This is a genomic window from Kribbella sp. NPDC048928 (assembly GCF_043197975.1).
Lineage (GTDB): Bacteria > Actinomycetota > Actinomycetes > Propionibacteriales > Kribbellaceae > Kribbella.
Genome location: NZ_JBICUC010000004.1, coordinates 564462 through 678310 on the forward strand (window position 1 = coordinate 564462; position 113849 = coordinate 678310).

Sequence of the window (113849 nt, forward strand, 5' to 3'; positions counted from 1 at the left end):
CTCGCGCACCGTGATGCCGCGGAACTTGTTCTTCAGGCCGATCGAGTACGTGATCACCGCACGCCCTCCAGCAACCGCTGCCGATCCACCTTGCCCGAGGCAAGCATCGGCAACGCGTCCAGCCGCACAACGTCTCGTGGCGCCCAGGTCCGTGGCAGTGTCTCGCTGACCCAGTCGCGCAGCTCGTCCCGGGCCGGCTCACCGACGACGAACGCGACCACCCGCGCCCCCCACTCCGCATCCGGAACGCCCAGCACCACAGCGTCCTTGACCTGTGGGTGCTCCAGCAGCCGCGCCTGCACGGTCGTCACCGTCACGTTCACGCCACCCGAGATGACCACGTCGTCCACGCGCCCGACGACCCGCAGCCGCCCGTCGACGATCTCACCGCGGTCCTGCGTCCGGAACCAGCCGTCCCGCAGTACATCGGCCGTCAGCTCAGGACGCAGGCGGTACCCGGAGAACAGCGTGCTGCCCTTGATCAGGATGCGCCCGTCGTCCAGGTCGATGGACGTACCGTCCAGGGGCACACCGGCGTACACACAACCGCTCCCCGTCTCGGTCATGCCGTACGCCGGGATCGCGGTGACACCGGCCTCGGCCGCACGTCGCTTGAGCAGCTCCGACGTCGACGCACCGCCGATGATGATCGCGTCGAACGACCGCAGCGCATCGAGGTCCGTGTCGAGGTACCGCGCCAGCTGCGTCGGGACCATGGCCGTGTAACGCCGTGCACCGGTGAGCTTGCGGGCCGCGGCAGTGAAGTTGTCCTCGACCAGCACTGGCGTCGTACCGGCGACCAGGGAGCGGGTCAGGATCTGCAGGCCGCCCACGAAGTACGGCTTCATGGGCAGCAGCCACTGCCCCGGGCCACCGAGCCGGTCGTGGGTGGCGGCTGCCGATGCGAGCAGCGCGTCCCGCGACAGGAGCACGCCTTTGGGCTCACCGGAGGACCCGGATGTGGTCAGCACCACAGCGCATCCGTCCTCGACCGGCTGGTCCGGTGCGGCCGCCTGGCGCACCCGCGCGGCCCCGGCGGCATCCTCCGGCAGCGGCGCGAACGGCGTACCGCTTCCGTCGAGTACGTCGGTCAGCGCGGACAGCACCGCATCCGGCGTACCGGGAATCAGCCGCAAGGTAGACATGACAGTGAAGAGCGTACGGCCCGCCCTCGGCTCGGGCCCGATTCCGGGCACGTTGGAGAGCTACACCACACCCGCGGCCCGCTGCTGCCGGTCGGCCGTACGACTGACAGAATCGACGGTCATGGCTACCCCTGCCCAGTGGATCGAAGGCGCCCGCCCTCGCACCCTGCCCGCCGCGATCTCGCCCGTGCTCGTCGGAACCGGCGCGGCCGCCTACCTGGACGGCTTCGTCTGGTGGAAGGCACTGCTCGCTCTCGGCGTCGCCCTGGCGCTGCAGATCGGCGTCAACTACGCCAACGACTACAGCGACGGCATCCGCGGCACCGACGAGAACCGTGTCGGCCCGTTGCGCCTCGTCGGCTCCAAGGTCGCCACACCGACGGCGGTGAAGTCGGCCGCCTTCACCTGCTTCGGCATCGGCGCAGTGCTGGGCCTCGTACTGAGTGCGACGACCACGTGGTGGTTGCTGGTCGTGGGGGCGGCCTCGCTGCTCGGTGCGTGGTTCTACACCGGCGGTAAGAAGCCGTACGGCTACAGGGCGCTGGGTGAGGTCAGCGTGTTCCTGTTCTTCGGTCTGGTTGCTGTGCTCGGCACGACGTACGTCCAGGCGGAGACGCTGAGCTGGACCGCGGTCGCCGGCGCTGTGTCGATCGGCTCGATCGCCTGTGCGCTCCTGGTCGCCAACAACCTCCGTGACATCCCCACCGACTCCGTCACCGGCAAGAGGACGCTGGCCGTAGTCCTGGGCGCTGCGGGGTCCCGCCGTCTGTACGCCGCGTTGACTGCGCTGGCGTTCGTCCTCGCCGCGGTCTCCGCAATCGCCACGCCCTGGACCCTCCTGGCTTTCGTCGCCCTTCCTCTGGCCGTGAAGTCGACCCGGGTCATCCTCAGCGACGCAGTGGGTCCCGCACTGATCCCCGTACTCAAGTTCACCGGACTCACCGAGCTCCTGTACGCCATCGGCCTCGGCATCGGCCTGGCCCTGGGCGGCTGACGGCTAGCGGTAGTCCGGGAGTGTCAGGGCGCTGTGGGCTTCCTGTCGGTCGGTTCTGTCGGCGGTTGTTGAGCGGAGTGCACTGTTGCGCGCGTCGATGAGCTCCTGGGTGTCAGGAGCCAGGCTGCTGCGGCCGATGTCGACCAAGGCCTGGTTCTGCTCCACGAAACCGCGGATGCGCTGCTCGTAGGCGGTGAAGGCTTCCGCGTGGTCGGCGTGCGTCGCCAACTCGCCGGCCAGTACGTACGCGCCGACCAACGCGACGCTCGAGCCCTGCCCGGACAGGAACGACGTCGCGTACGCCGCATCGCCAACCAGAGCGACCCGTCCGCGCGACCAGGTCGGCATGTGGATCTGGCTGACCACGTCGAAGAACAGGTCGTCCGCCTCACTCATCGCCTGCACCAGCCGCGGTACGTACCAAGCGTCCTCCGGGAACCTGGACGCGACCAGCTCACGCTGCGCCTCCGGGTTGCGGAACGCCTGGTACGGCGGCTCCTCCTGGCGGAACGTGAGGAAGCCGTGGACGGCGTCGTTCGGTTCGGATGCGTACAGGACGGCAGCGCGGCCGGGGACGTTCCAGACGACGCCCTCGTGGGACAGGCCGAAGTCGTTCGGCAGGGTGAAGCCTGCGAACGCGTAGCCGATGTAGCGGTGGTACTGCTCCTCCGGGCCGAAGACGAGACCGCGGGTGTTGGAGTGCAGACCGTCCGCCCCGATGACGAGGTCGAAGCTCTGCTTGTCGCCACTTTCGAAGACGACGTCGACCCGGTCGCCGTGATCGTCCAGCGTCGCGATCGAGTCGTCGAAGCGGAACCTGACGCGGTCCTTGATCGGCTCGTACAGCGCGTCGGCCAGGTCACCCCGCCGTACCTCGAGATCCAGTCCCTCCACTCCGCCGGCCAGCGTCTCCGGCTTGAGCGCCGCGATCGGCGTGCCGTCCGGTTCGACGAAGCCGATCCTCCGGGTGCCGACGTGCGCCTTCTGCAGTCGTGCCGTCAGATCCATCCGGTCGACGACGTCGCGCGCCGTGCCGCGGATGTCGATCGGGTACCCGCCGCCGCGGATCGCGCCCGACTTCTCGACGACGGTCACCTGGAACCCGTACCGGTCGAGCCAGTACGCCAGGGCGGGCCCGGCGATGCTCGCGCCGGAGATCAGAACTGTGGTCATGATGGAGACCTCTCCCAGAAATATGTACCTTAGGTATCTAGTTGCTCCAGGATAAACATACCTAAGGTAGGTAATCAAGTGACGGACGAGCTGGACTTCCTGCCACGACTCGCGCAGGTGAGTACGGCGATCAACCGGGGCCGGCTGGCACAGCAGGCGACCGAGGCAACCGGACTCGCCCTCGATCGGCCGGCGATGTCGATCCTGCTGACGCTCTCGATGGCCGGCGCCCCGCTGCGCGTCGGCGAGATCGCGGAACGGATGCAGGTGGTCGGCCCGCACGTCACCCGGCAGGTGCAGGCGCTCGAGCAGCGCGCCCTGGTCCGCCGGGTCGCCGACCCGAGCGACCGCCGCGCCAGCCTGATCGAGGCGACCGAGACCGGCGCCGAGGCGGCGAACCGCTACACCTCGACGATCGTCGGCTGGTTCCGCGGCGTGATCGCCGACTGGCCCGAGCACGACCGCTCGGAACTCGGCCGCCTCCTGTCCAAACTCGCCGACGACGTCGCTGAGAGGCTCTCCTGATGACCTCGCCGCCAACTCTGCCGCCCCTGCCGCCTGCCGTCCGGGAGCTCACCGGCCGCTTCCTGACCGAGGTGGACAGCCGCCTCCCCGGCCGCCTGACCGGCCTCTTCCTGCACGGCTCCCTCTACTGGGGCGAGTTCTTCCCCGGCAGTGACGTCGACTTCGTAGCGGTGTGGGACGAACTGCCCGATCTCGACCTCCTGGAGGAAGCGCATGCGGCCGCCAAGTCGGACCTGACCTTCGACGGGTTCCACTGCACGGCGGCGGATCTCGCGACCGACCCGGCGCAGCTCCCACCCCGCCCGGTGTTCTTCGAGGGCGCGTTCAACCCCGAAGGCAGCATCGACATCAACCTCGTCACCTGGCACGAACTCGCCGAACGTCCGGTCGTCGTCCGCGGCGAGGTCCCGCCGATCTACACGAGTAGCGACGAGCTGATCGCCTTCACCCGCAACAACCTCGACACGTACTGGCGCGGCCTCGCCGGGAAGATCGAGGCCGCCGGCCTAGATGCCTTCGGCAACAATGACGCCGCTGTCACCTGGGTGACGCTAGGTGCTGCCCGCCTCCACCACGTCCTCACCACCCGCACCCTCACCTCAAAGAGCGGCGCCGGCCGCTACATCGCCAACTCCCTCGACCCCCGCTGGCGCAAAATAGCCCACGAGGCCCTGAACCTCCGCGAGTCCCCCAACACCCCCACGCTCTACAAATCCCCCACCCAACGAGCCAAAGACACCCAAGCCCTACTCACCTGGATCCTCCAGGACGGCACCGGCCACTAAATCCTTGCCGGTTGGATGATGAGGATGTGGGTCATGTGGTCAGGGTGTTCCAGGCGGCCATCGCGTAGGTGATGGTGGTTTCTAGTTGGGGGCGGGTGGCGCCGTCGCGGGCTTGGATGGAGAGGCCTTGGACGACGGTGGTGTAGTAGCGGGCCAGCGGCTCCAGGACGGCCTTCGGTACGTCGGGGTCCTGGGCGAGGCGGTCCTTGATCTCGAGGTACATGCCGTGACGTCCTTCGGCGAGGAACTCGCGGACCGCGTGGTTCTCCACGGCGCCGGTGGGCGAGGCGAGGATGAGCATGCAGTAGTGCGGGTGTTCGGGGTGGGTGATCTGGTCGGCGGTGGCGCGCAGCATCGCGTGGATCGCCTCGCGGGCGGACCGATGTTCGCGGAGGGCGCGGCGCGGCGGCTCGCCGGCGGTTGCACCGTACAGGGTCATGACCTGGCGGAACAGGTCTTCCTTGCTGCCGAAGTACGCGTAGATGCTGGCCGACCTGATCCCCATCGCCGCGGCCAGATCGCTCAGCGAGGTGCCCTCGTAGCCGCGTTCCCAGAAGACGTCGAGCGCCTGGCGCAGCGCGACGTCCGGGTCGAACGTCCGCGGTCTGCCGCGAGTCGCCATCAGCCGTCCTTCCAGATTTATTGGTCGATCGACCAAGTTTAGCTTGACCACCGCAGCTCGCGGTGCCACGCTTTGTTGGTCGATCGACCAAGAATACTGGAAGGATGCCCATGCGCGCCCTGCAGCAGCTCTCCCTCGACGGACCGTCGGCCCTGAAACTCGCCGACGTTCCGGTCCCCGCACCCAGCCCGGGAGAGGTCCTGCTCCGGGTCGTTGCCGCCGGCATCAACTACGTCGACATCTCCCAGTCGTACGGCACCTTCGCCAACGGGCCGCGCCCGCCGTACACCGCCGGAGTCGAGGCCGCCGGCGAGGTGATCGCCGTCGGCGAGGGCGTTCAACTCGCGCCCGGCACCCACGTCATCGGAATCTGCATCGGAGGCGGGGCATTCGCGGAGTACGTCGTCCTGCCGGCAGTCGCCGCACTACCCGTACCGGAAGGCTGGACCGACGAACAAGCGCTGGGCCTCGTCGTCAACTGGCCGACCGCACTCGCCGCCCTCAGGCCTTTGGGCCGACTCAGCGCCGGTGAAACCGTCCTGATCCACGCCGCAGCAGGCGGAACCGGACAGGCTGCCGTCCGACTGGCAAAGCACTACGGCGCAACGGTGATCGCAACGGCGTCACCCGAGAAGCACGAGGTAGTACGCGCACTCGGCGCCGACCACGTCCTCGGCTCCCGCAGCACGACCCTCGCCACCGACGTACTGCACCTCACCGACGGCGCCGGAGTCGACCTGACGCTGGAATCGATCGGCGGCCCAACCCTCGAAACCAGCCTCACCGCCACCAAGCGAGTCACCGGCCGCGTCGTGGTCTCCGGCCTACCAGCCGGCGAATCCGCCGTCACCAACTGGGACCTGGTCTACAAACACCAACTCCACCTCATCGGCCTCAACCTCGGCGTACTGATCCAACAAGCACCGCAGATCTTCGGCGAAGTAATGCGCGAACTCTTCACCCTCCTGGCCACCGGCATCATCCCCGCCGGCACCCCCACCACCCACGACCTCGCCGACGGCTCCAAAGCCCTGACCGCCCTCGAATCCCGAACCACCACCGGCAAACTGGCCATCCACCCCTAAGGACAGGAGGTGGTGGGTGGGGAGGTAGTGCACCTGAGCGTGAAAGGGCAGGTGCGTACGGTGTCTCGGGGGTGTACTACCTGTCGTTCGGTTCTTTCCAGAGGCCGGTGGTGGCGAAGGCGTCGAGGGTGTTGGCGTACGGGGTGATGTCGATGCCGGCTGTGCGGAGCCAGGTGTCGTCGTAGTAGGTGTTGCCGTAGCGTTCGCCGCTGTCGCACAGGAGCGTCACGATGCTGCCGCGGGCGCCGGTGCGGCGCATCTCGGCGGCCAGGCGGAGTGCGCCCCAGAGGTTGGTACCGGTGGAGCCGCCGACCAGGCGGCCGGTGACGCGCGAGCAGAAGCGCATCGCGGCGATCGAGGCGGCGTCCGGAACCGAGATCATCCGGTCGACCACGCCGAGTACGAACGACGGCTCGACCCGCGGCCGCCCGATGCCTTCGATCCGGGACGGGCGCCCGGTGGAGAACTCGTGGTCGCCCGCCTCGAACGCCGGGAAGAACGCGGAGTTCTCCGGGTCCACGACCGCGACCGACGTGTCGAACCGCTGGTAGCGGACGTAGCGCCCGATGGTGGCCGACGTGCCGCCGGTGCCGGCGCCGACCACGATCCAGGTCGGGATCGGGTGCTGCTCGAGTGCGAGCTGCCCGAAGATCGACTCGGCGATGTTGTTGTTCCCCCGCCAGTCCGTCGCACGCTCGGCGTACGTGAACTGGTCCATGTAGTGCCCGCCGGTCTCCTCGGCCAGCCGCTTGGCCTCGCCGTAGATCTGGCCGGAGCGTTCGACGAAGTGGCAGCGGCCGCCGTAGAACTCGATCAGCTCGACCTTCTCAGGGCTGGTCGAGCGCGGCATCACGGCGACGAAAGGCAGCCCGAGCAGGCGGGCGAAGTACGCCTCGCTGACCGCGGTGGAGCCGCTGGACGCCTCGATCACCGTGGTGCCCTCGTGGATCCAGCCGTTGCACAGGGCGTACAGGAACAGCGACCGGGCCAGCCGGTGCTTGAGCGAGCCGGTCGGGTGCACGGACTCGTCCTTGAGGTACAGCTCCACGCCGGTGCCTTCCGGCATCGGGAACACGTGCAGGTGCGTGTCCGCACTCCGGTTCGCGTCCGCGTCCACGATCCGGATGGCCTCGGACACCCAGGCTCGTGCCTTGTCGTCGCGCCGGTCGACCTCACGGCACACCCCGTCGTCAACCTCACTCATGCGGGCCAGGCTAGGACCTGAGCGCCGATTTGAGTATTCCTACGCTCTGCAACCATCGGTCCGGGCGCCAGGATCGGTGGCATGATCCCGCTCGGAGCCATCCATTTCACGCCCGCCGAGGTCGCCATGATGCTGGCGATCCTCGCCTTCGGTTCCGTCGCGCTCGCGCTGCCCGCGACGCTCACCCTCGCCTGGGTCGGTCACCGCCGCGCCACGGACCATCCGGGCTGGAACGCGACCTGGTACTGGTTCGCCGGTACGGCGCTGTCGGTGGCCACCACCGCACTCGCGGCGAGCAAGGGCGCCGGATGGTGGGCCGTACCGATCGGCTGGGTCCCGAGCCTCGTACTGGCCGCAGCGCTCAATCCCCGCTGGACCCCGAAGGCGAGCTAATGTCGGAACCCATGACGACCGGGCAGAGGGGGACAAGGTGACCGAGAACAGTGATCGGCCGACGCGGCAGCGGGTGACGCTGACCGACATCAGCTCGCGGGCGTGGGAGCACCCCGCGGACCGCGGTGCGCTGGTGGCGTTGCGGCAGCTGAAGGGCTTCGACTACGTACTGCGGAAGATGTCGGGCCTGATCAACGAGCGCGCCTTCCGGCTGCAGTACCTCGGCTCCGCGATCCGGGTCGACGAGCGGCAGTTCCCGACCGTGAACCGGCTCTACACGGAGGCCGCCAGCACCCTCGACGTTCGGCAGCTCCCGGAGCTGTACGTGACCAACAGCCCGATCTGGAACGCGGTCACGATCGGCATGGACAAGCCGTTCATCGTGGTGAACAGCGCGCTCCTGCAGGGCCTCGACGAGGAGGAGTTGCGGTTCGTCCTCGGGCACGAGCTCGGTCACGCGCAGAGCGGTCACGCCCTGTACCAGTCGCTGCTGCTCTGGCTGATGCGGCTCACCGGCGCGATCAACTGGATGCCGATCGGCGCGCTCGGGCTGCGGGCGATCATCGCCGCCCTGCACGAGTGGTCCCGCAAGGCCGAGCTGTCCGGCGACCGGGCGGGTCTGCTCGCGGTCCAGGACCCGGCGGTTGCGCTCCGGGTGCAGATGAAGCTCGCCAGCGGTGGCCAGCTGAACGAGCTCGACACCACCGCGTTCCTTGCCCAGGGCACGGAGTACGAGAGCGCCGGAGACCTGCGCGACAGCGTACTGAAGCTGCTGCTCCTCGAGGCGCAGTCGCACCCGCTGGCCGTGATCCGTGCGCACGAGCTGCGCCGCTGGGTCGACGAGGGTGAGTACACCACGATCGTCTCCGGCGAGTACCCGAAGCGCCAGGACGACGGCGACGCGTCGATCTCGCAGGAGGCGAAGAACGCCGCCAAGTCGTACACCGACGCGTTCAACCGTTCGCAGGACCCGCTGGCCAAGTTCCTCCGCGACCTCGGCGACGGCCTCGGCGGCGTCCGCGACTGGGTCTCCTCGAAGTTCCCGCCCCGAAACTGATTGGTCCCAGGTCCGGGCCGGCTGCGATCCTGTCGACGTGATCGACGTACAAGCAATCGGCCCGGACGACTGGAAGGCCTGGCGGGAGCTTCGGCTCGCCGCCCTCACGGAGGCTCCGTACGCCTTCGGCTCGCAACTCGCGGACTGGGTCGACGCCCCCGAGGAACGCTGGCGTGAGCGCCTCAGCGTGCCCAGCGCGTACCAGGTGATCGCGACGGTCGACGGGACACCGGCCGGGATGGCCGGCGGATTCACCGACGACGAAGCGCAGACCGCCGAGCTGGTGTCGATGTGGGTCGCGCCGCTCGGCCGCGGCAAGGGCGTCGGCAACACGCTGATGACCGCGATCGAGAACTGGGCCCGCGGCACCGGCGCCACCACGCTCGAGCTTTCGGTTGTCCCGGGCAACGACCCGGCCCACAACCTCTATCTGCGGCACGGGTACGTCGACACCGACGAGCCCGGCGACCTGATGGCGGACGGCATCCACCGCGAACTGGTGATGCGCAAACCGCTCTGACCGCCGAAAGCCGGGCCCAGGACGCTAACGCTCCAGGTGTCCGCGACCGCCGCGTCCCTCGGGACGCCTCGCCGACTGTCCTTGGTCCTCGCGGCCAGGCGTCCGTGGCTCGGCGGCAGGCGCGGACGCCGGTGCCGTCCGCAACAGCTCGGATGCACGGTCGCCGAGACGATTACGCATGCCGTCGGCCAGGTGCTTGCTCTTCGCGGTCTGCCAGGTGCCCCGCGAACGCTCGATGTCGTTGACCCGCTCGTTCAGCACCGGCTCCTGCTGACGCTGGGCGATCTGGTCGCAGAACCAGTACCGGGTGGCCTCGCGCGCGGTGTAGTCGTACCCCTTGGCCGCGACATCGACGACCTCGATCTCGCCCGCAGGCGTCTCGTCGAAAGTGATGTACGCCGGACCGTGCTCGTCGGACCGCGCCACGACCGTCGTCCGGTTCCCGTTCACGGGCGGTACCGGAAGCTCGGACCGGCCGGCCTTGTTGTCGGTCTGCACGTCCCGCACGATCTCGTCGGCCACCAGCCGGTCCGCAGCCACCGCGTGATCCAGACGGAGTACCGATCCGTTGTCGTCCTGGAAACGGGTGAGTGAGTCGGCCATCAGGTCGAGCGAGCGCGCGGGCGTCCAGCCGGTCTGCGCATCCGCAGTGATGACCGCCTGCCGCCGGTCGTCCGGCATGCGGACCTCGACGCGGCTCGCGTCGTCGAGCGGCCGTACCCCGGTCACCTGCAGCCCGACCGCGGAGATCTGCTCCGACTCCGCCTCGCTGTCCGGCAGGAACGCCGTGAACGGCTTCGTGTTGTACGCCCGGCAGTAAGCCCCCTCGACAACGGCGGCGACCAACGCATCGTCGGCGCCCGGGACCGCCCCCAGCGCCCCGAGCTCGTACCGGGAGCCGGTGTCCTTGATCGCGGCCGCAGCGACCGGCGCGCCGTCGAGTACGGCGACCGCAACCATCTGGCCGTCCTCGGTCGAGGGCGGATTCATGGCCCGCCACATCCCGTCAACGCCCGGAGGCACCGTACCCTCGGCACCTTCCGCGGCCGCCCACACCGTCTCGGACGCCTGCTCCTGGAGCGCTACGAACCTGGGTTCGGACGTACGGAGGAAGAACACGTCCCCACCGGACTCGCGGAACCGCTGCACCGAGGCGGCGAGCTCCGTCGGGTCGACGGCGGCCTGGTCTCCCCGGGCATCCAGCACTCCGAGGAGCTCCCTCATCTGCAGCTCCGATTCCCGGTCAAGCTTCCCCACGTTGTACTGCACCTGGAACGACCGGTTCGCGGCATCGGCCGCGCTGATCGAGAACTCCGCCGTCCGCGCGTACTCGAGCGCACCGGCCGTGGAGAACGTCACCCCGCCACCTGCCCGGCGCGCCTCCTCCATCATCGCGCACTCGGTCGCCCGGAACGCGCCGCCGTCGGCCGTTGCGATGAACCGCAGTACGTGCAGATTGCCGTCGGCGTTCCGTCCGGCGGTGACGAGGCCGCGCGGCTGCCCGTCCGCCATGGCGACCAGCGTCCGTACGCCGGGCTTGTCAGGAATCGGGTTCTGGGCGAGGTAGTCGGAGTTCCCCGCGAGTTCCAGCATGGCGAGACCGGCCGCGTCCCGGTCGTCCGGATTGCCGTGGTCGTAGACCTCGATGGTGCCGCCGCGATCGATCCAGCCCTTCAGCTCGGTGGCCATCCGGCGGAGATTCTGCCCGGCAGGAATCGCCGATCGGACCTGGGGGAAGGGATCCCGGCCGTCGACCTGGCCGAGCGCGACCTGCTCGGCGATGTGCCGTACGTCGTCGGCCGACCAGGCCTGCGCCGCTGTCTTCGTGCTGCCCGCCTGGCCGTTCGTCCAGATCATTCGGCGGGCCTCGAGTGCGCGTGGCCCGTGCCAGGTGTCGGGCGAGACCTCGTGGGCCAGCGTCAGGGTCTCCTGCGCCGCGATCGACGCCAGCGCGTACTGCGCGGCGTACCCGGCCTGCCGGCCGCTCGGCAACGAGGCGTCGGCGAGTACGCCGGCCGGCGCCGACGGGAACGTCGTACCGCCGCCGAGCACCACCAGGTCGTCCTTGTTCCGTTGGAACGTGACGACCGTCATCGGTCCGTCGTCGCCGGCTTCGGCCACGACGGCGTACTCCGCGTCCGGATGCGCCAGGGCGTCCACGGCCGCTCGCTGGGACCGCCAGCCCGGGCCGCGGTCGATGCCCGGAAGCCCCCGGCGCAACGTCTCGGTCAGGTGGTTCGTATCGGCGAACGTGTTTCCAAGGCGCTGCACGTAGCGCCGCCAATCGGCCTCGGATTGTTTGGCGATCACCCGCACCGTCGTACCGGGCCGGCCGGCGAAGGCGGCGACACCCTCGGCGATCGAGGCCACCGTCCCTTGCAGACGCCGGTGCTGTTCGTCGAAAACCTGCTCGGCCACGCGCTACCTCACACCCGAATCGTTGCCTTGGTCCCGCAACACCCTAGGAGGTGCCGGGGAGCAAGACGAAGGGCCTGCTTCCCCCCTCCCGGGAAGCAGGCCCTTCGAGTACCGGTGCGATCAGCCCATGTGGACAGGGCTCTGGCCGTCGTTGGCCAGGTCCTTGTGCTTGATGGACAGGCCGATCATCGTGATCAGGCCGGCGCCGACTGCAAGCGCCGACGACCACAGGAACGCGCGGGTGAAGCCGTGCGTCGTAGCGAGCGCGGTGAACTGGCCTTGCAGCTGCTTGATCTGATCCGGCGACTGCCCGGACGCGGCCGCCTGCTGCAGGCCCGGGGCCAGCTCGGCGAACTTGTCCTTGATCGCGCTGGTGGAGATCGTGCCCAGCAGCGCCAGTCCGACCGCACCACCGATCTGCTGCACCGTGTTCAGTACGGCGGATCCGACACCGGAGTCCTCCGCGGCGACTCCACTGACCGCGGTCAGCGTGAGCGGTACGAAGATCAGGCCCATGCCGAACGACAGCACCAGGATGTACGGCAGCAGGTGGGTCAGGTACGTCGAGTCGACCTCGAGGCGGCTGAACCCAAACATCCCGGCGCCGACCAGGACGCCACCGACGCCGGCGATCCAGCGCGGATCCATCCGGGCCACGAGCGTCGACGCGACCTGCGCCGCGACCACGATGCCGACACTGAACGGCAGGAACGACACACCGGTCTTCAGCGCGCTGTAGCCCATGATCGACTGCACGAAGATGCCCAGGAAGTAGAACATCGAGAACATCGCGGCGCCGACGATCAACATCACGAAGAAGCTGATCCCCCGGGTCCGGTTGGCGAGGATCCGGAACGGCATCAGCGCGTGCCGGGAGCGGGCCTCGATCCCGAGGAAGATCGCGATCAGGGCGAGACCGCCGAGGATGTAGGTCAGCGTGAGCGCGTCGCCCCAGCCGTTGGTCGCGGCGTGCGTGAGGCCGTACACGAGCGAGGTCAGACCCACGGTGCCGGTGATGGCGCCGGGCAGGTCGAACTTGCCGGTCTGCCGCTCCGACTCACCGAGGTAGCGGAACGCGAGGATCGCGACCAGCAGGCCGATCGGCGTGTTGATGAAGAAGGTCCAGCGCCAGGACGCCTCGGTCAGCGCGCCACCCAGGATCAGGCCGACGGCCGCACCGGCTCCGGACATCGCGGCGTACACGCCCATCGCCCGGTTGCGCTCCTTGCCGGCCGGGAAGGTCGTGGTGATCAGTGCCAGAGCGTTCGGTGAGGCGGCCGCGGCGGCCAGCCCCTGCAGGATCCGGCTGATCAGCAGCACGGTCTCGCTCTGCGCGATGCCGCCGATGAACGACGCCAGGCCGAACAGCACGACGCCGATCACGAACACCTTGCGGCGGCCGAGGATGTCGCCGATCCGGCCGCCGAGCAGCAGCAGACCGCCGAACGCCAGCGCGTAGGCGTTGACCACCCACGGCAGCGACGCGTCGCTGAAGCCCAGGTCACCCTTGATGTGCGGCAGGGCGATGTTCACGATCGTGCCGTCCAGCACCACCATCAGCTGCGCCATGCAGATCAGTGCGAGCGCAATGCCGAGATTGCGGTGGCCGTGGGCCGCCGGCTCGGCCCCTGTTCCGGTCTGCCGGCCATCCGGCCGGTCGGCATTGATGACTTCTTCGGACATAAGAAAAGTTCCCCTCTTGGGCAGACTTGCCAAATTTCGGTCGCGGACCGGCCCCTCGCCGGTCAGCTCGCCTGCGACCCCCGCGCCGCAGGCAGGATCACGTTGTCGATCACTCGGAGGATCAGCTCGTCGGTCGGTTCGACGCCGAGGATGTAGGCGTGGTGGATGATCACCGCCGGCAACGTCACCGACAGCAGGGCGACGTCGACGTCCGGCGCGATCTCGCCGCGCTGGACGGCACGCTCGTACACCTTGTTGGTGACCGCGACGCGCGGCCCGAGGAAGCGTTCGCGGAACGCCTTCTGCAGGTCGTCGTCGCGGTGCAGGGCGGTAAGCAGGCCGGCGATCACCGACATCGGCAGCTCGTCGGTGAAACCACCGTCGCCGCAGGACATCGAGATCAGGTCGCCGCGCAGGCTGCCGGTGTCGACGTCCTCCGGCAGCGGGCAGCCCTTCGCCCGGCTGATCGCGTCCACGACCAGCTCGGCCTTGGTGGACCAGCGCCGGTACAGCGTCGCCTTGCTCGCCTTCGCCGCCGTCGCCACCGCGTCCATCGTCAGCCGGTCGTAGCCGAGCTCGGCCACCACCGCGACGGTCGCGTCGAGGATCTCCTCCTCACGTCCACCTTCGACCCGCGGCCGCTGCCGCACGCCTGCTGCATCCATCGTTCATCACCCTGAGTAGCTACCAGAACACGGATAGAACGAAACGGTTTCGTTTCATCCACCACGGTACGACTCATGTGAAGGAATGCACAAACGATTTTGCCCGATATTCACCAGTGGCATAGGTCACTCTCCGTACCAGTCGCCCACTGGTACACCCCACCCCCACTTCCTCGGTCTGCCAGGGAAATGGGGGGTTCCGGACTCACCTGACCGGTGTGGAACCCCTCATTTCCCTGGCAGACCCACCAATTTGCCTGGCAGACCCACCAATTTGCCTGGCCCACCCAGCAAACTGCCGGCCACCATCAGTTCGCGGCGGGCTCCCACGATGGGATATCCGCTCGCGTGGTGGGTTCTCTGCTCGTACATGAGCGGAGAACCCACCGCAGGAGCGGATATCCCATCGTGTTGGGCCAAGCAGAGCCGCCGAGGCGCCGCAGGTGCGGCCCAGAGGGCCGCGGCGCGGGGATGGCGCGGCGCGGGTGGCGCGGGTGGCGCGGGTGGCGGCGCGGCGCGGGTGGCGGCGCGGCGCGGGTGGCGGCGCGGCGCGGGTGGCGGCGCGGCGCGGCGGGCGCGGGTGGGGCGGGGGTGGGTTAGTCGTCGTCTTCGGCGGTTCGGGCTTGTTCTAGGCGGGTGGAGATTTTTTCGGCGCGGGTTTCGATTTTGCCGGCCAGGCGGTCGCGGGCGGCGCGGAGGACGAAGATCGAGAGGATCGAGGACGCGATCAGGGCGAGCAGGGCGATCGGCCAGATCGACAGCCAGGTGCGGAGCGCGAACCACAGCACCGCGAGGCAGACCGCGAACAGGGCCGCCCGCAGGCCCGTGTAGATGCCGAACTCCTTCATGTCACACCCCGGCGTAGGAGTGCAGGCCGGAGACGAGCAGGTTCACTCCGACGAAGTTGAAGATGAAGACGAACCAGCCGACGATCGCGATCGTCGCGGCCCGGCGGCCCCGCCAGCCGGCGGTGGCGCGGGCGTGCAGGTAGGCGGCGTACACCACCCAGGTCACCAGCGACCAGACCTCCTTCGGGTCCCAGCCCCAGGCGCGGCCCCAGGCGTAGTACGCCCAGATCGGCCCGGCCACCAGTACGCCGAAGGTCCACAGCGGGAACGCGAACGCGAGCACCTTGTACGCCGTGCCGTCCATCGCCTCGGCGCTCGGGAGCCGGCGCAGCGAGGCCGACATGATGCCGCCGGCCAGCACGCGGCGCTCGGCGCGGGCCTTGATCAGGTACAGCACCGAGGTCAGGCCGCCGACGGTGAACGCGCCACCGGAGATCGCGGCCGCGGACACGTGGATCACGAGCCAGTACGAGTGCAGGGCCGGGACCAGCGGACCGGCCGGCGTGTACAGCAGGAGTGTCGCGATGCCCAGGACGGCCGCGATGACCAGCGTGACGCCGAGGCCGAGCCACTGCAGCTTGTAGCGCTGGACGAAGATCAGGTAGACGATCGCGACCGCGAGCGACGCGGTGATCGAGAACTCGTACATGTTGCCCCACGGCACCCGGCCGGCCGCGAGGCCACGGGTCAGTACGCCGACGAAGTGCAGCACGAACGCGAGCGAGGTGAGCAGCAGCCCGATCCGGCTGGCCGCGTCGAGCCGATCGGTCGACGCAGGCTTCGCCGGTACGTCAGCAGCATCCGCGACCGAAGCACCGGAGGCACCAGATGCGCCAGACGTCACAGCGGCACCGACCAGTACTTCCTGCTTGACCACCGCCGGCATCGCGACGGCAGCACGGCCGAGGGCCCACTCCATCGCGTGCGCAACCATCGCCATGGCATAGATCACCGTGGCGGTAGGGATCAGCAGGTTGGAGACATGTGCGTAGGTCTCCGGGCTCATGGCTGCTCCTGTTTGCTCGGACCGGCAGGTTTCAAACGGTCGGCGATCGCCTGGATCTCGTCACCGAGGCCGCGCTCGGGGCCGCGGTCCAGACCGGCGACCTCGACCACGGTACGCCCGTCCTGCTCGCGGACCCGCACCCAGGTACGCCGCGGATGCACGAACAGCGAGCCCATCAGCCCGAGGATCGCCAGCAGGATGCCGCCGAGGGCGAGCAGGGTGCCCGGTGTGTGGCTGATCTGCAGCTTCACCCAGCGGCTGTAGCCGTCGAAGGTGATCGACCCGGCGTTGTCCGGCAGCGCGACGCTCTGCTTCGGCGCAAGCTGGAACCGCCACTTGTCGCCGTCCTTGGTGAACTGCGTGAGCTTGGTCTTGTCCAGCTGGTACACCGACTCCGGCTTGCCGGACTCCGGCTGCGGACGGCCGTAGTACCCGGTCATCACGAGCTCCGGGTTCAGGTCGTCAGGGAACACCGACACCGGTCCGTTCGGGCCGATGAACGAGGTCGGCAGGAAGTACCCCTCGAAGCCGAGCGTCATCGGCCGGGCGTCCGGCGCCTTGACCACGCCGAACGACGAGAAGTTCCCGTCCTGCGGGAGGAACGGGGCCGGCCCGGAGAACGCCACGTTCCCCTGCCCGTCGCGAACTGTCACGCGCGGCGCGTACCCGTGCCCGACCAGGAAGACACTGCTGCCGTCCAACTTCAGCGGGTGGTTGACCTGGAGCAGGTACGACTTCTCGGGCGCGTCCGGCGTCTGCTGGTAGGACAGGTTGGCCTTGAACTCGCGGGCCGCGCCCTTCTGCGGACCGTCCTGCTGGAACTTCACCTGGAAGTCCTTCACGGTCAGCGAGAACGGCGGCAGGTCGTCGTCACCGCTGAACGCCCGGCCCGGCGTGAAGTCGTCGTACTGCGCGACGGTATTGGAGAAACCGTTGCCGACGACAACCAGTACGGTGCCGCGGTAGCCGAACAGGGAGCCCCAGGCAACGCCGACCAGCGCCAGGATCAGCGAGAAGTGGAAGAGCAGGTTGCCGGCCTCGCGCAGGTAGCCACGCTCCGCCCCGATCGCCCCGTCGTAGGACTCGACGCGGAAGCGGCGGCGCTTGAGCTCGCGGGTCGCGACCTCCAGCATGTCGCCGGGCGCGTCGACCTCGAAGCTCTGGTAGCCGGGCAGGCGGTTCAGGTTCCGCGGGGGTTTCGGCGGGCGGGCCCGCAAGGCCTTCAGGTACACCGAGAGCCGCGGTACGACGCAGCCGATCAGCGAGATGAACAGCAGCAGGTAGATCGCCGAGAACCACGCGGACTTGTAGACGTCGAAGAGCCCGAGCTTGTCGTAGAGCGGGCCGAGCTTGGTGTGCGCGGTGAGGAAGTCCGACACCTTGATCGGGTCGATCGGCGTCTGCGGGATCAGCGATCCGGGCACCGCGCCGAGCGCGAGCAGGAACAGCAGCACCAGCGCGGTCTTCATCGAGGTCAGCTGCCGCCAGCCCCAGCGCAGCCAGCCGACCAGGCCGAGTGCGGGCGGCGGCTCGTTGCCCGAGTTCCCGGTCGGGGCGGTGATGTGGTCCTTGACCTCCTGATCGACATCGGTCATCTCACACCGCCGATCCGAAGTTGGCGACCCACTGCCGCAGGTCCGCGGTCATCGCATCCCACACTCCCGTCAGCAGCAGCAGTCCCACCGCGATCATCAGTACGCCGCCGATCCGGATCACCAGCAGCTGGTGCTTGCGGACCCAGGCCACCGCGGCCAGCATCCGCCGGAAGGCCAGCGCCGCCACGATGAAGGGAATCCCCAGCCCGAGGCTGAACACCAGCGCCAGCACGGCACCGCGCGCGGTGCTGCCCTCGGTCGTGGCCAGCGTCATCACGGTGCCGAGCGTCGGCCCGATACACGGCGTCCACCCGAATCCGAACAGTACGCCGAGCAGTGGAGCGGCCGCGATGCCGACCGCCGGAACCCGGTGCACCCGGACATCGCGCTGCAGGAATCCGAACCCGCCGAGGAAGACCACACCGAGCACGACGGTGAGCCCGCCGAGCACCCGCGTGATCGCGGTCTGGTGGTCGATCAGCAGGTCCCCGGCCTTGCCGAACAGCACGCCGGTGAGGATGAACACCGCGGAGAAGCCGGCCACGAACAGCGCCGTACCGGCGAGCATCCGGCCGCGTTTGTGCGAGCCGAGCTCGGCCGCGGAAAGCCCGGTCACGTACGACAGGTAGCCGGGCAGCAGTGGTACGACGCAGGGCGAGAAGAACGAGATCGCTCCGGCCAGCACCGCGATCGGCAGCGCGACCAGCATCGAGCCCGTCATCGACTCGGCGAACCACTGTCCCATCAGCTCAACCGGCGTCCTTGACCATACCGAGCAGCGTCTGCTTGGTGACCTCGCCGACGACGCGGCCGGCGACCTTGCCCTGCTTGTCGATCACCAGCGTGGTCGGGATCGCCTTCGGCGAGATCTGCCCGCGGAACCGCAGCAGCGCCTTACCGTCCCGGTCGTAGATGCTCGGGTACGTGACGCCGAACTCCTGGACGAACTTCTTCGCCTGCGCCGGGTCCAGGTCCCGGGTGTTCAGCCCGACGAACTGCACCGAGCTGCCCAGTTCCTTGGCGGCGGCAACCAGGTCCGGCGCCTCCTTGCGGCACGGCGGGCACCAGGAACCCCACACGTTCAGGACGACGATCTTGCCCTTCTGCTCCGAGAGCGTCCAGGTCTTGTCGTCGAGCGTCTTGCCGGTCAGCTCGGGCGCGGGCTTGCGGTCGGCTTCCGCGAACGTCGACACATTGCCGTTGCCGCTGACGAATCCGGCCTGCCCCTGCCGGTTCTGCGACGCCTGCTGGCCGGAGCTGCAGCCCGCGACCAGGAGCAGTCCGGCGGCCACCAGTGCCGTACGGCGGATCATCACGCACCGCCCGCGAACTTCTTCGGGTTCTTCACCGGCAACAGGTCCTTCGCAGGCTCCGAGTAGCCGACCGAGACGATCTGGTCGCCGTGGAAGGTGAAGGACGTCAGGCTGGCCAGGCTGCACTGGCGTTTGCGCGGGTCGTGCAGCATCCGGCGCCCCTCGATCGCGGACCGCGCGATCCAGATCGGCAGCTGGTGCGACACGATCAGGGCCTCGTGGCCGGCGGCCTTCTGCCGGGCGGTCTCGATCGCGTCCCGCATCCGGCGGACGAGCTGGCTGTACGGCTCGCCCCAGGACGGCTTCCACGGGTTCCGCAGCAGCCACCAGGCGCTCGGCTGCCGGAGCGCGCCGTCGCCGACGCCGAACTTCTTGCCCTCGAACAGGTTCGCGGCCTCGATCACCCGCTCGTCGATGTCCGGCGTCAGGCCGAACACCTTCGCGATCGGCTCCATGGTCTCCTGGGCCCGCTCGAGCGGCGAGCTGACCAGGTGCACGATGTCGCGGCCCTTGACGTGCTCCGCGACCCGGTCGGCCATCTGCCGGCCGAGCTCGGACAGGTGGAAGTCAGGGATCCGGCCGTAGAGCACCCCGGTCGGGTTGTGCACCTCGCCGTGACGCATCAGGTGCACGACCGTTGTTTCGGTCACCAGAATCCCTTCAGTTCTTCACTGCGGCCGCCGCGCGGGCCGCCGGTGCCAGAGCCGACTCCAGATCGGCCAGCGCGTCGTCGTCGATCGCTGCGCTGACGAACCAGGCCTCGAACGCGCTCGGCGGCAGGTAGACGCCGGCGTCCAGCATGGCATGGAAGAACGCCGTGAACCGGGGCAGTACCTGGGCGTTCGCACCGGTGAAGTCCCGGATCTCGGCAGGTCCCTCCGAGGACTCCACGAAGAAGACGCTGAAGAGGTTCCCGGCCGCGGAGATGACGTACGGCACACCCTCCTTGTCGAGCGCGGTCGACACCAGCCGCTGGATGGTGCGCGAGGTCTCGTCGAGCTTCGCGTACACCTCGTCGGTCGCCAGCCGCAGCGTGGTCAGCCCGGCGGTGGTGGCGATCGGGTTCCCGGACAGCGTCCCGGCCTGGTAGACCGAACCTTCCGGTGCGAGGTGCGCCATCACGTCCGCGCGCCCGCCGAACGCGGCGGCCGGGAAGCCACCGCCCATCACCTTGCCGAACGTCATCAGATCGGGCCGGACGCCGTCGACGCCGTACCACCCCGAGCGAGTGATCCGGAACCCGGTCATCACCTCGTCGGAGATGAACAGCGCGCCGTTCTTCGTGCAGATGTCGGCGAGGAACGCGTTGAAGTTGTCCCGCGGCGGGACGACACCCATGTTGCCCGGCGACGCCTCCGTGATCACGGCCGCGATCTGGTCGCCGTACTCCGCGAAGGCGGCGGTAACCGCGGCCTGGTCGTTGTACGGCACGACGATCGTGTCGGCGGTGGTGGCCTCGGTGACTCCCGGCGTACCGGGAATTCCCAGCGTCAGTACGCCGGAACCGGCCTGGGCCAGCAGTGCGTCCACATGTCCGTGATAGCAACCGGCGAACTTCACGATCTTGGCGCGCCCGGTGAACCCGCGGGCCAGCCGGAGCGCGGACATCGTCGCCTCGGTACCGGACGACACCAGGCGGACCTTGTCGACCGGCGTGCGCGCGACGATCTCCTCGCCGAGCAGCACCTCGGTCTCGGTCGGCGTCCCGTACGACGTACCGCGGGCGACGGCGGCCTGGACGGCGGCGATCACCTCGGGGTGCGCGTGCCCGAGCAGCAGCGGGCCCCAGGAGCTGACCAGGTCGAGATAGCGGTTACCGTCGGCGTCGGTCATGTGACATCCGTCACCGGAGGCCATGAAGCGCGGCACGCCGCCGACGGCGCGGAACGCCCGGACGGGAGAGTTGACTCCACCCGGCGTGACTGCGGAGGCCCGGTCGAAGAGCTTGGCGGACTGTTCAGTGTGGTCGGACACAGCGGCCATTGTCCCCTGCCGGTCACGTGGCCCGACCGGCAGGGCCCGGTCCGATTTCCGGTCCCGATCGTTCCCAAGGGGTTCACAGGCGCTTTGTTACGCGCCAGTATGGGTACCCGGTGACCGCACGTACACGGTCTGGGTCCGGCGCGTAACCCACGCAACGGGGCGGACGTTAGACCTATTACGACGGCAAACCGACAAGACGCAAAGACTGTCCGCAGCGTGGGGCCGGACCGGTCGATGAGTCACGGAGGGGAATCATCGATGGCGAAGGGCAAGCGCCGCGCCACGGGTAGCGGGTGGCGCCAGGTGGCGCCGCTGATCCCGTTGGCGCTGTTCGCGAGCGCGTTCACCGTCAGCGCCACGGACAATCCGGTGATCGCCACGGCATCACTGGAGAGCGGCCTGTCCGGGAGCAACCCGGTCGTCGTGCCGAAGCAGCCGATCTCCGAGCCGGCCAGCGTGCCGGTCGCGGGGAAGGTCGGGCCGGGTGTCGACCCGGGTGAGCAGCCGACCCAGGTCGTCTCGGGCCTGTCGAAGAACGGGATCCCGAACGCCGCACTGAAGGCGTACTCCCGGGCCCAGCAGGTGCTGGCCCAGGCGGACCCGAGCTGCCATCTGCCGTGGACGCTGGTGGCCGCGATCGGCCGTGTCGAGTCCAACCACGGCCGCTTCGGCGGCAACGTGCTGAACTCGAAAGGCGTCGCGGTGCCGGGCATCTTCGGCCCGCGGCTGGACGGTGCCTCCGGAACGGCCAAGATCTCCGACAGCGACGCCGGTGCGTTCGACGGCGACGGAGCGTTCGACCGTGCGGTCGGGCCGATGCAGTTCATCCCAGGGACCTGGCGGGCCATGGGAGTGGACGGTGACGGCGACGGCGTACGGAACCCGCAGGACATCGACGACGCGGCGATGTCCACCGCGGTGTACCTGTGCTCGGGCAAGACCGACCTCTCCGATGCCGGCGACCTGAACGCTGCGGTGCTGCGCTACAACCACTCGCAGCAGTACGTCGACCTCGTGGTGAGCATCGCCAACGCGTACGCCGGTGGCAGCTGGATGGCGGTCGGCAACGACACGTCCGGTGACGATGTGGACAAGGCCGGCGACCAGATCACCGACCCTCACATCGACGCGCCGGTGGACAACAACCTGCCGCAGGTGGTCGACATCCCGACCCCGGCGACGGTCGAGCCGACCCCGACGCTGACCGACGAGCAGGGCCGGACGACCCCGACCACGAAGCCGTCAGACCCGCCGACTTCGACGAAGCCGAGCACCAAGCCGTCGACGAAGCCGACCACCGGCAAGCCGCCGGCCACGACCAAGCCCCCGACGTCCGATCCGACCTCGCCGGTCACGTCGGCGCCGCCCGTGGTGGCGAAGCTGACGACCGCCGTCGGCCTGATCGTCGGGACGGTCGGTGGCACGCTGAAGGAGCTGCAGACGGCCACGACGTACTGCCAGACCGAGATGGCGAAGGTGACGATCACCAAGCCGACCCAGGCGCAGCTGCAGAAGTGCGTGACCGCCTACCAGACCGGTGGCGCGAAGGCCGTCGACCAGGTGATCCGCAACCTGTTGTCGCTGCTCGGTCTGCTCGGCGTCCTCGGCGGAGGCGTCCTCGGGAGCTGAACTCCACCGCGACACATCACAACAAAAGACCGGCGCGCCTGCCCCCACCCCTCCCTTGGCGCGCCCCTGGCGACGCCACGGAGCATCTCCCCCCGGCTTCGTGGCGTCGCCTTTTTAACGTTCAGGTGCTGGTGATCAGCCGGCCCAGACGCGGTCGATCGTCTGGGTGATGCTGTTGCCGATCAGGTCCGTCGCGGTCACCCGGAGGCTCGGGTACGCGCCGTCCGGGACCTGTGCGCGCAGGGTGCCGATCCCGCGCAAGGACAGCCGCGTCCAGGTCTTCCCGTCGTACGAGATCTCGGCCGTGGTCCGGAAGAGGCCCACACCGTGGAAGCCCGGCTGGTACCGCGGGGTGAGCTCGACCGAGCCCTTGGTGTGTTTGTAGTCGATCTGTACGAGCGGCAGCACCGACCGGCTCTTCGTCGGAACCGATACGAAATGCCACACCGTGTGCGTCGAGGTGGACGTCTTCGCCCAGCTGTTCGGCCCGCGGCGCTGGTCCAGCGTCAGGTCGTACCAGGCCGCGCGGGCCGGTACCGGGAACTGCCCGGTCGACCAGGCCTCCCGACCGAGTTCGACGCCGTTGCTGCTCAGCGCCATGCTCGTGGTGTCGCCGCGGTCGCCCCAGCCGAACACGCTCCGGTCGCCGCTGACGTACTGCGGAATCGCGATCCGCAGCGCGTTCTCGAACCGCGCCGGCGGCCAGCCCTGCGCCACGTCGTTCGCCGACGCAGACAGCCCCGGTACGGCGGGACGCGTGATCGACTCCCACCAGCCACGGGTAACGTGCTCGCCCGGCCGGTAGCTGCGCGGCACCGTCGACTCGGCCCCGCTCTCGTTCCACTCCCCTGCCAAGGTCTTCTCGTCCCACGTGACGCCCTTGACGTCGCTGACCAGGTAGTCGGTCCGCTTCACCGCACCGGCCACCAGCCGTGTCGACGACAGGCCGGCCGCGAGCCCTGGCAGATGCGCGGTCCGCTGGTCGGAGTGCAGCCAGAACGCCTCGTTCAGCTGGAAGTCCGTGGTCACCACGGCCGGGTGCATCTTCGCGATGTCGTAGGTCAGCGGGCCCTTCACGACCGACGGACCGACCGCGACGTCATACCGGTACGTGCTGTCCCGGACGCCGTTCAGCTGCAGCGAGACCGGACCCTTGGCCAGCAGGTCGAGCAGTTGCCCGCCCTGCGCAGCGCGGACCTTGTACTGCGGGATTTCCAGCTGGGTCCCGGTCGACCAGAACCCGGGCGCCTCGTTGTACAGGAACACGACCTTGGCCCCGGCCTCCTGGGCCGCGGTCACCTGGGCGTCGACGGTGTCGTTCGACTGCCAGCGGATCAGCGCAATCGTGCCTTTGGCTCCGGCCAGCTCGCCCGGCGTGCCGTCGCCGCCGTTGTAGAGCGGGAGCTTCTCGTTGCCGACGTACACGAACCTGTCCGACATCTTCTCCGGCGTCGGAAGCACACCGCCGCCCGGCACTGCCACGGTCAGCTGCGGCTGCGCCAGGTCCCAGCGCTGCACGACCTGGAAGGTGCCCTCGGCAACCTTTCCGAAGTTCTGCAGGTAGACACCGTCCGCGACCCGGCCCGGGTATGTCCAGCCGGACACGGCGTCCCGCGCGCCGACCTTGCGGTGCCAGGCGACGCCGATCGGGCCCGGGTCGACGCGCTGCGGCGTCTTCATCGTCACCTTGTTCGCGGTCCGGGCGTCGAAGGTGAACGTCCGGTCGCCGTCGATCCGCGCGTCGGGGTCACCGAGCAGCGTGATCGAGTTCGCCCAGTTCGCCTCGTCGCCGCCGATCGCGTACGCCATCACGCTGTAGCGGCCGTCCGGGACCTGGAAGGTGTGGCTGCCGGTCTGGTCGAACGCGAACGCGCTCACCTCGCCGGTGTCCTGGTTCCACAGTTGAGCGCCGCTCGAGCCGGCCTTGGTGGTGGCGGGCAGGCCGTCGCGGCCGATCGCCTTCACGGTCACGGTGTTCAACTGTCCGCCGGCCGCGAAGCCGAAGCCGGTGCGGACCGTCTGGTGCCCGGCCCGAGCGGTCAGTGCGCCGGCGTAGTTGGCCGGCCGGGTCTTCGCGAGATCGACGGTGACAGTGGCCGACGCCGTACCGTTCGCCGGTACGGTCAGCCGCGCCGGCCGCACTGTGACGGCGGCGGCAACCTTCGCCGGCGACCGGGCGTCGACCGACAGGTCCAGCGTCACCGGGCGGTTCGAGGTGTTCCGGTACGAGACCTTGCGGGCGACCGGAGCCGGCGCGTCCGGGCCGCTCCAGGACAGGTCGCCGAAGAACAGGTTGGCGGTGTCGGGCAGGACCTTCGGGTCGAGCGCGTTCGGGATGTCGATCCGGCCGAGGCCCTGCTGGTCGATCCGTGCGCCCGCGGACGGGACGGCGGTCGACGCCAGAGCAGCTTTCAGTTGCGGGCCGGTCCAGTCAGGATGCCGTTGCGCGAGGATCGCGGCGGCGCCGGCGACGTGCGGCGTCGCCATCGACGTACCACTCATCGCTGTGTAGTACTGATCGAGGATGTGGCCCTGCTCGGTGCCGGCCGCGCGGGCGGCGGCGATCTCCACGCCCGGGGCGGTCACCTCGGGCTTCAGCGCACCGTCGCCGAGGCGCGGGCCGCGGCTGGAGAAGTTCGCCAGGGTGTCGTCGCGGTCGACCGCGCCGACGGTCAGCGCCTCGGACGCAGCGCCCGGCGAGCCGACGGTCTCCTCGGCGCCGGAGTTGCCGGCCGCGATCACGAACAGCGCACCGCTGGACTTCGCCAGCCGGTCGACCGCCGCGCTCATCGGGTCCGTGCCGTCGGACGGCAGGCCGCCGAGGCTCATGCTGACGACCTTCGCGCCCTGCTGGACGGCCCACTCCATCCCGGCGATCGCCTCGGAGTCGTAGCCGCCGCCGCTGTTGTCGAGCACCTTGCCGATCAGCAGTTCGGCGCCGGGCGCCACGCCCTTGCGCTTGCCGTCGGACGCCGTGCCGAGACCGGCGACGATGGACGCCGTGTGGGTGCCGTGGCCGTGCAGGTCCTGCACCGCCTGGTCCGGGACGAAGCTCTCCGAGGCGACGACCTGCTTCGCGAGGTCGGGGTGCCCGGCGTCGTACCCGGTGTCCAGGACGGCGACCTTCACGCCGTGCCCGTCGTACCCCTGCTTCCAGGCGGTCGGGGCACCGATCTGTTTCGTCGACCGGTCGAGCGTGGCGTGCGTCTTGCCGTCGAGCCAGACCTTGGTGACCTGGCTTGTCTTGAACGCGGTCGGCCCGCTGATGCCGTCCCAGAACGTCTTCGCGTCCGACTTCCGCACGCTGACCGCGGTACTTCCGACGCTGTTGAGCGTCCGGCGGTACGTCGCAGCCTGCGGCGTACTTGGCGCACTGCGCAGGGTGGCCGGCGCGCTGAGCAGGAGCGGCAGTTGGTCGCTGGCCGCGTCGTCGTACCCCTGCTGCACGAGCTCGGTGAGGTTGAACAGGCGCTTGTCGAGGCGGCCCTCGGTCAGCAAGGGGTAAGCCTTGGCCGGGACCACGGTGAAGTCGCCGTCGAAGGTGCCGAAGTAGTACGGCTCGTCGCCGAGCAGGCGGGCCGAGACCTGGCCGCTCGCGTTCGTGGTCAGCTCGGCGACGTCGCCGGTGACCAGCGTGATCCGCTTGCTGCTGCCACCCGGCGTCGACGCACCGGCCGGGCTACTGGCCGGCGGATCAGGTGGACCGGCGTTCGCCGTGGTGGCCGTCAGCAGCAGGGAGCCGGCGACCACCGCGGCGAGCAGACCGGTAGCGGTACGGGACGGGCGGGAAAACATTGGCGGAAACCTCCCGAGGCCCCGACCCACGCGAGGCCATCCTCAGGAGCCTCACAGTTGCCCCGAGCCCCGGTCCACCACTACCGCTGACCTACACCCGCCATGACCGGTACCGGTCAGGCACCAGTCAGGCTCAGAATCAGGGTCAGGCGAAGCGCTTGGTGATCCGCTCGACCCGCTCGAGCAGGTCCAGGTCGTAGGCGACGCCGGGGACGTAGAAGATCACGTAGTCGGCGCCGGCCTCGAGGACCGCCTCGACCTTGTTCGCGATCTCGTCCTCGCCTGCGATCAGGTTGTCCCGGTCGAACTTCTCCCGGTTCATCGGGCCGAGCGCCTTCGCGGTCGCCTTCTGCGGGTCGTCGCCCTTGTCGATCGGGAAGACGTTGAAGTTCGTCGACTTGATGATGTCGTCGTAGTTCCGGCCGACCTTCTGGCAGTGCCCGCGGAGAATGTCCGCCTTCTCCTTGAAGGTCTCCGGGTTGCCGCCGCCGATGTTCGCGGCGTCGGCGTACTGCGCGACCAGCTTCAGCGTCACCTTCGGGCCGCCACCGCCGATCCAGAAGCTCGGGTGCGGCTTGCGGACACCCTTCGGCTCGTTGATCGGGGCGTCGATCGAGTAGTACTTGCCGTTGTAGACCGGCTTGTCCTCGGTCCACATCTTGTGGATGATCTCGGTCGCCTCGCGGAACGCCGCCATCCGCTGCGGGATGTCGGTCCACTCGTAGCCGTACGCCTTCCACTCGTGCTCGTACCAGCCGGCGCCGATCCCGGCGTACAGGCGGCCGTGGCTGGCGACGTCGACGGTGGACGCGATCTTCGCGTACAGCGCCGGGTTCCGGTACCCGTTGCAGCCGACCATCTGGCCGATGTTCACCCGCTTGGTGTCGCGGGCCAGCGCCGCGGTCGCGCTCCAGCACTCGAACGTCGAGTTGTCACTCGGCTCGGGCACCGTGTGGAAATGGTCGAACAGCCAGATCGAGTCCCAGGACTGCTCGTCGGCCCGCTTGGCGACGGCCGTCATCGCCTCCCACTGCTCGATCGGGTCGGCGATCTCCGCCAGATCCATCTTCCAGCCCTGCGGGACGAATACCCCGAAACGTGTAGTCATGCCGCCATCCTCCCGACTGATGGCGGCATCGGTCCATGACTATGAGTACTGAATTCGTTCTCAATCGGACCACTGCTACTTCTTAGTGGGCGCTCAGCACCCCCGCGCCGGAGCCGGGTTCGCTGCGATGGACGGAGCGTGCGGACAGGATCGCGTTCAGCGCGATCGGTGCGAGGCGGCCGCCGAACTCCTGCCGGGTGAGCGCTGCCACGCCGGCCGCGGCCGGTGCGGACGCCGACGTACCGGGGAAGCGGCAGGCGCCCTCGGTCGTGGTCGGGCAGGTCCCGGAGCCGAAGCCGCCGGCGCCGCTGATCGACTCGCCGTCGCCCGCGAGCCAGTTCGGGGCCTGGAAGCTCAGCTTCGCGCCGCCGCTCACCCCGCGGCACGGACCGGGCCGGCCGCCCGGGCAGCGGGTCGTGGTGACGAGCTGCACCGGTCCGGCCGCGCTGTACGGCCCGACCGGGGCGGTCTTCGGGTCGGTCGAGACGTTCGCGTTCACGGCACCCGCGCTGCTGGCGAAGATCGTGTAGTTCGAGTCCGGGTTCAGCGAGCCGGCCTGCTCGGTCGGGTCGAGCGTCTTCACGCCGGCCGCCAGCGGCCGCCAGCGCAGGTCCAGGATCGGCGCCTTGCGTGCGGTCGACGTACCCTCCACGTCCACGACCAGCTTCACCGGCTGCGCCGCGGTGGTGGTGTTGAAGTACTGGAGTTGCTCGATGGTGTCGCCGACGCCGTTCGCCTGGACGCCGGTGCTGGACGCGAGGCACTTGGTCCCGGTGCTGTCCATCACGTACAGGTTCAGGTCGGTGAAGCCGCCCTGGCCCGCGGTCGGGTAGATCGCGCGCGGCTCGCTCCACTGCAGGGTCGGCATGATCCCGGCGCCGGGCTGCAGATTCAGGTCGTACGTGGTGTCGCTCCCGCGCAGTTTCACCACGTTGTCGGGGTCCTTCGGACAGCCGGTGTACGGGCCGGTGACGCCGTCGGGGCCCTTGCCGGTGCCGACCGCGGTGGCGCGCGGCGCGTGCGAGGTGCCGAGGTTGCCGGCCGACGAGCTGACCCAGATGCCGTGCCTGGCGAGGGCCTCGGCCGTTGCGGCGCCGAGGCCCTGCTGGAACACCGGCTCGTCGTCGAGCGCGATGTCCTCGGCGATCATCGTCACGCCCGCGTTCGCCAGCACGTGGAACGCCTCGAAGTAGTCGGCGTTGGTGTCCAGCGTGCTCGCGAAGGCCAGCTTCGCGCCCGGCGCGAGGTCGTGGATGATCTCCATCATCGCGGTGCCCTCGTCGTTGACGTACGAGCCCTGCTGGAGCACCTGGACGTCGGGCGGCAGCTCGCCTGCGGCGACCGCGTCGGCGAGATGGTCGGCGTCCAGGGAAATCACGCCGATCTTCTGGCCGCGCCCGGTCAGGCCGCGCGCCTGCGCCTTGTCCGCGCGGTGCAGCTGGACGCCTTCCGCGGTCGTCGGGCCGACGTCGACCGCGGGCCGCAGCGCCGGTCGCAGTGCGCTCACCCAGCCGAGTGCGGCAACCGCGTCGAGCTTGTCGTACGGGACGGTCGCGGAGACCAGGCCCGTGGTCGGCAGGTCGTACGTGTCCTTGACGTCTGCGGTGTTCTTCTGCACCGCGACGCCGAGCGCGGTGAGTTGGGCTTCTTGCTGGGCGGTGATCGGCGCGGCGGCGTACACCTGCACCCCGACCCGTCCGTTGCTCTCGACACCCATCGCACGGGCGTTCATGCCCACCTGCTTCTCGCCGGCAAGTTTCGCGGCATCCCGCAACATCGACGGCACCTTCGCCGCCACCCCCGGGTCTTCCGGGCCCCCTGCGGCCGTCGCCTGTGGCACTACCGCGATGACAGCCAACGGAACTATCAGCATCACGCTGCTGAACACATAACGGAGCTTCATCAAGTGTCCTCTCCCCCTCCTGAGCGGTCGCGACCACAGTCATCCACCGACTGACCAACTGTCCAGTACTTACGTGGACGAGGGGTGAGGGTTCTGGTCTAGCGGACGCTCCGGGATCGCAGCCGCCGCAGCATCCGCGGATCCTCGAAGCCGACCGTCCGGGCCGCCGACTCGACAGTGCTGCCGTGGCCGATCAGGTGCTCGGCGCGTTCGAGGCGGAGCAGTTGCTGGTAGCGCAGCGGAGTCAGCCCGGTCGCGGTCGTGAAGATGCGGGTGAGCGTACGTTCGCTGACGCCGACCTCGCCGGCCAGCTGGGTGAGCGGCAGCTTGTCGGCGTACCGGGTGTCGATCACGTCCTGGACGCGGTGCGCCAGGTCGCTGAGGTGCCCGCGGTGCCGGAGCATCGCGGACTCCTGGAGCTCGTCGCCGTTGCGCCGGGCGTACACAACCATCTCGCGCGCCACCCGCGCGGCCGCCTCCGCGCCGCGGCCGACCGCGACCAGGTGCAGCGCGAGGTCGATGCCGCTCGCGATCCCGGCCGAGGTGATGACGCGATCGTCCTCGACGTACAGCACGTCCCGGACGATGGTCGCCCGCGGGTACCGGGCGGCAAGCTCGTCGGTCAGCTCGTGGTGGGTCGTGAAGCGCCGCCCGTCGAGCAACCCTGCCCAGCCGAGCGCGTCGGCCCCCGAGCACACGCTCGCCACCGTCCCGCCGCGAGCGTGGTGCGTCCGCAGCCGTTGGCGGAACCCAGGCCCGATGGGCGGCTCCGGCGACAGCCGCGGCGACCGCCAGCCCGGTACGACGATGAGGTCGCCCGGATCGAGCTCGGGCCAGGTCGACTGCGTTCGCAACGGCACGCCCTGGGCGGTCGCGACCTCGTCGGATTCGGCCACGTACGACACGTCGTAGCCGTACCCGAAGTCCCCTGCGGTCGTGAACACCTGCGCCGGCCCCGCGAGATCCAGGAGATGGAGCCGCGGCACCAGTACGAAGACCACGTGAGTAGGGCGCATCCGGTCAGGATGCCACGGGGACGCCGGTCAGCTCGTCGAGGGTCCGGACCGTGGCGAACCGGCCGGCCAATGCGTACTCCGTCCGCTCGGTGACCTGCTCCGCGGTCAGCGTTCGCGGGTCGGCGAGAACCTCCTCGACGGTCGCCTCGTCGCGGATCGACCAGTGCGCGAGCGCCATCGTCGCCGTCGCCTCGGTGACGAACACGACGTCGTACCCGAGATCCGATCCGACCCGCGCGGTGGTCTCGCAGCACTGTTCGGTACGGATCCCGGAGACAACGATCTCGCGGATGCCGTGCTGGGTCAGCAGCTGCTGCAGATTCGTTGTGGTGAAGGCGTTGTGCGACGTCTTGGTGAGAACCGGTTCGGTCGGCAGCGGTTCGAGTCCTTCGATCAGCCGGACCTGTCCCGCGGCCGGGTCGAACGCGTTCCCCGTACCCGGCTCGGTGTGCATCACCCACACCACCAGGTCGTCGCGCTCGCGGGCGGCCCGCACCAGGCGGTTCACCCGGTCGGCGATGTCGGGGTGGTTCACCAGCTGCCAGTTCGGGCGGACCCGAAACGACTCCTGGACGTCGATCACGATCAGTGCGGTTCGGCTCATGCCACCAGGATGCGCGCGGAACGGCGTACCGCTGAAGGCCTGATCGAGGCGCGGGGCGGACGGATCCGGTCACGCCGAAAAGATCGGACGAATTCGAACCGTTACGAACTGTTCCAAACAATCCGGCGCCGTCCTATCGTGCCCAGGTCAGTCTCTACAACGATTGAGGGGATTGCGATGCCCGATCACCTGCCCCGCCGCCAGGTCCTCAGGACCGCCGGCGCACTGGGCCTCGGTGCCGCCGCCGCGGGCGCTCTCAGCACGACCGCGGACGCCGCCACCCGAGCCAGTACCCGAGCCAGTTCAGGCACTGGTACGCCGGATAAGTTGAAACCCATGGGCGCACACCACGGCAAGCTCGAGATCCGCAAGGACCCGTTCGGCACCACCGAGGACGGTCAGCAGGTGGACGTGTACACGTTCACCAACGGCCGGGTCACCGTATCGATGCTGACCTGGGGCGCGACCTTGCAGCGGATCGAGACGCCGGACCGCCGCGGCCGGACCGAGAACATCAGCCTCGGCTTCGACAACCTGCCGGACTACGCGAAGCTCAGCCCGTACTTCGGCGCCACCATCGGCCGGTACGGCAACCGGATCGCCAAGGGCAAGTTCACGCTGGACGGGACGGCGTACCAGATCCCGGTCAACAACGGCGAGAACGCGCTGCACGGCGGCACCATCGGCTTCGACAAGCGGGTCTGGAAGGCGGCCGTCGTCCAGGACGACAACAGCGTCGGCGTCGCGTTCACCTACGTCAGTCCGGACGGCGAGATGGGCTTCCCCGGTGAGCTCACCAGCACCGTCACCTACACGCTGGACAAGCGCGACAACCTGCGGATCCAGTACCACGCGACCGTGGCCGGCAAGCCGACCGTGGTGAACCTGACCAACCACTGCTACTTCAACCTGCTCGGCGAGGGCAACGGCACGATCTACGACCACGTCCTCGAACTGAACGCGCCGAAGTACACCCCGGTCGACGTGAACCTGATCCCGACCGGCGAGATCGCCGCGGTCGCGGGCACGCCGTTCGACTTCAGCAAGCCGACCGCGATCGGCAAGCGGCTGCGCGGCGACCACCAGCAGCTGGTCTTCGGCCGCGGGTACGACCACAACTTCGTCCTCGGCGGGCACGCGGACCACGACGGGATGCGGCTGGCCGGGCGGTTCTGGGAGCCCGAGCACGGTCGCACCATCGAGGTGCACACCGACCAGCCCGGGGTGCAGTTCTACAGCGGCAACTTCCTCGACGGCACGTTCCTCGGCATCGGCAACAAGGCCTACCGCCAGGGCGACGCGTTCGCCTTCGAGACGCAGCACTTCCCGGACTCGCCCAACCAGCCCAACTTCCCGTCCACGGTCCTCCGCCCCGGCGAGACCTACGAATCCACCACGATCTACTCGTTCGGCACCAAGTAGTTCTTGGTCCGCCACGCAGGCACAAGTGCCCGAAAGCGGCCTTCGAGGGTCGTTCGACCCGGGTTCTGCCTGCGTGGCGGTCCAGCACCGACGCGCCGGGCTCCAGGCAAGGGTTACCTAACTTGCCTAGGCTTGGGCGCATGGCCGACCCGGTGTTGCAGATTCCGTTCGAGGATGCGTTTCGGTTCGATCCGTCACCGACGTTCGCCGAGCTGCGGGAGGGCCGGCCGGTGGCGCGGGTCCGGACGCTGGCCGGCGCCGAGGTCTGGCTGGTGACCCGGTACGAGGACGTGAAGCTCGTGCTGGCGGACCCGCGGTTCTCGCGGGCCGCGGTGGTGAAGCAGGGAGCGCCGCGGGTCGCGCTGGCCAAGCCGATGCCGAACAGCCTGACCACCACCGATCCGCCCGAGCACACCCGGCTCCGAGGGTTGGTCGTACCAACGTTCGCGCACCGCAAGATCGAGCGCACCCGGCCGTGGGTCGCGGAGCTGTCCGCGCAGCTCGCCGAGGACGTCGCGCAGGCGGGTGACGGCGCCGACATCCGGCAGCTCGTGGCGCTGCCACTGCCGATCCAGGTGATCTGCCAGCTGCTCGGCGTACCGTACGAGGACCGCGCGACGTTCCGGGAGTGGACCGAGCTCGGGTACAGCATGAAGATGGCCGAGAAGGACCTGGTCGAGGACGCCATGACCAACCTGACCGCGTACATCGAGGAGCTGGTCACGAAGAAGCTGGCGAACACCGACCAGCCGGCCCAGGATCTGCTCGACGAGCTCGTGCGAGCACGCGAAGAGGGTGACCGGCTCAGCCAGGAAGAGCTGATCGCGTTCGGCGTGAACCTGCTCGTCGCTGGGCACGAGACGTCGGCGAACCAGATCTCCAGCTGTGTCGCGACGCTGCTGCGCTGGCCGGAGAACTGGGCCCGGCTCGTCGAGGACAACAGCCTGATCCCGTCGGCGATCGAGGAGCTGCTGCGGTTCAACCGGTTCAGCGAGGTCGGTCAGCTGCGGGTCGCGGTCGAGGACCTCGAGCTGCACGGCGTCCAGATCAAGGCCGGCGAAGGCGTGATGGCCGCGCTCAACTCGGCGAACCGGGACCCGCGGGCGTACGAGGCTCCGGACGAGCTGCGGATCGACCGTACGGACAACAAGCATCTGTCGTTCGGCTTCGGGCCGCACTTCTGCCTCGGCGCCCAGCTGGCGCGGATCGAGCTGCAGGAGTCGCTGCTGGCCCTGGTACGCCGGTTCCCGCGGCTGAGCCTCGCGAAGCCGGCCGAAGAGCTCGAGTGGCGTCGCGTACTGGTGAGCGGCCTGGCGGAACTCCCGGTAACCCTCAACCTCTAACCACTACGTCCGAAGAAGTGTGGCCCAGGTGCCACACTTCTTCGGACGTAGGTGTCAGTTCTGCGAGGTGAAGACGAGGCCGTGCTCGGCCTCGTACTGCTCGATGAAGCGCTTGGCCATCGGCTCGCTGCAGCTGAGCGCGGTGGCCAGGTTCTTCGCGGTGCGCTCGTGACCCTCCGGCCAGTCGCCGAGCATGTTCCACGCCCGGGTGCGCTTCTTCTCGAGGTCGGTCGGCTCGGCGACCTCCTCCTCGGCCGGCTCGGCCTTCGGCGTGGTGATGAGCGCCGGCGGCTGCGGGTCGGCCGGCCCCGCGAACGGCGACGGCGGCTTCGGCTTCTCCACCAGGGGCTCGGCCTTCGGCTGCGGGGCGAACGGCTTCAGACTGCTGCTCGCCGTACCGTTCACGACGTGCTGGGGCTCGCTCTCGTCCTCGACCACGACGGCCTCGGACACGTTCCCGCTGTCGGTCGGGTCGGGCTGGTCCACGATCGCCATCAGCTCGCCGGTCCACGCGTCGTCGTCGCGCAGGCCCACGCCCGTACCGTCCGCACGACGCGGCTGGCCGCCTTCGAGCACCCACACAGCCGCCGGTACGCCGGGGCGTTGTTCGGGCTCCTCCGGGGGCGGTGAGATCGCCTTGGTCAGCTTGCTGGTGATGACCTCGTAGTTGATCCGCTCCTCGAGCATCCCGGCCAGCCGGTCCGGGTCGTACGTCGTCTCGGCGATCTTCGCCAGCCGCTCGTCCTGGTGCTCCGAACGGATGTACTCCGCGACGGTGCCGGCAATCGCCTCGCGGCGACTCCGGTTCCGGATCTGGTGGTGCGCCGCGCGGAGGCTCTCGTACAAGGTGTAGCCGTGCTCGATCGCGAGCGAACGGGCCAGCCAGGTGACCCGCGGCTCGCGGGCCCACTGCACCAGGCCGTACACCGGGCCGGTGTCGCGCATCTGCCCCGCACGGCGGAGCGCGTCGCGGCGCCGGGCCGAGCTGTGGATCAGCCAGAGCACGTAGGCGAAGGCGGACAGGCCGCCGAAGCCGAAGGCCAGGAACCGCTCCTCCGGACGCCAGTGCCCGACCACGTTGAAGACGACCGCGACGAGCGCCGCGAAGAACGACATCGCGCGGTACGCATAGGCCTGCTCGCCCTTGCGCCGCCGCAGGTCGGCGAGCGCGGCGGTGGCGACACCACCGAGCTCGAGCACCGCGACTGCGGGCGTGACGAGAATGATTTTGAGCAACGGCGAGAACCCGTCGCTCGGCCAGGGGATGTGGGTCACGCCGGCCCAGACCTGGCCGACCAGAGCCGCGGCAGCCGCGGTCGCGTAGAAAGCGTAGGCGACTTTGTCCGCACCGGTGAGGGGTACGTTGACCAGTTCGCCACTACTGGGATTGCTGGTGTTCTCCTGCAAGACGTGCTCTCCTGACCGGTTTGGGCTCTCCGGCAGTTCGTCGGTTGGGTGGTACGGCGGCCCCCATATAGCGCGCTGCAAGAGGCTACCGGGTTTCATAAGCTCAGGTCCATGTTCCCAACTCTGCGATCACTGCCCGACCCGTCCGCACTGGCCGCACACCTCGGCGACCGGTACGGTCTCGCGTTCACCCGGTGCACGCTGCTCCGGTCGCTGGTCAACGACGTGTACGAGCTGGCCACCGACGACGCCCAGTACGTCCTCAAGCTGTACCGGCGCGACTGGCGCGGAGCGGACGAAATCCGTTGGGAGACAGGGCTTTCGGCACATCTGTACGCGGCCGGCGTCCTCGTACCGGAGGTGCATCAGCTGCCCGACGGCGACACGGTCGGGCTCCTCGAGACACCAGAAGGACCTCGGCCGTTCACGCTGCTCGAGTACGTTGTGGGCAGCAAACCGCGACCGCCGTTCACCGACGAGTTGTACGTCGCGTTCGGCGCGCAACTCGCCGCATTTCACGATGCCGCGCAGAGCTACACGTCCCCGTACTTCCGGCGGCCGGCCGAGGTCGCGCAGCGGCTCGACGAACCGCTCGCGGAAATTCTCGCGGTCGACGACACGGAGGAAAACCTGCTCCGGTCGCTGGCAGGTGCAGTACGGAACAACATCGCGCAGTACTCAAAGGCAGGAACCTGCCACGGTGATGCGTCGATGGACAATGTATTGCTGACAGAGCAGGGACTTCTGCTGCTCGATTTCGACCTCTCCGCGCCCGGGCCGTTGGCCGCGGATTTCGCCGGCGTCGCGACCACGCCGCACTGGGAGGCGTTCAAGGCCGGGTACCGGACGCGGCGGCCGATCACCGACGAGGACGAGGCGGTGATCCCGTACCTGCAGGTCGTCGGGCGGATCTTCAATCTGCGGTTCCACCTCGTCGACAAGCCGCGGTTCCGCGGCAGCGAGTCGCGGGACGAGGGGTGGGCGGCGGCCGAGCTGGAAGGGTTGCGCGCGGCGGCAGACGTACTGCTCTGATCTGAAGTTGCCAGCTAGGTCCCCGGAAACGCGAAGCTCCACCGAGGGGTCGGCGCGGATGCTGGGGCCGTGAGGGTTGCGGCGCGGTCGTTGAGTGTGCGGGTCGCGGCGGCGATGGTGGTGCTGGTCGCTGTGGTGAGCATCGTGATCGGCGCACTGACGACCGCCGCGATCAGTTCGTACCTGACCAGGCAGCTCGACGGGAAGGTCGCCGCCACCCAGGGACGCGCGATCGGCGCGCTGCACAACGGCGGCCCGCCGCCGGACGCCCCGCACGGTCAGGACGCCGGAACCGTGACGATGTACGCGGATTCGTCCACGGCCGTCGGCAGCGTCATCACCGCGGACGGCGAGCTCACCGAGCTGTCACAGCAGGCGATCGACGCCCTCGACCGGGTGGCCGTCGGGCAGATCCGTACGCTCGACCTCCCCGGACTCGGCGAGTACCGCGTGCACGCGTCGAGCGCCGGACCGATCACCGTCGTCGTCGGCCTGCCGACCAAGGACATCCAGAACACCGTCAACAGCCTGATCGGCTGGGAGGCGCTGTTCGGTGGCATCGGCGTACTGACCGCGGGCGGCGTCGCGATCTTCGTCGTACGGCGGCAACTCCGCCCACTGCGCCGCGTCGCGGAGACTGCCCGCGAGGTCGCCGCGCTGCCACTCGACACCGGTGAGATCGGCGTGACGGCGCGCGTCCCGGACCAGCTCACCGACGAACGTACCGAGGTCGGCCAGGTCGCGGTCGCGCTGAACACGTTGCTCGGGCACATGGAGAACGCGCTCGACGTTCGGCATCGCAGTGAGCAGCAGGTCCGGCAGTTCGTCGCGGACGCCTCCCATGAGCTCCGTACGCCGCTGACCACGATCCACGGTTACGCGCAGCTGAGCATGCACCAGCGCGACCCCGAGTTCTTCACGCACGCGATGGGCAAGGTCATGGTCGAGACCACCCGGATGGCGTCGCTCGTCGAGGACCTGCTGCTGCTCGCCCGGCTGGACGCGGGGCGGCCGCTCGACCGGCGTCCCGTCGACCTGTCCCGGCTCGCCCGCGACTCGGTCGCCGACGCCGAGATCGTTGCCCCCAGCCACCACTGGGAGCTCGACCTGCCGCCCGATCCGATCATCGTGATCGGCGACGAGCAACGCCTGCACCAGGTCGTCACCAACCTGCTCACCAACGCCCGCCGCCACACCCCACCCGGTACGACGGTCACCATCACCGGCGCACGCCGCGACCACGTTGCCGTACTGACCGTCCATGACGACGGGCCGGGCATCCCCGCCGATCTGCTACCGAATGTGTTTCAGCGCTTCACCCGCGCCGACACCGCCCGTACTCGCGCCACCGGCGGCACCGGCCTCGGCCTCTCGCTCGCCGAGTCCATCGCGCACGCCCACGCCGGCACCTTGACGCTGACGTCCCAACCCGGCAGCACCACCTTCACCCTCGCCCTACCGGCGTGATGCGGACCGCCAGGCCATCACAATCTCCACCCGCGAACACCGTCAGGCGGGCGCGAAGCACGGCGGCCCGATTGTGATGGCCTGGCGATCCGCCACCTCACGCCCAGGGGGCGCCGAGTTCGCTGAAGAGGGCGAGGTCGTCGGAGGCGCGGTCGATCCACTTCTCCACGTCGCGCAGGATCGGGCGCCGATCCAGGCCCTCACCTTCCCAGTCGACCAGTTCCGGCGGGATGACCGCGGGATCCGGCGCCGTTCGCACCGCCTCGACGACCCGAGTGAAGCCACCGGTCGCCGCCAACGGCACGTACAGCGGCACCGACGGGTCGGCCCGATGCGCGAGCAGGTTCTCCAGGAGATCGGCCCGGCCGTACTTCACGCCGTCGATCAGATCCGCCTGGTACGTCAGCACCGCGCGCCGCTTCGACCCGTGCACGATCACCGACGCCTCGAGATGCTCGGTCGCGCACAACGTGACCGCGATCAGGATCTTCGTACCGCGGCTGGTCGTGACCCGCACCGACGACGTGTCGTCGGACTCGATCGGGTTCGCCCGGTACAGCTCGGTCTCGATCGACCGTACGTCGTCCACGCCGGTCGACCCGTCCAGCAGCAGCGCCGCCGCGGCCGCATGCGCAAGCGGATTGGTCACCGCTCCGTCCACCACGTCGACACCGTCAAGGCGCCGTTTCCCGGACCATCGGGCGCGCTGGAAGTAGCGGGCCGTACGCACCCACTTCCCGGTCGCGCTGATCCCGCGGATCTCACCGAGCTCTCCGTCGGCGATCATCCGCGCCAGCGTCAGCGTGGCCTCCGACGCCTGCGCCTGGAACCCGACCTGGCAGGCCCGCCCGGTCTCGGCGACCACCGCGGACAGCTGCTCGAACTCGGCCAGCGACGCGGTCGGCGGCTTCTCCAGCAGTACGTCCGCGCCGGCGCGCATCGCCAGCGTGGCCAGCGGTACGTGGGTCTGGATCGGCGTACAGATCACGACGACGTCGACCTCGGTGGCGGCCAGCAGGTCGTCCAGGCCCGCGAAGACCTGGACGCGCGCGGGCAGGTCGGTGGCGCCCTGCGGATCCGCGACCGCCACCAGTTCGGCCCGGCCGGCCTCCGCCAGCCGGGCGACGTTACGGACATGGGACGCGCCGTGGCCGTGGATTCCCAGCACGGCCACGCGGACCCCCGTCATCGGCAATCAGTTGCCAGCAGCAACACTATTTGAGCCCACCCTTGACCTCATCCAGGAATGCCTTGGCCGCAGCGTCCGGCGTCTGCCGTCCGAACAGTACATCGGTCGTGTAGCGCTGGATGATCTTCTCCACCTGACCGCCACCGACCGGCGGCGCGGGCGACGGGTCGCCCAGGTCCGGCTTGATGTCCTGGATGAACTTCGCGGTCGCGGCGTCGGCCGGCTGCAGCTTCGGCGTCACCGCGGTACGGATCTCGGTGTTCGGCGGCACACCCCGCTCGGCCAGCAGCACGTCACCGGCCGCCGGGCTGTTCGCGAGGTAGTTCACGAACTCCGAGGCCTCCTTCTGGTGCTTCGACCGCGACGAGATCGACCAGAACATCGAACCCTTGTAGTAGGAGCCGTTGTCGGCCGACTTGCCGTCGGTGCTCGGGATCCGCAGCAGCTTCAGCTGCTGGCCGGTCGCCTTGCTGAACGCGACCAGCTGGTTGCTCCAGATGAAGCTCATCGCGAGCTTGCCGGTCGCGAACGCGGACTGGTCGAGCGACGCGTTGATGTCCTGCGAGACGGCCTCGGCCGACGGGATCGCCTTCTGGTCACGCAGTTTGAGGAGATACTTGAAGAAGTCTGTGGTCTTCTCCGGCGAGACGCCGAGCTTGCCGTCCTTCGTCCAGAGCGACTCACCGTTCTGCCGGGCCCACAGGTTCAGGCCGGCCTCGTTCGTGCCGAGCGGTCCGGTACCGGTGACTTTGCCGCCGCTCTTGGTGGTGATCTCGGCGGCAGTCTTCGCGAAGTCGTCCCAGGTCCAGGTCTTGTCGTCCGGGATCGCAACGCCGGCGGACTTGAACAGGGCCGGGTTGACGACGACCGCGAACGAGTTGATGCCCGCGTTCAGCCCGTACAGGCCGCCGTCGAACTCGCCGGCGCCGAGCGTTTCCGGCTCGAACTTGCCGGTGTCCAGGCCGTCGGCCTTCTTCAGGTCGAGCAGCGCGCCGCGGTCGGCGTACTCGCGCAGGTACTTCTCGTCCATCTGGATGACGTCGGGGGCGTCGTTGGCCGCGACCGTGGTGGCGAGCTTGTCCCAGTAGCCGGACCACTCGCCGAACTCGCCCTTGATCGTGACGTTCGGATGGTCCTTCTGGTACGCGTCGATCACCTGCTGGGTGAGCTTGGTCCGGGTGTCCGATCCCCACCAGGTGAATCGGAGCGTGACCTTGCCGCCGGCGTCCGACGATCCGCCCGGACCGCCGGAGTCGCCGCCACAGGCGCTGGCCGCGAGCAACGTCGTGGCCAGCGCCAGCGCGGTCACTGCGCGTGGGATGTGCCTCATGGGGTGCACCTTTCAGGGAGTTACTTGAGGCCGGCTTACTTGATGCCGGTGGTGGCGATGCCCTTGATCAGGAACCGCTGGCCGAGCAGGAAGGCGAGGAAGACCGGGACCAGGGAGACGACCGACATCGCGAACATCGATCCCCAGGACGAGCTGGAGGTGGAGTCGATGAACGACCGCAGCGCGACCGGGACGGTGTACATGTGCGGGTCGGTCAGGTAGATCAACTGGCTGAAGAAGTCGTTCCAGGTCCAGATGAACGTGAAGATCGTCGTGGTGGCGAGTGCCGGCACCATCAGCGGCAGGATGATCCGCAGGAAGATCGAGGCCTTCCCGCAGCCGTCGATCCGGGCGGCCTCGTCGAGCTCGCGCGGGATGCCGCGGATGAACTGCACCATCAAGAACACGAAGAACGCGTCGGTGGCGAGCAGCTTCGGCACGATCAGCGGCAGCACCGTGTTGATCCAGCCGAGGTTCGAGAACAGGATGTACTGCGGCACGATCACCACATGGATCGGCAGCATGATGCTCAGCAGCATGATCGCGAACCAGAACTTCTTGCCGTTGAACTCGAGCCGGGCGAACGCGTAGGCCGCCATCGAGCAGGACACCAGGTTGCCGACGATCGAGCCGAGCACCACCAGCGCCGAGTTCAGCAGGTAGCGGGTGAACGGCTCGGTCAGCGCGTTCCAGCCGACGCGGTAGTTCTCGATCCGCAGGTCCTTCACCAAGATGCCGGGGTCGCGGAAGATCTCGTTGCCCGGCCGAAGTGAGCTGACCACCATCCAGATCACCGGATAGAGCATCACCAGGGCGGAACCGGCGAGCACGACGTGGACCACCAGCGGCCGGATCCGGGCCCAGGTGAGGCCTCCGGCTCGGCGGGTGGCGACCGCGGTGCGCAGCGTTTCAGTCGTCATAGAACACCCAGTACTTCGAGGCGAAGAAGTTCGCGGCGGTGAAGACCCCGATGATCACGAGCAGGAACCACGCCATCGCGGAGGCGTAGCCCATGTCGAAGTTCCCGAAGCCACGGTCGTAGAGGTACAGCGTGAAGAACATCGTCGAGTCCGACGGCCCGCCGCTGCCCCCGGAGACGACGAACGCCTGGGTGAACGACTGGAACGCGTGGATGATCTGCAGCACCAGGTTGAAGAACACGATCGGTGTGAGCAGCGGCAGCGTGATGCTGAAGAACCTGCGCAGCGTGCCGGCACCGTCCACGGCCGCCGCCTCGTAGTACATCGTCGGGATCTGCCGCAGGCCGGCCAGGAAGATCACCATCGGCGAACCGAACGTCCAGACGTTCAGCACGACGAGCGTGCCCAGCGCCGTACTCGGGTCGGAAATCCAGCCTTTTCCGTGGATTCCGAAGATGTCCAGGACCTGGTTGAGCAGGCCGGTGGTGCCGAAGACCTGCCGCCAGAGGATCGCGATCGCGACACTCGAGCCGAGCAGCGACGGCAGGTAGAAGATTGATCGATAAAACGCCATCCCCCGGACGCCGCGGTCGAGCACCACGGCGAGCAGCAACGCGATCGCCAGTTGCAGCGGGACCGACACGAACACGTACGTGAACGTCACCTTGAGCGAGTTGTGCAGCCGCTCGTCGGACAGCATCCGGATGAAGTTCTCCAGGCCGATCCACTTCGGCGCCTGGATCAGGTTGTAGTCGGTGAACGACAGGTACAGCGAGGCCAGCATCGGCCCGATCGTGATCAGGAACAGCCCGACCAGCCACGGCGCCAGGAACAGGTATCCGGCCAGGTTGTCCTTCTTTCCCCCTGCCTTCGCACCCGCCTTCTTCCCCCGCAGACTGCCCAGCTCGCCCAGCGCACTCATGGTCACCTCTCTCCCGTTCCCGCCGTCCTCCGGCGCCTGGCGGGCACGGAAAACGCTTGCCTTGGCCGGTCAAACTAGTCCGAGAAACCGGTTTATGCAAGAGTTCGCAGGCGTCCGGAATGTCCGGATGCGGACGCGCGCGCCGCCCTGCGGCAACGCCCCACCCGTGCTGGAGTGGCGAGGTGGACGAGGACCTCCTGACCCTGCTGACCGAGGCGAGCCGGAAACAGATTCCGAAACTGCTCGGCAACGACCAGAACGTTTCCGAAACTGCTCGGAACGTCGCCCGCAACGCCCGCCGGCTGGTTTCCGGGTACGTGTGGGACAGGTCGCCGTACCAGCACGACGCCACTCTGCTCGAACCACTGGCCTGGCTGGTGCAGCAGCTTGTCGTACGGCAGCACGCGGACGGCCTGTACGACGTGGGCAACCTGCATTCGCCGCCCGACACCGCGTTCGTGATCCAGGACGTGTGCATGTCGTACGCGCTGCTCGACGCGGACGCGCGGACCGAGACCACCGCGATGCGGGCGGCGCTCGCCGCGGTGATCAAGAAGGCCGGGCCGCCGTTGGCCAGTGGCGGCGTGCACACGCCCAACCATCGGTGGGAGGTGTGCGCGGCGCTGGCTCGGGTGCACGAACTGTTTCCGGATCCGCAGTACGTCGCACGGATCGAGGAGTGGCTCGCCGAGGGCGTCGACGCGTACTCGGACGGGATCTACAGCGAGCGCAGCTCGACGTACGCCGCCGAGGTCACCAACCCGAGCCTGCTGACGATCGCCCGGCTGCGCGACAAGCCGGAGCTGCGGGAGTACGTCCGCCGGAACCTCGAGGTCACGCTCTACCTGCTCGAGCCGAACGGCGAGGTCGACACGACGGCCTCCCGGCGCCAGGACCAGAAGGGCGTGCGCGACGTCTGGTGGTACCTGCTCCAGTTCCGCGAGCTGGCCCTGCACACCGGCGACGGCCGATTCACGTCGGTGGCCAAGAGCATCGAGGCGCGCGGCGCCGGTGAGCCGGGCGACTTCCTGAGCGACTTCCTGGCCGACGTGCTCGAGCGGCCGGAGCTGTCCGCGGTCCTTCCCGCCGCGCAGCCGGCCCCGGACGACTTCGTCCGGCACCTCCCGTCGCAGGCGTCGGCCCGCATCCGGCGCGGCGTCCGGACCGCGACGATCTTCGGTGGCACGGACTTTCACGACGTCCCGGTGATCGCCTCGGGGCTGTCCACGAACCCGACGTTCTTCAAGCTCCGCAACGGCGCGGCGATCCTCGATTCGGTGCGGCTGGCGCCACAGTTCTTCGGCACGGGACATTTCCGCAGCGCCGGGCTGGCCCGCACCGGACCGAGCACGTTCAAGCTCCAGCAGGAGGTCCAGGTCCCGTACCACCTGCCCTTGCCGCCGTCGTACCGGCGAACGGGTGGTCAGTACGAGCTGACTCCGGACGGACGGTTCTACGCGGCGATGGAGTTCGGCGACCGTCCGAAGCAGTACAGGTCGTTGCGGACGGGGATCAGGGTGGTCGAGCTGGCGGACGGCTTTGAGCTCACGTTCGGTTTCGACGGCGACGAGACGGCGTACGCGATCGAGCTGTGTTTCCGGCCCGGCGGCGTACTGAGCGGCGTCGAGCAACTGGATGCTGCAGGCAACTACCAGTTGGTGTCGGGCACCGGCAGCTACACGGTCGGCGACGACCGGATCGAATTCGGACCGGGCAGCGGGCCGACCCGGGTCACCATGGACCCCGGCGAGCACTACACCTACCTCGGCGGCAACCTCACTCCCGCGGGACTCCGCGTCTACCTGACCGGCCACACCCCCGGCGCCCAGGTGTTGAACCTCCGCGCCCCCCTCACCCATTGACCGAATTCCCCATTGCGCCGAGTCGTGGCGTTCGGCCGGACCAGCAGAGAACCCTCAACACGAGCAGATATGCGTTCGTGGTGTGGGTTCTCCACCGTCATACCGGCGAAGAACCCACCACACGAGTGGACAACCGCGGGTCGCCTAGCTGCGGGCGGCCTGATGGATCAGCCCGCTGTGTGGATGACGGTCTCCAAGGTGCCGTTGTGGGGGATGCGGAGGACGTGGACGCGGCGGCGCTGGTCGCGCAGGTACGTACGGGACGAGGTGCTGATGGTTGCGGGGCGGGGGCCTTGCCAGGTGATCGTGATGGTGGCCTTGCCGCGGCGGATGACGATGCTGTCGGCGGTTGCGGTCCGGGTCTGGTTGTAGGGGACGACAGTTCCGTCCGAGAACACGACCTCGTCGTCCGGCTGCAGTACCAGCGGGATCTGCTCGGTGGCCGCGCCGATCGCGGTGACGCGACGGCTGACGGAGTGCGATCCGACAAGCAGTTCGGTCGCGATCGAGCCGTCGGGGGTGCGGTAGCGGACCAGGTCCTTCGATGGGTACTCGGCGACCAGGTTCGTCTCGGCGTCGGACTTGCCGTCGCGGACCGTACCCCAGGAACCCGTTGCGGTCTGCTGCGCGTGGATGACGGTGCCCGCGACCGGATGCCACAGGAATCCGGTGCCGGCCTTCACGCCACTCCCCTGCCGGTCGCCGAAGAACGCGCCGAGATACAGCCCGGGACGCCGGACGTAGAGATAGTCCTGGTTGCCGTAGTCGTCGTGCCGCCGCTCGGTGAAGTGGTCGCTGCGCAGGTACGGGATGCGCGCGATCGCGGCCTGTTTGGCGGCGCGGCTCGGCATCGTCTCGCCGTACGGCGCGTGCGCGATGATCCGCGGGGACGTGTCCTGCTTGGCGAGGGCGGGCACCGGCGCCGGGTCCGCGGCCCACGCCTTCCGGCTCGCGGTCTGGTCTTCGCGGGAGGTGAAGAACGCTCCGAGGTCCGGTGCGACCGGGATGAAGTGCGAGCCGAGGATCGTACGGTCCGGGTCCGGGGTGATGTCGTCGTAGAAGGCCTCCGCGGTCCGGTCGGAGACGGCGTAGTACGTCAGCCAGCCGCAACCGTCCGGTTCCCGGAGCAGGTTGTAGCCGAACCAGTCGGCGAACTTGCGCGTCATCGTGGCGAGCTGCGGGTTCCGCGTCAGCAGGTAGAGCTCGGCCATCTCCGGGAGCATGACCTCGAAGTTGTAGTTGATGTCCATCCCGCGCGGGTCGTAGAAGAACCCGGCCGGGCTCTGCGCCCACTTGGCGATGAAGCGGATCCGGTCCTGCAGCTTCAGCGACCGGTCGTGGTCAGGCAGCAGCTTCAGGGTGAGCGCCGATCCGGCCACGCCCGCGGTCGCCTGGTTCGTGTACTTGAACGGGTCGTCCCACACGACGGAGTTGCCCGGATCCAGGTACCAGTCGACTCCCTTGCGCAGGGCAACTTCCAGCTGGGCTCGCCGGTTCGGGAGTGCGTTGGCCTGGCGAAGGTTCGCCAGCGTCTTGGCCAGGTAGCCGATCCCGAAGCCACTGGACGCCTTGCCCTGCTCGCCGGCGTGGTACTCCGGCCAGGAGCCGTCCGGGTTCTGCAGTCCGATGTAGTGCTGCAGCGCGGCGTCGAGGCGTCCGAGTAAAGCGTTTTCCCGGAAGTATGGGTTCCAGGTGCGCTGGTTCGAGTAGAACCAACTGAGCGTGAAAACGTGTTCCTGAACGCGCGAGTTGTAGGGCTGCGCGGGCGTCCGCCACCACCCGCCGCCCATGAAGCCGTACGGATCTGTGTCGACGATGTCGTTGCTCATCGGCGCAAGGATCCTCAGATACCCGGCGAACCGCTGCTCCACCGGAGCGAACAACCGCCGGTCGGGCGCGCCGGCCGGCAGGTTGGGCAGCAGCGGAAGACCGGCAGCATGAGCAGTCACAGAGCGGGCTCCTGGCAGCATCGTGGAGGCGACGCCCATCCCGGCGGCGCCAAGCAGGACGGTACGACGTTTGACGGACATGGTGGATCTCCTCATCGGACGGTGAGAACGGAGAACTCGGGCTCGGGCACGCTGCGGCCGGTGCGGACGTCGGCGACTGCTGCGCCCCACTGCGTGAATTCGGGCGTCTTGTCGCGGTAGCCGCGATTGCCACGGAAAACGATGTCGCGACAGTTCCGCAGACCGACCCCGTACGGCGCAGGCCCGAGCACGGTGGCGACGCGGAAGAAAACGGAGTTTCCGAACCGCAGCCGCTCGCACTGCTCGAGCTCGAGCGCCTGCGACTGCCAGCCGTAGATGTGGTCCTCCGTCTGCAGGCCGAAGAAACTCCAGCCGGAAACGTGCCGGAGAACGACTTCCCGGTACTGGTGATGTTCGATCGACAGCTCGTACGCCGACGTCGGCACGGCCGAGTGCTCGACGAGCAACCCGTTGTCGGCCCAGCCGTTCGAACTCCAGATGTTCGACAGCACGCCGCCCCCGCCGCGCACCCAGACGCCGTACTTGTGCTTGCCCTTGTAGCTGTAGCCGGGATCGCCGCTCGGTACGTCGTCCGGATGCCACTTCACGAACTGTGTCGCGATGTCGGCCAGGTACGACCCGCGCCCGGATCGCCAGCTCACGTTCACGGCACCCGGGGTGTTCCGGGCGGTGTCGAGCCCGAGACCGTGGATGATGTTCCGCCCGCCGGGTGCGGTCTCGACGAGCGCCCGCGGCCGATCCGGATCACCGAAGTACGGCGTCCCGTCGGGAGTGCGCAGCCAGGTCTGGCGCGGATGCAGGCCGATCAGGTTCGACCCTCTCCGCAATCGCAGCGTTCCGGCGAGCAGATATTCGCCGATCGGCACGAAGACGGTCTCGTGCCGATCGACCGCGGCCTGGAAGACCGGCAGGTCGTCGGCGGTGCCCGACCCGACCGTCCGCCCCATCCGCGCCGCGACGTCGTGGATGCTCACCCACGTGGATACCGGCGGCAGGTCCGGCACGTCGCTCTTCAGCACACCGGGATCCGCACGCCCCGCCGACATCACCACACCATCGGTCCGCGCCTCGCGTGTGGTCAACGCGTCGGTGATCCGGAGCCCGTAGCTCAGGTCGATCCCACCGTCGCGAGCCGCCGTACGCTGCCCGCTCTGCGCCAGCGTCAGGATTGTCGGAGTGCGGCGGACAACGCTGTTCACCAGGTTCAGCTGGTTGCTGTTCCGGATCCGTGCATCAGTGGCCCCGGGCAACTGATCGCTGTCGTTCATGACGATGCCCTCGGCAACATTATCGAGGACGCAGTTCTGCAGGTAGAGATGCAGGAACTGCCCGGCCACGCACTCGGCGCCGCGCGGGACGCCGGCAAGCACCGTCCGGACGAGCACCAGCTTGGCGTCGTTGTTCGCCCGGATCGCGACCTCCCGCTGCCCGCTGAAACGACAATCCAGCAGCGTGGTCGGCCAGCCCGCCGAGGCGGCGTACGCGTTGAAGCCGACCGCCCCGCCGCGGACGCGCACCCGTTGGATCAGGTTCGCGTTGTGGTCGATCCCCGCGAACCCGTCGCCCACCTCGAGGTCCAGGTCCTGCAGAATGCACAACTGCGCGCCACCGAACCGGACCGCGATCGCTTGCGGATTGCCGGCGCCGATCTCGACGTCGACGTTGATCAGGCCGGAGCCGAACGTGTCGTTGTTCGCGTACGTGACCGGGCCGCCGATCGGACGGCGCCGGAACGAGAACACGTCGCGCGGCACCGTACCGGCGTACCCCGGACTGTTCGGTGCGAGCACGAACCGCGGCCGCTGCCGGCCGAACCCGATGATCCGTACCGAGTCGTGCACGTCGACCGGCGCCGACAACCGGTAGGTGCCCGGCGGCACCAGGACCACGCCGCCGCCGTCGCCGAGCGGGAAGTCACGGACCCCGCCGAGGATGTCACCGAGCCGGTTGGCGATCCCACGCCGCGAGGCCTCGTCGACCGCCGCCTGCAGAGCGCTGGTCGCATCCGCACCGGGCGCGACGCTTCCGAGCACGACTGCACCCGGGTCCGGTGGACAAGCGTCGTATGCCGACCCGAACCCGACCGACTCGCCAAACCCGGCCGACCCAGCGGACCCAGCGGACCAAGCCGACCCAGCAGGCGCGGCGTACCCGGCCGACCCGGCAGTCCCGGCAGGCCCGGTGGTTGCTGCGGCCGGCTGGGTGGTGCGGACGACCCCGGCGGTGACCGCGGCGGCGGTCAGGCCGGCGAACCGACGGCGACTCAGCATCAAGCTCTCCTCACTGCGAACGGGCGGGACTACGGAACGGGTCGGACTACGGAACGGGCGGGACTGCGAACGGGCGGGACTGCGGAGCGGACGACCCGCTCCGGACGGCGATCCTGATCGCTGCGGCCGGTAGGACTGCTACCCGAACAGCGGCGAGTTTTCTGTGCGCAACCAAGCCTGGTCAAGGCCTCGGACAGTGATAATTCGAATTATCAGCAGATCCGGCCTCTTGACGGCGATCGGCGGGCTGTTCTACGGTTCCCGGCAATCCGTATTATCAAGAAGGATCGATCGATGCCGGACAAGGCGACCACCCGACTCACCCAACGCGACATCGCGCGGCTGGCCAAGGTCAGTCAGACGACGGTGTCCCTGGTGCTGAACAACCGCAGCGACGCCACCGCGCGGATCCCGGCCGAGACCCGCGACCGGGTCCTGAAGGTGATCCGCGAGACCGGGTACCAGGCGGATCCGCTGGCCCGCCGGATGACCCAGCAGCGCAACCAGATCCTCGGCGTGTTCACCTACGAATCCGTGTTCCCGAGCGCGAGCGGCGACTTCTACCACCCGTTCCTGGCCGGTATCGAGGACTGCGCCGAGCAACTCGGCTGGGACCTGTTGCTGTTCACCAGCGCCCCGGTGACGCAGGGCCATCGGCGGATCTTCCACGAGAACAACCGGCTGCGGATCGCGGACGGCTGCCTGCTGCTCGGTCGTGAGATCCCCAGCGCGGAGCTGAGCCGGTTGATCACCGAGGAGTACCCGTTCGTCTCGGTCGGCCGCCGCGACGACGCCGGCGGCGCGGTCCCGTACGTCGGCGCCGACTACGCCACCGCCACTCGGACCGTGGTCGAGCAGGCACAAGCGCTCGGACACCGGCGGATCGCGTTCGCGGGCCTCGGCAGCGGCGCGGAGTCGTCGGCCGACCGCATGCACGGTTTCCGGGAGGCGGCCGGCCCGCGCGCACCCCACGTACCGACGCTCGATCGTCCGCCCAGCGAGGTGCTCGACGACCTGCTGGACCGCAAGATCACCGCGGCGTTCGTCGAGGAGCGCGCGGACGCCATCGCGCTGTACGCGGCAGCGGCCGAGCGCGGTGTCGACGTACCGAAGGACCTCTCGGTGATCGCGCTCGGTGATTCGACCCGGCCGGTGGCCAGCGACCTCGACTTCTCCGGCTTTCACGTTCCGCGCCGGGCAATGGGGCTGCGCGCGGTCGAGCTGCTCGAAGCGATCCTCAGCGGGACGGCCACCGAGCGCCAGCTCCTGCTGCCCTGCGACCTGACCGACGGAATCACCCTGACCCGCCCCAGCAAAGGTGCCCTTTAGATGCAGACAGATGTTCTTGTGGTCGGCGGTGGGCTCGGTGGAGTCGCTGCGGCACTGGCCGCGCTCCGGACCGGCCGGTCGGTGATCCTGACCGAGGAGTTCGACTGGCTAGGCGGTCAGCTGAGCAGCCAGGCGGTCCCGCCGGACGAGCACTCCTGGGTCGAGCAGTTCGGCGTCACCGCGTCGTACCGCGCGCTGCGCGACGGGATCCGCAACTACTACCGCCGGCACTACCCGCTGACCGTCGCGTCCCGGGCGGACCCACACCTCAACCCCGGTGCTGGATACGTATCCAAGCTCTGTCACGAGCCGCGCGTCGCGGTTGCCGTACTGGAGGAGATGCTCGCCCCGTACCGTGCCAGCCGCCGATTGCTTGTACTGCAGCCGTACCGGCCGGTGTCCGCGGAGACCGACGGCGACCGCGTCACCGCGGTGACCGTGCAACACCGCGACACCGAAGAGCAGTTGACACTCACGGCGCCGTACATCCTGGACGCGACCGAGACCGGTGAGCTGCTGCCGTTGACCGGCACGGAGTACGTCACCGGGTTCGAGGCGCAGAGCGAGACCGGTGAGCCGAGCGCTCCGGCCGAGGCGCAACCGCTGAACATGCAGGCGGTCTCGTACTGCTTCGCGGTCGACCACGTGGACGGCGACCAGGTTGGCGACAAGCCGGCCAACTACGCCTTCTGGCGGAACTACCAGCCGGAGTTCTGGGGCGACCGGCTGCTGTCCTGGACGGCACCGAACCCCCGGACCCTGGAGACGTCGCGCCGGTCGTTCACCCCGAACCCGGACGACGATCCGCTCGCGGTGGTCGCGGACCAGCGCCGGACCGGCGGCGACACGAACTTGTGGACGTTCCGCCGGATCGCGGCCCGCCGGCACTTCGTCCCGGGCGCGTACGAGAGCGACATCTGCCTGGTGAACTGGCCGATGATCGACTACTTCGAGGGCCCGGTCATCGACGTACCGGACGCCGCGAAGCATCTCGCCGCGGCCAAGGAGCTCTCGCAGGCGGTCTTCTACTGGCTGCAGACCGAGGCGCCGCGGCCCGACGGCGGGGCCGGCTTCTCCGGGCTGCGGCTACGCGGCGACCTGGTCGGATCCGCGGACGGTCTGGCCCAGGCGCCGTACATCCGGGAGTCGCGGCGGATCAAGGCGGCGTACACGATCGTCGAGCAGGACCTGTCGGTCGCGGTTCGCGGCGAGCGCGGAGCGGTCGAGTACGACGACAGCGTCGGCATCGGCATGTACCGGATCGACCTGCACCCGTCGACCGGCGGAGACAACTACATCGACGTGGCGAGCAGCCCGTTCCGGATCCCGCTCGGGGCACTGCTCCCGCAACGGGTCGAGAACCTGCTGCCCGCGAGCAAGAACCTCGGCACCACGCACATCACCAACGGCTGCTACCGGCTGCACCCGGTCGAGTGGAACATCGGCGAGGCCGCGGGCCTGCTCGCCTCCTTCTGCCTCGATCGCGGTGTCGGTCCGCACGCGGTCCACGCCACCCCTGCCCTGCTCGCCGAGTTCCAGGAGCACCTGGTTGCTCAGGGCATCGAGCTCGCCTGGCCGGCCGTCGCCGGCTACTGATGGAGGACCCCTGAGATGAAGATCCTGACAGCGGCACTGTCCGCGGCAGCACTGCTGGCCGCGGCCGGCTGCGGCGGCGGCTCCGGCTCCGGCTCGAGCAGCAGCGGGCCGATCGACCTGCGGATGACGATCTGGAGCGCGAACGCCAAGCACCTCGCGCTGTTCGACCAGATCGCCACCGACTACAAGAAGGACCACCCGGAGATCGGGAAGATCACCTTCGAATCGATCCCGTTCGACAGCTATACCACCACGTTGACCACGCAGATCGGCGGCGGCAACGTCCCCGACCTGGCGTGGATCTTCGAGAGCAACGCGCCGGACTTCGTCAGCTCCGGCGCGCTGGAGCCGATCGACAAGGACGCCGACCTGGTGCCGAGTACGACCGCCAACTGGGAGAAGGACGGCAAGCTGTACGCGTACCCGTTCTCCACCTCGCCGCTGGGCGTGTTCGTCAACACCGACCTGGTGAAGGCGGCCGGGCGGCCGGCGCCGGCGGAGCAGATCACCGCCGGGACGTGGACCTGGGACGAGGCGGCGAAGACCGCTGCCGCCGTACAGGCCAAGACCGCCAAGGGCGGCCTGGTGGTCGGTGACTTCGACTACAAGGGCTGGGACACGCTGAACGCGATCTGGTCCGGCTGGGGCGCGCGGCCGTGGAGCGAGGACGGGAAGAGCTGCCAGTTCGACCAGCCACAGATGGTCGACGCGATGACGTTCGTCCACAAGATGATCTTCACCGACAAGGGGATGCCGGGTCCGGGCGTGACCAAGGACTTCTTCGCCGGTGACTCGTCGATGGTGCTGACCCAGATCAGCCGGGCGGCGCTGCTCGAGAAGGCCAAGTTCCACTGGGATCTGGTGCCGCTGCCGAAAGGACCGGCGGGCGACTACTCCGTCGTCGGACAGGCCGGGATCGGCGTCTTCAAGCGTGGCAAGCACGCGGACGCCGCCAAGCAGTTCCTCGCCTACTTCAGCAACGCGCAGAACTCGGCCAAGCTGGCGGAGTTCTTCCCGCCGCCGCGGAAGTCCGAGCTGAACGCCGCCTCGCTCGCCAAGGCGAACCCGCTGCTCAAGCCGGCCCAACTCGACAGCGTTGTGGTCAAGGGCATCGAGAACGGCACCATCAAGCCCAGCCACACCGGGTACGCGGAGCTGCAGCAGACCGTACGTGGCGCCCTCGACCCGCTCTGGAAGCCGGACGCGGACGTCAAGACCGTACTGTCCGGCGTCTGCTCGAAGATCAACCCCCTGCTGGCGAAATGACCCTGATGCTCGAGAAGCCCGCGCGGCCGGTGGTGCCGGCGGCGCGGGCTCCGTACTGGACGATGCGGCGTCGCGACACCCTGGCCGGCTGGCTGATGGTCGCGCCGCAACTGGCCGGCATCGTCGCGTTCGTTCTGGTTCCGCTCGGGCTCGTCGTCTGGTACAGCGTCCACGAGTGGAACGTGCTGGGCGGAACGTTCGAGTTCGTCGGCGGCGACAACTACGCGGCGATCGCCGACGACCAGCAGCTCGGACCGGTGCTTAGGGCAACGGGTTTGTTCTCGGTCGGGCTCGTGGTGCTGAACCTCAGCCTGGCCCTGTTCCTCGCCGTTCTGCTGAACCAGAAGCTCCGCGGCACCGTGATCTTCCGGACACTGTTCTTCTCACCGGTCGTGGTGACGCTCGTCGCGTGGACGATCGTGTGGGGTTTCCTGCTGCAGGACAACGGCGGCGTGAACGCGTTCCTGCACGTCTTCGGCATCGACGGCCCGAACTGGCTGCGCTCCGGCGGCACGGCGATGGTGTCGGTGATCGTCGTGCAGCTCTTCAAGAACGTCGGGTTGAACATGGTGCTGTTCCTGGCCGCGCTGCAGGGCGTTCCGGCGGAGCTGTACGAGGCGGCCCGGATCGACGGTGCGTCCGCGTGGGCGCGGTTCCGGCGCGTGACCGTACCGTTGATCAGTCCAACGATCCTGTTGACGATGATCCTGACGATCGTCGGGTCGCTGCAGGTGTTCGCGCAGATCGCCGTACTGACCCAAGGCGGTCCGGGGACTTCGACGACCGTGCTCGTCTACTACCTGTACCAGCAGGCGTTCCAGTTCCATCACTTCGGGTACGGCGCGACGCTGTCGCTGCTGCTGTTCCTGATCGTGCTCGTGCTGACCGTGATCCAGTGGCGGATGCGGCGGAGATGGGTGTTCCATGAGGCTTAAGCTGCTCGTGTACGGCGTGTTGCTGGTGTGCTGTGTGCCGTTCGTGTTCCCGATCTGGTGGATGGCGACGACGTCACTCAAGCCGGTGGCGGAGATCTTCTCGTTCCCGCCGTCACTGCTCCCCGGATCGCCGACGCTGGACGCGTACCGGCAGGTGTTCGAGCTGCAGCCGTTCGGCCGGCAGTACCTGAACAGCCTCTACATCGCGCTGGTGGTGACGATCGGGACGCTCGCGGTGTCGGCGCTGGCCGGGTACGCGTTCGCGCGGATCAGGTTCCGTGGATCCGGGATCGTGTTCGTGATCGTATTGAGCGGGCTGCTGGTGCCGAACGAGGTGACGATCATCCCGCTGTACAAGATGTTCGACGCGTTCGGGCTGGTGGACACGCACTGGCCGCTGATCCTGATCCCGATGCTGGGCGCGCCGAGCGTACTGGCGACGTTCATCATGCGGCAGTTCTTCATCACCCTCCCGGTCGAACTCGAGGAAGCCGGCCGCGTCGACGGCCTCGGCCGCTTCGGCCTCTTCTGGCGCGTCTGCCTACCGTTGGCCCGACCAGCGATCGGCGCGGTGGCGATCTTCACCTTCCTGCACAGCTGGAACCTCTACCTGGAGCCGATCGTCTTCCTCTCCTCCAAACAGAAGTTCACCATCCCGCAAGCCCTCACCCAGTACGTAGACGCCTACGGCGGCCCCATGTGGAACACCCAACTGGCCGCCGCCACCCTCTCCGCCCTCCCCGTCCTAATAATCTTCGTACTGGCCCAACGCCAATTCGTAGAAGGCCTCGCCCAATCCGGTTTGAAGGGCTGAGCGAGGCCTTCGCACTCAGGCCTGGACCTGGTAGCCGAACTGGACCGCCAAGCCAGTCGCTGTGGCCGCGTCGGTGACGTGGACCTGCAGGCGGACCGGGTCGGCCGTGCCGTCGATCGGAATCGGGCTGGCCAGCTTGGTGGTCTGCGCAGCGGTCGTGACACCGATGGGCGCGCCGCCGAGCGGCGTTCCATTGGTTTCGAGGCGGATGCTGCACGAGCCGGTGGCGAGAGCACGGGCTACTCGCGTGACGCGGATCGGGCGGCCGTCGACGTACAGGAGGTCCGTGAAGTCGTAGACGCCGTCGGTGACCGTGTCGGGCAAGCGCAGGGTGAGCCGGCCGTCGGTCTGCTCAACGCCCTTGTTGCCGGTGAATCTGGCTGCTTCATAGGCAAGGTAAGGACCGGTGACGTTGCCGGTCAGCTCGTTGCTGGCCGCAAGGACATCCGTGCTGCGGTTGACGATGCCGTACTCCTGCCGATTGACGCCGTCGGCCAGCCCACCGATCGCGTTGCCGGTGATCACGATCCGGCTCGCGGTCGAGCGCAGGTTGATGCCGGACCCGTTGCGGAACACCACACCTCCCGTCGTCCAGGCGTGACTCAAGGACGCACCGATCAGGTCGAACGACGTCGCGTCGACGATCGCGATCGGCCAGGCGGCGTTGAGCTCGGTGGCACCGCCGACGTCCTGCAGCGTGACCCGGTCGTCGGTCTCCCAGGTGTGCGGTGCGGCTGTGGTGATCCGGACACCTGCAGCGCTCGTAGCGATGCCGGTGATCTGCTGGGCGAACGTGGGATGCGCCATCCGCCCGTTGTTGCCGATCAGGCAGCCGGTAACGGTGATCCGGGTCGATGCGATGTCGATTCCGTGCCGGCCGCAGCCGCGGATCACCGAGTTCGCGAACGTCGCGGTCCCGGTGAACCCCGCGCCGACGCGAATCGCGTCCTCGGCGTTGTCGGCCGAGATATAGGTGTTGATGAACTGCGCCTGAGCACCCGCCTCCAGCAACACCGGTACGCCGTGACCGTTCTCGAACCCGCCGCCTTCGAAATACAGGAACTTCGGCAGCCCCTCGCCGGTGGTGTTGCGCATCCAGATCCCGTGGTGACCGAACAAGATGGCGGTCGCAATGAACTTGATCGAGCCGCCCTGCCCGTCGATCACCACGTTGTCGACGTCGGGGTGCGCGGTACCGGCGGCGACTGCACACTGGACGAACTCGACCGGATCTGCCCGCGACACATTGTTCTGCCCGTTCAGCAGGATCACCTGCTGGCCGGAGAATCCGTTCCAGACACAGTTCCGGAATCGAACCGTGTTGGCGCTGCGCAGGATGATGCCGTTGTAGCCGTCCATGAATCTGCAGTCGGAGAACGAGAGCAGATAGTTTCCGACGTCGCTCGCCTGCTCGGTCCTGACCATCGCCCCGCCGGTCAGGCCTTCACCGTGCATCTGCAGATCCCGGAAGCCGCCACCGTGCACACCGGACAGCACGAAACCGTCGGCTGCCCCGGTGGCGAGCAGGACCTGCGTGCCTGAGGTGAACTCGTCACTCGCGCCGGCGCCCTGGAAGACGATCGGAACACGGGTGACGGTGATCGTGTGCGCGAGCCGGACCGTGCCCGGACCCATCGTGATCGTGCCGCCCGCAGGCAACGCGTTCACGGCGTTCTGCAGCCGGTTCGAGTCGTCCGACGTCCCGGCGCCGGTGACGCCGTACCAGGACAGGTCGATCTCGTGCGTGCGCGGACGTTTCCAGCGACCGGTCGCCGTACCGGTGACGGCGAACACCATGCCGTCGTCGTCCGGCTCGGTCGCATCGGCATCCCAGTAGACAACGCCCGCGCCGAGACCGGGCACGGTGTGGCCAAGGAGGAGCAACTGTTCGCCGTCGGTCGTGCCAGGCATTCCGCGCAGGTCGGAAACCGTGTTCGCGACACCGGCGGCCGGGCTGAACACGGGCTTCTTGTCGGCCGCCTGTGCAGGCTGGGTGGCGACGGCGGTGGCAAGGCCGGTAACCCCGAGGAGAGACAGGGTACGGCGGCTCAGTCGGGCAGGCGGGTGTAACTCGTCGGAAGGCATGGCGGAACCTTTCTCGAACGGGGATTTCGGACTCAGCCCTTCACTGCCCCGAGCACTACACCCTTGGCGAAGTGCTTCTGCAGGAAGGGGTAGACCAGGCAGATCGGAACCAGGGAGACGACGAGGATCGCCATCTGCAGCGACTGCTGTGGTGGCATCACCTCCCCGGGGAGGTCGCCGCCGACCTGCGTGTTGTCGACGACGTAGGTGCGCAGCACCAGCTGCAACGGCCACTTCTCTGGTGAGTTGATGTAGAGGATCGCGTTGAAGTACGCGTTCCAGTAGCCGACCGCGCTGAACAACCCCACCACGGCGACGACCGCCTTCGACAGCGGCAGCATCACCCGGGTCAGGATCTGCAGTTCGTTCGCGCCGTCGATCCGGGCCGCGTCAATGATCTCGGAAGGTACGTCGAGGAAGAACGCGCGGACAATGATGATCTGGAAGGCGCTGGTCAGGCCCGGCAGGATCAGAGCCCAGTACGAGTCGATCAGACCGAGCTCCTTGATCAGCAGGTAGTTCGGGATGATGCCGGCGCTGAACAGCAGGGTGAAGAGGACGATGAACAACAACGGCCGCTGCCCCCATGACCCGGGCCGCGACAGCGAGTACGCGATCGAGACCACGACCACGATCGACAGTCCGGATCCGACTACGGTCAGCAAGACGGAGACGATCGTCGCTCGGGTGACGACGCCGCCGCGGAAGATCGCTTCGTACGCTGCGAACGACGGCTCGTGCGGAAACAGCACGTAACCACCGGAACTGGTGATCTGCTGCTGATCGGCGAGGGAGGTCGAGATGACGGCCACGAACGGGATCAGCACGAGCGCGCAGGCGACGATGAGTACGACGCCTTTCAGGCCGCGGACGCCGGTGCTGGGAGGCGCGGCGCCGGTGATCAGGTTCACCATTTCGAGTACACCCCTCTCTCACCGAACAGGTGGGCGACCTTGTTCGCACCCAGGACGAGAATCGTGCCGATCAGGCCCTTCACCAGGCCGACCGCGGCCGCGACGCCCCAGTTCCCGCCGACGATGCCGCGGTTGTAGACATAGGTGTCCAGCACTTCGGACGCGTCCAGCCCGACCGGTCCTTGTTGCAGGAAGATCTGCTCGAAGCCGACCGACAGCACGTCGCCGAGCCGGAGGATCAGCAACAACACGATCACCGGCCGGACCGCCGGCAGCGTCACGTGCCAGAGCTGCCGCCACCGCCCGCCGCCGTCGACGGCGACCGATTCGTAGAGCTGGGTGTCGACGCGGGACATCGCGGCCAGGAAGATGATCGTGCTCCAGCCGGCATCCTTCCAGATCACCTGCGACGTGATCAGCGGGATGAACAGGTCCGGATTCCCGATGATTCGCAGCAGCGGGAGGTCGTGGACGCGGGCCCAGGTGTTGTAGAGCCCGGCGTTGCCCAGCATGTGCTGGAAGATCGCTACGACGATCACCCACGACATGAAGTGCGGCAGGTAGAGGATCGACTGCGCGATCCGCTTCAACCGCTCGCTGATCAGCGAGTTCAGCAGCAGCGCAAGCGCGATCGGCACCGGGAAGACCAGCACCAACTGCATGCAGGAGATGACCAGCGTGTTCACCAGTGCGTTGATGAAGTCCGGGTCCCCGTCGATGACCACCCGGAAGTTGTCCAGCCCGACCCAGGGCGCCTCGTTGATCCCGAGGTACGGCGCGTAGTCCTTGAACGCGATCACGTTGCCGAGCAATGGAACGTAATGGAACAGGATCAGCAGCAGGATCCCTGGCAGCCCGATCAGCAGCAGGAACCGGTCGCGCCGGAGCCGCTGCCATCCGGACAACGTTTTCTGCGTCTTCTGGTTGCGCCGGGCAACCGCTCTGCGCTGCAGCACGAGCGTCACTGGTTCGCGTACTCGTCGCGGATCTTGTCGCCGCCGCGTTTCTTCCAGTCGGCGACGGCATCGTCCCAGCTGCTGATCGGTTTCCGGCCGGAGACGATGTCGAGCTCGGCTGCGTTGATCAGCTTGTCCAGCGCGTCTGCCTTGCTGATCGAGGTGGCGGAGTAGAGGCCCGCGCCCGGATTCGCGAGCAGGTTCGGGACGATCTTCTCCTGGTACGCGCGTTGTGTGCGGACCCGCTGCTCGTTCGACGGACCGAGGACGTTCGGTGCGTCGGCGACGTACTCCAGCGGCAGACCGACCTGGGTCTTGCCGACCGAGGTCTTCTCCGGCTTGTCGTTTTTCCACGTGTAATGGATGCCTTCGGCACCGAACTTGCGGAACATGTACTCGCTGGTACCGAGCGGCGCGGCCAGCCAGTCGCAGACCCGGAGCATCTGCTTGACACGGTCGTCGTCCGCCTTCTTGAACGCGGTCAGCGCGAAGATCGCGGCGCCCTCTCGCTGCACCGGCTTACCGCCGTCGTACCCGGGGACCGGCATGCCGCCGACGTCGACGCTGTACGTGTCGGCCAACAGGTCCCACGCGGCGTACCCGTCGGAGTTCAGCGCGATCGTGCCGTTGCCGAACAGATCCCGCAACTGGAGCTTCCCGCCCAGCGCGTCGGGGTGGAACACGCCTGCCTTGACCAGCTCGGCGGTGCGGGCGACCGCCTCCTTCCGCTCCGGCGTTTCCAGTTCGGAGACGAACTTTCCGCCGTCCTCCTTCCAGACGTTCGGTACGCCGAGCATGTTGCCGACGAACGTGATCACGCCCTTGGCCGAGCCGAACGCCCACTTGTTCGCCTTCGCGTCGGTCAGGCCCTTCGCAACCTCGGCGAAGTCCGCGTAGCCGGCCGGCTCCGGGTTCAGTGACCTGGCCTTGATCAGGTCGACGCGGCTGAACATGATGGTGCCGATCACCGACCGCGAGATCGGAATGGCATGGATACCGCCCTTGTACATCGTCGGCAGCCACGAGTCGGTCGGCAGGTTCGCCAGGAACTTGTAGTCCTTGACCGCCGCTCCGGACAGGTGCGGGGTCAGGTCCGCGCACAGCTTCGTCAGCATCTCACCGCGGTTCGGGAACTTGGACGCGATCAGCAGGATGTCCGGCAGGTCGCCGCCCGCGACCACGGTCGACAACTTGCTCACGTAGTCCGCCGACGGCGTCATCGTGATGTCGAGGTTCGCGCCGACGCGCTCGTTGAGGGCCTTCCAGTACGCGTTGCTGCCGACACCGGGCGGCGCCGGGTTGAACATGTTGGTCAGGATCTTGATGTCGCCCGCGCCGTCGGCCGGCTTGTCCTGGTAGGCGTCGACGAGCTTCCGCGGGTACTTGAAGAACCCCGGCATGACGCCGTCCGCCGTCCCGGGCAGGTCCGGCTTGACGCCCGCGTAGGGCGTGTAGTCGGGCGGCGTCGCCTTGGCGGCGGCCTTCGCCGCGGAGCCGGATCCGTCGGACTCGCCGCAGCCCGCCAGCATCGTGCCGGAGGTTGCCGCGAGCAACGAGACGCCGCCGGTCAGTTTCAGGAAGTCCCGCCTGTTGGACTGCATGAGCGCACTCTCCTAGTTCTGAAGCTCGGGCAGCGAGAGGATGCTGCCGTGCTCGGTGAGGGCGGCGGCGAGCGCCGGGTAGTCGTAGTCCTGGACGGCCTGGCCGGTCTGCAGCGACTGGGCCAGCAGCTCCCCGGCGGCCTCGCCGAGCATGCCGTAGTTCGGCTCCATCCGGGCGGACAGGTAGCCGACGTGGCTGGCCGAGAAGCAGATCGGAACCACGAGGTTCCCGACTCCGCCCCGGGCCGGGAACAGCACCTCTGCCGGCAGTTGGTACAGGTCGACCGATCCGTTCTTCTCCGTGCCGGTGACCGTGCCTTCGCCGACGATCGTGTCGTCGCCTTCCGCGTAGTACTGGACGATGTGGCAGTCGATGCCGTAGTTCCAGCAGCAGACCGGGGTTTCCTTGGTGTTTCCTGGTCGCCGCAGGTCGTGCTGGGTGAGCACCCGCTGCCCGACCATCCGGCGCGCCTCGCGGATGTAGAGGGCGTGCGGAAACCCTTGCCCGTACGGACTGTCGGAAAACTCGTCCGATGGCATTCCGAACACCGCGGCGTCCTTGCGGAAACTTTCCGAAAGCGACGGATCGTTTGCCAGCCAGTAGAGCATCCCCCGATGCCAGCGAACCTGCTCCGCGATGACCTCGTCACGCCGCTGCCAAGATCCGTCCGGATAGTCCCAGGATGCGCCCGGTAGGTCGAATCCGATGAACAGCGCCTGGTTCGTCTGGTACTTGTCGTTCGGCAGCAAGGCCGTGTGCGTGACGATCGACGAGAGCCCCGCGATCCCGCGCTGCTCGAGCAGTTGCCCGAGGTACGTATAGAGCTTCGGGTCGTAGCCGTCGGGCTGCTCGAACGGGATCCGGTCCGGGCCCTTGTCGAGGACGCCGCGGAAGTTGTACGCCTGCACCTTGGCGTCGCCGTCGCCCGGCGCCTCGGTCGGCATCGGCCTCACCGGGTAGAACGTGTTCGGCCGGAACGCCTGCCGGCGGTAGGCCCGGTCGGGCAGGAACCCGCCGAGCGGTTCGTCGTACTGGCTCGCCGGCTCACGACCGACCGCGTACGGGACCCCGGCTGCCGCCATCAGGTCGCCCTCGTACGAGGCATCCACGAAGGCCCCTGCTCGCCGCCAGCCCTGGCTGGTCCGAACGGCCTGGATCCGCTCGCCGCGGACCTCCACATCGGCGGCGCCGTGGATCCGCTCGTTCAGTAGTACGTCGGACTTGGCCTCGTCGAGCAGCCGACGGGCGACGCGTTCCGCAACCTTGGGCTCGAAGCGGTACCGCGGGCCGTCGGCCCGTTCGTCGGCGCCGTACTCGGCCGCGATGCCGCCGAAGAAGCGGCTGTGGGTCAAGCCGGCCAGTGCGGCCAGCGTGTTCGGGGTGTCGCTCTTGACCAGGCCACCGGCCACGATGCCGCCGACATGACCGGTCGGCTCCAGCACCAGGCTGCGATAGCCACGCAGCCGTAGCCGGAGGGCGGCCATGATTCCGGCGAGCGAGGCTCCGTAGATGATGACGTCGTAGTCGCCGGGTTGCCCCGGCTGCGCGTGCGGCATGGTCAGCTCACCTTCACCCGGCGCTCGGGCGCCGCATGCAGCGGCGTCGGGTCGACGGCCTGCGACGGTCGCGTACGGGCGATGTCGTCCGGCCACTTGACCGGCACGCTCAGCGTCCCGGTCAGCACGCGTTGCAGGTCCTCGGTCTGCTGCTCGGAGTCGGCAACCGCGTGCGGCTCCGTCCCGTTTGTGAGGCACTGCGCGGCGAGCGCCCCGACTGCCTCGCCGATGCTCCACTCGACCGGATGCAGCCGGTAGCAACCATTCGTCAGATGCGTGGTGCCGATGTTCTTGTTCGCCGGCAGCAGGTTCCGCAGCCGTTGCGGGATCAGTGCGCCGAGCGGGATCTGGAACGGGTACACCTCGAGGTTGACGTAGTTGATCCCAGCTGTACTCGGGTGCAGGTCGATGTTGTAGTGCCCTACGCCGACGCCGTCGCGGAAGAACTCGGCCCCCGCGTCGCCGCGGTCGGCGACGGCGACGTGCTGCTCGAGCACCGTGAACCGCGCCCTGATCCGTCGCGATTCGCGGATGTAGGCCGATTTCGCCAGGCCGTCCGGCGTCCCGGTCAGGTCGGGGCGGAGCTTCAGCCCCGGGTAGCCGGTGCCGCCGTCGTGGCGCGGCGCCTCGGTCTGCATCCAGTGCAGATACGACAAGGACAGCTCGCGGCACCGTTGCAGGGCGCGGTCCTTGTCGGTGCCCGGACCGAGCAGTGCAGCCTCCCAGTAGTCGGTGTTCGGCCAGTTCACCAAGGAGATGTCGGTGTCGATCAGCGAACGGTCGAACTGGCTGCGGGCGCGGATCCGGCGGAAATGCCACAGGTCCGCTGCGTGCGGAATGTCCGGATCCACCTCGAAGATCCGGTTCTCGCGGCCGCCCATGGTCTTGATGTCGACCTTGACCCAAGACAACTGCGGCCCCGGCCAGAACGGGTCCACGTGCGTCTTCCAGTGCTCGTAGGACGCCGGCCGCTCGATCGTGTGGTTTTCACCGGGCCGGTACTCGACCGGGAAGCACCAGGTGATCGCCTGCTGGTCGAGCGGATCTGCGACCTCGGCGGCGTACTGCTCGCCGGTCTCGTTCTGCGCCTCCGCACCGATGACGTGCTCGACGCCCGCGAGCTCGAGCAGGTCACCAAGCTCTGTGGCGTCGACGATCAGGGGTGCGGTCGCGGTGACCGCACCGTCCGGTCCTTGCAACGTGACCGAGGTGACGCGGTCGCCGTCCGTCGTCGCGGCTGTCGGCCGGTGGTTGTAGAGCACTGTGATGCGGCCCGCGGAAACGTACGGCGCCATCAGTTCGTCGATCACGGCGACGGCGACGCGCGGCTCGTTGCAGAGCCGGCTGACGTTGCCGAGGCCCGGGTTGAGCGCGGGCTCGGCGAGCGCTGCGGCGGTCAGTGGATAGTTGCGGCGGTAGTAGTCCCGGATCCGCGCCCGCAGTTCGCGATAGCCGGACGAGATGTGCGGGCTCTCGATCCACGGGTGCTCGTCGGACGGCACCGCCTGCGCGGTCAGCTGTCCACCGAGCCAGTCGGTTTCTTCGGTCAGCAGCACCTGGCACCCGAGCTTGGCGGCGGTCAGGGCCGCGGCCACACCACCCAGGCCACCGCCCACCACCAGCAGGCCGGTGCTCAGCTCTCGATCGGTCACAACCATCCTTATATCTGCTAATAGATCAGCAAAGTTCTCCACGCCGAGTTGCCGATCACCGTACGCTCGTCCGATCCGCCGCTGTCAATAGCCTGTCAGAGGCGGATTTCGCGATCACAGGTATTTGCTGATTATTAGCAGAACAGCTGATACAACAGTCCGCATGACGCTCGCTCTAGAAGGTCTCCAGTACCACCGCCCGGCACCGATGTCCGAGCCCGCGGAATCCACGCAAGCCGATGTCGTCGTTTACGGCGCGACCTCCGGCGGAGTCACCGCGGCGGTCCGGGCGGCACGCTCCGGACTCCGCGTCGTTCTGCTGGCCTTCGACGACCGCGTCGGCGGGATGACCGCGTCCGGTCTCGGCGAGACCGATGTCGGTGACGGACAGACGCTCGGTGGATCGGCGCGGTCCTTCTACGCGGCCGTCGCGGCGGCGTACCGCGCTCCGGATCCGTACTGGAAGGTCGAGGCCCACGTGGCCGAGGAGATCTTCCTGCGCCGGCTCGCCGACGCGGACGTCGTGCTGCATCGTCGACGACACCTGGTCGACGTCACGAAGGCCTGCGGCCGGATCACTGAGCTCCGCACGGACAACGGCTCGAGCTACCGCGCCAAGATGTTCGTCGACGCCTCGTACGAAGGAGATCTCCTCGCCGCGGCCGGCATCTCGTACACGGTCGGGCGCGAATCGTCAGCGACGTACGACGAGTCGATCGCCGGCGTGCGGCGGAGCATCAACCATCAGTTCGAACGGCCGGTCGACCCGTACGTCGTACCCGGCCAACCATCCAGCGGCCTGCTTCCCGGGATCTCGGCCGAACCGCACGGACCGATCGGATCCGGCGACCGGCACGTGCAGGCGTACAACTTCCGGCTGCACGTCACCAACGGCCCCGGCCGGATCCCGTTCCCGCGACCGGAAGGGTACGACGCGTCCCGGTACGAACTCCTCCGACGCTATGTCGAGGCCGGGATCTACGAGCTGTACGGCCGGACCACGCAGGTGCATGGCAGGGTGTTCGACATGAACAACCACGGCGCGTTCTCCTCCGACCACATCGGGGCGAGCGACGAGTGGCCGGAGGCCGGCTATGCACGCCGGGAGGAGCTGTTCCAAGACCACGTCCGGTATCAGGCCGGGCTGCTGCACTACTTGTCGACGTCCACGGACCTGCCGGCCGAGGTGCGGTCGGCCACGACTGCCTACGGTCTGGCGCCGGGTGAGTTCGTGCAGACGTCCCATTGGCCGCACCAGTTGTACATCCGCGAAGGGCGGCGGATGATTTCGGACCATGTCGTGACCCAGCACGAAGCCACCGGGCGCACCGTCGTACCTGATCCGATCGCCGTGGCCTCGTACGTGATGGACTCGCACAACGCGAAGCGGGTCGTCGTCGGCGGGCATCCACGCAACGAGGGAAACGTACAGGTCGCGCTGACCCGGCCGTTCGGGATCTCGTACCGGTCGATCGTGCCGCGGCGGTCCGAATGCACGAATCTCCTGGTCGCCGCCGCGGTCTCGGCTTCGCATGTGGCCTTCGCGTCGGTGCGGATGGAGCCTGTGTTCATGACCGTCGGCGAGGCGGCAGGTTGTGCTGCGTCGCTCGCGGTTGCAGCGGGTGTGGGCGTACAGGATGTGGAGTACGACGTACTACGCCGGGAACTGACCGGGTCGGGTGGCATCGTGGGGTGGCCCAGAGGGGAGGCGGCATGAAAAAGATTGCATCGCGGCAGGCGGACGTGGCGAAGGCGGCCGGCGTGTCGCAGTCGACCGTCTCGATGGTGATGAACGGTACGGCGGACCTCGGGCGGATCTCCGCCGGTACGCAGCGCCGGGTGCTGGACGCCGCACGGCGGTTGCAGTACGCGCCGAGCGGGCAACGACGAGTGGCCCGGACGACACCACATCTGCTCGGCGTGCACACGTTCGAGCCGATCTTCCCGACGAGTTCGCGGGACTACTACTTCGAGTTCCTCCGCGGGATCGAGGAGCAGGCCGCGGTGGAAGGCTGCAACCTGGTGCTGTTCACGGCCGCTCCGGACGAGTCCGGCGTACGGCGGATCTTCACGGACGGCACGAACGGGCTCCAGCAGGCGTCCGGCAGTCTGCTGCTCGGTCATCACGCGGACCGGGGGGATCTTGCCCAGTTGGCGTACGAGGGCTATCCGTTCGTGTACGTCGGTCATCGCGAGGTGCCCGACGCCCCGATCAGCTATGTCGGCGGCGACTACCGGACCGCGACCGGGGAGATCGTCGACAACCTCGTCGCGCTGGGCCACCGAGCGTTCGCGTACCTCGGTGAGCAGTCGCGCGACGAACCGCAGGAGGATCGGTGGACCGGCTTCGCCGGCGCCCTGGAACGGTACGACCTGCCGGTACCGGAGCCGGTGTTCGCACAACCGTCCGGGCTGACGACGGGCTGGCTGGACCGGGCGCTTGCGGACCACACAACCGCGATCCTGGTGGAGTCGGTCAGCCTGCTGCGGGTGCTCGCCGCAATGCTCAGCCTCCGTGGGCTGTCGGTGCCGGGCGACCTGTCCGTCGTGCTACTGGTCGACGACGAGACCGAGATCGGATCGTTGCCATGGGCAATGTTACGGGTCCCCCGCAACGCCATGGGCCGCCGTGCGGTCCGCCTCCTCACCAACCTCCTGACCGACCCCGACGGCGACTACGATCGCCAGATCCTGCTCCCCTGCGAACACACCCTGGAAGCCACCGTCGGCCCACCGCCGCGCGCCTAGCTTTACCTCAGCGGTGGGTGAGGAGTTGGGCGGTTTCTGTGGCCCAGTAGGTGAGGATTGTGTCGGCGCCGGCTCGGCGGATGGCCGTCAGGGTTTCGAGGATGGCGGCCTCGCGGTCGATCCAGCCGTTGGCGGCGGCGGCTTCTACCATCGCGTACTCGCCGGAGATGTTGTAGGCGGCGACGGGGACGTTCACGTGGTCGCGGACCTGGCGGATGATGTCGAGGTACGCGAGGGCCGGCTTCACCATCACGAGGTCGGCGCCCTCGGCGATGTCGAGGTCGACCTCGCGGATCGCGTCGCGGGCGTTGGCGTTGTCCTGCTGGTACGTCTTCCGGTCGCCGGTCAGCGACGAGTCGACGGCCTCGCGGAAGGGGCCGAAGAACGCCGACGCGTACTTCACGGCGTACGCGAGGATGACCGTGTCGATGAACCCGGCCTTGTCCAGCGCGGCCCGGACGACGCCGACCTGGCCGTCCATCATCCCGGACGGACCGACGACGTGCGCGCCGGCGGTTGCCTGCGCAACGCCCATCTCCGCGTAGATCGACAGCGTCGCGTCGTTGTCCACGCGGCCGTCGGCGTCGAGCACGCCGCAGTGCCCGTGGGACGTGAACTCGTCCAGGCAGAGGTCCGACATCACCAGCAGCGAGTCGCCGACCTCGGAGACCGCGTCGGCGATCGCCACGTTCAGGATGCCGTCGGGGTCCAGGGCGCCGGAGCCTTCCGGGTCCTTCGAGGTCGGTACGCCGAACAGCATCACGCCGCCCAGCCCGAGCTGAGCCGCCTCGGCGACCGCCTTCCGTGCCGTGTCCCGGGTGTGCTGCACGACGCCCGGCATGGACCGGATCGGGATCGGCTCCCGCGCGTCCTCCCGGACGAACATCGGCAGGATCAGCTGCCGCGGCTCGAGGGTGGTCTCCGCGACCAGTCTGCGCATCGCCGCCGACGACCGAAGCCGGCGCGGCCTCACTTCCGGGAATCCGGACACAGGATCAACTCTTCCGACGAGAACCCGAGCGACGTTCGGACGGGCGGGTGACCGGCTCCCCGGCCTCCACCATGGTGTCACGCCGGTCCGCACCGAACCGGGCCAGGGCGTCGGCCAGTTCCTCCGCAGACGGCGACTCCGCCATCGCGTCGACCCGCAGGCCGTGCTCCTCGGCGGTCTTCAGCGTGGCCGGGCCGATCACCGCGATCACGGTCGACGCGTGCGGCTTGCCGGCGATGCCGACCAGGTTCCGTACGGTGGACGACGAGGTGAACACGACCGCGTCGAACTTGCCGGACTTGATCGCCTCGCGGGTCGGCGCGGGCGGCGGGGCGGCCCGTACGGTCCGGTACGCCGTCACGTCGTCGACCTCCCACCCGAGATCGGTGAGGCCGGCAACGAGCGTCTCGGTGGCGATGTCCGCGCGCGGCAGGAAGACCCGGTTGATCGGGTCCAGCACCTCGTCGAACGGCGGCCAGTCCTCGACCAGCCCGGCGGCGGACTGCTCACCGGACGGCACCAGGTCCGGACGGATGCCCCAGGCACCGATCGCCTCGGCGGTCTTGTCGCCGACCGCCGCGATCTTCAGCCCGGAGAACGCCCGCGCGTCCAGCCCGTACTCGTCGAACTTCTCCCGGACCGCCTTCACCGCGTTGACCGAGGTGAACGCGACCCACTCGTAGCGCCCCTCGACCAGGCCGCGGATCGCCTTGTCCATCTGCTGCGGGTTCCGCGGCGGCTCGACCGAGATGGTCGGGACCTCCTCGGGCATCGCGCCGTAGCGCCGCAGGCGATCCATCAGCGGGCCGGCCTGGTCCTTGGTCCGCGGAACCAGGATCCGCCAGCCGAACAGCGGCTTGGTCTCGAACCAGGACAGCGTCTCGCGCTGCTCGACCACCGCGCCGACCACGATCACGGCCTCGCCGGTCAGCTTCGCGGCCCGCAGGTCGGCGACGATCGTCTCGAGCGTGCCGACCACACTGGCCTGCGAGGTCGTCGTACCGCCGACAGTTACAGCGACCGGAGTGGCGGTGTCGAAACCAGCCTCGACGAGGGCCGCGACAGTCTCCTTCAAAGCCTCCACAGCGTTCAGCAGGACGAGGGTCTGCTTCGGCTGCAGGCGGCTCAGGTCGAGCTTGTTCTCGGCGAGATCGATGACGGTGACCTCCCGGTCGCCCTTCATCGTCAGCGGGATCCCGGCGTACGTCGGAACCGCGCTCACCTCGCTGACGCCCGGGACCACGTTGAACCCGATCCCGGCCTTCTTGCACGCGGCGGCCTCCTCGGCGCCGCTGGAGAAGGTGAACGGGTCGCCGCTGAGCAGCCGCACCACGTTCGCCGCGGACTTGGCGGTCTTCACGACCAGGCGGGCCCGGGCGGCGATCCGCAGCGCGCGGCTGCCCTCGGCGCCGGAACCGTCCACGACCTCGACGCCCGGCCTGCAGTAGCTCAGGAACGCGTCGTGTTCGGGGCCCTCGACAACGACCGCGTCGGCCCCGGCCAGGACGTCGCGGCCGGCCAGCGTCAGCAGCGCCGGGTCACCAGGACCGACGCCGACGAACGTGACATGGCCGAGCGGTTTGGTCTGCTTGACGGTACTGGTCGCGGCCTTCTGCGGTGCCGCGGTTGCGGCTGTCTTCGCGCTCACGTCTGCCTTCGCCCTCGTCGTTTTCGTACTCGTCCTGTGGGCCGTCTGCCGGCCCGTCTGCTGAGCCGTGTTCTGACTCGTGTTCTGGGCCTTTTCGTGCGCCTTCTTGTGGGCCGTGCTCGTGCCCTGTGCCGCTGTCATGTCCGCTCCAGCAACTCGTTCGCCAGCGCCTTGCCGAGCGCCACCGGGTCGTCCACCGGCCCGTTCGCGGAGAGCCGCCGGACGCCGTCGTCCTGGCCGAGCGCGCCGCGCAGCCACAGCTCGGGTCCGTCCTCGCCTTCGACCACCTCGGCGAGCGCGCCGACCGGAGCCGTGCACCCTGCTTCGAGAGTGGCGAGCAGTTGCCGTTCCGCCGTGACCGCCGCGCGGGTGGCCGGATCCTCCAGCGGAGCCAGCGCAATCAGTACGTCGGTGTCGTCCGTACGGCACTCGACCGCCAACGCAGCCTGTCCGGGCGACGGCAGCATCTGGATCGGGTCCAGCGTCTCGGTCACCTCGTCGAGCCGCCCCAACCTGGCCAGCCCGGCGCGGGCCAGCACCACCGCGTCGACCTTGCCGTCGGTGACCATGCCGATCCGGGTGTCCACGTTGCCGCGGATCCCGGTGCATTCGATGCCGAGACCGAGCGCGTCGAGTTGGGCCGTCCGGCGCGGCGCACCCGTACCGATCACCGAGCCGCGCGGCAGCTCACCGAGGGTCAGCCCGTCCCGGGCGACGAGTACGTCTCGCGGGTCTTCGCGGACCGGGATCGCGCCGATCACCAGACCGTCGACCGGTGCGGTCGGGAGGTCCTTCAGCGAATGCACGGCGATGTCGATCTCGCCGCCCAGCAGCGCGTCCCGCAGCGCACTGACGTAGATGCCGGTGCCACCGATCTGCTCGACCGGAGAGACCTTGTCCACGTCGCCGGTGGTGGAGATCGGGACCAGCTCGACCTCGTGACCGAGCTCCCGGAGCGCGTCCGCGACCAGGGTGGACTGTGCCATCGCCAGCTTGGAACGGCGGGTACCGAGCTTGATCACGAACGACCTCCGGTCTGCCGGACGGCGTCCGCCGGCGTCTTGCTCGTCTGGTCCGGTTCCTTCGCGGCGGTGACCGCGTCGACGGCCGACTGGTCGAGCGCGAACAGCTGCCGCAGCGCGTCGGCGTACGTCGGGCCGCCCGGATCGCCGCCGAGCTCCTTCACCCGGACCGTCGGGTTGTGCAGCACCTTGTCGACGACGCGATGGATGGTGCGCTCGACCTCGTGCCGCTCGTGCTCGCCGAGGTCGGGCAGCCGGCGCTCGAGGCGGGCCAGCTCGGCGTCCACCAGCGAGTTCGCCATGGCGCGCAGGGCGACCACGGTCGGCGCCACCGACGCGGCCCGCCGAGTTGCCTCGAATGCACCGGTCTCTTCGCCGACGATCCGGCGCACCTCGTCGATGTCGGCCTCGGTGCCGCCCGCCGTACCGGCGAGGTCGGCGAGGGTGATCAGCGTGACGCCCGGGACCCGGGCCGCCTCCGCGGCGACATCCCGCGGCAGCGCGACGTCGAGAACGCCGACCGGCCGGCCGTCGGCCGCGTCGCGGAGCATCTGTTCGGTGATGACGACGCCGCGGGCGCCGGTGCAGGACACGAGCAGGTCCGCGGACTTCAGCGCCTCCGGTACGTCCGCGAGCGGGATCGCCGTACCGCCGATCCGGTCGGTCAGCGCGACCGCGCGGTCGTAGTTGCGGTTGGCAACGGTCACGCTCTGTGCGCCGCCGTTCATCAGCGTCTGCGCGGCCAGCGAGGCCATCGAACCGGCGCCGACGATCAGGGCCCGGCGACCGGCGAAGCCGCCGACCGCGTCCAGCCCGGCGGAGACCACCGAGCGGCCGGCCGAGTCGATGCCGGTCTCGGTGCGGGCCCGCTTGCCGACCCGCAACGCGTGCTGCAGCAGGGCGTTCAGGTCCGTACCGACGGTCTCGTTGTCCTGGCCGGCGCGCAGCGTCTCCTTGAGCTGACCGAGGATCTGGCTCTCGCCGACGATCATCGAGTCCAGCCCGACCGCGACCTGGAACAGGTGCGCGACCGCGCCCTCCTCGAAGTGCACGTAGAGGTGCTCGGCGAGGTCCAGCAGCGGGACGCCGGTGACGTCGGAGAGGATCGCGGTGACCTCGTCCATCCCGGCGTGGAACCGGTCGACGGTCACGTAGACCTCGGTACGGTTGCAGGTGGCAACGACCGCGGACTCCGCGACGGCCGGCGAGTTCCGGACCGCGAGGGCGAGCTTGGTCGCCGCGTCCGCGTCCAGCGCGACCCGCTCGAGAACATCGATGGCAGCGGAACGATGACTGATGCCGACGACCAAGTAGCTCACGCCCCGACACCTCCTCCGACACTGGGAAGATCCGTCAGGCCGTTCATCGCTGGTAGCTCGGGCACCTGGGGGAGCGCCGCCTCTCCGGACTTTCGTTGTTCGTGGTACGCCAGGATCTGCAACTCGATCGAGAGGTCCACCTTGCGGATGTCGACACCGTCGGGCACGGACAGCACCACCGGCGCGAAGTTCAGGATGCTGGTGACACCCGCGGCGACCAGCCGGTCGCAGACCTCCTGGGCCGGTCCGGCCGGGGTGGTGATGACACCGATCGAGACCCGGTCGGTCTCGACGATCTCCTCGAGCTGGGCGAAGTCGCGGACCTCCATGTCGCCGATCCGCTCGCCGACCAGGTTCGGGTCGGCGTCCAGCAGGGCGACGATCCGGAAGCCGCGGGTGCCGAAGCCGGAGTAGTTCGCCAGCGCGTGGCCGAGGTTTCCGATCCCGACGATGACCACTGCCCAGTCCTGGGTGACGCCGATCTCGCGGGCGATCTGGTAGCGCAGGTACTCCACGTCGTAGCCGACGCCGCGGGTGCCGTACGAGCCCAGGTAGGACAGGTCCTTGCGGAGCTTGGCCGAATTCACGCCCGCGGCGGTCGCCAGGTCCTCGCTCGAGGCGGTGGCGATCCCGCCGTCGGAGAGCGCGGTCAGGGCCCGCAGGTACACCGGCAAGCGCGCGACAGTCGCCTCGGGGATGCCGCGTTCGGTTCTCGTCGGCGGGCCGGGGCGACGGCTGCTGGCACGCGTCACAATTCTCCTGGGAGCGGTTGGTTCACCGCGGTCTGACGGCCGGCGGCTCTCTTACTCTAGGAGCTTGTGAACGTGAGAACAAAATCGGCGAAGGTGACCCCTACCTCATCAGGGCCTTTCGCAGTCGGGCGGGGTCCACTCGCCAGAAGTCGTGCTGCTTGCCGTCCACGAAGGTGACCGGGATCTGTTCGCCGTACTGCGTGAACAACCGGTCGTCCTGCGTGATGTCCACCTCGGTCCACTCCACGCCCGCCTCGGCGCAGACCGCCCGGATGACCTCGCGGGCGTCGTCACACAGATGACAGCCCGGCTTCCCGTACATAACGACCCGACTCATCGGTCCCCTCCCCGCAGCCGGCCCTTGGCGACCTTGCCGGTAACCGAGTGCGGCAACTGGTCGACGACCTCGATCTCGACCGGGCACTTGAACCGCGCCAGCCGGCTCTCGGCGTACTCCCGGACCGTTGCGACGTCGACCGATGCGTCCGGCAACGGCACCACGAACGCCTTCACCGCCTCGCCGGTCTCCTCGGACGGTACGCCGATCACCGCCGCCTCGCGGACGCCCGGCGCACCGACCAGCACGTCCTCGACCTCGCTCGGGAAGACGTTGAACCCGGACACGATCACGAGTTCGCGCAGCCGGTCGACCAGGAACAGGTCGCCGTCGGGATCCAGGAACCCGACGTCACCGGTCCGGTACCAACCGTCCGCGTTCGGCCCGTCCACGCCGTCCGGCCAGTAGCCGGAGAACAGGTTGCCGCCGCGGATCAGGATCTCGCCCGGGTCGTCGCCCTCGACGTCCTCGCCCTGCTCGTCGGCGATCCGGAGCTCGACGTTCGGCAGCGCACGGCCGACCGATCCCGGCTTCGGCTGGGTTTCGCCGAGGGTGGTGGTGACGCCCGGGGACGCCTCGGTGAGGCCGTACCCCTGGTGGACGTGCAGCCCGCTGGCTTCCTCGAAGCGGTCCGCGAGCGCACGGTCGAGCGTGGAGGCGCCGGTCAGGACCACCTTCACACGCTGCAGCGCGGTCCGCAGATCGGTCCGGGTCAGCAGCGCGTGCAGCGCCGGCGGGGCGAGCGGGAGGCGCGTCACCCCGTACCGCTCGACGAGCTCCAGGGTCTGTGCGGGGTCGAACCGCTGCTCGACGACCAGCGCGGCGCCGGTCGCGACCGCCCAGCCGAGCACTGCGTTCAGGCCGAAGGCGTGGAACATCGGGAGCACCCCGAGCACCACGTCCTCGGGGCCCATCCGGTCCTCGCCGAGCTGTGAGAGGTTCTGCACATTGGCGATCAGGGCCCGATGGGTGAGCATCGCGGCGCGCGGATCGCCACTGGTTCCGGAGGTGTACAGGAGCACCGCGAGGGTCTCGGGATCGATCGGCGGAACTAACGGAGCGTCACCTTCGAGCTCGCCGGGAGCCACCGTCCGGACGCCGTCGAACTGCGCCTCCAGGCCCGCGCCGACGATCGCCAGGCGGGCTCCGGAGTGCGCCGCGACGGTCGCCAGCTCGGGCTTGGTGAGCCCGGTATTGAGCGGTACGGCAACCAGCCCGGCACGGAGAATGCCCAGGTAGGACGTGACGAAGTCGGTGCTGTTGGCAATCAGCAGCAGCACCCGGTAACCCGGCACCAGACCGGCCGCGGCGAGCCCCTGCGCGGTCCGGTCGACGGCCTGGTCGAGCTCGCTCCAGGTCAGCCGCCGATCCCCGTCGACCAGCGCGGGACGCCCGCCATGACGTTGCGCTGTGTCACGAAGGATGTCCGCGAAATTCACGTTCACCAGGGGAGTCTTTCACGGCCGGGATTCGCCCCGGGACGAAACGGCTTGCCCAGAACGGTTGCAGCGGAGCGTAACCACCGATATACAGGTGACTTCGCGGTCGAGCCTCTGCTGAACCTCACACTGCAGAAACCCGTCCGCGCGGGGAACCTCATGCGCGATGTACCAAAACCCCGACAGCAGGCTGCTCCGTACCACCGGGCGCAGTCCGCTGGCGCATTCGTGACCATCGGACCGGACGGAAGGCGGCACGCCCCAGCCTGTTGACAGCACGTGCTCATGTAGTAACGCTGTGTGCTGATCCAGTCACTGAGGCCATTCGCGGATGTGTCGAACGACGTGTCAGTCGAACGGGGAGACAACTTGACCACGCCGGAGCCAAGCCCGGACGGGATGCGACGAGCAGAGCTCGTCGATCGCGCCCAGGCAGGGGACGTCGGTGCCTTCGGTGAGCTGTACGACGAGTACTCGCTCACCGTCTATCGCTACATCTACGCCCGGGTGTCGTCGTCGGCACTCGCCGAGGACCTGACCAGCGAGACGTTCGTCCGGGCGCTACGCGCGCTCGACTCGTTCCGCTGGCAGGGCCGGGACTTCGGAGCCTGGCTGGTGACGATCGCCCGGAACCTGATCACCGACCACTACAAGTCCGGCCGGGTCCGGCTCGAGGTGGTCACCGACGAGATCGAGACCCACGACCGGCAGACCGAGGGCCCGGAGATCGACGTGCTGGCCAGGGCCACCGCGGAGGTCCTCCGGGACGCGGTCGCCGGCCTGCCCGACGAGCAGCGCGACTGCCTGACGATGCGGTTCTTCGCCGGTCTGTCGATCGCCGAGACGGCCAAGGCGCTGGAGAAGTCCGAAGGCGCCGTCAAGCAACTCCAACTGAGGGCCGTCCGGCACTTGGCGAAGGTTATCCCCAAGGACTTGAGATGAGGCGGATGACAACGAACGTCTTTCGTAACCCGTCAGGGAGTTACCTCGTTTGCCTGATGAGGACCTGTCGGTGACCCCGACTGGCCATTGAGGAGAACGAGAACTCATGAGTGACCTACACAGGGCTCGAGCGCGCGCGGAGGCATTCGCGCACGCCGTCGATCACGGGCCCCGTCACTCCACGCGACTGGGCGACGATCACGAGTTACTGGAAGCTGTGGAGCTGGCCGGACGGCTGAGGACCGCCGGCGCAGTTGCACCGCGACCGGAGTTCAGTGCCGAACTGCGGCACCGCTTGCTGGAGCAGGCGGCGGCGCGGTCGGCGACCACTGCGACTTCACTGACGGTGCACAGCGCACCGGAGGACTCGGACGACCCGCCGGGTAGCGAGGACGTTGGCGCGTCCGTGACAGATATCCGCCGCCGCCAGGGCCGGAGGATCCGGTTGGTGGCCTCGACAGCCGCGCTGGTGCTGCTGGGAGGTGGCATCGGTTCTGCCGCCGCCGCCCAGCAGGCGATGCCCGGCGACACTTTGTACGGGATGAAGCGCAGCATCGAGAACGTGGCGACCAATGTGGGGGTCGGCGACGACTCCCGCGGCCGGCGCGACCTCGAGCACGCGCAGACCCGGCTGGCCGAAGTGCAGGAGCTGGCCGCCAACGGCGGCTCGGTGAGCACGATCAACGCAACGCTGGACGACTTCTCGGTGCAGGCCCGCAAGGGCGTGTCCCGGTTGCTGGCGTCGTACCAGCAGAACGGCGACCAGAGCTCGATCACGGCAATCTCGGCCTTCGTCACCAGCGCCCGCCAGGCTCTCGGTGACCTTGCGCCGAAACTGCCGCCCGAGTCGCTGAAGTCCGGCGTCGAGGCGCTGGTCACCATCGAGCAGCTGGCCGGCAACACCGCGGCCGTCTGCCCGAAGTGCGACGGCCCGAAGCCGGCCGCCGGCACGCCGACCACCAACCCGAACAACAACAACCATCCGAACCGCACCACCCCCGGCGTCACCGAGTCGAGCAACCCGGTCAAGGCGTCGTCGTCGACCAGCCCGAAGGCCTCGACGACGGTCCCCACCCCGGCAGGCTCGACCACGCTCGACCCGAGCGCGACGCCGACCAAGGTGCCGAACACGACGATCGTGGAGGAGTCCACCGCTCCGCCCCCGACCGCCCTGAAGACACCACCCCGGCCTTCGTCGTCTAACTCGCTGACTACGACGCCCACCGTGCTGCCTTCACTGCCCTCAGCCACACCGTCGTGGCCGTGGCCGTTCCCGACCACACCACTGATCAACCTGCCGGGCCTGATCCAGACCCTCCTTCCACCCTGGAAGTAGCAGGCACAACGCACCCCACCCAGCCCCCGGCCCGGAACCTCGCGCCGGGGGCTGCGCCGTCCCCACCCCAGCCATCCCCACCCCAGCCATCCCCACCCCAGCCATCCCCACCCCACCCCATCCACCGCCGCACCCGGCGGCGCCCCTGGGCACCTCGGCGTACGAGCGGATATCCATTGCTGTTGTGGGTTCTCCACTGGTGAAAGAGCAGAGAACCCACAACAGGAGCGGATATCCGTGTGCGAGTAGAGGGCGCGGGTGAGCGGGGGGCGCGGGGTGGGGCGCGGAGCGCGCGTGGGCACGGCGCGCGGGTGGGCCCGGGGCGCGGGTGGGCCCGGGGCGCGGGTGGGCCCGGGGCGCGGGGTGGGATGTGGGGTGTTAGAAGAAGACGCTGCGGCGTTGCATTAGGAGGGTGTAGAGGGTTTGCTGGATGGTTTCGCGGACCTGGTCGGTGACGTTGAAGACGAGCATCGGGTCGTCCGCGGCGCCGTCGGCGAAGTCGTCGGTACGGATCGGCTCGCCGAACTCGATCAGCCACTTGGACGGCAGCGGGATCAGGCCGAGCGGCCCGAGCAGCGGGAAGAACGGCGTGATCGGGATGTACGGGACGCCGAGCAGCCGGGCCAGCGAGGCGATGTTGCCGACCAGCGGATAGATCTCCTCGGCGCCGACGATCGAGCACGGCACGATCGGTACGCCGGTGCGCATCGCGGCGCTGACGAACCCACCGCGCCCGAAGCGCTGCAGTTTGTACCGCTCGGCGAACGGCTTGCCGAGGCCCTTGAACCCCTCCGGCCAGACGCCGACCAGGTTGCCCTGCCGGAGCAGCCGCTCGGCGTCGTCGTTGTTCGCCAGGGTCGCGCCGCCCTTGCGGGACAGCTCACCGACGAACGGCGTCTGGAACACCAGGTCCGCCGCGAGCGTACGGAGCGGACGGCCGGTGTGGTCCGCGACGACGACCTGGGTGACGAGCCCGTCGAGCGGCATCGTGCCGGAGTGGTTCGCGACGATCAGCGCGCTGCCGTCGGACGGGATGTTCTCGATCCCCCGGACCTCGACGCGGAACCACTTCTCCACCATCGGGCGCAGCATCGGCAGCAGTACCTGGTCGGTGAGGTCGGAGTCGTACCCGAACTCGTCCAGCTCGTACTCCCCGGTCAGCCGCCGGCGCAGGAACGCCAGCCACTGCGCGACCCGCTGCTCGCCATCGTCCCCGAACAGATCCCGCACAGCCCGCTCGAGCCGACCAAAGTCCAGCCCACCCAGCCCACCAACATCCAGTCCGGAAGAGTCCGGCCCGTCGACGTCGGGTACGCCCTCGGCGGCAGCGCTGTGGTCGGTGGTGGGACGTGGCTCGTCCGCCTTCTCCGCTTCACGCGGGCGGCGGCGCTGCTTCTTGCGGGCGTCAGGTCCTGCCAGGGCGCGCGCGGCGGCAGAGGGCGTCGTACGGTGTCCGCTCCCCCGGCCCGGTCGGCCGCCGGAGCCGATCGGGATGACCTCGGCGTCAGCCACGCAGCGCTCCCAGCCCGGCGGTCAGCAGCCCGGAGGCCCGCGACATCGCACCGGTGCCGAGCGACCGCCGGAAGTCGTCGAACGCCTCGGCGGTCGTGTACGTCGGCTCGAACCCGAACTCGGTACGCATCCGCGTGGTGTCCACGCCGCGCCCGTACGTCAGGAAGGTGATCTGGTCCGGCGAGAAGTCCGCGAGGCGGGCGCGCCGGACGGCCGCGGCCGTGCTCGAGGCGGTGAACGACGGCAGCCGCAGCGTCGGGCGGCCGAGCCGGCGGATCGCCTGCGAAAGCGACAGCACGCCGTCACCGGCGAGATTGAACGTCCCTGGGAGGTCGTCGACGGTCGCCCGCCGGATCGCCTCGACGCCGTCGTCCTCGTGCAGGAACTGCAGGCGGGCGTCGTACCCGAAGACGGTCGGTACGACAGGGAGACCGAAGTACCGGGTGATCGGGGAGTCGGTCTTGGGGCCGATCCAGTTCGCCATCCGGAGCGTACTGACGCAGACGTCGGGGCGGCGCCGGGCGAAACCCCGCACGTACCCCTCGACCTCGACCGCGTCCTTGCTCAGCCCGTGGTGATGGATCGCCCGCGGGGCCATCTCCTCGGTGAACATCGCCGGGTCCCGCGGACCGGCGCCGTACACCGTGGTCGAGGACTTCACCACCAGCTTGGCCACGCCGGGCGCCTTCTGGCACGCAGCGAGCAGCTGCATGGTGCCGATGACGTTGATCTCCTTCATCGACGACCGGCCGCCGGCGCTGCCAGGGGTGGCCACGACGCCGGTGTGAACGACCGTGTCCACATCCTCGGCGGCGATCACCTTGGCGATCACCGGGTTCCGAATGTCGGCCCGGACGAACCGGACCTTGCCGAGCTCCGCCCGCGGCGGCACCACGTCAACACCGATCACGGTGCCGATCGCCGGGTCCTCGGCCAGTCTCCGGGCACAGCGAGCACCGGCGTCTCGCGAGACGCCGGTCACCATCACCACCTGTGCCACGAGCTACCCCCAGCCGGACCGGGCGCGGCAGAAACTACTACTTGCCGAGCTTGCGGCGCTGGACCCGCGTCTTCTTCAGCAGCTTGCGGTGCTTCTTCTTCGCCATCCGCTTACGGCGCTTCTTGATTACAGAACCCACGTCGGACCATCCAAACTCAAAGAGAACGTCGGCAAAGCTTACCCGCAGGTTGATGCCCCGACCTAAAGCAGGCTCCGGAAGTAGACTGGGGGCCTACCTGGGGAGGCTGTGTGCGGGCTCGGTACGACGGTCTGGCGGAGTGGTACGACGAGCGGTTCGTGGTCGGTGCGCCGGAGCATCAGCCGGGGGTGCTGGAGCTGCTCGGACGCGGTTCGGGACCCTGTCTGGACATCGGCTGCGGCACCGGCCGGAACTTCGACACCATCCGTGCGAGCGGACGTACGCCGATCGGGCTCGACTTCTCCGTCGACCAGCTCGGCCGCGCCCGGCTGCGTACCGACGGCCCGCTCCTGCACGGCGACGCGACCGCCCTGCCGTTCGCCGACGAGTCCTTCGACACCGCAATCTCGATGTGGATCTCGACCGACGTGGACGACTTCGGCGCGGTACTGCGGGAGGCGGCGCGGATCCTGCGACCCGGGGGTGTTCTGGTCGCGTACGGCGTGCACCCCTGCTTCAACGGGCCGCACGTCGTGACCGAGGACGACGGCCGCATGACTGTGCATGCGACGTACCGCCAGACCGGCTGGCACACCGACCTGCCCTGGTGGGGCGAGGACGGAATCCGCCGGCGGATCGGAATGAACCACCTCACGCTGGCCGACTACCTGAACGTCTTCATCCGGAGCGGCCTCGTCACCGAACACTTCGAGGAACCCGTCGGCCCGGACATCCCGCACGCACTGGCAGTCCGCGCCCGCAAGCCGTGCCCGGCGTAGGTTGCCTCACCGCTGACGGGTCCGACGACGGGCCGCCGGTCGCAGCACTGCGACCTACACCCTCGATCGCGAAGAGCCGCCTGGGGCTGCGCGGTACCGTGGCCGGATGGCGTACGTCATCTTTCTCGCGGGCCTCGCAGTGGTGCTTGGGGGGCTTACCTGGTTTGCGTGGTGGGCCAAGCGCACCGGGCGCGGTTCGGGGGTGGCGGGCGCGATCGCTGCGTACGAGGAGTTCTACCGGACGACTGCGCACGCCTCGCACTACGAGCTGCGGCAGCAGGCGGACCGGAAGTCGGAGACCGGTTCGCCGGACGACCTCTAGTTCTCAGCGGCGTTGTCAGTTCAGGTAGTCGGAGACCGGGCCCAGGGTGAGCAGGCCGCTGCCGGCTGCGTGTTCGCCGGCGGCAGGTCTGAGCGCTTGCTGCGCTTGCTCCAGCAGTTCGGCATCACCATGTTGCCCGGCTGCGTGTGCGATCAGGGCCCACTGTGCCTCAAGCAGCAGTCCCGGCGCCGGCGATCTGCGGGAGTACGTCTCCGGGACCGGTTCGCCGTGCCGTACGGCGTGTGCGGTCAAGGCCAGTGGGAGGAGGCCGTCGCTCAGCCCGGGCATCCCGGCGCCGTCTAGCAGGGCGGCTGCCGCACGGTAGGACTCGGGGGTGTCGGCGCGCAGGGCGGCGTACCACCGGGTGAAGACCGCGACGAGCGGTAGTTCGTGGCGGGCGGCGAGGGCGTCGGCAGCAGCGGCGTGTTCGTCGGAGGCGGTGTGGTCCGCTCGTGCGCAGGCCGACTGCAGACGGATCAAATGGCCGAGAACCTCATAGGTAAAGAGGTTGTGGCGCTGCGCGAGCGTGACGAGCTCGGCTCCGATCGAGTCCCGTTCGGCCGCCAGACCGGCGCGGTAGCAGGTCTGCATGAAGACGCCGTTCAGCGTGAACGCCAGCAGCGCCGGGTCGTCGAGACCGCGGGCGAGTTGCTCCGCTTCGAGCGCTGCCTCGCGGGCCCGGGGTTCACGGGAGCCCCGGGACTCGACGGCGATCGTGGCGAGCAGACGGGCGCGGATGCTCGGGTGGTCCTGTGTCGGCAGTACCCGTTCAGCGGCCGCAACGATCGCGGCGGCCCGGACCTCGTCGTCGGAACGGGTCCAGATCGCCGGTACGTCGTACGCGCCGATCACTCGCGCCGTGAGGTCCGGGTCGCCGAGCTCCTCCGCTGCGGTGATCGCCGCTAGCCGGTGCCGGCGCGCAGCCTCCAGCCCGCCGCCTCCGGTGACGGCGAGATTGCGCAGCAGGCCGACCGTGGATTCGATCCGCGCCCGGGTGCCGCCGACCGCACGGTCGTACGCGGCGGTGGTCTCCTCCCAGACGCTGCCGGACGGCGCGAGATGCGTTGCCTGGTTGAGGATGTCGCGTTCGAGCTGCGTGAGCGCGGGGCCGGGGTCGATGCCGAGCTGGCTCACCAGGGTCTCTCGAGCGCGCCGCAGTACGGCGAGCGCATCGCCCTGACGATCGCAGCGGTACAACGCGAGCGCCAGCAGCCGCCAGGCGTCCTCGCGCCACGGGTGCTCGGTCACGTACGCGTCGAGGTCAGGCACCGCCTCGGCCGTACGTCCTAACGCCAGCCGCGTCTCGCCGACCCGCTCCACCGCCCGCAGCCGCAACTCGGTCAGCCGGGAACGCTCGGCCAGCGCCCATCCCTCGTCCGCGAACTCGGCGTACGCCGGCCCACGCCACAACGCCAGCCCTGCCAGCAGTTCCGGCAACAACCGTTCCGGCGGCAGCTGAGCCTGGACTGTCGTCTCGAACCGCAGTGCATCGACATTATCGGTCCTGAGCGCATAGCCGGGCCCGGATGTGACGAGCAGCTGAGCAGGTGCCCGCGGCGCCCGGTCCGGTTCGATCGCCCGCCGCAACGCGGCCACGAACGTCCGCAGCGCACTGAGTGCTCCGTCCGGCGGGGCCGCCCACAGATCGTCGACGAGAACCCGAGCCGGCACCACGCGCCCCCGCGCCACCAGCAACCGAGCAAGCACCGCCCGATGCCGAGGCCCCTTCAACTCAACCGGCTCCCCCTCCCAAGCCACCACCGGCCCAAGCACCCCGAACTCCACCCGCCCACGGTAGCGCTCATCAGCTGCTCATCCGGGTCCGCGACGCTGCCAGGTATGGAGATCGAGGGTTTCGAGTATCGGCGGATCGCGGGCGCGGACGGCGTCCAACTCAACGTTGCGGCGGGAGGTTCCGGGCCGGCGGTGGTCTTGCTGCATGGGTTTCCGGAGACGCATTTGATGTGGCGGGTGGTGGCGCGGGAGTTGGCTTCGGAGTACACCGTGATCTGTCCGGATTTGCGGGGGTACGGGGCGAGTGACAAACCGGTGGAGGGTTACTCGAAGCGGGTGATGGCGGCCGATGTGGTGGCGGTGGCGGGCGAGTTCGGGTACGAGCGGTTCGCGCTGGTGGGGCACGATCGTGGGGCGTTGGTCGCGTTTCGCGCGGGGCTGGATCATCCGGACGCGGTCACGCATTTGATGTGTCTGGACGTACTGCCGACGCTCGACATGTGGGACGTCATGCACGGGACGAGCGCCGCGGTCGGGTTCCACCTGTACCTGATGGCGCAACCACCGGGGCTTGCGGAGCGGATGATCGCGGCGAGTTCGGACGAGTTCTTCGGGTACTTCCTGGACCTGTGGGCGAATGATCCGGCCGCGATTCCGCCCGACGTACGGGCTGCGTATCTGGACGCCTCGCGGGCCGCGGTGCCGTCGATCGTCGCGGACTATCGGGCCTCGGCCACCGTCGACGTCACGGACGACGCGGAAGATCTTGCCGCGGGCAACAAACTCCGGATGCCGGTCAGCGTCATCCAGCAGGACTGGGGTACGGCGCTCGGCTTCGACGCGGCCGCCCGGTGGAAGGCCTGGGCGACCGACCTGGACCACAGCACCACCACCGCGGGGCACTTCATGGCCGAAGAGTCCCCGGCCGAGATCAGCAGCGCCATCCGTGCGCTCCTCACCCGCTGAGCGCGGGTGGGATGGCGAAGGGGCCGGATCCGTCGTGGATCCGGCCCCTTCGACTCTCGTTGTTATCCGGCCTGGAAAAAGGCGCCTTTGAGGTAGTCGTGCACGGCATCCTCGGAGACCCGGAACGAACGACCCACCCGCACCGCGGGCAGCTCACCGGAGTGCACCAGGCGGTACACCGTCATCTTGGACACGCGCATGGCCGTGGCGACCTCCGCCACGGTCAGGAACTTCACCTCGGCGAGCGGCTGCTCACCACCGGACTTCTTTGATGCCATTGCGCACCGCACTTCCAGCACGGATCGTGCGCCGGCTTCCCCTCCGGCACCTACGTCCGCGCATGTCATGAGAGTAGTGGCTGTTGGTACGAATGGGAAAGAGGGGGACTCGTGTGACTCACTCAGCCCCCGGCTAGTAGGACGGATCGAGGCCCAGGAGCGGGAAGCTGGCGTCGCGGGTGGCCTTGATGGCGCGGTCGAGCCAGGTGCCGGGGTTGTAGCCGCTCGACCAGTCGGTGTACGACGCGTCGCGGCCGTCGGTCATGCGGACCGGCGCAACCCGGCCGAACCGCATCTGGACCGCCTCCCGCCAGGCCTCCGGCACCGGCGTCGCGGGGTCGATCGGGTGCCCGGCGACGATCGCGAGTAGATGCGTCCACGCCCGCGGCACGACGTCGACGATCGCGTACCCGCCGCCACCGGTCGCGACCCACTTCCCCTCGGTCAGCTCGTGCGCAAGATCGTGCAGCGCGAGGTACGCCGCCCGCTGGCCGTCGATGGTCTTCGTCAGGTGCGCGAGCGGATCCTCGACGTGCGAGTCGCACCCGTGCTGCGTGACCAGCACCTGTGGGCGGAACGCCTTGACCACCTCCGGTACGACGGCGTGGAACGCGCGCAGCCAGCCCGCATCCCCGGTCCCGGGCGGGAGCGCGACGTTGACCGCCGTACCCTCCGCGTCCGGACCACCCGTCTCACCGGCGCTGCCCGTGCCCGGGAAGAGCGTGGTCGGCGACTCGTGCAGGCTGACGGTCAGCACCCGCGGGTCGTTGTAGAACACGGTCTGTACGCCGTCGCCGTGGTGCACGTCCACGTCGACGTACGCGACCCGCTCGGCACCGTGGTCCAGCAGCCACTGGATCGCGATCGCAGGGTCGTTGTACACGCAGAAACCGCTGGCCTGGTTGGGCATCGCGTGGTGCAGGCCGCCGGCGATGTTCGCGGCGTGCAGTACGTCGCCCTCCCAGACCGCGCGGGCCGCCTCGACGGAGGCGCCGGCGATCTGCGCGGAGACCTCGTGCATGCGCGGGAAGCAGTACGTGTCCGACGTACCGAGGCCGTGGATCGGGTCGGCGTCGTCGGGATGCTCGCCCGCACGCTTCACCGCGGCGACGTACTCGGCGGTGTGTACGGTCTCGAGCAGCGCGTCGTCGGCGGTCGGCGCAGGCACGACCTTGAGCTGCTCGAGGACACCGAGCTCGCCGGCGAGCTTCATCGTCAGCTCGACCCGGATCGGACTCATCGGGTGCCCACGCCCGAAGTCGTACGCCGTCAGCCCGTCATCGAACACCAGCAACGCCTCACCACTCATGCACTCGACCTTAGCCTTCAGGCGTGCGGAAGCGGTCTGCCGAACCTGGCGCTCAGCCAGTACGCGCCGCGGCGGGCGTGGAAGACGGTCATCAGAACGGCGCCGAACGTGCCGGCGATCAACGCGGCCCACGGATGCGTCGAGACCTGGGCGAGGGTGAGCAGCGCCCCGGCGATCGCGAAGGCCGCCAGACCGCCGACGGCGTTGTTGGTGGCCGAGTTGCCGGTCAGGTTCGGGAACTCGCGGCCGGTGATGCCGGTGACGAAGTGTGGGACGCCGTTGAGCCCCATCAGTCCGGCCAGGAGGGCCAGCGCGATCGCGTGGATCATCTCTGCTCCTCGATTTCAGCCTACACATGTTGACTGAAACCGTAAGCGGTCGGGACTCGGTGAGTCAACATGCGTAGACTGAAGGGCGTGACGACGAGGGCAGAGCAGCGTAGGCGGACCGAGGAGCGGATCCTGCGGGCGGCGCGGGAGCTGTTCGGTGAGTACGGGTTCGACCGGACGACGGTGCGGATGGTCGCGACGCGGGCGAGCAGCGACGCGGGGCTGGTGATGCGGTACTTCGGTTCGAAGGAGCAGTTGTTCGCGCAGGCGGCCGCGATCCCGGCGGACGGCGCGATCGAGGGCTCGCCGGCGGAGATCGCGGAGCAGTTGACCGCCGCGTTGAGCGCGAAGCTGGCCGAGGAGCCGGCGGCGGCGCTGGCCGCGTTGCGGGCGATGTTCAGCCACCCGGAGGCGGCCGACGAGGTCCGCAAGGCGATGACCGCGCAGCAGCGGCAGGTGGCGGACCAATTGTCCGGCGACGACGCGCTGGCGCGGTCCGGTGTGATCGGCGCGCTGACCCTCGGTCTGGTGGTCTCGCGGCATCTGGTCAAGCTTGACGGCCTGGACGCCGCTCCCGAGGAGCTGATGGCGATCGCCGGCCCGTTGATCGAGGAGCTGGTGACCGGCTGATGACAACGGGAGGGCGTACGACGGGCGGCGCGACACCCCTCCCGGGTCGCGCCGGCCCGTCCGTGGTCCAACAGTCGATTCATCGGTGACGGACTGCAAAGCGTTACAGATTTTGCAGCTTGCTGCAGAAAATCCGGAGGAACTAGCCTGATTCCGCCGCGATCCGACTGCGGACAGTGAGATCGGACTTGCGAGTAGCTCGCTCCGGCCCCACAGTTCTTCCGTGAGGCAAATGAAACCCAACCGGCGGCAGATCTTCACGGTCGGCGCAGCCGCAGCCGTCACGGTCGCCACCTCCGGCCAGACCGCATCCGCGAGCACGACCGCGGCGGGATCGGTGGAGTCAGTGGAGTCAGTGGAGTCGGCCGAGTTCACCACCAGCGCATCGTCGACCACCGGGCCGTACGGTTCCGGCGTCGGCGGCTCCTGGACGAACACGGCCCGCGCCATCTCCACGGCCGCGCAGTTCCAGCGCACCCGGGAGACCAACGGCGTCTACATGTTCGGCGACAGCATCTCGGTCCAGGACGGCAAGGCGCTCGCGACCCGGCTGCTCGGCCGCGACGGCAGCCAGATGGCCGTGCACAACTGGTCCAGCCGCCCGACGTCCGGCGCAGTCGACGCGCTCCAGCAGTGCGCGTCGGCGTACGGCCTGCCGAGGCGGATCCTGATGGCGAGCGGCTCGAACGACATCTTCGACCCGCCGAAGTTCGCCGCCCAGGTCGCCCGCGCGGTCAGCATCGTCGGCCAGAACCGGATCCTGTACTGGGTCGACATCCAGGTGGTCCGCAAGGCGGTAACCGCGCCGATCCAGCTCGCCGACCAGCGCAACAGCTCGTGGCTGAACATGCAGCTCTACGACGCCCAGGAGAAGTACCCGAACCTGCGGATCATCCGCTGGGCCGAGTGGCTCTGGGTCAAGCCGTACCGGCTGCTCAACTACCTGCGCGACGGCGTGCATCCGACCGTGCCGTTGGGCCAGGACGCCCGCAACGAGCTGATCGTGCAATCCCTCACGCAGCGCTGATATGCTGCGAGTGTGAACACAAACTTGCAGCTGTGGTGGGCCGCCTAGGGCGGTCCATCCCAGCGCGTGTTCGCACGCAGCCACCACGGCCGCCTCACCGAGGCGGCCTTTTTGTTTGCCCTCGGTGGGGCCTCTCAACCACTGAAGGGCACGATCATGACCTCGCTTTCCGGCATCACCCCGTCCGGCCGGCTGACGCTCGGCAACCACCTCGGCGCCCTGCGCCGGTTCACCGACCCCGACGGGTTCTACTTCGTCGCGAACCTGCACGCGATGACGACCAAGCACGACCCCCGAAGACTCGCCACGCTGACCCGTGAGTTCGCGACGCTGATGCTCGCGGCGGGCGTCCCCGAAGGCACGGTCTTCGTCCAGTCCGACGTACCGACCCATGCGCAGCTCGCCTACCTGCTCGAGTGCACGTCGTACGTCGGGGAACTGTCCCGGATGATCCAGTACAAGGAGAAGGGCAAGGGCCGCCCGATGACGCGGGCCTCGCTGTTCACGTACCCGTGCCTGATGGCCGCGGACATCCTGCTGTACGGGGCGGAGCGGGTACCGGTCGGCGGCGACCAGGACCAGCACGTCGAGCTGGCCCGGGACGTCGCGCTCCGGTTCAACCGTGAGTACGGCGAGACGTTCGTCGTCCCGCGGCTGAACAAGGCGGCGCTGGCGACGCGGGTCAAGGACCTGCAGAACCCGACCGCGAAGATGAGCAAGTCGGACGCGGACGACGCGGTCGGTACGATCCGGCTGCTGGACCCGCCGGACGTGATCCGCCGGCAGATCATGCGGGCCGTCACGGACTCCGGGAACGAGGTCCGCCACGACGAGGTGAACAAGCCGGGCATCACCAATCTGCTGGAGATCCTGGCCGCCTGCACCGCCGGCGATCCGGCCGAACTGGCGACCTCGTACGCCTCGTACGGCGCGCTGAAGCAGGACGTCGCGGACGCCGTACTGGCCATCATCGAGCCGCTGCAGAAGGAGTACGCGCGGCTCACGACCGACCCGGGGGCGATCGACCAGATGCTCGCGCACGGCCGGGACCGGGCGCTGGAGGCGAGCACTCCCCGACTCCAGGCGGCGACCCGCGCGATGGGTTTGGCAGGATCTGCTCCATGAAGATCCGCGCCGCTTCCTTCAACATCCGCAATTCGTCCGCTCCGGACGGCGACAACGCCTGGCCGGTCCGGCGGAACGCGACGGTGGCGGCGATCGAACAGCTGGACGCGGACGTGGTCGGGCTGCAGGAGGTGCTGCCCGACCAGCTCGAGTACCTGCGCTGGCGGTTCGGCAAGTACGAGATCGTCGGCGCCGGCCGGGACGACGGGATGAGTGCCGGTGAGCACGCCGCCGTCCTGGTCCGGCCCGGCGACTGGCGGGTCGAGCGGCACGAGACCCGCTGGCTGTCCGACGACCCGGGGACGCCGGGCTCGATCGGCTGGGACGCCGACCTGACCCGGATCGCGACGCTGGTCTGGTTGCGGCACCGCAACGGCTCGACGGTCGGCGTCATCAACACGCACTACGACCACGCCGGTGAGGTCGCCCAACTGCAGTCGTCGCGGCTGATCGCGCGCTGGGTCGGCGGCTCGGTGCCGTGGATCGTGATGGGTGATCTGAACGCGACGCCCGACTCCCCGCCGGTCAAGACGCTGGTCGACGCGGGGCTCCGGCTTGCCGTACCGCTCTCCGAGGGCGGCAGCTGGCACAACTTCACCGGCGCCGTCGACGACGACCGCATCGACCACATCCTCGTCACCAAGGAGTGGACCGTGGCCGACGCGGCCGTCTCACATTTCCGTCCGGACGGACGAGTCCCCAGCGACCACTGGCCCGTCGTAGCGTCGCTAGAGCTTGGCTAGTACTTCTTCGCGGAGGCGCTCGAGGGCGTCGAAGCGGCGGTTGCCGTCGCCGAGGAACGAGTCCGGAACCAGCAGCTCGTCGATCCCTGCCGCGGGGTACTGCGCGACCACGTCGAGCACCTCCTCCGCGGACCCCATCACGACATGCGCCCCACGGCTCTCCAGCTGCTCCTTGCGCTCGGCAGCCTCGGTGTCTCCGGGTACGAGGACCTCGAAGAACGCTTGGGTCGACCGTCGCACACTCTTCGGATCACGTCCCACCCGCTCACAGTGCTGGGCGAACACCTCGCCCTTCTGCACCGCCAGCTCCGGGCGGCCCCAGTGGTTCCACTCGTCGGCGTACTTCGCGACGATGCCCAGGGCAACCTTTTCGCCGGACGCGCCGATCAGGATCGGCAGGTGCGCCGGCTTCGGCTCGCACGGTGCGTCCTGCAGCTGGTAGTACTTGCCGTCGAAGGACGTACGGTCCTGGGTGAGCAGGCTCTTGATCACCTGACACGCTTCCTCGAAGCGCCTGAGACGCGGACCGACCGGCGGCAGCTCGATGCCGTACACCTCGTGCTCGTTGACCTGCCAGCCGGCGCCGACGCCGAGCACGAACCGGCCGTTCGCGAGCTGGTCGATGGTCGCCGCCGCGTTCGCCACCACGGCCGGATGCCGGTACGTGTTGCCGAGCACCATCGAGCCGACGCGCACCCGCTCGGTCCGGGCGGCGATCCCGGCGATCAACGCCAGGCACTCGTTCACCGGAACGGTCAGGTCGTCGCCGTTCTGCATGAAATGGTCAGCTACCCACACCCCGTGCCATCCGGTGCGCTCCGCGTACTCCGCACCGTCGAGCACGCCCTGCCAGTTCCGCGAGGCCGCAGGCCACAAAGAAAAGTCCATGCGCTGACCCTACGTTCGCCTCGGTGTACCGAAGAACGGGTAGTGGACGGCGGGGGGTGGTCATCCTGCCTCTTGGGCTGCCAGAACCGCGTCTCCGTTTTGTTCTGCCCATTCTGTGAGCAGGCGGATGGGGACCATCAGGGTGCGACCGAGGTCGGTCAGGTCGTACTCGACGCGGGGCGGGACGCCGCCGTGGTCGGTGCGGGTGACGAGTCCGTTGGCCTGGAGGCGGCGGAGCGTCTGGGTGAGCACCTTCTTCGAGATGCCACCGATCAGGTCGATCAGCTCCGAGTGCCGGCGGGCGTGGTCGTTCAGCCCCCACAACACCACGACTGCCCACTTGTCCGCGATGACCTCGACCGCGAGCCGGGCCGGGCAGTCGGCCAGGAAGACATCGCCGGGTTCCACTCCGTACACAGATGTCAGGGTACTCAGAGGTTCCCACGGCGCTGTCTAGCGTCTGCTGCATGAACCTTCCCGAGAGCACCCACCGGCTCCTCGACGAGCCCAAGGACGTCACGATGATCACGATCGACCCGGACGGGTCGCCGCAGGCCGCGCTGGTCTGGGTCGGGCGGGACGGCGACGACCTGCTGATCGGCGTCGAGGAGAAGCACCGCAAGACCCGGAACCTGCGCCGCGATCCGCGCATCACGCTGGTCGTCCAGGACGACAGGATCAGTCCGCGCGGACTCACGCAGTACCTGGTCGTCCGCGGGACGGCGAAGCTCGACGGCCCCGGAGCGCCGCAGTACAAGACGTTGATGGACCAGCTGAGTCAGAAGTACCTGGGCCAGGACGAATTCCCGTTCGGAAACGAACAGGTTTATGCCGGCGCGACCGTCGTCCGGGTGGTCGTCGACCGCCTGGCCGGAGAGGGCCCGTGGGTCGTCAGCTGATTCAGATGACCCAGCTGACTCAGATGACGATGTGCCAGCGGAGCAGGAAGGCGCCGACGGAGAGTACGACGTAGAGCAGCACGAGGGCGGCGCCGAGGCCGGGGCGCGGGCGGTGCCGGCGGACCTCGGTGGTCAGCGACTGCTCGCGGAGCGCCTCCATCACCGTGGCGACCTCGGCCGTCCGGTCCTTCGGGATGCCGTTGATCTCGTGCTCGTCGGGGCCGCGGGTGAGTACCACGTTGTCGTCGCCGGCCTCGATCTTGCCGACGTCCTGCCAGGCGAGGCTGCGGACCAGCAGGCTGGTACGGGCCTTCAGACCGGTCTGGAACAGCTCGACGCGGTACAGCACGACACCGCCGGCGACCCGGACCACGGACGCGCCGATGATGGTCAGCAGACCGACCGCGAGCATGTCGCGGGCGCCCATCCAGAGCCACGAATTCAGCGCGGGGACGACGACGAACGGCAGCAGGAACAGCGCCCAGGCCCACCACGGCGCCGGATCCAGCGGCACGCGCCACGGCAGCTGGGGCACCGCTTGCTGCACTTCTTCATCCAGCGCAGGCGTGGTGATCGGTTCGACCGAACCATTACCCATGGGCGGACTCAATCCCTCGAACATGGCAGGAAACCTCGGCGGGGCTTACCTTAACGCCACCTGAGGGACAGGTGTTATTCGGCGGCCAGATCGCGCGACCGGTTGCGGGCAGCTTCGATCGCGGACAGGAACGCCGCGCGGACCTTGTGGTCCTCGAGCTCCCGCACTGCGGCCGCAGTCGTACCGCCGGGAGACGTGACGCGTTCGCGCAGTACGGTCGGGTGCTCGCCGGTCTCGCGGAGCAGCTTCGCCGAACCGACCACGGTCTGGACGACGAGATCGGTCGCCGTACTGCGCGGCAGGCCCATGTGCACACCGGCCTCGATCATCGACTCGACCACGAAGAAGATGTACGCCGGGCCGGAGCCGGAGATCGCGGTCACCGCATCCTGCTGCTTCTCCGGTACGCGCACCACGCGACCGGTCGCGGCAAGCAGGCGCTCGGCCAGCTCGAGATGGCTCTCGTCGCAGTGCGACCCACGGGAGATCGCGGCCATGCCCTCGTCCACCAGGGCGGGCGTGTTCGGCATCACGCGGACGACCGCGACACCGTCGGGCAGCCGGGACTCGACGAAACCCGTCGTGATGCCGGCCGCGAGCGAGACGACGGTCTGGGTCGGCTCGATCGCCGGCGCGATCTCGGCGAGCAGGTCCGGCATGTCCTGCGGCTTCACCACCAGGACGAGCGTGTCCGCCCGCTTCGCCGCGTCCAGATTGGACACGACGTCGACGCCGTACCGCTCGCGTAGCTCGGCGGCGCGCTCCTCCCGGCGCTCGGTGATCAGGAGGTCCTCCGGTCGCCATCCGGCCCGAATCAGCCCGGACAACAACGTCTCCCCCATCACACCCGCCCCGAGGACGGCCACCTTTGCACTCATGGCAACAGGTTAGCCGTCCGCGAATGGCCTACTTCTTGCTGATCAAGGAGCGGGCGAAGAACTGCAGGTTCGCGGGGCGCTCGGCGAGGCGGCGGACCAGGTACCCGTACCAGTCCGCGCCGTACGGGATGTAGATGCGGACCGTGTGCCCCTGACCGGCCAGGCGGAGCTGCTCCTCGGGGCGGATGCCGTAGAGCATCTGGTACTCGTACGTCCCCGGCTTGCGGCCGGCGCGGTCGGCCAGCGCGCCCGCGATCGAGATCAGCCGCGGGTCGTGCGTCGCGATCATCGGGTAGCCGGCACCGTTCAGCAGGACCTTCATCGCGCGCACGTACGCCTTGTCGACCTGGCGCTTCTCCTGGTACGCGACGGACTCCGGCTCCTTGTACGCGCCCTTGCACAGCCGGACCCGCGACCTGGAGTGCGCGAGATCGCGGCAGTCGCCCTCCGTACGCCGGAGGTAGGCCTGCAGGACCGCGCCGGTCTCGGGGAAGTCCTGCCGCAGCTCGCGCAGGATGCCGAGCGTGGAGTCCGTGGTGGTGTGGTCCTCCATGTCGAGGGTGACCTTCGTGCCGGCGTTGCGGGCGGCCAGGCAGATGGTCCGCGCGTTCTCCAGGGCGATCTTCTCGCCGTCGCCGGGGAGCGCCTGGCCGACGGCGGACAGCTTCACCGAGACCTCGGAGTGCGCGGTCAGGCCGGCGGCGGAGAGCTTCCGCAGCACGTCCAGGTAGGCATCGGCAGAGGCGGTGGCCGCGGCCAGGTCGGTGACGTCCTCGCCGAGGTGGTCGAGCGAGACGTTCAGGCCGTTGCTGACCAGCTTCTCGGTGGCCAGCACGGCCTCCGGAGCGGTCTCACCGGCAACGTACCGCGCGACGATGCCGCTGGAGACCGGCAGCGAGGACACAGCCTTCTTGATCTTTGGGCTGCGGGACATGCCCAGCAGGACTCGCCGAAGCACTACGTTTCCTCCTCGTCGACCCATTGGTCTGCCAGTGGTGAATGCAGGCTACGCGCCTGATTCAGGCACTCCTAATCAGGTGGCCGGGCCCACACCACCGACGGTACTGGTGCGGTGCGCGCACCCCTGTCTGTTAGAAGATGCGGCCATGCCCATCTTCAAGCGTCGCCGCCGGAACGCCGCGGAGGCCGACCCGATCGGCGCGTTCTGGTCCTGGTGGACGACCGCCGGTGCCGGTGCGGTCGCCGCGGCGGTCGACGGCCAGGTGCCGACCGAGGCGAACGCCGAGCTGAGCCGGCGGATCGGCCGTATCCACCCCGACCTGGAGTGGGAGCTCGGTCCCGGGCTGCACGCCGAGCACGTACTGATCGTCACCGCCGCCGGCAACCCCGAGCAACGCGCGGTTGCCCGCCGCTGGCTGCGCGCCGCGCCGCCGTCCGACCGGATCTGGGAGTACGCCGACCTGCGCCGCCCGGGTCCCGCGGTGACGATCCGGTTCGAGGGGCTCCCGCCGGTCGCGATCGACGAGTCGGTGGTGTCGATCGAGCCGGACGCGGCGTCGGTGCACGTCGGCGTCCACCATCCGGCGTTCGGGTCGCTGCCCGTGGACGCGCAGCGGCGGGTGACGTTCCTGATCCTCGATCTCGTACTGGGTGAGGAGATGGTGGAGACCTGGGTCGGGGCGATCGACACGCTCGCCGATGCGCCGCAGGACGCCGTACCGGTGATGGAACTGCTGCCGGTGGTGGCCGGGTTCGCGGCCGAGCACACGCTCGACGACGGCAGTCCCGCGTGGAAGATGCTCGAGGGTACTCGCGACGGACAGCGCGTGATCGCGACCGCAGAGTACCCGCTGCGCTCGATCCGGCGTCCGCACCTGGACACGCACGTGGCGGTGTCGATCCGGTACCCCGTGGTCCGTGAGGACGGCCTGCCCGAGTCCGAGATGCTGGACGAGCTGCGCGCCTTCGAGGACCACCTGACCGACCGCCTCGGCGGCTCCGGCAACCTGCTCGCCCACGAGACCTCCGCCGGCGTCCGCATCCTGCACTACTACACCGACGGCACCACCCCCGCCGACGCCCAGCTCCAGGCCGCCACCACCGGCTGGCCCCACGGCAAGGTCACCGTCACCACCACCCCCGACCCCGCCTGGCAGAACGTAACCCACCTTTCCGGCTGACCCGGAAACGGATGCAACCCGGATGGGTGGGCTTTTCGTCTTGGGGGTAGGAGGGCGGATGGCGGAGCGGGACAGGGAATTTGTGGAGTTCGTCGAGGAGGCCGGTGCCGCCTTGCGGCTTACCGCGTTTCTGGTGTCCGGGGATCGGCATCGGGCCGAGGACGTGGTGCAGGACGTGCTGTACAAGCTGTACCTGGCCTGGCCGCGGTTGCAGCGAGTCGGCAATCCGGTCGCGTACGCGCGCCGGATGGTCGTCAACGCGGCGTACGACGGTCGCCGGCGGCCGTGGCGGCGCGAGGTGATGATCGCCGACGTACCGGACCGTGCCGCGGCCGACGACTTCACGGCGGGGCATGCCGATCGCGACGAAGTACTGGACGCACTGCGTTCGCTCGGACCACGGCAGCGCGCGTGCGTCGTGCTGCGGTACTACGAGGACCTGTCCGTCGAGCAGACCGCGGAGCTCCTCGGCTGCTCCGAGGGCACCGTGAAGAGCCAGGCGGCGCGTGGACTCGACACTCTCCGACGAGCCATCGCCCAGCGACGAACGAGTCAGGCGTTGTGAAGGAGAACGACATGGAAGACCTACGTGACGTCAGCGCCGAACTCCACCGGATCGCCGACAACGAGCAGTTCGAGCCGCTGCAGTCCGATCAGCTTCTGAATCGCGGCCGCCGTGGCCGCCGGCGCCGGATGATCTTCGCCGCGAGTGGGGCGGTCGCCGCGGTCGCAGCCGTAGCTGTCGCGGTCAGCCTGGTGCCGAACCTTGTTGCCGCGGACAACAAGCCGCAGGTCGCTACCACGACCACGGCCCGGCCGCAGAACCCGGATTTCGAGCCGGTGCCAGGCATCCTGTACGGGGAGGCTGCCGCCGACCAGCGCATCGCGCAGCCGGAGGCCGAGCGCCGCTGCGCCCTGCGTAACCCGAAAGAGACGCGACCGCTGCAGCGGCAGGGCGACTACCGGGTCGGCGACACCACGCGGTACGAGATCAAGACCGGGCAGAAGTACGCGGAGTGCACCGTTCCCGGCGGGGACAGGCCGAAGCCCGCGATCATCGCCGCTGCGGCCGCGAATCCGCTGCCGCAGAACCCCGCGGCCCTGCTCCGGAAGTGTTCGGTCCAAGCCTGGATCGACCTCACCGACTGGAAGGTCGTGGCCTCGGACCGGTCGACCGAACTCGCCCGAGCGCTGGTCCTGGCGGTCTCGCCCTCGGGCCGCAAGCTGGTCGAGTGCGACGTCTCCCGGGAATCGGCGATCGGTCCGATGTCCCCGGTGCGCACAGCGTTCTTCACGCTGGACCGGCTCGACGGGTCCGACCCGGCGATGTTCCCGATTCCCAAGGACCGCCCGGCCGACTTGTACACAGCCGGTGGTGGCAGCCTCGGGAGCTGCGGCAACAACGGCGTCTGCACCGGTTACAACTACGTAGGCTGGGGACGGGTCTCAGCGACCGCCACCGAGGTCCGGCTGTCGATCGGCAACAGCCCCGTGACCAAGGTCCCGGTCCGGAACGGCTGGTTCGCCTTCACCTGGGCGGTGCACGCAAAGTACAACGGAAAAACCCAGCCCAAGGTGATCGCCTACGACAAGACCGGCAAACTCGTCCGAGACTTCTCGAACTGAGCGCCGACCCGAAGCTTCGAGCGATGCCGAAGCGTCGGTCGACCGGCCCGGCTCGTCACTAGGGTGCCAAGCGGACGACCTGGACGTCCCCCGCGTCCGGGTCGTCCGGCCTTGTCGCGCTCCGAGAAAGCCTCCCATGACCTCCCCGCAGTACCAACCGAAGCGAACATCGCGCCGCCGGCATGTCTGGCTGATCGTCGTCCTTGCGGGGGTGCTGATCCTTGTGTCCAGGCTCCTGGTCGCCACCGATCTGCTCCACCTCACCCACCGATCCGCGAGCAAGCCCGCCGCGCCGGCGGGCGACAGCGGCGTTACGACCGCGACCGCGAAGCTGCACGACGCTCTTAGCGATGGCAGTCTCACCGACGACGAACTGCACGCCATCAACGTCACGGACCTGTGGTATGCCAGCTTCCGTACCGAACTGCAGAAGCCGATCGTCGGCTCGACCCAGGAAGAAGTCGAGCCGGACGCGCACGACAAGAACGGCTTCGCCGAGCGCGCGGTCACCCGGGAACGGCTGACTTTCGACCTGCGTACGAAGGCGTTCGCTCGGGAACGCACCATCCACCAGTACAGCGGCGGCGCACTGAGCCTCGTCGAGCGCGACCGGTGCGTCGGGGGCCGGTCGTACACATCGGACACTGTCACCGGGAAGCCACGCGAGCCCTGGAAGCCGAACGTGCTCCAGTACAACCAGTGCACGCAGCTCCCACGAGAGGATGCGGGCTACATCTCCGACAGCATCGCGACAGGCGGGCTCACTGCGAAGCAGGCTGACGTGATGGTCGGCGAGCTCCGGAAGGAGGACATGTTCCTCCGGACCCGCCAGGCGAAGCTGGTCACCCACGGCACGAAGCAGTACATCCGCTTCGCCGTCGAGGTCACACCCGTCGGTGATCACAACGACGAAGGCAGCGGACGTTTCGGCAAGGCGTTCGCGAAGACGGGCCTGGATTCCGGCAAGTACCCGTACCGGTACTACAACTACGACGACGAGGGCCTGCGGTTCATCACGTACGTCGATCCCGCGACGCTGCTTCCGGCGTACTCCGAGTTCGCCGACACGCCACCGCTCGACGCCTACACCGGCCGGCAGAAGGAGATGGAAGACGGCCAGGCCTGGGAGCTCCGGGTCGAGTACAGCTTCCCCGGCCGTATCGAGCCCTTGAATCTCAAGGATTACCAAGACGTTCCGATGGGCTGGGCGGCCGAGCCGTATCCGCCGCACACCGGCGATTGGAATCCTTAAGCCGTACGGCGTCTGAGGGTGGCGGCGCCGAGGACGAGGGCGGCAATGATGAAGCCGAGGACGACGAGGGTGTCGCCGCCCGTACCGGTGGTGAAGCCGTTGCCCTGAGTAACACCGAGGACGGCATCCACGGCGTACGACAGCGGCAGGATGTCGCTGACCGCGTGCAGGACGGTCGGCAGGTTCTCCCGCGGCACGAGCAGACCGCAGAGCAGGATCTGCGGGATCATCACGGCCGGCATCATCTGCACCGCCTGGAACTCGGTGGCGGCGAACGCACTCGCGAACAGGCCCAGCGCCGTACCGAGGACGCCGTCCAGGACGGCCACGACGCCCAGCTGCCAGGCGGCGCCCTGGATGTCCAGACCCAATAGATACAAGGCGATCGAGACCACCACGAGGGCCTGGACGACGGCGATCAGCGCGAAGGCGAGCGCGTACCCGAGCAGGAAGTCGAGCTTGCCCATCGGCATCGTGAACAGCCGCGACAGCGTCCCGCTGGAGCGCTCGCGAAGGGTCGCGACCGACGTGACCACGAACATGATGATCGACGGGAAGACCGCGAGCAGCGGCCCGCCGATCCGGTCGAAGACCATCGGCGAGTCGTTGAACATCCACCACATCAGGCTGACCAGCAGTGCCGGCAGGACGACGAGCATGGCAACGGTCCGGTGGTCCCGACGCAGCTGGGCGAGCACTCGCGCGGCCACGGCGAACGTCACGCGAGGTGTCATCGCGCACCCGCCTTCCGGTCGATCAAGGTGAGGAACGCCTGCTCGATGTCGCTGGTGCCGGCCGAGTCGAGCAGTGCCTGAGGTGTGTCGTCGGCGAGCAGGTCGCCGTCCCGCATCAGCAGCAGCCGATCGCACCGGGACGCCTCGTCCATCACGTGGCTCGAGACCAGGAGCGTGGCGCCGGCGTCGGCCAGCCGGTGGAACAGCTCCCAGAGGTCGCGCCGCAGCACCGGATCCAGCCCGACCGTTGGTTCGTCCAACACCAGGAGCTCCGGGCTGCCGAGCAACGCGGCCGCCAGCGACGCGCGGGACCGCTGACCGCCGGAGAGTCGATCGACCCGGGCGTCGGCGTGCGAGGTCAGGTCGACCGCTTCGATCACCCGCTGTACGTCGGACGACGCGACGCCGAGCACTGCGGCGAAGAAGCGCAGGTTCTCGGTAACGGTCAGATCGCCGTACACACTGGGCTCCTGGGTCACGTACCCGATCCGGCCGCGGAGCTTCGGCGCACCGGCCGGCAGCCCGAGGACCGAGACGTCGCCGGTGACGCGGGCCTGCAGACCGACGATCGCGCGGATCAGCGTGGTCTTGCCGCAGCCCGACGGCCCGAGCAGACCGGTCACCGTCCCGGCGCGGAGGTCGAACCCGACCCCGTGCAGCACCTCCCGCTCGCCGCGCACCACCACCACATCCCGGCAGCTCACCGCGTTTTTCACCATGTGATGAATTTAGCACACAGAAGCCCTAACGACAGGATGTAGTCGCGGTTCCGGCTGCCGTTGAGCGCGGCTCCCGCCCGACCCGGCGCCGGATGGCCGACTACCTCCTGTCGTTAGAGCACCGCATACCCCGTCTCGTCGCTCAGTGGCCCCAGTTCAGGATCCCCGTAGTGCTCGCGGAGCTGCCTGAACCGGCGCACCTTGTCAGGTCCGAACCGCGCTACCTCGGCGGCATAGCGGTCGCCGGAGAGGAACACCGGCGGGGTGCGCTTGCTGTGGAACTTGTCGGCGTACATGACCAGTTCCTCCTCCGGCGTCCGCGGTACGTAGTCGTCGGGCGGGATCGGGAGCGCCTGCCGTACGACGTCCTCGCGGGTGATGCCGACGCCCGTGTGGCACGAGCAGAACCGGCAGATCTCCAGCGGGAACCCGAGCGACGCGAGCAGCTCGTACCCGAGCACGCCGTGCCGTACATAGGCCGTCGACTCCAACCGGTACACCCCGAGGTCGTGCAGCAGCGCGCCCGCCCGCACCAGGTCGGTGTCGATGTCCAGCCCGGCGAAGAACTGCTCGGCCACCGAACACACCAGCCGGCAATGCTCCGACACGACCTCGAACGACTCCCGGCTGGGCGCGTACTCGCGATGCAGGGCGAGGATCTCGCCGTCGGTCGGGATCTGCATCAGCCGTCGACGTACTGCTGGATTGCGGGCGCGATGCGCTCGACCAGGGTCGCCAGGTCGGCGCCGGCGACCGGTTCGAGCTCGATCACGTACCGGGTCAGAGCCACCCCGATCACGTGCCCGGCGATCAGGCCGACGCGGAGCTTCGTGTCCGGCCCGTCGAGGAACTGCGAGACCGGCTCCAGGATCATCCTCGTGATGCCCTCGCGCATCAGCCGGGCGACCTCGTCGCTGGTGACGACGCTGCGCAGCATCGCGGTCATCCGTTGCCGGCCGTCGTCGGACTCCCAGACGCCGAGGAAGATCGTCACGATCCGGCGGCCGAGCTCGGCGCGCGGTCCGTCGAGGATCCCGGCGGCCACCTGCCGCGGGTCGAGCGGCAGCGCCATCGCCTCGATGAACAGCTCGTCCTTGCTGCCGAAATAATGGTGCACGAGCGCCGCGTCGACCCCGGCCTGCCGCGCGACGGCGCGCAGCGAGGTGGCCGCGAACCCCTTGTCCGCAAAGGATTCCCGGGCGGCACTCACGATCTCACCCCGGGTGTCCGGACCCCCCGGGCGGCGTCCCGGCGTACGGCGGGACGGCGACGCAGGGGCCGGGGTCACGGCGTCAGCTCCGAGATCTCACCGTCCGGCGTGACCGCGAACGGCGTCCGCCGGGAGCTCGCCTTCACGAAGTGCTTGCGGGTGAACTCGAGCGACTCGACCAGGTCGACCTCGCGCTCGGAGCGGCTGGTCGCGCGCCGGGTGTTGATCTCGATGATGATGTGCCCGCGGAAGTCCTGGTTCGCGAGACCGGTGAGCAGGTCGGCGGCGCGCTGCGTACCCCGGCCGGGAACCAGGTGCTCGTCCTTCGCGGAGCCGGTGCCGTCGGTGAGGTGCACGTGCGTGAGGCTGTCGCCCATCGTCGAGGCCAGCTCGACGCAGTCCTGCTCGGCGGTGGACGCGTGCGACAGGTCGAGCGTGGTGTGTGCGTACGTCTGCTCGGTCGGGTCCCAGCTCGGCGCGTACGCCTGCAGGTCGCGGCCGGGCGCGCGCCAGGGGTACATGTTCTCGACCGCGAGCGTCACGCCGGTCTGCTCCTCGAGCCGGGCGATCCCCTCCACGAACCCGCGCGCGTAGTCGCGCTGCCAGCGGAACGGCGGGTGCACGACGACCACGTCCGCACCCAGCTCCTTCGCGGCCTCGGCGCTGCGCTCGAGCTTGCTCCACGGGTCCGTACCCCAGACGCGCTGCATGATCAGCAGGGTCGGCGCGTGGATCGCCAGCACCGGCAGCTGGTGGTAGTCGATCAGCCGCTGGATCGCGTCGATCTGGGTGCTCAGCGGATCGATGCCGACCATCACCTCGACGCCGTCGTACCCGAGCCGGGCGGCCAGCTCGAAGCCGCTGGCGGTGGACTCGGGATAGACCGAGGCGGTGGACAGGCCGATCTTCGCGGTCGTACGGGGGTTCATGGGTTCACCGGGGTTGCAGCTGGTCGAGCCGGGACAGGATGACGCCTTCGCGGAGCGCCCACGGGCAGACCTCGAGCGCGGGCAGGTCGAAGAGGTCCATCACGGCGTCGGCGACCAGCGCGCCGGCGGTCAGCTGCGTCGACCGGCCGGCCGAGACGCCGGGCAGGGCGGCCCGCTCGGCGGCGGTCATCTTGGTCAGCTTCGGGATCCACTCGCTGAGGTCGTCGCGGTTCAGCGTCCGCGGCACGTACGGGCCGTCCGCGGAGGGGGCCGCGCCGGCGATCCGGGCCAGCGAGCGGAACGTCTTGCTGGTGGCAACGGAACGTTGCGGCTTACCTGCCCGCAGTACCGGGCCGGCGACCGCGGCCAGCTCCAGGCGGATCCGGCGGCGCAGCGCGCGCACCTCGTCCTTGTCCGGCGGGTCCGCGGTCAGGCCCTCGCGGGTCAACCGGCCGGCACCGAGCTGGACCGACTCCGCCACGGTCGGCTGCTCGTCGGACCCGGCCGCGATCTCCAGCGAGCCGCCCCCGATGTCGAACACGGCCAGGCGGCCGGACGACCAGCCGAACCAACGGCGTACGGCCAGGAACGTCAGCCGCGCCTCGTCCTCACCGCTCAGGACCTCGAGGTCGACGCCGGTCTCCTTGCGGACGCGCTCGAGGACCTTCTCGCCGTTCGGCGCCTCCCGGAGCGCGGACGTGGCGAACGCGAGCACCGACTCACAGCCCTTGTCCTCGGCGAGCTCGACGGCCTCCTTGGTGAACGCAACGAGCCCCTCGGCGCCGGACTGGTCGATCTTGCCGTCGGAGTCCAGGTGTTCGGCCAGCCGGAGCTCGGTCTTGTGCGAATACGCCGGGAGCGGCGGGGCGCCACGGTGCGCGTCCACCACGAGCAGGTGGACAGTGTTGGATCCCACGTCGAGTACGCCGAGCCGCATACCCTCACGCTACTGGACAACCGGAGTAGGAGCGCGTTCCCGGTTGCGCGTACGCTTTCGGGGTGCCTGAGGTTTCTCTCGACTTCCCCCGCGCCTGGGCCGAGTTCGTCGACCCCGACGACTCCGACCAGGTCTTCCGCTGCGACCTGACCTGGCTGACCTCCAACTGGTCCTGCATCTTCGGCGGTGGCTGCCAGGGGATCTACAAGGGCCGCCCCAACGACGGCTGCTGCACCCTCGGTGCGCACTTCTCCGACGCCGACGACGAGAAGCGGGTGAAGAAGTACGTCAAGGAGCTCGGCAAGGACGACTGGCAGTTCCGCAAGGAAGGCCGCACGAACGGCTGGGTCGAGACCGACGACGAGGGCGAGCGCAAGACCCGGGTCTGGGACGGTGCGTGCATCTTCCTGAACCGTCCGGGCTTCTCCGGCGGCGCCGGCTGCGCGCTGCACGGGCTGGCGCTCAAGCGCGGCGTGCACTTCGTCGAGACCAAGCCGGACGTCTGCTGGCAGCTGCCGATCCGCCGGACGTTCCGCGAGGTCGAGCGCCCGGACGGCACGTCGTACACCGAGGTCGGCATCGGCGAGTACGACCGCCGCGGCTGGGGGCCGGGCGGGCACGACCTCGACTGGTACTGCACCGGCAACACCGAGGCCCACATCGGCGTCGAGCCGGTCTTCGAGTCCAGCAAGGTGGAGCTCCAGACCCTGATGGGCGTCAAGGCGTACGACGTGCTCGCCGAGCTGTGCCGCCAGCGCCTCGAGGCGGCTCGCCCGCTGCTCCCGCACCCCGCCTCGAAATAGCCCGCGACACACCCCGGAGCGCACGCTTGTCGGTGGGGGACGCAACAATGGCTGGCATGCGTCTGGATCATCTGTCGTACGCGTGCGGGCCGGATGGGTGCCAAGCCACGCTCGAGCGGCTCTCGGAGCTGCTCGGGGTGGAGTTCGTGGACGGCGGGGTGCACCCGCGGTTCGGGACGGTGAACCACATCCTGCCGCTGGAGAACGACCGGTACATCGAGGTGGTCGACGTGCTCGACCACCCGGCGTCGGACAAGGCGCCGTTCGGCCAGGCGGTCCGGGCCCGCAAGGAGCTCGGCGGCGGCTGGCTGGGCTGGGTGGTCGAGGTCACCGACATGGAGGCGATGGAGAAGCGCCTCGGCCGGCAGGCGGCGCCCGGCAACCGGCACCGGCCCGACGGGGTGAACCTGACCTGGCGGCAGATCGGCGTGAAGGGTCTGATCGCGGACCCGCAGCTGCCGTTCTTCATCCACTGGGACGACCTCAGTGAGCACCCGTCGATCGGCGGTAAGGACATCAAGCTCACCGGCCTGGAGATCGCGGGCGACCCGACCCGGGTCACGGACTGGATCGGTCATCCGGCCGACCATCTCCTCGACGACCTGGACGTCGCCTGGGTCGGCCCCAACGGTCAGCCCGGCCTGGTCGCGGCGGTCTTCAACACCCCGAACGGCATCGTCCGGCTCTAATAGATGTTCTCGAGGTCCGCCAAGGAGGTCTCGAGATGGCCGAGCATGCGCTGCAGGTGCGGGACGGTGCGGCGGCAGCCGATCAGGCCGAAGTGCAGGTGGTGGGCGTAGCTGGTGACGCTGATGTTCAGCGCCTGCCCGTTCATCACGATGCTCGCCGGGTACATCCCGAGCAACCGCGACCCGTTCCAGTACAGGGGGCTCTCGGTCGGCCCGGGGACGTTCGAGATGACAATGTTGTACGGCGGTGTCGTATGGCCGGCGACGCCGGGCAGGACTGCGCCCGGTCCCGCGACGGCGAAGCCGAGTGCGCCGACGATCAGGTTCTGCAGCGGGCTGAGGCCGGCGAGCACGCTCTTGGCCTGGGCGGTCGACGTCATGATGCGGCGGATCCGGCGCTCCGGGTCGGCCTCGTCGGTGGCGAGGTCGGCGATCAGCGTGGCGAGCGAGTTGCCGCCGCCGGGGCCGCTCGCCGAGGTACGTAGCGAGACCGGGACCATCGCCGTCATCGCCTTGTCCGGCAGGGCGTTCAGCTCGAGCAGATAGTTGCGTAGGGCCCCCGAACACATCGCCAGCAGTACGTCGTTGAGCGTCGCGCCGGTGATCGCGCGGACCTTCTCCAGGCGTTCGATCGGCCAGGACTGCGCCGCGAACCGGCGCGCTCCGGTCACCGGGCCGTTGAAGATCGTCCGCGGTGCCTGGAACGGCATCGTCGAGTGCAGCAGGCTCTTCAACCCCGCGGGCGGCAAGCCGGCGAGGTCCGCGAGCAACCGCCCCGCACCACCCACCGCGTGCGCGGCCGCGCCCAGCGTATGTACGGGCAACCGCCCGACCGCCGCGAGCAGCTCCCCCGGCGTCGGCACACCACCGACCGCGGCACCGCCCACGCCGGAGTCGCCACCCGCGACGCCTCCGCGGGAGCCCGCTCCACCCGCGACACCTTCGCCCGGGAGGGACGGATCTCCCTCACCACCGGGCAGGGCGTAGGTGGCGGGCATGTTGGTTCGGGTGGGGTCGGTGGTGAGGGTGTTCTGCATCCAGCGGAGCGCGGTGACGCCGTCGATCATCGAGTGGTGGATCTTGCTGTAGATCGCGAACCGCCGCCCCTCGACGCCCTCGATCAGATGCATCTCCCAGAGCGGCCGGTGCCGGTCGAGCAGCGTCCCGTGCAGGCGGCTGGTGAGCTCGAACAGCTCCCGGAACCGTCCCGGACGCGGCAGCGCCGACAGCCGGACGTGGTACTCGAGGTCGATCGCGTCGTCCTGCTCCCAGGACCAGTAGCCGAGGTCGGCCGCCCGGTTCCGTACCCGCTGCGTGAACAGCGGATTGACCTGCGGCGCCGTCACCAGGTCGTGGTACAGCCGTGACACGAAGTCCCGCGAGCTCTCCGGGAACACGTGGTCGCGCCCGGCGCCGTCCGGCAGCTCGAACAGCATCAGCCCGCCGACGTGCATCGGCTGTTCCCGGCTCTCCCCACCCAGGAACATCGCGTCCAACGGCCCGACTGCGGTCATCGCCCCATCGTCGCCGTCGTACCCGAGCGCCGTCTACACATCTGCGCGAGCCTTCACCAAGGGTTTCCGATCAGTCGAGCGGCCGGTAGTTGAGACCGAGCTTCTCGATGCGGGTCAGGTGCGGACGGAGGCGGGTGACGAACTCGTCGTACGAGACCTTCGGCGAGCCCCACGCACGCTCGGCGAACGCGGACAGCCGCGGGAGCAGCATGTAGCCGACCTGCTCCGGGCCCTCCATGTACTCGGTCCAGATCTGGCACTGCGTCCCGACGATCAGCGCCTTCTCGTCGTCGGAGAGCGCCGCCGGGATCACCTCGAAGTCGTACACCTTCTCGAGCGGGATGTTGCCGCCGATCGCGAGCGGTTCGGTCGACGGGTCGCCCTGGTAATAGTCGAAGTACACTGACTCGCAGGGCGCCATCACGACCTCGTGCCCGGCTTTCGCCGCCACCTCGCCGCGCTGGGCGCTGCGCCACGCCATGATGACCGCGTCCTGCGGGCAGTCGGTCTCGACCATCTCGTCCCAGCCGACCAGCCGGCGCCCCTGTTCGGCGAGCACCTCCGCGACCTGCGCGGTGAACCAGCCCTGCAGCTGCCCCGCCTCGTCCAGCCCGAGCTCGGCCTGCCGCTTCTGCGCGACCTCCGACTCGGCCCACTGCACCGACGGGCACTCGTCGCCACCGAGGTGGATGTACGGCGACGGGAAGATCTCCAGCACCTCGCGCAGCACGGTCTTCACGAACTCGACGGTCGCGTCGTTGACGTTCAGCACGTCCTCGCTGATGCCCCAGTACGGCCGGACCTCGAGCTGCTGGTCCGGGTGGTTCCCCAGCTCCGGGTACGCGGTGATCGCGGCCTGCATATGCCCGGGCAGGTCGATCTCCGGTACGACCGTGATGCCCCGCTCCGCCGCGTACGCGAGGATCTCGCGCAGGTCGTCCTTGGTGTAGAACCCGCCGTGCCGCTTCCCGTCGTACTCGAAGTCCTTCTGACCGGGCGTCATCTTGCCGACCATCGAGTGCGCCCGCCAGGCGCCGACCTCGGTGAGCCGCGGGTACGCCTCGATCTCGACCCGCCAGCCCTGGTCGTCGGTGAGGTGGAAGTGCAGCGTGTTCAGCCGGTGCAGGGCGAGGACGTCGAGGACCTTGAGGACGAACTCCTTCGGCATGAAGTGCCGCGCGACGTCCAGCATCATCCCGCGCCAGGCGAACCGCGGCGCGTCCGCGACGTGTGCCAGCGGTACCGCGACCTGCCCGCCGTCGGCCGCCTCCGCGGCCTCGACCAGCTGGGCGTACGTCGTCTCCGCGTGCCGGAGCGCGTCCTCGGAACCGGCCGTCAGCCGAGCGCCGTCGGTGCTGATGTCGATGCGGTACTCGGTCGCGTCGAGGTTCTCGACCACGTCCCGGACGGCGTCACCGAGCGGGTCGGTGGTGAGCCACTGCCCTTCGTCGACGGTGAGTTCGCGCGGGGCAGGAACGATCGCGATGTCGGACATCCGGACTCCAGGGGAGACAAGGCTCGAGTTATGTCAGAACGATCCTATAAGCGCCTTCCCTGTCAGGTTCATGAGAGGGTTCGCTCGTGACCAGCGACAGGCAGCGGACGACGTTACGGGTGCTGGTCGTCAGCAACGCGCTCGGTGGTGTGGCCACCGCCAGTGGGTTCGCGGTGGCCGCACTGCTCGCGGAGAACGTGTCCGGGTCCACCTCACTCGCCGGCCTGGTCGCCACGTCGACCACACTGGGCGCTGCGGTGCTCGCTGTACCTCTCGCGAGTCTTGCCCGGTCCCGCGGTCGCCGGGTCTCATTGAGCCTCGGGTACCTGATCGCCTGTGTGGGCGCCGTACTGACGATCTTCGCGGCGCAGATCGGTTCGCTGGCCTTGCTGCTGGCTGCAGGGTGCTTCTTCGGCAGTGGCTCGGCATCGAACCTCCAGTCTCGGTACGCCGCCACCGACGCAGCCGAACCCAGCCGGATCGCCCGTTCGCTCGGGCTGGTTGTCTGGGCCACCACGATCGGCGTCATCGTCGGACCGAACCTCACGGGTGTCGGCGGCTCGGTTGGTTCGTCACTGGGCATCCTGGCGCTGGCTGGTCCGTACGTATTCTCCGTGGTCGCATTCGGGCTCAGTGCAGTCACGGTGTGGCTCGGTCTGCGCAGTCAGGTGCGACCGGCCAAGGTGGAGCGCCAGCCGCTCGCCGACACGTTCCGGCAGGTCATGAGCGTCCCGCACGCGCGCCTCGGTCTGCTGGCGATCGCCACGGCGCATGCGGTGATGGTCGGTGTCATGTCGATGACCTCAGTGCACCTACGGCACCACGGTGCTTCGCTGACCATCGTCGGCTTCGTCATCAGCGGACATGTGGCTGGCATGTATGCCCTGTCCCCGCTGACCGGCTGGCTCGCCGACCGGCTCGGGCGCATCCCCACCATCGGTATCGGCCTCGGTGTCCTCGCGGTTGCGATGACACTGGCCGCACTGGCGCCGGACGATGCGCATGTCCTGACGGGGCTCGCCCTGTTCACACTGGGCCTCGGCTGGTCGGCCTGTCTGGTCGCCGGGTCCACGCTGCTCTCGCGGTCCGTGCCGGACAACATCCGTACGTCGGCGCAGGGCCTGTCCGACCTGACCATGGGCATCCTCGCTTCCCTTTCGGGCACTGCTGCCGGCCCGGTGCTGGCCAACCTCGGGTTCCACTGGCTGGCGATCTTCTGCGGCATCCTGCTCGTCCCGGCCGCCCTGCTGGCGGCAACGACCAAACAGGCGGTAGCTAGGGTCTAGCGGTGTGACCATCGCGGAGGGCGGGATCCCGAGCCCGAACATCTGGCAGCACCCGAAGGTGTACGAGGTCGAGAACCGGGCGGTCGATCCGAACGGCGTCATCGAGCCGGCCATGCGGGCGATCCGGGACTGGTCCGGCGCGACGGTGCTCGACATCGGCTGCGGGACCGGGTTTCACCTGCCGAAGTTCGCGGCGACGGCCGGCCGGGTGATCGGGGTCGAGCCGCACGGCACGCTCGCGGAGGCGGCGCGCCGGCGTACCCAGACCTTGCCGAACGTCGAAGTACGGCAGGGTTCCGCGCAACGGCTGCCGGTGCCGGACTCGTCGGTGGACGTGATGCACGCGCGCTGGGCGTACTTCTTCGGCCCCGGCTGTGAGCCCGGGCTGAACGAACTGGACCGGGTGATGCGCCGCGGCGGGACCGCGTTCGTGATCGACAACGACGGGACCCGTTCGACGTTCGGGCAGTGGTTCACCGACTCGTACCCGCTGATCAAGGCACCCGTGGTGGAGCGGTTCTGGGCCGACCACGGCTGGCACCGGACGCCGCTGGACATGGGTTGGCGGTTCGAGACCCGGGCCGACCTGGAGGCGGTCGTGAAGATCGAGTTCACCCCGAAGGACGCGCGCCGGATCCTCGCCTCGCACCAGGGCGTCGAGGTCGACTACGCGATCAACCTCTGGAGCCGCAGCTACTGAGCGACACTCAGGTGGCCTGCGGACCGACCTCCGGTACTCATAGGGTTGACGAACCAATCGACGGGGCATTGCTGGGGAGGCGCCGGGCACGGATGGACGGACTGCTGCTCGAACGCGTACCGGGATTGCCGGAGCGCCTGCACGTCGAGGTCGGTGAGCAGCGTGCCGTCGTGGTGCCGCAGGCCGCCGACCGGCGCCGGGTGGCCGACATCGTCAGCGGACTGGACGAAGTACCACCCGGAGCGATCGTGCTACCGGGCGGACCGGTCCGGCTGGTGCCGGCTGAGGGCGGTCTGCTCCCGCACTTCACCGTGCTCGGCAACGTGATGCACGGCCACCTCACGACGCAGTCCATCACCCGGCAGGCCGCCCGCGAGCAGAGCATGGTGCAGGCCATCGGCTGCGGCCTCGAGGACGTCCTGGACCGCTACCCGCACGAGATCACTCCAGGCCGACGCCGCCTGGCCGGTGTGGCGCGTGCACTCGCTGCGTACCCGCGGGCGATCGTGCTGGAGGACGCGAACGGTCTGCCCACGTGGGGCTCGCTCCTGTCGATCCGCCCGAGTCTCGACGTCACCTCGGTCGCCCTGCTGCTCATCACGACCAGCACCACCCGTACTGCGGGATTCGACGATGCTGAGTAGCCGCAGGACGTTCCTGGCGGCCGCTGCGACGCTTGTGCTCACCGGGTGCTCGAGTGACGTGCTCGGACTGCGCCGTGCGGTCCGCGTGGCCGTCAGCTGGAGCGGGGAGGAGCTGCGAGCGTTCCACAAGGTCCTCGACGGTCTGGGCGCGCTCGGCTACCCGGTAGAGGTCGTACCGCTCGGCGACGACATCTCCACTGCCTTCGGCGCCCCGTCAGCGCGGAAGCCGGACGTGGTCATGCTGCCGCAGCCAGGGCTGGTCCGGCAGCACTGGAAGGAGCTCGCGCCGATCCCCGACGACATCGCCGGATCGGGGCAGGTCCGGCTCTGGCGGGATCTCCTGGTCCAGAACGGGACTACGTACGGCGTCCCGTTCAAGACGGCGCACAAGTCGGCCGTCTGGTACCGGCCGTCGGTGTTCCGGCAGGCAGGCGTACAGCCACCGAGGCACTGGGCGGAGTGGCTCAGCGTGAACCGGACGCTGGCGGCAGCGGGCGTGACACCACTCGCGCTGGGCGCGGGCGACGGCTGGGTGCTGACGGACTTCCTGGAGAACATCCTGCTGGGCATCGCACCCACGGTGTACGCCGGACTGGCCACGGCGGAGCACCCGCGTCCGTCCCAGCAACCACAGTTCGCAGCCGCGCTGCGGTTGCTGGGAACCATGTGGTCCGCACCGGGTGCATTGGCGGGCGGTGTGAAGGAGTCGCTCGTCCAGCAGTTCCCCGACGCTCTGGTGGAGGTGTTCGGTCATCGCAGAGCAGCCATGGTGCTGGCGTCCGACTTCGCCGAGCCGGTGGTGCGCTCGTTCGCCGCAGACCCCGACGACATCGGTCTGTTCACGTTCCCGGCGATGTCGCCCGGCGCGCCGGCGCCAGTGGTCGTGGGCGGCGACGTGATGGTGCTGACAGCACCGATCTCGGACGACGCCCGCGATCTGGTCCGCCGGCTGGCGCAGCCGACCGCGGTGGATCCGTGGATCGCTGAAGGCGGGTTCCTGGTCGACGGGCGCACCTCCGGGTACTCCCCCGAACTCACACGCCTCGCTGAGCAGCTGACCAGGCCCGGTGAGCAACTGCAGTTCGACCTGTCCGACCTGCTCGGACCGCTCGGCGGCATCAACGGCCTGTGGCGCGTACTGACCGACTTCCTGGTCGCCGTGGGCGGCCACGGCGCAGACGCGGTGCCGGCCGCGGTCGGCACCGCGATGGACGACCTGCGGAAGCTGGAGGCGAGCTGATGGGCCTGGACACCAACCGCCTCTCGCTCGAGATCGTCGGCCGTGAGATCACCGGGCGCCCGGTGCAGGGCAAACCACGTCGCCCGGCCGGACCGTACCTGCTCGGCCTGCCGGCGCTGCTGCTGAGCTGTCTGCTCCTGATCCCGATCGGCGTGACCGTGGTGAAGGCGTTCACCACGAACCACCGGTTCGGGCTAGGGAACTTCGCGGTGATCGGGGACCCGGGCGCACTGCATGCCGTTGGCAACAGTCTGCTGTGGGTGCTGATCGCGTTCGGGACGGTCGCGGTCGGGTTCGCCCTGGCCCTGTTGAGTTATCGGCTTCCCGCCGTCACGACCTTCCTGCAGCCCGCACTGGTGATTCCGTTCGCGGTCTCGGTGCTGGCGTCCGGTGTGACGTTCCGAATGATCTTCGACCCCACCCCGGAACGTGGAACGATCACGGCGGTCTCGACACACCTGTTCGGCTCCAGCCCGGTGTGGCTTGGTCCTGGTCTGTTCTGGCTGGTGCTCATGTCCGCGTTCGGCTGGACCTGGCTCGGGTACGTCGTGTCGCTGTTCCGCACTGGTCTGGACGCGATCCCCGAGGACGTGTCGCGGTCGCTCGCGGCTGAAGGCGTACGGGGCTGGAAACGCCTGCGGGCGTTGGAGATTCCACTGCTGCGCCCGATCACTGGTGTGGTCACGCTGACATTGGTCGTCGCGGCGGTACGCGTGTTCGACCTGGTGCTGATCGTCGTACCAGGGTCCATGCAGCAGTCGGCGGACGTGCTCGGTCTGAACTGGTGGCGGGCCAGCACGTCCGACGTGGACACCGGGCGTACGGCGGCGCTGGGCGTCGTACTGTTCGCGATCGTCGCAGCTGTCGGGCTGATCGGAGTACGTGGTCTGCGCCGACGGCGGTGGGCGATGCCGGTGGCCGCCGTACGGCAGGAGCCGTCGCTGGGTCGACCGCGGCCGCGTAGGTCTGTACGGCGGCTCGGCGGGGTCATCGGGTTCGTTGTGGCGCTGGTGTGGGTCTTCCCGGCCGTAGTGTTCGTTGCCACCGCCCTGCACTCTCCGCGAGAGTCCGGTCTGCGTGGCTGGTGGTCGTTATCGGGACTGGGGTTCTCGTCATTCGCAGCCGCCGCCAACGTCGGGTTGTTCCGCGCTTTGCTCTCGACGCTGGTCATCGCGACCGCAGCCACCGCAGTCCTGCTGGTGATCGCAGTACCGACGGCTTACCTCGTTGCGTGGGGCGGCCTGCCGCCGCGACTAGGACGTGTCGCGATGGCGGTGTTCGTCGTACTGGCCGTCACCCCGGTGCAGATGTACGCCGCCCCGTTGCGGGACGCGATCGACGCAGCAGGACTGGCCGGGTCGAGGGTCGCGCTGGCCCTGGTACACGCGGCGGCAGGCTTGCCGTTCGCCGTACTGCTCCTGCGGTCTGCTTTCGCGTCGGCACCACCTGCTGTCGTGTCGGAGGCGTTGCAGGGGCCGGTACGGCAGAGCGCCGTACTGGCGACCGTCCAGCGCACGTACCGTCCCGCACTGGTTGCTGTTGCGGTGCTGGAGTTCGCACTGGTGTGGAACGACTTCATCGTCGGTTTCCTGATCAGTGGGCCGGGTACGACGCCGTTGTCCCTCGTCCTGTGGGGTGAGGCGCGGCAGTTCTCCGTCTCGAGCGGACCGGTCGCGGCTGCGGCGACTGTTGCGTCTGTCGTACCTGTAGTGCTCCTGCTGTCCTTCTGGCGCACCGTGGTGCGTGGCCTGACCACAGGGAGCCGGCCGTGAGCGAGGAGCAGCCGAGGCCGGAGGAGGAGCGCGAGGAACCCTCGCGTACACAGGAGTTCTCGCTGGCCATCGGTGCGGTCGCGTCTGGACTGCTGACCGACCTGATGTCGCAGTTGCTGAACCAGAGCTTCGGCCAGCGCGGCATCGTGCAGTGGGTCGGGTACTCCGTCACCGCTGCACTGGTGATCGTCTCGTTCCTGCGGCTGCGCTCCAGGACGCGGCGCGCCCGCCGACGCAAGCAGCAGGCGGCCAGCGACCTGCACGTGGCTGCGGAGGAGGCCGAGCAGTGGATGATCGCGCTCGGTTCGAACGCCGGCGGGATGGCCGCGGCCGAGTGGTTCGCGCTCAACGAGGACCGGCTGCGGCAACTGCTCGCGACCGAGAAGCCGGGCGCGGAGAACGTCGACGACTTCGCCCGGATCTGTGACGCGCTGGAGGTTTGGTACGTACGGCACCCGAACGCCGACGCCCTCCTCCAGATCAGCGAGCTGTTGAACACCGCGGCCGAGACAGCGGGTCGTCGCAGCCTCGTCGAGCTCGCAGCAGCCCGCTCGGCAACGGCGTACCGGATGCTGGGTGACCTGGAGGCGGCTACCACCAAGCTGAGCATCTCCGCCAACAAGGCGGTCAACGGCCGTACGTCGTCCGCGCTCAAGATGCGGCGGCAGGTGGAACGGGCGCTGGTCAACCTGGCCATCGCGGATCGCGCACCGGCCGGCAACGACCGCGACGAGGCAGTCCTGAACGCACGGGACCGGCTGGGCGAGGCCCGCCTCCGCCGGCCCGGCCCGGACCTGACGGCCGACGTGGCGATCTCCATCAACCTGGCGGTCGTCCACCTCTACCAGCACGACAGTGAAGGCGCCCTGGAACACCTGCGTCCCGCCCACGCGCATGCCACCGCGGCAGGTGACGTGAGCGGCGAGGCGCACGCGCTGGAGCTCATCGGCGTCGCGGCGTGGATGCAGCGCAACAAGCACGAGGCAATGAGCCGCTGGGAGCACGCTGCCCACCTGTACGCGGAGATCGACGAACGCGAAGGTCACGCCCGCTGCCTGCAGCACCTCGGCTCGGCCGAAGTCAGCGAAGGCAACCTCGACGCCGCCCTGGAACTGCTCGAGCAGAGCAAGCTGATGCGGACGTCCGACAGCGAGATCCTCACCGAGTACCTCGACGCCGCCCGCCGCACCTCGGAGCTGCCGGTCGTCGCCGCCGACCCGCCCTACCGCAAGGCCGGCACCTGGCTGAAACGCACCCTCCGCCGTTTTGTCGGAGGCTTCAAATAGGGCTGGTCCGGCAGTTCCGCGCCGTAGCGAGGAGGTGCTCGGTGCGGTAGCTCGGCGTGCGGGGGCGAAGGTCTCGATGCGGAGCATCGTGGCCTTTGCACCCGTGCGGCGAGGTGCCGTGCCGAGTGCCCCGCAGTAGGCGGGGAACTGTCGGACCAGCCCTATAGGTTGTCGTCATGGCGAAGGCGGCGACTCAGGCGAAGGGCAAATCGGCGTACGCGTGCTCGGAGTGTGGCTGGACGTCGGCGCGCTGGATCGGGCGCTGCGGCGAGTGCCAGGCCTGGGGCACGGTCGCCGAGGTCGGTGCGCCGAAGGCCGCCCGGATCACTGCCGGGCCGGTGTCCTCGCCCGCGATGCCGATCGCCAAGGTGTCGGCGATCGAGGCCGAGTCCCGCCCGACCGGGATCGGCGAGCTCGACCGGGTGCTCGGCGGCGGTGTCGTGCCGGGCGCGGTGATCCTGCTCGCGGGTGAGCCCGGCGTCGGGAAGTCCACGCTGCTGCTCGAGGTCGCGGCGCAGTCGGCCCGCGGCGGCCAGCGCACGCTGTACGTCTCCGGCGAGGAGTCGGCCGCGCAGGTGCGGCTGCGCGCCGGGCGTACCGACGCACTCGTCGACGACCTGTTCCTCGCCGCCGAGACCGACCTGGGCGCGGTGGTCGGCCAGGTCGACGCGGTCGAGCCGACGTTCCTGGTGATCGACTCGGTGCAGACCATGGCGCACCCGGAGGTCGACGGCGCGCCCGGTGGCGTGACGCAGGTCCGCGAGGTGACCGGCGCGCTGGTCCGGCTCGCGAAGGAGCGGCACATCGCGGTCGTGCTCGTCGGCCACGTGACGAAGGACGGCGCGATCGCCGGGCCGCGGATGCTCGAGCACCTGGTCGACGTCGTGCTTGCGTTCGACGGCGACCGGCACTCCGGGTTCCGGATGGTGCGCGCCACCAAGAACCGGTTCGGCCCGTCGGACGAGGTCGGCTGCTTCGACATGGTCGACACCGGCATCGTCGAGGTCACGGACCCGACCGGCCTGTTCGTCTCCGAGCACGCCGAGCCGGTGGCCGGCACCTGCGTGACCGTGATGATGGAGGGCCGCCGGCCGCTGCTCGCCGAGGTGCAGGCGCTGGTCGGCCCGTCCGCCGCGCCACAACCGCGCCGGACCACGTCGGGGCTGGAGTCGTCGCGGGTCGCCATGGTGCTCGCCGTGCTCGGCAACCGCGCGGGGCTCAAGCTGACCGACCAGGAGGTGTACGTCGCGACCGTCGGCGGCGTGAAGATCACCGAGCCGGTCGCGGACCTGTCGGTGGCGATCGCGGTCGCCTCCTCGGTGATGGACCGGCCGATCCACCCCGGCCTGATCGCGATCGGCGAGGTCGGCCTGGCCGGCGAGGTGCGGCGCGTCGGCGGCCTGGAGAAACGGCTCGCCGAGGCCGCCCGGCTCGGGTTCACCAAGGCGATCATCCCGGCCGACATCCCGAACCGCAGCCGCGAGCCGAAGCCGATGGACATCCAGCGCAAGTACGGTCTGCGGACCTTCGCCGCCCCCGACATCCGCTCCGCCCTGAGCGCCGCCGGCCTGGCCTGACGCCCCCGCCCCTCCCGCTCCCGGCGCCCCGCGCCCGGTGCCCGCTCCCGCGCGCCCGAATTTGCCTGGCAGACCCACCAATTTGCCTGGCAGACCTACCAAATAAGGGGTTCTGGACCGGTAACCACGGTGTAGAACCCCCGATTTCCCTGGCCGACCCATCAAATCGGGAGACGGGCGGCCTGGCGTAGGCGCGGGGCGAGAGTTGGCATCGGGCAAGTGCGGGCACGCTGGGTGTGGCGGGCGGCGAGCGGGCGGGCGGTGAGCGGGTGGGCGGTGAGCGGGTGGGCGGTGAGCGGGTGGGCGGTGAGCGGGTGGGCGGTGAGCGGGTGGGCGGTGAGCGGGTGGGCGGTGGGAGCTAGCGGGTGCGTGTGGTGCCGGACACATGGCGGGTTCGGGATGAGATGGGGGATCAACAGACCTGGGGCCGGGAACGTACTCTGGGTGCGCCCCCCGCCGGGTTCAGCGTCGATCCCGGGTGTACGCCGTCGACCCGCAGGAGCACCAGATGACCGGATCAAGAGTTGTCGCGCTCGGCCACTTCCAGCCCGAGCGGGTGCTCACGAACGACGAGCTCGCCACGATGGTCGAGACCAACGACGAGTGGATCCGCAGCCGGGTCGGCATCCGGGAGCGCCGGATCGCGGCCCCGGACGAATCGGTCGACGAGATGGCC

The 113849-nt window shown here is 68.9% G+C and carries 104 protein-coding genes (2 of these 104 cut by a window edge); 44 read left to right on the top strand and 60 right to left on the bottom strand.

Annotated elements, in window-relative coordinates; all coding sequences use genetic code 11:
• Together ACGFI6_RS20690 and menE are read right to left on the bottom strand one after the other, a co-directional pair.
• Positions 1 to 57 carry the 5' portion of an o-succinylbenzoate synthase gene (locus tag ACGFI6_RS20690; protein ID WP_393120742.1) on the bottom strand. The gene continues 870 nt to the left of window position 1, outside the view, so the window shows 57 of its 927 coding nt (coding positions 1–57); it begins with the start codon at positions 55 to 57; its stop codon lies beyond the left edge, outside the window.
• The gene (gene menE, locus ACGFI6_RS20695) at positions 54 to 1145 is read right to left on the bottom strand and encodes an o-succinylbenzoate--CoA ligase (protein WP_393120745.1); all 1092 of its coding nucleotides are present in this window, start codon (positions 1143 to 1145) and stop codon (positions 54 to 56) included. Before menE ends, ACGFI6_RS20690 begins: the two co-directional genes overlap by 4 nt.
• A 121-nt stretch (positions 1146 to 1266) precedes the next feature.
• On the opposite strand from menE, the gene ACGFI6_RS20700 reads away from it, so the two are divergent.
• Positions 1267 to 2139: a 1,4-dihydroxy-2-naphthoate polyprenyltransferase gene (locus ACGFI6_RS20700; protein ID WP_393120747.1), complete on the top strand. Its 873-nt coding sequence runs from the start codon at positions 1267 to 1269 to the stop codon at positions 2137 to 2139.
• Between the two features lie 3 nt (positions 2140 to 2142).
• Here the strand turns inward: ACGFI6_RS20700 and ACGFI6_RS20705 are convergent, their stop codons facing one another.
• Positions 2143 to 3312, bottom strand: coding sequence for an FAD-dependent oxidoreductase (locus ACGFI6_RS20705; RefSeq protein WP_393120749.1), 1170 nt, complete (start codon positions 3310 to 3312; stop codon positions 2143 to 2145).
• A 78-nt stretch (positions 3313 to 3390) separates the two neighbouring features.
• On the opposite strand from ACGFI6_RS20705, the gene ACGFI6_RS20710 reads away from it, so the two are divergent.
• Positions 3391 to 3837, top strand: coding sequence for a MarR family winged helix-turn-helix transcriptional regulator (locus ACGFI6_RS20710; protein WP_393120751.1), 447 nt, complete (start codon positions 3391 to 3393; stop codon positions 3835 to 3837).
• Positions 3837 to 4622 (top strand): hypothetical protein, encoded by a 786-nt coding sequence (locus tag ACGFI6_RS20715; RefSeq protein WP_393120753.1) that lies wholly within the window; start codon positions 3837 to 3839, stop codon positions 4620 to 4622. The genes ACGFI6_RS20710 and ACGFI6_RS20715 overlap by 1 nt, the downstream gene beginning before the upstream one ends.
• A gap of 31 nt (positions 4623 to 4653) precedes the next feature.
• Here the strand turns inward: ACGFI6_RS20715 and ACGFI6_RS20720 are convergent, their stop codons facing one another.
• Positions 4654 to 5244, bottom strand: coding sequence for a TetR/AcrR family transcriptional regulator (locus ACGFI6_RS20720; protein WP_393120755.1), 591 nt, complete (start codon positions 5242 to 5244; stop codon positions 4654 to 4656).
• A gap of 110 nt (positions 5245 to 5354) precedes the next feature.
• Between ACGFI6_RS20720 and ACGFI6_RS20725 the strand changes: the two genes are divergently transcribed.
• The gene (locus tag ACGFI6_RS20725) at positions 5355 to 6329 is read left to right on the top strand and encodes an NADPH:quinone oxidoreductase family protein (protein ID WP_393120758.1); all 975 of its coding nucleotides are present in this window, start codon (positions 5355 to 5357) and stop codon (positions 6327 to 6329) included.
• Between the two features lie 76 nt (positions 6330 to 6405).
• Here the strand turns inward: ACGFI6_RS20725 and ACGFI6_RS20730 are convergent, their stop codons facing one another.
• Positions 6406 to 7533, bottom strand: a complete 1128-nt coding sequence (locus ACGFI6_RS20730) for a PLP-dependent cysteine synthase family protein (protein WP_393120760.1) — start codon at positions 7531 to 7533, stop codon at positions 6406 to 6408.
• Between the two features lie 81 nt (positions 7534 to 7614).
• Here ACGFI6_RS20730 and ACGFI6_RS20735 point away from each other — a divergent pair, with 81 nt between their 5' ends.
• Genes ACGFI6_RS20735 through ACGFI6_RS20745 form a run of 3 tightly spaced genes read left to right on the top strand, consistent with a single transcriptional unit; the run spans position 7615 to position 9503 of the window.
• Positions 7615 to 7926 carry a hypothetical protein gene (locus ACGFI6_RS20735; protein ID WP_393120762.1) on the top strand — a complete coding sequence of 104 codons (312 nt, stop codon included), beginning with the start codon at positions 7615 to 7617 and terminating at the stop codon, positions 7924 to 7926.
• A 37-nt stretch (positions 7927 to 7963) separates the two neighbouring features.
• Positions 7964 to 8983: a M48 family metallopeptidase gene (locus ACGFI6_RS20740; protein WP_393120764.1), complete on the top strand. Its 1020-nt coding sequence runs from the start codon at positions 7964 to 7966 to the stop codon at positions 8981 to 8983.
• A gap of 37 nt (positions 8984 to 9020) precedes the next feature.
• Positions 9021 to 9503 carry a GNAT family N-acetyltransferase gene (locus ACGFI6_RS20745; protein WP_393120767.1) on the top strand — a complete coding sequence of 161 codons (483 nt, stop codon included), beginning with the start codon at positions 9021 to 9023 and terminating at the stop codon, positions 9501 to 9503.
• 24 nt (positions 9504 to 9527) lie between these two features.
• Here the strand turns inward: ACGFI6_RS20745 and ACGFI6_RS20750 are convergent, their stop codons facing one another.
• From ACGFI6_RS20750 to hemL, 10 genes are all read right to left on the bottom strand, one after another.
• Positions 9528 to 11921 (bottom strand): hypothetical protein, encoded by a 2394-nt coding sequence (locus tag ACGFI6_RS20750; RefSeq protein WP_393120769.1) that lies wholly within the window; start codon positions 11919 to 11921, stop codon positions 9528 to 9530.
• Positions 11922 to 12041: 120 nt separating this feature from the next.
• Entirely contained in the window at positions 12042 to 13604 is a 1563-nt protein-coding gene (locus ACGFI6_RS20755) for an MFS transporter (RefSeq protein ID WP_393120771.1), read from the bottom strand.
• 62 nt (positions 13605 to 13666) lie between these two features.
• On the bottom strand, positions 13667 to 14269 hold the full coding sequence (locus ACGFI6_RS20760) for a TetR-like C-terminal domain-containing protein (RefSeq protein WP_393120773.1): 603 nt from the start codon (positions 14267 to 14269) through the stop codon (positions 13667 to 13669).
• 596 nt (positions 14270 to 14865) lie between these two features.
• Positions 14866 to 15117: a DUF4229 domain-containing protein gene (locus ACGFI6_RS20765; RefSeq protein WP_393120775.1), complete on the bottom strand. Its 252-nt coding sequence runs from the start codon at positions 15115 to 15117 to the stop codon at positions 14866 to 14868.
• 1 nt (position 15118) lies between these two features.
• A complete protein-coding gene (gene ccsB / locus ACGFI6_RS20770) occupies positions 15119 to 16123 on the bottom strand; it encodes a c-type cytochrome biogenesis protein CcsB (RefSeq protein ID WP_393120777.1) in 1005 nt (334 codons plus the stop codon).
• The gene (locus tag ACGFI6_RS20775; RefSeq protein ID WP_393120779.1) at positions 16120 to 17718 is read right to left on the bottom strand and encodes a cytochrome c biogenesis protein ResB; all 1599 of its coding nucleotides are present in this window, start codon (positions 17716 to 17718) and stop codon (positions 16120 to 16122) included. Before ACGFI6_RS20775 ends, ccsB begins: the two co-directional genes overlap by 4 nt.
• Before the next feature lies 1 nt (position 17719).
• The gene (locus tag ACGFI6_RS20780; protein ID WP_393120781.1) at positions 17720 to 18463 is read right to left on the bottom strand and encodes a cytochrome c biogenesis CcdA family protein; all 744 of its coding nucleotides are present in this window, start codon (positions 18461 to 18463) and stop codon (positions 17720 to 17722) included.
• A 4-nt stretch (positions 18464 to 18467) separates the two neighbouring features.
• The gene (locus ACGFI6_RS20785) at positions 18468 to 19031 is read right to left on the bottom strand and encodes a TlpA family protein disulfide reductase (protein WP_393120783.1); all 564 of its coding nucleotides are present in this window, start codon (positions 19029 to 19031) and stop codon (positions 18468 to 18470) included.
• Positions 19031 to 19654 carry a histidine phosphatase family protein gene (locus tag ACGFI6_RS20790; RefSeq protein ID WP_393121281.1) on the bottom strand — a complete coding sequence of 208 codons (624 nt, stop codon included), beginning with the start codon at positions 19652 to 19654 and terminating at the stop codon, positions 19031 to 19033. Before ACGFI6_RS20790 ends, ACGFI6_RS20785 begins: the two co-directional genes overlap by 1 nt.
• A gap of 37 nt (positions 19655 to 19691) precedes the next feature.
• The gene (hemL, locus tag ACGFI6_RS20795; RefSeq protein WP_393120785.1) at positions 19692 to 21014 is read right to left on the bottom strand and encodes a glutamate-1-semialdehyde 2,1-aminomutase; all 1323 of its coding nucleotides are present in this window, start codon (positions 21012 to 21014) and stop codon (positions 19692 to 19694) included.
• A gap of 258 nt (positions 21015 to 21272) precedes the next feature.
• Here hemL and ACGFI6_RS20800 point away from each other — a divergent pair, with 258 nt between their 5' ends.
• The gene (locus ACGFI6_RS20800; RefSeq protein ID WP_393120787.1) at positions 21273 to 22643 is read left to right on the top strand and encodes a lytic murein transglycosylase; all 1371 of its coding nucleotides are present in this window, start codon (positions 21273 to 21275) and stop codon (positions 22641 to 22643) included.
• 135 nt (positions 22644 to 22778) lie between these two features.
• Here the strand turns inward: ACGFI6_RS20800 and ACGFI6_RS20805 are convergent, their stop codons facing one another.
• From ACGFI6_RS20805 to ACGFI6_RS20825, 5 genes are all read right to left on the bottom strand, one after another.
• Entirely contained in the window at positions 22779 to 26438 is a 3660-nt protein-coding gene (locus tag ACGFI6_RS20805; protein WP_393120789.1) for a S8 family serine peptidase, read from the bottom strand.
• Between the two features lie 145 nt (positions 26439 to 26583).
• On the bottom strand, positions 26584 to 27546 hold the full coding sequence (locus ACGFI6_RS20810; protein ID WP_393120791.1) for an LLM class F420-dependent oxidoreductase: 963 nt from the start codon (positions 27544 to 27546) through the stop codon (positions 26584 to 26586).
• An 82-nt stretch (positions 27547 to 27628) separates the two neighbouring features.
• Positions 27629 to 29449 (bottom strand): hypothetical protein, encoded by a 1821-nt coding sequence (locus ACGFI6_RS20815; RefSeq protein ID WP_393120793.1) that lies wholly within the window; start codon positions 29447 to 29449, stop codon positions 27629 to 27631.
• 98 nt (positions 29450 to 29547) lie between these two features.
• Positions 29548 to 30465 (bottom strand): GlxA family transcriptional regulator, encoded by a 918-nt coding sequence (locus tag ACGFI6_RS20820; protein WP_393120795.1) that lies wholly within the window; start codon positions 30463 to 30465, stop codon positions 29548 to 29550.
• A gap of 4 nt (positions 30466 to 30469) precedes the next feature.
• Entirely contained in the window at positions 30470 to 31069 is a 600-nt protein-coding gene (locus tag ACGFI6_RS20825; protein ID WP_393120797.1) for an isochorismatase family protein, read from the bottom strand.
• A gap of 336 nt (positions 31070 to 31405) precedes the next feature.
• On the opposite strand from ACGFI6_RS20825, the gene ACGFI6_RS20830 reads away from it, so the two are divergent.
• Complete coding sequence (locus tag ACGFI6_RS20830; RefSeq protein ID WP_393120799.1) at positions 31406 to 32491, top strand: aldose epimerase family protein; 1086 nt, start codon at positions 31406 to 31408, stop codon at positions 32489 to 32491.
• Positions 32492 to 32631: 140 nt separating this feature from the next.
• Positions 32632 to 33834 (top strand): cytochrome P450, encoded by a 1203-nt coding sequence (locus tag ACGFI6_RS20835; RefSeq protein WP_393120800.1) that lies wholly within the window; start codon positions 32632 to 32634, stop codon positions 33832 to 33834.
• Between the two features lie 54 nt (positions 33835 to 33888).
• Here the strand turns inward: ACGFI6_RS20835 and ACGFI6_RS20840 are convergent, their stop codons facing one another.
• Positions 33889 to 35241 (bottom strand): hypothetical protein, encoded by a 1353-nt coding sequence (locus ACGFI6_RS20840; protein ID WP_393120802.1) that lies wholly within the window; start codon positions 35239 to 35241, stop codon positions 33889 to 33891.
• A gap of 111 nt (positions 35242 to 35352) precedes the next feature.
• On the opposite strand from ACGFI6_RS20840, the gene ACGFI6_RS20845 reads away from it, so the two are divergent.
• Together ACGFI6_RS20845 and ACGFI6_RS20850 are read left to right on the top strand one after the other, a co-directional pair.
• Complete coding sequence (locus ACGFI6_RS20845) at positions 35353 to 36273, top strand: phosphotransferase enzyme family protein (RefSeq protein ID WP_393120804.1); 921 nt, start codon at positions 35353 to 35355, stop codon at positions 36271 to 36273.
• A gap of 69 nt (positions 36274 to 36342) precedes the next feature.
• Complete coding sequence (locus ACGFI6_RS20850; RefSeq protein ID WP_393120806.1) at positions 36343 to 37740, top strand: sensor histidine kinase; 1398 nt, start codon at positions 36343 to 36345, stop codon at positions 37738 to 37740.
• Positions 37741 to 37837: 97 nt separating this feature from the next.
• Here ACGFI6_RS20850 and ACGFI6_RS20855 read toward each other — a convergent pair whose 3' ends face one another.
• The 4 genes from ACGFI6_RS20855 to ACGFI6_RS20870 are packed head-to-tail and all read right to left on the bottom strand — an operon-like array spanning position 37838 to position 42101.
• Positions 37838 to 38929 (bottom strand): Gfo/Idh/MocA family protein, encoded by a 1092-nt coding sequence (locus ACGFI6_RS20855; RefSeq protein ID WP_393120808.1) that lies wholly within the window; start codon positions 38927 to 38929, stop codon positions 37838 to 37840.
• Positions 38930 to 38954: 25 nt separating this feature from the next.
• Positions 38955 to 40259 (bottom strand): ABC transporter substrate-binding protein, encoded by a 1305-nt coding sequence (locus ACGFI6_RS20860; protein ID WP_393120810.1) that lies wholly within the window; start codon positions 40257 to 40259, stop codon positions 38955 to 38957.
• Positions 40260 to 40294: 35 nt separating this feature from the next.
• On the bottom strand, positions 40295 to 41179 hold the full coding sequence (locus ACGFI6_RS20865; RefSeq protein ID WP_393120812.1) for a carbohydrate ABC transporter permease: 885 nt from the start codon (positions 41177 to 41179) through the stop codon (positions 40295 to 40297).
• Positions 41169 to 42101 (bottom strand): carbohydrate ABC transporter permease, encoded by a 933-nt coding sequence (locus tag ACGFI6_RS20870; protein WP_393120814.1) that lies wholly within the window; start codon positions 42099 to 42101, stop codon positions 41169 to 41171. The genes ACGFI6_RS20865 and ACGFI6_RS20870 overlap by 11 nt, the downstream gene beginning before the upstream one ends.
• A gap of 182 nt (positions 42102 to 42283) precedes the next feature.
• Here ACGFI6_RS20870 and ACGFI6_RS20875 point away from each other — a divergent pair, with 182 nt between their 5' ends.
• Positions 42284 to 43963 (top strand): hypothetical protein, encoded by a 1680-nt coding sequence (locus ACGFI6_RS20875; RefSeq protein ID WP_393120816.1) that lies wholly within the window; start codon positions 42284 to 42286, stop codon positions 43961 to 43963.
• Between the two features lie 167 nt (positions 43964 to 44130).
• Here ACGFI6_RS20875 and ACGFI6_RS20880 read toward each other — a convergent pair whose 3' ends face one another.
• The gene (locus tag ACGFI6_RS20880) at positions 44131 to 45993 is read right to left on the bottom strand and encodes a hypothetical protein (protein ID WP_393120818.1); all 1863 of its coding nucleotides are present in this window, start codon (positions 45991 to 45993) and stop codon (positions 44131 to 44133) included.
• Positions 45994 to 46004: 11 nt separating this feature from the next.
• Positions 46005 to 48224 carry a hypothetical protein gene (locus ACGFI6_RS20885; protein WP_393120820.1) on the bottom strand — a complete coding sequence of 740 codons (2220 nt, stop codon included), beginning with the start codon at positions 48222 to 48224 and terminating at the stop codon, positions 46005 to 46007.
• Between the two features lie 294 nt (positions 48225 to 48518).
• Between ACGFI6_RS20885 and ACGFI6_RS20890 the strand changes: the two genes are divergently transcribed.
• The 5 genes from ACGFI6_RS20890 to ACGFI6_RS20910 are packed head-to-tail and all read left to right on the top strand — an operon-like array spanning position 48519 to position 54164.
• Entirely contained in the window at positions 48519 to 49553 is a 1035-nt protein-coding gene (locus ACGFI6_RS20890) for a LacI family DNA-binding transcriptional regulator (RefSeq protein ID WP_393120822.1), read from the top strand.
• Positions 49554 to 51149, top strand: a complete 1596-nt coding sequence (locus ACGFI6_RS20895; RefSeq protein ID WP_393120824.1) for an FAD-dependent oxidoreductase — start codon at positions 49554 to 49556, stop codon at positions 51147 to 51149.
• 15 nt (positions 51150 to 51164) lie between these two features.
• Positions 51165 to 52415 (top strand): ABC transporter substrate-binding protein, encoded by a 1251-nt coding sequence (locus ACGFI6_RS20900; RefSeq protein WP_393120826.1) that lies wholly within the window; start codon positions 51165 to 51167, stop codon positions 52413 to 52415.
• Complete coding sequence (locus tag ACGFI6_RS20905; RefSeq protein WP_393120828.1) at positions 52412 to 53350, top strand: carbohydrate ABC transporter permease; 939 nt, start codon at positions 52412 to 52414, stop codon at positions 53348 to 53350. The genes ACGFI6_RS20900 and ACGFI6_RS20905 overlap by 4 nt, the downstream gene beginning before the upstream one ends.
• Entirely contained in the window at positions 53340 to 54164 is an 825-nt protein-coding gene (locus ACGFI6_RS20910; RefSeq protein WP_393120830.1) for a carbohydrate ABC transporter permease, read from the top strand. Before ACGFI6_RS20905 ends, ACGFI6_RS20910 begins: the two co-directional genes overlap by 11 nt.
• Before the next feature lie 15 nt (positions 54165 to 54179).
• Here ACGFI6_RS20910 and ACGFI6_RS20915 read toward each other — a convergent pair whose 3' ends face one another.
• Genes ACGFI6_RS20915 through ACGFI6_RS20940 form a run of 6 tightly spaced genes read right to left on the bottom strand, consistent with a single transcriptional unit; the run spans position 54180 to position 62929 of the window.
• Positions 54180 to 56249 carry a hypothetical protein gene (locus tag ACGFI6_RS20915; protein WP_393120832.1) on the bottom strand — a complete coding sequence of 690 codons (2070 nt, stop codon included), beginning with the start codon at positions 56247 to 56249 and terminating at the stop codon, positions 54180 to 54182.
• 32 nt (positions 56250 to 56281) lie between these two features.
• Positions 56282 to 57163 carry a carbohydrate ABC transporter permease gene (locus tag ACGFI6_RS20920; protein ID WP_393120834.1) on the bottom strand — a complete coding sequence of 294 codons (882 nt, stop codon included), beginning with the start codon at positions 57161 to 57163 and terminating at the stop codon, positions 56282 to 56284.
• On the bottom strand, positions 57157 to 58119 hold the full coding sequence (locus ACGFI6_RS20925; protein ID WP_393120836.1) for an ABC transporter permease: 963 nt from the start codon (positions 58117 to 58119) through the stop codon (positions 57157 to 57159). The genes ACGFI6_RS20920 and ACGFI6_RS20925 overlap by 7 nt, the downstream gene beginning before the upstream one ends.
• Before the next feature lie 5 nt (positions 58120 to 58124).
• Positions 58125 to 59720 (bottom strand): extracellular solute-binding protein, encoded by a 1596-nt coding sequence (locus ACGFI6_RS20930; protein WP_393120838.1) that lies wholly within the window; start codon positions 59718 to 59720, stop codon positions 58125 to 58127.
• Positions 59721 to 59732: 12 nt separating this feature from the next.
• The gene (locus tag ACGFI6_RS20935; protein WP_393120840.1) at positions 59733 to 61277 is read right to left on the bottom strand and encodes an FAD-dependent oxidoreductase; all 1545 of its coding nucleotides are present in this window, start codon (positions 61275 to 61277) and stop codon (positions 59733 to 59735) included.
• Positions 61278 to 61279: 2 nt separating this feature from the next.
• The gene (locus ACGFI6_RS20940) at positions 61280 to 62929 is read right to left on the bottom strand and encodes an FAD-dependent oxidoreductase (RefSeq protein WP_393120842.1); all 1650 of its coding nucleotides are present in this window, start codon (positions 62927 to 62929) and stop codon (positions 61280 to 61282) included.
• Between the two features lie 163 nt (positions 62930 to 63092).
• Between ACGFI6_RS20940 and ACGFI6_RS20945 the strand changes: the two genes are divergently transcribed.
• Positions 63093 to 64646: an FAD-dependent oxidoreductase gene (locus ACGFI6_RS20945; protein WP_393120843.1), complete on the top strand. Its 1554-nt coding sequence runs from the start codon at positions 63093 to 63095 to the stop codon at positions 64644 to 64646.
• Complete coding sequence (locus ACGFI6_RS20950) at positions 64643 to 65677, top strand: LacI family DNA-binding transcriptional regulator (protein WP_393120845.1); 1035 nt, start codon at positions 64643 to 64645, stop codon at positions 65675 to 65677. The genes ACGFI6_RS20945 and ACGFI6_RS20950 overlap by 4 nt, the downstream gene beginning before the upstream one ends.
• 7 nt (positions 65678 to 65684) lie before the next feature.
• Here the strand turns inward: ACGFI6_RS20950 and hemB are convergent, their stop codons facing one another.
• The 7 genes from hemB to ACGFI6_RS20985 form a co-directional block, all read right to left on the bottom strand.
• Positions 65685 to 66668, bottom strand: a complete 984-nt coding sequence (gene hemB / locus ACGFI6_RS20955) for a porphobilinogen synthase (RefSeq protein ID WP_393120847.1) — start codon at positions 66666 to 66668, stop codon at positions 65685 to 65687.
• Between the two features lie 4 nt (positions 66669 to 66672).
• Positions 66673 to 68316 (bottom strand): uroporphyrinogen-III synthase, encoded by a 1644-nt coding sequence (locus tag ACGFI6_RS20960; RefSeq protein WP_393120849.1) that lies wholly within the window; start codon positions 68314 to 68316, stop codon positions 66673 to 66675.
• Positions 68317 to 68453: 137 nt separating this feature from the next.
• Positions 68454 to 69338: a hydroxymethylbilane synthase gene (hemC, locus tag ACGFI6_RS20965; protein ID WP_393120851.1), complete on the bottom strand. Its 885-nt coding sequence runs from the start codon at positions 69336 to 69338 to the stop codon at positions 68454 to 68456.
• On the bottom strand, positions 69335 to 70657 hold the full coding sequence (locus ACGFI6_RS20970; protein WP_393120853.1) for a glutamyl-tRNA reductase: 1323 nt from the start codon (positions 70655 to 70657) through the stop codon (positions 69335 to 69337). Before ACGFI6_RS20970 ends, hemC begins: the two co-directional genes overlap by 4 nt.
• Positions 70654 to 71409, bottom strand: coding sequence for a redox-sensing transcriptional repressor Rex (locus tag ACGFI6_RS20975; RefSeq protein ID WP_393120855.1), 756 nt, complete (start codon positions 71407 to 71409; stop codon positions 70654 to 70656). The genes ACGFI6_RS20970 and ACGFI6_RS20975 overlap by 4 nt, the downstream gene beginning before the upstream one ends.
• A 100-nt stretch (positions 71410 to 71509) precedes the next feature.
• Entirely contained in the window at positions 71510 to 71746 is a 237-nt protein-coding gene (locus ACGFI6_RS20980) for a glutaredoxin family protein (RefSeq protein ID WP_393120857.1), read from the bottom strand.
• On the bottom strand, positions 71743 to 73191 hold the full coding sequence (locus tag ACGFI6_RS20985) for a class I adenylate-forming enzyme family protein (protein ID WP_393120859.1): 1449 nt from the start codon (positions 73189 to 73191) through the stop codon (positions 71743 to 71745). Before ACGFI6_RS20985 ends, ACGFI6_RS20980 begins: the two co-directional genes overlap by 4 nt.
• A 363-nt stretch (positions 73192 to 73554) precedes the next feature.
• On the opposite strand from ACGFI6_RS20985, the gene ACGFI6_RS20990 reads away from it, so the two are divergent.
• On the top strand, positions 73555 to 74127 hold the full coding sequence (locus tag ACGFI6_RS20990) for a sigma-70 family RNA polymerase sigma factor (RefSeq protein ID WP_393120860.1): 573 nt from the start codon (positions 73555 to 73557) through the stop codon (positions 74125 to 74127).
• Between the two features lie 106 nt (positions 74128 to 74233).
• Positions 74234 to 75463 carry a DUF5667 domain-containing protein gene (locus ACGFI6_RS20995; protein WP_393120862.1) on the top strand — a complete coding sequence of 410 codons (1230 nt, stop codon included), beginning with the start codon at positions 74234 to 74236 and terminating at the stop codon, positions 75461 to 75463.
• 378 nt (positions 75464 to 75841) lie between these two features.
• Here the strand turns inward: ACGFI6_RS20995 and ACGFI6_RS21000 are convergent, their stop codons facing one another.
• Genes ACGFI6_RS21000 through ACGFI6_RS21010 form a run of 3 tightly spaced genes read right to left on the bottom strand, consistent with a single transcriptional unit; the run spans position 75842 to position 78114 of the window.
• Complete coding sequence (locus ACGFI6_RS21000; RefSeq protein WP_393120864.1) at positions 75842 to 76975, bottom strand: lysophospholipid acyltransferase family protein; 1134 nt, start codon at positions 76973 to 76975, stop codon at positions 75842 to 75844.
• On the bottom strand, positions 76968 to 77960 hold the full coding sequence (locus ACGFI6_RS21005) for an NAD-dependent epimerase/dehydratase family protein (protein WP_393121283.1): 993 nt from the start codon (positions 77958 to 77960) through the stop codon (positions 76968 to 76970). The genes ACGFI6_RS21000 and ACGFI6_RS21005 overlap by 8 nt, the downstream gene beginning before the upstream one ends.
• 52 nt (positions 77961 to 78012) lie before the next feature.
• Entirely contained in the window at positions 78013 to 78114 is a 102-nt protein-coding gene (locus ACGFI6_RS21010) for a 30S ribosomal protein bS22 (protein ID WP_008356322.1), read from the bottom strand.
• Positions 78115 to 78224: 110 nt separating this feature from the next.
• On the opposite strand from ACGFI6_RS21010, the gene ACGFI6_RS21015 reads away from it, so the two are divergent.
• Entirely contained in the window at positions 78225 to 78893 is a 669-nt protein-coding gene (locus ACGFI6_RS21015) for a class I SAM-dependent methyltransferase (RefSeq protein ID WP_393120868.1), read from the top strand.
• Positions 78894 to 78999: 106 nt separating this feature from the next.
• Positions 79000 to 79215 carry a hypothetical protein gene (locus tag ACGFI6_RS21020; RefSeq protein WP_393120869.1) on the top strand — a complete coding sequence of 72 codons (216 nt, stop codon included), beginning with the start codon at positions 79000 to 79002 and terminating at the stop codon, positions 79213 to 79215.
• 15 nt (positions 79216 to 79230) lie between these two features.
• On the opposite strand, the gene ACGFI6_RS21025 is transcribed toward ACGFI6_RS21020, so the two are convergent.
• The gene (locus ACGFI6_RS21025) at positions 79231 to 81000 is read right to left on the bottom strand and encodes a BTAD domain-containing putative transcriptional regulator (RefSeq protein ID WP_393120870.1); all 1770 of its coding nucleotides are present in this window, start codon (positions 80998 to 81000) and stop codon (positions 79231 to 79233) included.
• A 54-nt stretch (positions 81001 to 81054) separates the two neighbouring features.
• Between ACGFI6_RS21025 and ACGFI6_RS21030 the strand changes: the two genes are divergently transcribed.
• On the top strand, positions 81055 to 81915 hold the full coding sequence (locus ACGFI6_RS21030; RefSeq protein ID WP_393120872.1) for an alpha/beta fold hydrolase: 861 nt from the start codon (positions 81055 to 81057) through the stop codon (positions 81913 to 81915).
• Positions 81916 to 81977: 62 nt separating this feature from the next.
• Here ACGFI6_RS21030 and ACGFI6_RS21035 read toward each other — a convergent pair whose 3' ends face one another.
• The 3 genes from ACGFI6_RS21035 to ACGFI6_RS21045 all read right to left on the bottom strand — a co-directional run bounded on the left by ACGFI6_RS21035 (position 81978) and on the right by ACGFI6_RS21045 (position 83831).
• Positions 81978 to 82193 carry a helix-turn-helix domain-containing protein gene (locus ACGFI6_RS21035; RefSeq protein ID WP_012923942.1) on the bottom strand — a complete coding sequence of 72 codons (216 nt, stop codon included), beginning with the start codon at positions 82191 to 82193 and terminating at the stop codon, positions 81978 to 81980.
• Positions 82194 to 82326: 133 nt separating this feature from the next.
• Positions 82327 to 83502, bottom strand: a complete 1176-nt coding sequence (locus tag ACGFI6_RS21040; protein ID WP_393120874.1) for an acetoin utilization protein AcuC — start codon at positions 83500 to 83502, stop codon at positions 82327 to 82329.
• 17 nt (positions 83503 to 83519) lie between these two features.
• Positions 83520 to 83831, bottom strand: a complete 312-nt coding sequence (locus tag ACGFI6_RS21045; protein ID WP_393120876.1) for a hypothetical protein — start codon at positions 83829 to 83831, stop codon at positions 83520 to 83522.
• An 87-nt stretch (positions 83832 to 83918) separates the two neighbouring features.
• On the opposite strand from ACGFI6_RS21045, the gene ACGFI6_RS21050 reads away from it, so the two are divergent.
• The 4 genes from ACGFI6_RS21050 (at position 83919) to ACGFI6_RS21065 (ending at position 87356) form a co-directional block, all read left to right on the top strand.
• Positions 83919 to 84461 (top strand): TetR family transcriptional regulator, encoded by a 543-nt coding sequence (locus ACGFI6_RS21050; RefSeq protein WP_393120878.1) that lies wholly within the window; start codon positions 83919 to 83921, stop codon positions 84459 to 84461.
• A 232-nt stretch (positions 84462 to 84693) separates the two neighbouring features.
• On the top strand, positions 84694 to 85488 hold the full coding sequence (locus tag ACGFI6_RS21055) for a hypothetical protein (protein ID WP_393120880.1): 795 nt from the start codon (positions 84694 to 84696) through the stop codon (positions 85486 to 85488).
• A 156-nt stretch (positions 85489 to 85644) separates the two neighbouring features.
• Entirely contained in the window at positions 85645 to 86613 is a 969-nt protein-coding gene (gene trpS, locus ACGFI6_RS21060) for a tryptophan--tRNA ligase (protein ID WP_393120882.1), read from the top strand.
• Entirely contained in the window at positions 86610 to 87356 is a 747-nt protein-coding gene (locus ACGFI6_RS21065) for an endonuclease/exonuclease/phosphatase family protein (protein ID WP_393120884.1), read from the top strand. Before trpS ends, ACGFI6_RS21065 begins: the two co-directional genes overlap by 4 nt.
• Here the strand turns inward: ACGFI6_RS21065 and ACGFI6_RS21070 are convergent.
• Positions 87342 to 88244, bottom strand: coding sequence for a TIGR03560 family F420-dependent LLM class oxidoreductase (locus tag ACGFI6_RS21070; protein ID WP_393120886.1), 903 nt, complete (start codon positions 88242 to 88244; stop codon positions 87342 to 87344). The genes ACGFI6_RS21065 and ACGFI6_RS21070 overlap by 15 nt on opposite strands.
• A 60-nt stretch (positions 88245 to 88304) precedes the next feature.
• A complete protein-coding gene (locus tag ACGFI6_RS21075; RefSeq protein WP_393120888.1) occupies positions 88305 to 88661 on the bottom strand; it encodes a winged helix-turn-helix transcriptional regulator in 357 nt (118 codons plus the stop codon).
• Between the two features lie 50 nt (positions 88662 to 88711).
• Here ACGFI6_RS21075 and ACGFI6_RS21080 point away from each other — a divergent pair, with 50 nt between their 5' ends.
• A complete protein-coding gene (locus ACGFI6_RS21080; protein ID WP_393120890.1) occupies positions 88712 to 89143 on the top strand; it encodes a PPOX class F420-dependent oxidoreductase in 432 nt (143 codons plus the stop codon).
• A gap of 19 nt (positions 89144 to 89162) precedes the next feature.
• Here ACGFI6_RS21080 and ACGFI6_RS21085 read toward each other — a convergent pair whose 3' ends face one another.
• The 3 genes from ACGFI6_RS21085 to ACGFI6_RS21095 all read right to left on the bottom strand — a co-directional run bounded on the left by ACGFI6_RS21085 (position 89163) and on the right by ACGFI6_RS21095 (position 91577).
• Positions 89163 to 89741: a hypothetical protein gene (locus ACGFI6_RS21085; RefSeq protein ID WP_393120892.1), complete on the bottom strand. Its 579-nt coding sequence runs from the start codon at positions 89739 to 89741 to the stop codon at positions 89163 to 89165.
• A 74-nt stretch (positions 89742 to 89815) separates the two neighbouring features.
• Positions 89816 to 90619, bottom strand: a complete 804-nt coding sequence (gene proC, locus ACGFI6_RS21090) for a pyrroline-5-carboxylate reductase (protein ID WP_393120894.1) — start codon at positions 90617 to 90619, stop codon at positions 89816 to 89818.
• Between the two features lie 28 nt (positions 90620 to 90647).
• Positions 90648 to 91577 (bottom strand): proline dehydrogenase family protein, encoded by a 930-nt coding sequence (locus tag ACGFI6_RS21095; protein WP_393120896.1) that lies wholly within the window; start codon positions 91575 to 91577, stop codon positions 90648 to 90650.
• A gap of 148 nt (positions 91578 to 91725) precedes the next feature.
• On the opposite strand from ACGFI6_RS21095, the gene ACGFI6_RS21100 reads away from it, so the two are divergent.
• The 4 genes from ACGFI6_RS21100 to ACGFI6_RS21115 all read left to right on the top strand — a co-directional run bounded on the left by ACGFI6_RS21100 (position 91726) and on the right by ACGFI6_RS21115 (position 95638).
• The gene (locus tag ACGFI6_RS21100; RefSeq protein WP_393120898.1) at positions 91726 to 92760 is read left to right on the top strand and encodes a DUF695 domain-containing protein; all 1035 of its coding nucleotides are present in this window, start codon (positions 91726 to 91728) and stop codon (positions 92758 to 92760) included.
• A 58-nt stretch (positions 92761 to 92818) separates the two neighbouring features.
• Entirely contained in the window at positions 92819 to 93325 is a 507-nt protein-coding gene (locus ACGFI6_RS21105) for a SigE family RNA polymerase sigma factor (RefSeq protein ID WP_393120900.1), read from the top strand.
• An 11-nt stretch (positions 93326 to 93336) separates the two neighbouring features.
• A complete protein-coding gene (locus tag ACGFI6_RS21110) occupies positions 93337 to 94386 on the top strand; it encodes a hypothetical protein (protein WP_393120902.1) in 1050 nt (349 codons plus the stop codon).
• Between the two features lie 136 nt (positions 94387 to 94522).
• Positions 94523 to 95638: a hypothetical protein gene (locus ACGFI6_RS21115; protein WP_393120903.1), complete on the top strand. Its 1116-nt coding sequence runs from the start codon at positions 94523 to 94525 to the stop codon at positions 95636 to 95638.
• On the opposite strand, the gene ACGFI6_RS21120 is transcribed toward ACGFI6_RS21115, so the two are convergent.
• The 6 genes from ACGFI6_RS21120 to ACGFI6_RS21145 all read right to left on the bottom strand — a co-directional run bounded on the left by ACGFI6_RS21120 (position 95635) and on the right by ACGFI6_RS21145 (position 100167).
• Positions 95635 to 96372 (bottom strand): ABC transporter permease, encoded by a 738-nt coding sequence (locus ACGFI6_RS21120; RefSeq protein ID WP_393120905.1) that lies wholly within the window; start codon positions 96370 to 96372, stop codon positions 95635 to 95637. The two genes, ACGFI6_RS21115 and ACGFI6_RS21120, sit on opposite strands and share 4 nt — an antisense overlap.
• Positions 96369 to 97091 carry an ABC transporter ATP-binding protein gene (locus ACGFI6_RS21125; protein WP_393120906.1) on the bottom strand — a complete coding sequence of 241 codons (723 nt, stop codon included), beginning with the start codon at positions 97089 to 97091 and terminating at the stop codon, positions 96369 to 96371. Before ACGFI6_RS21125 ends, ACGFI6_RS21120 begins: the two co-directional genes overlap by 4 nt.
• A 113-nt stretch (positions 97092 to 97204) precedes the next feature.
• Entirely contained in the window at positions 97205 to 97774 is a 570-nt protein-coding gene (locus ACGFI6_RS21130) for an HD domain-containing protein (protein WP_393120908.1), read from the bottom strand.
• Positions 97774 to 98301 (bottom strand): TetR family transcriptional regulator, encoded by a 528-nt coding sequence (locus tag ACGFI6_RS21135; protein ID WP_393120910.1) that lies wholly within the window; start codon positions 98299 to 98301, stop codon positions 97774 to 97776. Before ACGFI6_RS21135 ends, ACGFI6_RS21130 begins: the two co-directional genes overlap by 1 nt.
• A 74-nt stretch (positions 98302 to 98375) precedes the next feature.
• Entirely contained in the window at positions 98376 to 99230 is an 855-nt protein-coding gene (locus ACGFI6_RS21140) for a sugar phosphate isomerase/epimerase family protein (protein WP_393120911.1), read from the bottom strand.
• Between the two features lie 4 nt (positions 99231 to 99234).
• Positions 99235 to 100167, bottom strand: a complete 933-nt coding sequence (locus tag ACGFI6_RS21145; protein WP_393120913.1) for a Ppx/GppA family phosphatase — start codon at positions 100165 to 100167, stop codon at positions 99235 to 99237.
• Positions 100168 to 100229: 62 nt separating this feature from the next.
• On the opposite strand from ACGFI6_RS21145, the gene ACGFI6_RS21150 reads away from it, so the two are divergent.
• Together ACGFI6_RS21150 and ACGFI6_RS21155 are read left to right on the top strand one after the other, a co-directional pair.
• The gene (locus ACGFI6_RS21150) at positions 100230 to 100970 is read left to right on the top strand and encodes a hypothetical protein (protein ID WP_393120915.1); all 741 of its coding nucleotides are present in this window, start codon (positions 100230 to 100232) and stop codon (positions 100968 to 100970) included.
• 56 nt (positions 100971 to 101026) lie between these two features.
• The gene (locus tag ACGFI6_RS21155) at positions 101027 to 101659 is read left to right on the top strand and encodes a VOC family protein (RefSeq protein ID WP_393120917.1); all 633 of its coding nucleotides are present in this window, start codon (positions 101027 to 101029) and stop codon (positions 101657 to 101659) included.
• Here the strand turns inward: ACGFI6_RS21155 and ACGFI6_RS21160 are convergent.
• On the bottom strand, positions 101656 to 103173 hold the full coding sequence (locus tag ACGFI6_RS21160) for a wax ester/triacylglycerol synthase family O-acyltransferase (RefSeq protein WP_393120920.1): 1518 nt from the start codon (positions 103171 to 103173) through the stop codon (positions 101656 to 101658). The two genes, ACGFI6_RS21155 and ACGFI6_RS21160, sit on opposite strands and share 4 nt — an antisense overlap.
• Positions 103174 to 103243: 70 nt before the next feature.
• Complete coding sequence (locus ACGFI6_RS21165; protein ID WP_393120922.1) at positions 103244 to 104668, bottom strand: beta-N-acetylhexosaminidase; 1425 nt, start codon at positions 104666 to 104668, stop codon at positions 103244 to 103246.
• An 86-nt stretch (positions 104669 to 104754) separates the two neighbouring features.
• On the opposite strand from ACGFI6_RS21165, the gene ACGFI6_RS21170 reads away from it, so the two are divergent.
• The 8 genes from ACGFI6_RS21170 to ACGFI6_RS21205 form a co-directional block, all read left to right on the top strand.
• Positions 104755 to 105954 (top strand): MFS transporter, encoded by a 1200-nt coding sequence (locus ACGFI6_RS21170; protein WP_393120923.1) that lies wholly within the window; start codon positions 104755 to 104757, stop codon positions 105952 to 105954.
• Positions 105955 to 105958: 4 nt separating this feature from the next.
• Entirely contained in the window at positions 105959 to 106654 is a 696-nt protein-coding gene (locus tag ACGFI6_RS21175) for a class I SAM-dependent methyltransferase (protein WP_393120925.1), read from the top strand.
• 92 nt (positions 106655 to 106746) lie between these two features.
• Complete coding sequence (locus ACGFI6_RS21180) at positions 106747 to 107298, top strand: hypothetical protein (protein ID WP_393120926.1); 552 nt, start codon at positions 106747 to 106749, stop codon at positions 107296 to 107298.
• Positions 107288 to 108538, top strand: a complete 1251-nt coding sequence (locus ACGFI6_RS21185) for an ABC transporter substrate-binding protein (RefSeq protein ID WP_393120928.1) — start codon at positions 107288 to 107290, stop codon at positions 108536 to 108538. The genes ACGFI6_RS21180 and ACGFI6_RS21185 overlap by 11 nt, the downstream gene beginning before the upstream one ends.
• Positions 108538 to 110310 carry a sugar ABC transporter permease gene (locus ACGFI6_RS21190; RefSeq protein WP_393120931.1) on the top strand — a complete coding sequence of 591 codons (1773 nt, stop codon included), beginning with the start codon at positions 108538 to 108540 and terminating at the stop codon, positions 110308 to 110310. The genes ACGFI6_RS21185 and ACGFI6_RS21190 overlap by 1 nt, the downstream gene beginning before the upstream one ends.
• Entirely contained in the window at positions 110307 to 111596 is a 1290-nt protein-coding gene (locus ACGFI6_RS21195; RefSeq protein WP_393120933.1) for a hypothetical protein, read from the top strand. The genes ACGFI6_RS21190 and ACGFI6_RS21195 overlap by 4 nt, the downstream gene beginning before the upstream one ends.
• Before the next feature lie 176 nt (positions 111597 to 111772).
• Positions 111773 to 113173, top strand: a complete 1401-nt coding sequence (gene radA, locus ACGFI6_RS21200; RefSeq protein WP_393120935.1) for a DNA repair protein RadA — start codon at positions 111773 to 111775, stop codon at positions 113171 to 113173.
• A 508-nt stretch (positions 113174 to 113681) separates the two neighbouring features.
• A protein-coding gene (locus ACGFI6_RS21205; RefSeq protein WP_393120937.1) for a beta-ketoacyl-ACP synthase III crosses the window boundary here: on the top strand, positions 113682 to 113849 show its 5' end (the start). It continues 780 nt past the right edge of the window; the window shows 168 of its 948 coding nt (coding positions 1–168); its start codon is at positions 113682 to 113684; its stop codon lies beyond the right edge, outside the window.

Excerpts from the sequence above, each read along its gene's own strand:
- menE (WP_393120745.1), bottom strand. The coding sequence starts at position 1,145 with ATGTCTACCTTGCGGCTGATTCCCGGTACGCCGGATGCGGTGCTGTCC.
- ACGFI6_RS20700 (WP_393120747.1), top strand. The coding sequence starts at position 1,267 with ATGGCTACCCCTGCCCAGTGGATCGAAGGCGCCCGCCCTCGCACCCTG.
- ACGFI6_RS20705 (WP_393120749.1), bottom strand. The coding sequence starts at position 3,312 with ATGACCACAGTTCTGATCTCCGGCGCGAGCATCGCCGGGCCCGCCCTG.
- ACGFI6_RS20715 (WP_393120753.1), top strand. The coding sequence starts at position 3,837 with ATGACCTCGCCGCCAACTCTGCCGCCCCTGCCGCCTGCCGTCCGGGAG.
- ACGFI6_RS20720 (WP_393120755.1), bottom strand. The coding sequence starts at position 5,244 with ATGGCGACTCGCGGCAGACCGCGGACGTTCGACCCGGACGTCGCGCTG.
- ACGFI6_RS20725 (WP_393120758.1), top strand. The coding sequence starts at position 5,355 with ATGCGCGCCCTGCAGCAGCTCTCCCTCGACGGACCGTCGGCCCTGAAA.
- ACGFI6_RS20730 (WP_393120760.1), bottom strand. The coding sequence starts at position 7,533 with ATGAGTGAGGTTGACGACGGGGTGTGCCGTGAGGTCGACCGGCGCGAC.
- ACGFI6_RS20735 (WP_393120762.1), top strand. The coding sequence starts at position 7,615 with ATGATCCCGCTCGGAGCCATCCATTTCACGCCCGCCGAGGTCGCCATG.
- ACGFI6_RS20755 (WP_393120771.1), bottom strand. The coding sequence starts at position 13,604 with ATGTCCGAAGAAGTCATCAATGCCGACCGGCCGGATGGCCGGCAGACC.
- ACGFI6_RS20760 (WP_393120773.1), bottom strand. The coding sequence starts at position 14,269 with ATGGATGCAGCAGGCGTGCGGCAGCGGCCGCGGGTCGAAGGTGGACGT.
- ACGFI6_RS20765 (WP_393120775.1), bottom strand. The coding sequence starts at position 15,117 with ATGAAGGAGTTCGGCATCTACACGGGCCTGCGGGCGGCCCTGTTCGCG.
- ccsB (WP_393120777.1), bottom strand. The coding sequence starts at position 16,123 with ATGAGCCCGGAGACCTACGCACATGTCTCCAACCTGCTGATCCCTACC.
- ACGFI6_RS20775 (WP_393120779.1), bottom strand. The coding sequence starts at position 17,718 with ATGACCGATGTCGATCAGGAGGTCAAGGACCACATCACCGCCCCGACC.
- ACGFI6_RS20780 (WP_393120781.1), bottom strand. The coding sequence starts at position 18,463 with ATGGGACAGTGGTTCGCCGAGTCGATGACGGGCTCGATGCTGGTCGCG.
- ACGFI6_RS20785 (WP_393120783.1), bottom strand. The coding sequence starts at position 19,031 with ATGATCCGCCGTACGGCACTGGTGGCCGCCGGACTGCTCCTGGTCGCG.
- ACGFI6_RS20790 (WP_393121281.1), bottom strand. The coding sequence starts at position 19,654 with ATGCGTCACGGCGAGGTGCACAACCCGACCGGGGTGCTCTACGGCCGG.
- hemL (WP_393120785.1), bottom strand. The coding sequence starts at position 21,014 with ATGGCCGCTGTGTCCGACCACACTGAACAGTCCGCCAAGCTCTTCGAC.
- ACGFI6_RS20800 (WP_393120787.1), top strand. The coding sequence starts at position 21,273 with ATGGCGAAGGGCAAGCGCCGCGCCACGGGTAGCGGGTGGCGCCAGGTG.
- ACGFI6_RS20805 (WP_393120789.1), bottom strand. The coding sequence starts at position 26,438 with ATGTTTTCCCGCCCGTCCCGTACCGCTACCGGTCTGCTCGCCGCGGTG.
- ACGFI6_RS20810 (WP_393120791.1), bottom strand. The coding sequence starts at position 27,546 with ATGACTACACGTTTCGGGGTATTCGTCCCGCAGGGCTGGAAGATGGAT.
- ACGFI6_RS20815 (WP_393120793.1), bottom strand. The coding sequence starts at position 29,449 with ATGAAGCTCCGTTATGTGTTCAGCAGCGTGATGCTGATAGTTCCGTTG.
- ACGFI6_RS20820 (WP_393120795.1), bottom strand. The coding sequence starts at position 30,465 with ATGCGCCCTACTCACGTGGTCTTCGTACTGGTGCCGCGGCTCCATCTC.
- ACGFI6_RS20825 (WP_393120797.1), bottom strand. The coding sequence starts at position 31,069 with ATGAGCCGAACCGCACTGATCGTGATCGACGTCCAGGAGTCGTTTCGG.
- ACGFI6_RS20830 (WP_393120799.1), top strand. The coding sequence starts at position 31,406 with ATGGGCGCACACCACGGCAAGCTCGAGATCCGCAAGGACCCGTTCGGC.
- ACGFI6_RS20835 (WP_393120800.1), top strand. The coding sequence starts at position 32,632 with ATGGCCGACCCGGTGTTGCAGATTCCGTTCGAGGATGCGTTTCGGTTC.
- ACGFI6_RS20845 (WP_393120804.1), top strand. The coding sequence starts at position 35,353 with ATGTTCCCAACTCTGCGATCACTGCCCGACCCGTCCGCACTGGCCGCA.
- ACGFI6_RS20855 (WP_393120808.1), bottom strand. The coding sequence starts at position 38,929 with ATGACGGGGGTCCGCGTGGCCGTGCTGGGAATCCACGGCCACGGCGCG.
- ACGFI6_RS20860 (WP_393120810.1), bottom strand. The coding sequence starts at position 40,259 with ATGAGGCACATCCCACGCGCAGTGACCGCGCTGGCGCTGGCCACGACG.
- ACGFI6_RS20865 (WP_393120812.1), bottom strand. The coding sequence starts at position 41,179 with ATGACGACTGAAACGCTGCGCACCGCGGTCGCCACCCGCCGAGCCGGA.
- ACGFI6_RS20870 (WP_393120814.1), bottom strand. The coding sequence starts at position 42,101 with ATGAGTGCGCTGGGCGAGCTGGGCAGTCTGCGGGGGAAGAAGGCGGGT.
- ACGFI6_RS20880 (WP_393120818.1), bottom strand. The coding sequence starts at position 45,993 with ATGTCCGTCAAACGTCGTACCGTCCTGCTTGGCGCCGCCGGGATGGGC.
- ACGFI6_RS20885 (WP_393120820.1), bottom strand. The coding sequence starts at position 48,224 with ATGCTGAGTCGCCGTCGGTTCGCCGGCCTGACCGCCGCCGCGGTCACC.
- ACGFI6_RS20890 (WP_393120822.1), top strand. The coding sequence starts at position 48,519 with ATGCCGGACAAGGCGACCACCCGACTCACCCAACGCGACATCGCGCGG.
- ACGFI6_RS20895 (WP_393120824.1), top strand. The coding sequence starts at position 49,554 with ATGCAGACAGATGTTCTTGTGGTCGGCGGTGGGCTCGGTGGAGTCGCT.
- ACGFI6_RS20900 (WP_393120826.1), top strand. The coding sequence starts at position 51,165 with ATGAAGATCCTGACAGCGGCACTGTCCGCGGCAGCACTGCTGGCCGCG.
- ACGFI6_RS20905 (WP_393120828.1), top strand. The coding sequence starts at position 52,412 with ATGACCCTGATGCTCGAGAAGCCCGCGCGGCCGGTGGTGCCGGCGGCG.
- ACGFI6_RS20910 (WP_393120830.1), top strand. The coding sequence starts at position 53,340 with ATGAGGCTTAAGCTGCTCGTGTACGGCGTGTTGCTGGTGTGCTGTGTG.
- ACGFI6_RS20915 (WP_393120832.1), bottom strand. The coding sequence starts at position 56,249 with ATGCCTTCCGACGAGTTACACCCGCCTGCCCGACTGAGCCGCCGTACC.
- ACGFI6_RS20920 (WP_393120834.1), bottom strand. The coding sequence starts at position 57,163 with ATGGTGAACCTGATCACCGGCGCCGCGCCTCCCAGCACCGGCGTCCGC.
- ACGFI6_RS20930 (WP_393120838.1), bottom strand. The coding sequence starts at position 59,720 with ATGCAGTCCAACAGGCGGGACTTCCTGAAACTGACCGGCGGCGTCTCG.
- ACGFI6_RS20935 (WP_393120840.1), bottom strand. The coding sequence starts at position 61,277 with ATGCCGCACGCGCAGCCGGGGCAACCCGGCGACTACGACGTCATCATC.
- ACGFI6_RS20945 (WP_393120843.1), top strand. The coding sequence starts at position 63,093 with ATGACGCTCGCTCTAGAAGGTCTCCAGTACCACCGCCCGGCACCGATG.
- ACGFI6_RS20950 (WP_393120845.1), top strand. The coding sequence starts at position 64,643 with ATGAAAAAGATTGCATCGCGGCAGGCGGACGTGGCGAAGGCGGCCGGC.
- ACGFI6_RS20980 (WP_393120857.1), bottom strand. The coding sequence starts at position 71,746 with ATGAGTCGGGTCGTTATGTACGGGAAGCCGGGCTGTCATCTGTGTGAC.
- ACGFI6_RS20995 (WP_393120862.1), top strand. The coding sequence starts at position 74,234 with ATGAGTGACCTACACAGGGCTCGAGCGCGCGCGGAGGCATTCGCGCAC.
- ACGFI6_RS21005 (WP_393121283.1), bottom strand. The coding sequence starts at position 77,960 with ATGGTGACCGGCGTCTCGCGAGACGCCGGTGCTCGCTGTGCCCGGAGA.
- ACGFI6_RS21020 (WP_393120869.1), top strand. The coding sequence starts at position 79,000 with ATGGCGTACGTCATCTTTCTCGCGGGCCTCGCAGTGGTGCTTGGGGGG.
- ACGFI6_RS21030 (WP_393120872.1), top strand. The coding sequence starts at position 81,055 with ATGGAGATCGAGGGTTTCGAGTATCGGCGGATCGCGGGCGCGGACGGC.
- ACGFI6_RS21035 (WP_012923942.1), bottom strand. The coding sequence starts at position 82,193 with ATGGCATCAAAGAAGTCCGGTGGTGAGCAGCCGCTCGCCGAGGTGAAG.
- ACGFI6_RS21040 (WP_393120874.1), bottom strand. The coding sequence starts at position 83,502 with ATGAGTGGTGAGGCGTTGCTGGTGTTCGATGACGGGCTGACGGCGTAC.
- ACGFI6_RS21045 (WP_393120876.1), bottom strand. The coding sequence starts at position 83,831 with ATGATCCACGCGATCGCGCTGGCCCTCCTGGCCGGACTGATGGGGCTC.
- ACGFI6_RS21055 (WP_393120880.1), top strand. The coding sequence starts at position 84,694 with ATGAAACCCAACCGGCGGCAGATCTTCACGGTCGGCGCAGCCGCAGCC.
- trpS (WP_393120882.1), top strand. The coding sequence starts at position 85,645 with ATGACCTCGCTTTCCGGCATCACCCCGTCCGGCCGGCTGACGCTCGGC.
- ACGFI6_RS21065 (WP_393120884.1), top strand. The coding sequence starts at position 86,610 with ATGAAGATCCGCGCCGCTTCCTTCAACATCCGCAATTCGTCCGCTCCG.
- ACGFI6_RS21070 (WP_393120886.1), bottom strand. The coding sequence starts at position 88,244 with ATGGACTTTTCTTTGTGGCCTGCGGCCTCGCGGAACTGGCAGGGCGTG.
- ACGFI6_RS21080 (WP_393120890.1), top strand. The coding sequence starts at position 88,712 with ATGAACCTTCCCGAGAGCACCCACCGGCTCCTCGACGAGCCCAAGGAC.
- ACGFI6_RS21085 (WP_393120892.1), bottom strand. The coding sequence starts at position 89,741 with ATGGGTAATGGTTCGGTCGAACCGATCACCACGCCTGCGCTGGATGAA.
- proC (WP_393120894.1), bottom strand. The coding sequence starts at position 90,619 with ATGAGTGCAAAGGTGGCCGTCCTCGGGGCGGGTGTGATGGGGGAGACG.
- ACGFI6_RS21100 (WP_393120898.1), top strand. The coding sequence starts at position 91,726 with ATGCCCATCTTCAAGCGTCGCCGCCGGAACGCCGCGGAGGCCGACCCG.
- ACGFI6_RS21105 (WP_393120900.1), top strand. The coding sequence starts at position 92,819 with ATGGCGGAGCGGGACAGGGAATTTGTGGAGTTCGTCGAGGAGGCCGGT.
- ACGFI6_RS21110 (WP_393120902.1), top strand. The coding sequence starts at position 93,337 with ATGGAAGACCTACGTGACGTCAGCGCCGAACTCCACCGGATCGCCGAC.
- ACGFI6_RS21115 (WP_393120903.1), top strand. The coding sequence starts at position 94,523 with ATGACCTCCCCGCAGTACCAACCGAAGCGAACATCGCGCCGCCGGCAT.
- ACGFI6_RS21120 (WP_393120905.1), bottom strand. The coding sequence starts at position 96,372 with ATGACACCTCGCGTGACGTTCGCCGTGGCCGCGCGAGTGCTCGCCCAG.
- ACGFI6_RS21125 (WP_393120906.1), bottom strand. The coding sequence starts at position 97,091 with ATGGTGAAAAACGCGGTGAGCTGCCGGGATGTGGTGGTGGTGCGCGGC.
- ACGFI6_RS21130 (WP_393120908.1), bottom strand. The coding sequence starts at position 97,774 with ATGCAGATCCCGACCGACGGCGAGATCCTCGCCCTGCATCGCGAGTAC.
- ACGFI6_RS21140 (WP_393120911.1), bottom strand. The coding sequence starts at position 99,230 with ATGAACCCCCGTACGACCGCGAAGATCGGCCTGTCCACCGCCTCGGTC.
- ACGFI6_RS21145 (WP_393120913.1), bottom strand. The coding sequence starts at position 100,167 with ATGCGGCTCGGCGTACTCGACGTGGGATCCAACACTGTCCACCTGCTC.
- ACGFI6_RS21155 (WP_393120917.1), top strand. The coding sequence starts at position 101,027 with ATGCGTCTGGATCATCTGTCGTACGCGTGCGGGCCGGATGGGTGCCAA.
- ACGFI6_RS21160 (WP_393120920.1), bottom strand. The coding sequence starts at position 103,173 with ATGACCGCAGTCGGGCCGTTGGACGCGATGTTCCTGGGTGGGGAGAGC.
- ACGFI6_RS21165 (WP_393120922.1), bottom strand. The coding sequence starts at position 104,668 with ATGTCCGACATCGCGATCGTTCCTGCCCCGCGCGAACTCACCGTCGAC.
- ACGFI6_RS21180 (WP_393120926.1), top strand. The coding sequence starts at position 106,747 with ATGGACGGACTGCTGCTCGAACGCGTACCGGGATTGCCGGAGCGCCTG.
- ACGFI6_RS21185 (WP_393120928.1), top strand. The coding sequence starts at position 107,288 with ATGCTGAGTAGCCGCAGGACGTTCCTGGCGGCCGCTGCGACGCTTGTG.
- ACGFI6_RS21190 (WP_393120931.1), top strand. The coding sequence starts at position 108,538 with ATGGGCCTGGACACCAACCGCCTCTCGCTCGAGATCGTCGGCCGTGAG.
- radA (WP_393120935.1), top strand. The coding sequence starts at position 111,773 with ATGGCGAAGGCGGCGACTCAGGCGAAGGGCAAATCGGCGTACGCGTGC.